This window comes from Metabacillus sp. KJ11-3 (genome assembly GCF_055808295.1).
The window spans coordinates 3,460,284-3,575,626 of the sequence record NZ_CM147865.1 but is presented as its reverse complement, the minus strand read 5'-3'; the positions used below and the strand labels follow the sequence as shown (position 1 = coordinate 3,575,626).

General features: G+C 36.1%; 98 protein-coding genes, 6 pseudogenes and 2 riboswitches. Of the genes and pseudogenes, 92 read left to right on the top strand and 12 right to left on the bottom strand.

The annotated features are described in order from the left end of the window. Positions 1–343 precede the first annotated feature (343 nt). The 24 genes and pseudogenes from spxA to AC0L8O_RS17630 all read left to right on the top strand — a co-directional run bounded on the left by spxA (position 344) and on the right by AC0L8O_RS17630 (position 24,059). Positions 344–739: a transcriptional regulator SpxA gene (spxA, locus tag AC0L8O_RS17745; RefSeq protein WP_473444209.1), complete on the top strand. Its 396-nt coding sequence runs from the start codon at positions 344–346 to the stop codon at positions 737–739. A 138-nt stretch (positions 740–877) separates the two neighbouring features. Further along, the gene (locus AC0L8O_RS17740) at positions 878–1,291 is read left to right on the top strand and encodes an RrF2 family transcriptional regulator (RefSeq protein ID WP_473444207.1); all 414 of its coding nucleotides are present in this window, start codon (positions 878–880) and stop codon (positions 1,289–1,291) included. Between the two features lie 142 nt (positions 1,292–1,433). Further along, a complete protein-coding gene (locus AC0L8O_RS17735) occupies positions 1,434–1,772 on the top strand; it encodes an IDEAL domain-containing protein (protein WP_473444205.1) in 339 nt (112 codons plus the stop codon). A gap of 361 nt (positions 1,773–2,133) precedes the next feature. Beyond that, entirely contained in the window at positions 2,134–3,684 is a 1,551-nt protein-coding gene (locus AC0L8O_RS17730; RefSeq protein ID WP_473444202.1) for a response regulator transcription factor, read from the top strand. Further along, positions 3,681–5,369 (top strand): cache domain-containing sensor histidine kinase, encoded by a 1,689-nt coding sequence (locus AC0L8O_RS17725; protein ID WP_473444200.1) that lies wholly within the window; start codon positions 3,681–3,683, stop codon positions 5,367–5,369. The genes AC0L8O_RS17730 and AC0L8O_RS17725 overlap by 4 nt, the downstream gene beginning before the upstream one ends. 20 nt (positions 5,370–5,389) lie before the next feature. After that, positions 5,390–6,100: an ABC transporter substrate-binding protein gene (locus AC0L8O_RS17720; RefSeq protein WP_473444198.1), complete on the top strand. Its 711-nt coding sequence runs from the start codon at positions 5,390–5,392 to the stop codon at positions 6,098–6,100. Continuing rightward, positions 6,085–6,774: an extracellular solute-binding protein gene (locus tag AC0L8O_RS17715; RefSeq protein WP_473444196.1), complete on the top strand. Its 690-nt coding sequence runs from the start codon at positions 6,085–6,087 to the stop codon at positions 6,772–6,774. The genes AC0L8O_RS17720 and AC0L8O_RS17715 overlap by 16 nt, the downstream gene beginning before the upstream one ends. 262 nt (positions 6,775–7,036) lie before the next feature. Continuing rightward, entirely contained in the window at positions 7,037–8,044 is a 1,008-nt protein-coding gene (locus AC0L8O_RS17710) for a LacI family DNA-binding transcriptional regulator (protein ID WP_473444195.1), read from the top strand. A 295-nt stretch (positions 8,045–8,339) separates the two neighbouring features. Further along, entirely contained in the window at positions 8,340–9,506 is a 1,167-nt protein-coding gene (locus tag AC0L8O_RS17705; protein WP_473444193.1) for a substrate-binding domain-containing protein, read from the top strand. Between the two features lie 55 nt (positions 9,507–9,561). Next, positions 9,562–11,061: a sugar ABC transporter ATP-binding protein gene (locus tag AC0L8O_RS17700; RefSeq protein WP_473444191.1), complete on the top strand. Its 1,500-nt coding sequence runs from the start codon at positions 9,562–9,564 to the stop codon at positions 11,059–11,061. Next, entirely contained in the window at positions 11,042–12,022 is a 981-nt protein-coding gene (locus tag AC0L8O_RS17695) for an ABC transporter permease (protein ID WP_100347344.1), read from the top strand. The genes AC0L8O_RS17700 and AC0L8O_RS17695 overlap by 20 nt, the downstream gene beginning before the upstream one ends. 50 nt (positions 12,023–12,072) lie before the next feature. Beyond that, positions 12,073–13,250: pseudogene (locus AC0L8O_RS17690) on the top strand (Gfo/Idh/MocA family protein). Beyond that, complete coding sequence (locus tag AC0L8O_RS17685) at positions 13,247–14,215, top strand: sugar phosphate isomerase/epimerase family protein (protein ID WP_473444189.1); 969 nt, start codon at positions 13,247–13,249, stop codon at positions 14,213–14,215. Before AC0L8O_RS17690 ends, AC0L8O_RS17685 begins: the two are co-directional and overlap by 4 nt. 37 nt (positions 14,216–14,252) lie before the next feature. After that, positions 14,253–15,281, top strand: a complete 1,029-nt coding sequence (locus AC0L8O_RS17680) for a zinc-dependent alcohol dehydrogenase family protein (RefSeq protein ID WP_473444187.1) — start codon at positions 14,253–14,255, stop codon at positions 15,279–15,281. 96 nt (positions 15,282–15,377) lie between these two features. Further along, a complete protein-coding gene (locus tag AC0L8O_RS17675) occupies positions 15,378–16,217 on the top strand; it encodes a sugar phosphate isomerase/epimerase family protein (protein ID WP_473444186.1) in 840 nt (279 codons plus the stop codon). 37 nt (positions 16,218–16,254) lie between these two features. Further along, the gene (locus tag AC0L8O_RS17670; RefSeq protein ID WP_473444184.1) at positions 16,255–17,481 is read left to right on the top strand and encodes a substrate-binding domain-containing protein; all 1,227 of its coding nucleotides are present in this window, start codon (positions 16,255–16,257) and stop codon (positions 17,479–17,481) included. Between the two features lie 101 nt (positions 17,482–17,582). Continuing rightward, a complete protein-coding gene (locus AC0L8O_RS17665; protein WP_473444182.1) occupies positions 17,583–18,407 on the top strand; it encodes a TIM barrel protein in 825 nt (274 codons plus the stop codon). Beyond that, positions 18,404–19,498 (top strand): zinc-dependent alcohol dehydrogenase, encoded by a 1,095-nt coding sequence (locus AC0L8O_RS17660; protein WP_473444179.1) that lies wholly within the window; start codon positions 18,404–18,406, stop codon positions 19,496–19,498. Before AC0L8O_RS17665 ends, AC0L8O_RS17660 begins: the two co-directional genes overlap by 4 nt. A gap of 142 nt (positions 19,499–19,640) precedes the next feature. After that, a complete protein-coding gene (locus tag AC0L8O_RS17655) occupies positions 19,641–20,405 on the top strand; it encodes a sugar phosphate isomerase/epimerase family protein (RefSeq protein WP_473444178.1) in 765 nt (254 codons plus the stop codon). A gap of 72 nt (positions 20,406–20,477) precedes the next feature. Continuing rightward, on the top strand, positions 20,478–20,768 hold the full coding sequence (locus AC0L8O_RS17650) for a putative quinol monooxygenase (RefSeq protein WP_473444176.1): 291 nt from the start codon (positions 20,478–20,480) through the stop codon (positions 20,766–20,768). Between the two features lie 46 nt (positions 20,769–20,814). Then, on the top strand, positions 20,815–21,399 hold the full coding sequence (locus tag AC0L8O_RS17645; protein ID WP_473444174.1) for a sugar phosphate isomerase/epimerase family protein: 585 nt from the start codon (positions 20,815–20,817) through the stop codon (positions 21,397–21,399). A gap of 2 nt (positions 21,400–21,401) precedes the next feature. Further along, on the top strand, positions 21,402–21,638 hold the full coding sequence (locus AC0L8O_RS17640; protein ID WP_473448996.1) for a sugar phosphate isomerase/epimerase family protein: 237 nt from the start codon (positions 21,402–21,404) through the stop codon (positions 21,636–21,638). 27 nt (positions 21,639–21,665) lie between these two features. After that, positions 21,666–22,844 carry a substrate-binding domain-containing protein gene (locus AC0L8O_RS17635; RefSeq protein WP_473444173.1) on the top strand — a complete coding sequence of 393 codons (1,179 nt, stop codon included), beginning with the start codon at positions 21,666–21,668 and terminating at the stop codon, positions 22,842–22,844. A gap of 30 nt (positions 22,845–22,874) precedes the next feature. Then, positions 22,875–24,059, top strand: coding sequence for a levoglucosan dehydrogenase (locus AC0L8O_RS17630; RefSeq protein ID WP_473444171.1), 1,185 nt, complete (start codon positions 22,875–22,877; stop codon positions 24,057–24,059). Between the two features lie 355 nt (positions 24,060–24,414). On the opposite strand, the gene AC0L8O_RS17625 is transcribed toward AC0L8O_RS17630, so the two are convergent. Continuing rightward, positions 24,415–25,068 (bottom strand): GntR family transcriptional regulator, encoded by a 654-nt coding sequence (locus tag AC0L8O_RS17625; RefSeq protein ID WP_473444169.1) that lies wholly within the window; start codon positions 25,066–25,068, stop codon positions 24,415–24,417. Between the two features lie 178 nt (positions 25,069–25,246). Here AC0L8O_RS17625 and AC0L8O_RS17620 point away from each other — a divergent pair. The 3 genes and pseudogenes from AC0L8O_RS17620 to AC0L8O_RS17610 all read left to right on the top strand — a co-directional run bounded on the left by AC0L8O_RS17620 (position 25,247) and on the right by AC0L8O_RS17610 (position 29,132). Next, a pseudogene (locus tag AC0L8O_RS17620) lies at positions 25,247–26,019 on the top strand (electron transfer flavoprotein subunit beta/FixA family protein). Positions 26,020–26,035: 16 nt separating this feature from the next. Then, positions 26,036–27,013, top strand: a complete 978-nt coding sequence (locus AC0L8O_RS17615) for an electron transfer flavoprotein subunit alpha/FixB family protein (RefSeq protein WP_473444167.1) — start codon at positions 26,036–26,038, stop codon at positions 27,011–27,013. 16 nt (positions 27,014–27,029) lie between these two features. After that, the gene (locus AC0L8O_RS17610; RefSeq protein WP_473444166.1) at positions 27,030–29,132 is read left to right on the top strand and encodes a (Fe-S)-binding protein; all 2,103 of its coding nucleotides are present in this window, start codon (positions 27,030–27,032) and stop codon (positions 29,130–29,132) included. A gap of 346 nt (positions 29,133–29,478) precedes the next feature. Here the strand turns inward: AC0L8O_RS17610 and AC0L8O_RS17605 are convergent, their stop codons facing one another. From AC0L8O_RS17605 to AC0L8O_RS17590, 4 genes are all read right to left on the bottom strand, one after another. Next, positions 29,479–29,763, bottom strand: a complete 285-nt coding sequence (locus AC0L8O_RS17605; protein ID WP_473448993.1) for a hypothetical protein — start codon at positions 29,761–29,763, stop codon at positions 29,479–29,481. 280 nt (positions 29,764–30,043) lie between these two features. Beyond that, entirely contained in the window at positions 30,044–30,715 is a 672-nt protein-coding gene (locus AC0L8O_RS17600; RefSeq protein WP_473448991.1) for a TRAP transporter large permease subunit, read from the bottom strand. Further along, positions 30,661–31,326 (bottom strand): TRAP transporter large permease subunit, encoded by a 666-nt coding sequence (locus AC0L8O_RS17595; RefSeq protein ID WP_473444164.1) that lies wholly within the window; start codon positions 31,324–31,326, stop codon positions 30,661–30,663. Before AC0L8O_RS17595 ends, AC0L8O_RS17600 begins: the two co-directional genes overlap by 55 nt. 13 nt (positions 31,327–31,339) lie before the next feature. Further along, a complete protein-coding gene (locus AC0L8O_RS17590) occupies positions 31,340–31,885 on the bottom strand; it encodes a TRAP transporter small permease (RefSeq protein WP_473444163.1) in 546 nt (181 codons plus the stop codon). Between the two features lie 283 nt (positions 31,886–32,168). Here AC0L8O_RS17590 and AC0L8O_RS17585 point away from each other — a divergent pair, with 283 nt between their 5' ends. From AC0L8O_RS17585 to AC0L8O_RS17495, 19 genes are all read left to right on the top strand, one after another. After that, the gene (locus AC0L8O_RS17585) at positions 32,169–33,200 is read left to right on the top strand and encodes a TRAP transporter substrate-binding protein (protein WP_394186147.1); all 1,032 of its coding nucleotides are present in this window, start codon (positions 32,169–32,171) and stop codon (positions 33,198–33,200) included. A gap of 106 nt (positions 33,201–33,306) precedes the next feature. Continuing rightward, the gene (locus AC0L8O_RS17580) at positions 33,307–34,476 is read left to right on the top strand and encodes an iron-containing alcohol dehydrogenase (RefSeq protein ID WP_394186149.1); all 1,170 of its coding nucleotides are present in this window, start codon (positions 33,307–33,309) and stop codon (positions 34,474–34,476) included. Between the two features lie 12 nt (positions 34,477–34,488). Continuing rightward, entirely contained in the window at positions 34,489–35,952 is a 1,464-nt protein-coding gene (locus AC0L8O_RS17575; RefSeq protein ID WP_473444160.1) for an aldehyde dehydrogenase family protein, read from the top strand. Between the two features lie 252 nt (positions 35,953–36,204). Beyond that, positions 36,205–37,188, top strand: a complete 984-nt coding sequence (locus tag AC0L8O_RS17570; protein WP_394186152.1) for a tripartite tricarboxylate transporter substrate binding protein — start codon at positions 36,205–36,207, stop codon at positions 37,186–37,188. Between the two features lie 90 nt (positions 37,189–37,278). Further along, positions 37,279–37,719, top strand: coding sequence for a tripartite tricarboxylate transporter TctB family protein (locus AC0L8O_RS17565; RefSeq protein ID WP_473444158.1), 441 nt, complete (start codon positions 37,279–37,281; stop codon positions 37,717–37,719). Positions 37,720–37,735: 16 nt separating this feature from the next. Continuing rightward, positions 37,736–38,506, top strand: a complete 771-nt coding sequence (locus AC0L8O_RS17560) for a tripartite tricarboxylate transporter permease (RefSeq protein ID WP_473444156.1) — start codon at positions 37,736–37,738, stop codon at positions 38,504–38,506. Continuing rightward, a complete protein-coding gene (locus AC0L8O_RS17555) occupies positions 38,503–39,276 on the top strand; it encodes a tripartite tricarboxylate transporter permease (protein WP_473444154.1) in 774 nt (257 codons plus the stop codon). The genes AC0L8O_RS17560 and AC0L8O_RS17555 overlap by 4 nt, the downstream gene beginning before the upstream one ends. Positions 39,277–39,311: 35 nt before the next feature. After that, a complete protein-coding gene (locus tag AC0L8O_RS17550; RefSeq protein ID WP_473444152.1) occupies positions 39,312–40,172 on the top strand; it encodes an NAD(P)-dependent oxidoreductase in 861 nt (286 codons plus the stop codon). A 39-nt stretch (positions 40,173–40,211) separates the two neighbouring features. Continuing rightward, the gene (locus tag AC0L8O_RS17545; protein WP_394186158.1) at positions 40,212–40,880 is read left to right on the top strand and encodes a GntR family transcriptional regulator; all 669 of its coding nucleotides are present in this window, start codon (positions 40,212–40,214) and stop codon (positions 40,878–40,880) included. 283 nt (positions 40,881–41,163) lie between these two features. Next, positions 41,164–42,303: an acyl-CoA dehydrogenase family protein gene (locus AC0L8O_RS17540; RefSeq protein ID WP_066323765.1), complete on the top strand. Its 1,140-nt coding sequence runs from the start codon at positions 41,164–41,166 to the stop codon at positions 42,301–42,303. Positions 42,304–42,381: 78 nt separating this feature from the next. Then, positions 42,382–43,977 carry an acyl CoA:acetate/3-ketoacid CoA transferase gene (locus AC0L8O_RS17535; RefSeq protein WP_473444149.1) on the top strand — a complete coding sequence of 532 codons (1,596 nt, stop codon included), beginning with the start codon at positions 42,382–42,384 and terminating at the stop codon, positions 43,975–43,977. 4 nt (positions 43,978–43,981) lie between these two features. Then, positions 43,982–45,733 (top strand): FAD-binding protein, encoded by a 1,752-nt coding sequence (locus AC0L8O_RS17530; RefSeq protein ID WP_473444147.1) that lies wholly within the window; start codon positions 43,982–43,984, stop codon positions 45,731–45,733. Continuing rightward, positions 45,730–46,494 (top strand): enoyl-CoA hydratase/isomerase family protein, encoded by a 765-nt coding sequence (locus AC0L8O_RS17525; protein WP_473444145.1) that lies wholly within the window; start codon positions 45,730–45,732, stop codon positions 46,492–46,494. The genes AC0L8O_RS17530 and AC0L8O_RS17525 overlap by 4 nt, the downstream gene beginning before the upstream one ends. Positions 46,495–46,572: 78 nt before the next feature. Further along, on the top strand, positions 46,573–47,286 hold the full coding sequence (locus tag AC0L8O_RS17520) for an RraA family protein (RefSeq protein WP_473444143.1): 714 nt from the start codon (positions 46,573–46,575) through the stop codon (positions 47,284–47,286). Beyond that, complete coding sequence (locus tag AC0L8O_RS17515) at positions 47,283–48,266, top strand: 2-hydroxyacid dehydrogenase (protein ID WP_473444141.1); 984 nt, start codon at positions 47,283–47,285, stop codon at positions 48,264–48,266. Before AC0L8O_RS17520 ends, AC0L8O_RS17515 begins: the two co-directional genes overlap by 4 nt. 136 nt (positions 48,267–48,402) lie before the next feature. Continuing rightward, on the top strand, positions 48,403–48,582 hold the full coding sequence (locus tag AC0L8O_RS17510) for a glycerate kinase (RefSeq protein WP_473444139.1): 180 nt from the start codon (positions 48,403–48,405) through the stop codon (positions 48,580–48,582). Positions 48,583–48,601: 19 nt separating this feature from the next. Beyond that, positions 48,602–49,546 (top strand): glycerate kinase family protein, encoded by a 945-nt coding sequence (locus tag AC0L8O_RS17505; protein WP_473444137.1) that lies wholly within the window; start codon positions 48,602–48,604, stop codon positions 49,544–49,546. 25 nt (positions 49,547–49,571) lie between these two features. Continuing rightward, positions 49,572–49,793: a hypothetical protein gene (locus tag AC0L8O_RS17500; protein WP_473444135.1), complete on the top strand. Its 222-nt coding sequence runs from the start codon at positions 49,572–49,574 to the stop codon at positions 49,791–49,793. 467 nt (positions 49,794–50,260) lie between these two features. Then, positions 50,261–50,653 (top strand): sugar diacid recognition domain-containing protein, encoded by a 393-nt coding sequence (locus tag AC0L8O_RS17495; RefSeq protein ID WP_473444134.1) that lies wholly within the window; start codon positions 50,261–50,263, stop codon positions 50,651–50,653. Here AC0L8O_RS17495 and AC0L8O_RS17490 read toward each other — a convergent pair. Further along, positions 50,609–51,040, bottom strand: a complete 432-nt coding sequence (locus AC0L8O_RS17490) for an Rrf2 family transcriptional regulator (protein ID WP_473444132.1) — start codon at positions 51,038–51,040, stop codon at positions 50,609–50,611. The two genes, AC0L8O_RS17495 and AC0L8O_RS17490, sit on opposite strands and share 45 nt — an antisense overlap. Before the next feature lie 195 nt (positions 51,041–51,235). On the opposite strand from AC0L8O_RS17490, the gene AC0L8O_RS17485 reads away from it, so the two are divergent. From AC0L8O_RS17485 to AC0L8O_RS17405, 17 genes and pseudogenes are all read left to right on the top strand, one after another. Further along, the gene (locus tag AC0L8O_RS17485; protein WP_473444130.1) at positions 51,236–52,108 is read left to right on the top strand and encodes an SDR family oxidoreductase; all 873 of its coding nucleotides are present in this window, start codon (positions 51,236–51,238) and stop codon (positions 52,106–52,108) included. A gap of 455 nt (positions 52,109–52,563) precedes the next feature. Continuing rightward, entirely contained in the window at positions 52,564–53,364 is an 801-nt protein-coding gene (locus AC0L8O_RS17480; RefSeq protein ID WP_473444128.1) for a peptidoglycan-binding protein, read from the top strand. 1,322 nt (positions 53,365–54,686) lie between these two features. Beyond that, the gene (locus AC0L8O_RS17475) at positions 54,687–55,997 is read left to right on the top strand and encodes a sugar ABC transporter substrate-binding protein (RefSeq protein ID WP_473444127.1); all 1,311 of its coding nucleotides are present in this window, start codon (positions 54,687–54,689) and stop codon (positions 55,995–55,997) included. A gap of 63 nt (positions 55,998–56,060) precedes the next feature. Then, a complete protein-coding gene (locus AC0L8O_RS17470; protein WP_473444125.1) occupies positions 56,061–57,467 on the top strand; it encodes a carbohydrate ABC transporter permease in 1,407 nt (468 codons plus the stop codon). Next, positions 57,464–58,303: a sugar ABC transporter permease gene (locus AC0L8O_RS17465; protein WP_473444123.1), complete on the top strand. Its 840-nt coding sequence runs from the start codon at positions 57,464–57,466 to the stop codon at positions 58,301–58,303. The genes AC0L8O_RS17470 and AC0L8O_RS17465 overlap by 4 nt, the downstream gene beginning before the upstream one ends. Before the next feature lie 53 nt (positions 58,304–58,356). Then, entirely contained in the window at positions 58,357–58,584 is a 228-nt protein-coding gene (locus AC0L8O_RS17460) for an alpha-glucosidase C-terminal domain-containing protein (protein ID WP_473444121.1), read from the top strand. 191 nt (positions 58,585–58,775) lie between these two features. Beyond that, positions 58,776–58,889 carry a LacI family DNA-binding transcriptional regulator gene (locus AC0L8O_RS17455; RefSeq protein WP_473444119.1) on the top strand — a complete coding sequence of 38 codons (114 nt, stop codon included), beginning with the start codon at positions 58,776–58,778 and terminating at the stop codon, positions 58,887–58,889. A 26-nt stretch (positions 58,890–58,915) separates the two neighbouring features. Then, positions 58,916–59,797 (top strand): LacI family DNA-binding transcriptional regulator, encoded by an 882-nt coding sequence (locus tag AC0L8O_RS17450; protein WP_473444117.1) that lies wholly within the window; start codon positions 58,916–58,918, stop codon positions 59,795–59,797. A 100-nt stretch (positions 59,798–59,897) separates the two neighbouring features. Beyond that, positions 59,898–61,655: a glycoside hydrolase family 13 protein gene (locus tag AC0L8O_RS17445; protein WP_473444115.1), complete on the top strand. Its 1,758-nt coding sequence runs from the start codon at positions 59,898–59,900 to the stop codon at positions 61,653–61,655. Positions 61,656–62,193: 538 nt separating this feature from the next. Next, positions 62,194–62,994 (top strand): SDR family oxidoreductase, encoded by an 801-nt coding sequence (locus AC0L8O_RS17440; RefSeq protein ID WP_473444113.1) that lies wholly within the window; start codon positions 62,194–62,196, stop codon positions 62,992–62,994. 129 nt (positions 62,995–63,123) lie between these two features. Beyond that, positions 63,124–65,043: a BglG family transcription antiterminator gene (locus AC0L8O_RS17435; protein ID WP_473444111.1), complete on the top strand. Its 1,920-nt coding sequence runs from the start codon at positions 63,124–63,126 to the stop codon at positions 65,041–65,043. A gap of 95 nt (positions 65,044–65,138) precedes the next feature. Next, positions 65,139–65,564: a transcriptional regulator GutM gene (locus tag AC0L8O_RS17430; protein ID WP_473444109.1), complete on the top strand. Its 426-nt coding sequence runs from the start codon at positions 65,139–65,141 to the stop codon at positions 65,562–65,564. Between the two features lie 15 nt (positions 65,565–65,579). Then, a complete protein-coding gene (gene srlA, locus AC0L8O_RS17425) occupies positions 65,580–66,125 on the top strand; it encodes a PTS glucitol/sorbitol transporter subunit IIC (protein WP_473448990.1) in 546 nt (181 codons plus the stop codon). A 13-nt stretch (positions 66,126–66,138) separates the two neighbouring features. Next, positions 66,139–67,149 carry a PTS glucitol/sorbitol transporter subunit IIB gene (srlE, locus tag AC0L8O_RS17420; RefSeq protein WP_473444107.1) on the top strand — a complete coding sequence of 337 codons (1,011 nt, stop codon included), beginning with the start codon at positions 66,139–66,141 and terminating at the stop codon, positions 67,147–67,149. 48 nt (positions 67,150–67,197) lie between these two features. Further along, positions 67,198–67,563, top strand: coding sequence for a PTS glucitol/sorbitol transporter subunit IIA (locus AC0L8O_RS17415; protein ID WP_473444105.1), 366 nt, complete (start codon positions 67,198–67,200; stop codon positions 67,561–67,563). Between the two features lie 93 nt (positions 67,564–67,656). After that, entirely contained in the window at positions 67,657–68,340 is a 684-nt protein-coding gene (locus tag AC0L8O_RS17410) for a fructose-6-phosphate aldolase (RefSeq protein WP_473444103.1), read from the top strand. Positions 68,341–68,354: 14 nt separating this feature from the next. Then, positions 68,355–68,717 (top strand): annotated as a pseudogene (locus AC0L8O_RS17405) (HAD family hydrolase); the annotation flags it as partial. Between the two features lie 339 nt (positions 68,718–69,056). Here the strand turns inward: AC0L8O_RS17405 and hxlB are convergent. Both hxlB and hxlA read right to left on the bottom strand, forming a co-directional pair. Next, a complete protein-coding gene (hxlB, locus tag AC0L8O_RS17400; protein ID WP_473444101.1) occupies positions 69,057–69,614 on the bottom strand; it encodes a 6-phospho-3-hexuloisomerase in 558 nt (185 codons plus the stop codon). A gap of 16 nt (positions 69,615–69,630) precedes the next feature. Then, entirely contained in the window at positions 69,631–70,272 is a 642-nt protein-coding gene (gene hxlA, locus AC0L8O_RS17395) for a 3-hexulose-6-phosphate synthase (protein WP_473444099.1), read from the bottom strand. Between the two features lie 149 nt (positions 70,273–70,421). On the opposite strand from hxlA, the gene AC0L8O_RS17390 reads away from it, so the two are divergent. The 6 genes from AC0L8O_RS17390 (at position 70,422) to AC0L8O_RS17365 (ending at position 78,797) form a co-directional block, all read left to right on the top strand. Then, positions 70,422–70,787 (top strand): winged helix-turn-helix transcriptional regulator, encoded by a 366-nt coding sequence (locus tag AC0L8O_RS17390; RefSeq protein ID WP_473444097.1) that lies wholly within the window; start codon positions 70,422–70,424, stop codon positions 70,785–70,787. A gap of 122 nt (positions 70,788–70,909) precedes the next feature. Then, on the top strand, positions 70,910–72,268 hold the full coding sequence (locus AC0L8O_RS17385; protein WP_473444094.1) for an IS1182 family transposase: 1,359 nt from the start codon (positions 70,910–70,912) through the stop codon (positions 72,266–72,268). Between the two features lie 479 nt (positions 72,269–72,747). Further along, on the top strand, positions 72,748–75,177 hold the full coding sequence (locus AC0L8O_RS17380; RefSeq protein WP_473444092.1) for a GcvT family protein: 2,430 nt from the start codon (positions 72,748–72,750) through the stop codon (positions 75,175–75,177). Positions 75,178–75,207: 30 nt separating this feature from the next. Then, positions 75,208–76,362, top strand: a complete 1,155-nt coding sequence (gene solA / locus AC0L8O_RS17375; RefSeq protein ID WP_473444090.1) for an N-methyl-L-tryptophan oxidase — start codon at positions 75,208–75,210, stop codon at positions 76,360–76,362. A 97-nt stretch (positions 76,363–76,459) separates the two neighbouring features. Further along, positions 76,460–77,620, top strand: coding sequence for an aromatic ring-hydroxylating oxygenase subunit alpha (locus AC0L8O_RS17370; RefSeq protein ID WP_473444088.1), 1,161 nt, complete (start codon positions 76,460–76,462; stop codon positions 77,618–77,620). 157 nt (positions 77,621–77,777) lie between these two features. Beyond that, complete coding sequence (locus AC0L8O_RS17365; RefSeq protein WP_473444086.1) at positions 77,778–78,797, top strand: NAD(P)/FAD-dependent oxidoreductase; 1,020 nt, start codon at positions 77,778–77,780, stop codon at positions 78,795–78,797. A 31-nt stretch (positions 78,798–78,828) separates the two neighbouring features. Beyond that, positions 78,829–78,933: riboswitch (glycine riboswitch) on the top strand. 850 nt (positions 78,934–79,783) lie between these two features. Here the strand turns inward: AC0L8O_RS17365 and AC0L8O_RS17360 are convergent. Beyond that, positions 79,784–81,274, bottom strand: a complete 1,491-nt coding sequence (locus AC0L8O_RS17360) for a BCCT family transporter (RefSeq protein WP_473444084.1) — start codon at positions 81,272–81,274, stop codon at positions 79,784–79,786. A gap of 499 nt (positions 81,275–81,773) precedes the next feature. On the opposite strand from AC0L8O_RS17360, the gene zwf reads away from it, so the two are divergent. The 11 genes and pseudogenes from zwf to AC0L8O_RS17305 all read left to right on the top strand — a co-directional run bounded on the left by zwf (position 81,774) and on the right by AC0L8O_RS17305 (position 93,415). Beyond that, positions 81,774–83,282, top strand: coding sequence for a glucose-6-phosphate dehydrogenase (zwf, locus tag AC0L8O_RS17355; RefSeq protein ID WP_473448989.1), 1,509 nt, complete (start codon positions 81,774–81,776; stop codon positions 83,280–83,282). A gap of 78 nt (positions 83,283–83,360) precedes the next feature. Next, entirely contained in the window at positions 83,361–84,266 is a 906-nt protein-coding gene (gene gnd / locus AC0L8O_RS17350; RefSeq protein WP_473444082.1) for a phosphogluconate dehydrogenase (NAD(+)-dependent, decarboxylating), read from the top strand. Between the two features lie 350 nt (positions 84,267–84,616). Next, positions 84,617–84,718: riboswitch (glycine riboswitch) on the top strand. A 240-nt stretch (positions 84,719–84,958) separates the two neighbouring features. Next, a pseudogene (gene glyA / locus AC0L8O_RS17345) lies at positions 84,959–86,208 on the top strand (serine hydroxymethyltransferase). A 15-nt stretch (positions 86,209–86,223) separates the two neighbouring features. Next, positions 86,224–86,736 carry a serine dehydratase beta chain gene (locus tag AC0L8O_RS17340; RefSeq protein ID WP_473444080.1) on the top strand — a complete coding sequence of 171 codons (513 nt, stop codon included), beginning with the start codon at positions 86,224–86,226 and terminating at the stop codon, positions 86,734–86,736. Beyond that, positions 86,736–87,617 (top strand): L-serine ammonia-lyase, iron-sulfur-dependent, subunit alpha, encoded by an 882-nt coding sequence (gene sdaAA, locus AC0L8O_RS17335; RefSeq protein ID WP_473448986.1) that lies wholly within the window; start codon positions 86,736–86,738, stop codon positions 87,615–87,617. The genes AC0L8O_RS17340 and sdaAA overlap by 1 nt, the downstream gene beginning before the upstream one ends. Before the next feature lie 14 nt (positions 87,618–87,631). Next, positions 87,632–88,747, top strand: coding sequence for a glycine cleavage system aminomethyltransferase GcvT (gene gcvT / locus AC0L8O_RS17330; RefSeq protein WP_473444078.1), 1,116 nt, complete (start codon positions 87,632–87,634; stop codon positions 88,745–88,747). A gap of 80 nt (positions 88,748–88,827) precedes the next feature. Further along, positions 88,828–89,223: a glycine cleavage system protein GcvH gene (gcvH, locus tag AC0L8O_RS17325; RefSeq protein ID WP_473444075.1), complete on the top strand. Its 396-nt coding sequence runs from the start codon at positions 88,828–88,830 to the stop codon at positions 89,221–89,223. A gap of 52 nt (positions 89,224–89,275) precedes the next feature. After that, positions 89,276–90,577, top strand: a complete 1,302-nt coding sequence (gene gcvPA, locus AC0L8O_RS17320) for an aminomethyl-transferring glycine dehydrogenase subunit GcvPA (RefSeq protein WP_473448985.1) — start codon at positions 89,276–89,278, stop codon at positions 90,575–90,577. After that, positions 90,570–92,060, top strand: a complete 1,491-nt coding sequence (gene gcvPB / locus AC0L8O_RS17315) for an aminomethyl-transferring glycine dehydrogenase subunit GcvPB (RefSeq protein ID WP_473444073.1) — start codon at positions 90,570–90,572, stop codon at positions 92,058–92,060. Before gcvPA ends, gcvPB begins: the two co-directional genes overlap by 8 nt. A gap of 143 nt (positions 92,061–92,203) precedes the next feature. After that, positions 92,204–93,081: pseudogene (gene lipA, locus AC0L8O_RS17310) on the top strand (lipoyl synthase). A 28-nt stretch (positions 93,082–93,109) separates the two neighbouring features. Continuing rightward, entirely contained in the window at positions 93,110–93,415 is a 306-nt protein-coding gene (locus AC0L8O_RS17305; protein WP_473444071.1) for an iron-sulfur cluster biosynthesis family protein, read from the top strand. A gap of 597 nt (positions 93,416–94,012) precedes the next feature. Here the strand turns inward: AC0L8O_RS17305 and AC0L8O_RS17300 are convergent. Then, on the bottom strand, positions 94,013–94,924 hold the full coding sequence (locus AC0L8O_RS17300) for a LysR family transcriptional regulator (RefSeq protein ID WP_473444069.1): 912 nt from the start codon (positions 94,922–94,924) through the stop codon (positions 94,013–94,015). Positions 94,925–95,507: 583 nt separating this feature from the next. Between AC0L8O_RS17300 and AC0L8O_RS17295 the strand changes: the two genes are divergently transcribed. The 11 genes and pseudogenes from AC0L8O_RS17295 (at position 95,508) to AC0L8O_RS17245 (ending at position 110,910) form a co-directional block, all read left to right on the top strand. Further along, positions 95,508–96,557, top strand: coding sequence for a PTS sugar transporter subunit IIC (locus AC0L8O_RS17295; RefSeq protein ID WP_473444067.1), 1,050 nt, complete (start codon positions 95,508–95,510; stop codon positions 96,555–96,557). A 257-nt stretch (positions 96,558–96,814) separates the two neighbouring features. Further along, a complete protein-coding gene (locus tag AC0L8O_RS17290; RefSeq protein WP_473444065.1) occupies positions 96,815–98,155 on the top strand; it encodes a 2-hydroxycarboxylate transporter family protein in 1,341 nt (446 codons plus the stop codon). A gap of 138 nt (positions 98,156–98,293) precedes the next feature. Then, the gene (locus AC0L8O_RS17285) at positions 98,294–99,499 is read left to right on the top strand and encodes an acetate kinase (RefSeq protein WP_473444063.1); all 1,206 of its coding nucleotides are present in this window, start codon (positions 98,294–98,296) and stop codon (positions 99,497–99,499) included. A gap of 172 nt (positions 99,500–99,671) precedes the next feature. Further along, complete coding sequence (locus tag AC0L8O_RS17280) at positions 99,672–100,700, top strand: glyceraldehyde-3-phosphate dehydrogenase (protein WP_473444061.1); 1,029 nt, start codon at positions 99,672–99,674, stop codon at positions 100,698–100,700. A 145-nt stretch (positions 100,701–100,845) separates the two neighbouring features. Further along, positions 100,846–102,432: a phosphoenolpyruvate carboxykinase (ATP) gene (pckA, locus tag AC0L8O_RS17275; RefSeq protein WP_473444059.1), complete on the top strand. Its 1,587-nt coding sequence runs from the start codon at positions 100,846–100,848 to the stop codon at positions 102,430–102,432. A 194-nt stretch (positions 102,433–102,626) separates the two neighbouring features. Beyond that, the gene (locus tag AC0L8O_RS17270) at positions 102,627–104,132 is read left to right on the top strand and encodes a malate:quinone oxidoreductase (protein ID WP_473444057.1); all 1,506 of its coding nucleotides are present in this window, start codon (positions 102,627–102,629) and stop codon (positions 104,130–104,132) included. A 322-nt stretch (positions 104,133–104,454) separates the two neighbouring features. Beyond that, positions 104,455–105,677: pseudogene (gene ystJ / locus AC0L8O_RS17265) on the top strand (NADP-dependent malic enzyme). Positions 105,678–106,136: 459 nt separating this feature from the next. Beyond that, on the top strand, positions 106,137–107,723 hold the full coding sequence (gene dcuS, locus AC0L8O_RS17260) for a DcuS/MalK family sensor histidine kinase (RefSeq protein WP_473444055.1): 1,587 nt from the start codon (positions 106,137–106,139) through the stop codon (positions 107,721–107,723). A 10-nt stretch (positions 107,724–107,733) separates the two neighbouring features. Then, positions 107,734–108,441 carry a response regulator gene (locus AC0L8O_RS17255; protein WP_473444053.1) on the top strand — a complete coding sequence of 236 codons (708 nt, stop codon included), beginning with the start codon at positions 107,734–107,736 and terminating at the stop codon, positions 108,439–108,441. Between the two features lie 576 nt (positions 108,442–109,017). Beyond that, a complete protein-coding gene (locus AC0L8O_RS17250) occupies positions 109,018–110,337 on the top strand; it encodes a 2-hydroxycarboxylate transporter family protein (RefSeq protein ID WP_473444052.1) in 1,320 nt (439 codons plus the stop codon). 417 nt (positions 110,338–110,754) lie between these two features. Continuing rightward, positions 110,755–110,910, top strand: a complete 156-nt coding sequence (locus tag AC0L8O_RS17245; protein WP_473444050.1) for a hypothetical protein — start codon at positions 110,755–110,757, stop codon at positions 110,908–110,910. 415 nt (positions 110,911–111,325) lie between these two features. Here the strand turns inward: AC0L8O_RS17245 and AC0L8O_RS17240 are convergent, their stop codons facing one another. After that, positions 111,326–112,120: an SDR family NAD(P)-dependent oxidoreductase gene (locus tag AC0L8O_RS17240; RefSeq protein ID WP_473448983.1), complete on the bottom strand. Its 795-nt coding sequence runs from the start codon at positions 112,118–112,120 to the stop codon at positions 111,326–111,328. Positions 112,121–112,215: 95 nt separating this feature from the next. Continuing rightward, the gene (locus AC0L8O_RS17235) at positions 112,216–113,238 is read right to left on the bottom strand and encodes a helix-turn-helix transcriptional regulator (RefSeq protein ID WP_473444048.1); all 1,023 of its coding nucleotides are present in this window, start codon (positions 113,236–113,238) and stop codon (positions 112,216–112,218) included. Between the two features lie 743 nt (positions 113,239–113,981). Between AC0L8O_RS17235 and AC0L8O_RS17230 the strand changes: the two genes are divergently transcribed. Then, on the top strand, positions 113,982–115,325 hold the full coding sequence (locus tag AC0L8O_RS17230; RefSeq protein WP_473444046.1) for a NosD domain-containing protein: 1,344 nt from the start codon (positions 113,982–113,984) through the stop codon (positions 115,323–115,325). Positions 115,326–115,343: the final 18 nt, after the last annotated feature.

Sequence of the window (115,343 nt, the reverse complement as noted above, 5' to 3'; positions counted from 1 at the left end):
AAATATCAATAGAACCTAGTGCTGATTTGGTATACTCAACCGCATGAGTTACGGCTTCCAGATCGGCTACATCTGCTGTTGTTACTGTTATTTTTAATCTACACCCATCTCATCTAGAATAAATAATGAATCATAAATTAAAATTTACGATTGACATCCTTAACTGTAATGATTAAAATTACAGTAAGGTATTAAAAAAAATTTACAAAGTGAAACTGTAAGTTAATCTGTTACACAAAATATTTTTGATTCCGAAATGTAATATTTTTAATTGCAGTTTAAAAGAACAATTATTTAAGAAAATACTCATTAATGATTAGTATTTTATAAGGAGTGTATAAGAATGGTAAATCTATTTACAACACCAAGCTGTACATCTTGCCGAAAAGCTAAAACTTGGCTTGAGGAACATCAAATAGACTATGTTGAAAGAAACATTATATCTCAGCCACTTACAATTGATGAGATTAAATCGATTCTTCGCTTGACTGAAGAAGGGACTACTGAGATTATTTCTACTAATTCAAAAACGTTTCAAGAATTAAATGTAGATATTGACTCTCTACCACTTTACGAATTTTATGCTTTAATTATGAAGCACCCACAAATGTTACGTCGTCCAATTATCCAGGACGAAAAAAGATTGCAAGTTGGATATAACGAAGAAGAGATTCGTCGCTTTCTTCCACGCAAGCTGCGAACATTTGTGAACATAAATACGCAAAGAGCTGCCAACTAATGAAATAGTTTGAAAATATTTATAGGCCTAAAATCAATTATTCTTGACAATCTAATCTGTAACATTTAGTATTACAGTGTGTTAATCATCATCTAAATTATGTAAAAAATACAAAGACTAGTCACAAGGAGGCAGGCCATGAATAGTGAATTTACTCTTGCCGTTCATAGTTTAACATATCTTGCTTTACAGCATGACCGAATGGCAACAAGTGATGCTATTTCTGAGAGTGCTGGTGTCCATCCGGTTCGTATTCGTAAAGTGCTAAGTTTGTTAAAAAAACATGGATTTATTAAATCAAAAGAAGGAACAGGTGGCGGATTTATTTTTGCACTAGATTTAAGTGAAGTGAGTCTTTGGGATATATATATGATTACTTCTGAAGGTGCCCTTCAGCCTAAATGTCCTGAATCAAATAAGCAATGTATTGTAGGCAAAAACATGCAGCATGTTCTTTTTACAATTTTTATAGGTGCAGAAGAACATCTTGGTACTTTTTTGAAGGATTATACGATAAAAGAGGTTGTAAACCTAATTAATCAAGAATCATAGGTGGCTGCAAAGGATTAATCTTCGCAGGCTGCTTTTTGATATAAATGTAATAAAAACAATTACAGTTCCATTCGATGTATCTATAAAAGAGAAGGATGTTCAAATTTTAATAATTTAAAATCATGTAAGAAGGTGAAAAAACATGTCAATGAATAATCAGGCCAATTTAAAAACAGGTGATTGGATAAAAGGAAAGTTACAGGATGGAGAAATAATCATTGGTTATATAGAATCACTGGATTTTCTCAAAGGTACAGTAAGAGTATCAGTCATTAAATGTGAAGCTGTTGAAACAATTGGTAAAAAAATATCCATTTCACTTAAACAGGTTAAGAAATTGCCGATTTCTAAAGTGGTAAACAAGGAACAAATTCTTTTTCTAATAGACTTAGCATTGTCAACTGGCGATGAGAACTGGTTTATCGAACTTTCTGCAAAGTTAAACTCAATGAAGCAGCTTGTTAATGAAGCTAAATATTAAATAGATTTTGTCATTAGAAGCAGGATATGGTTGGGGATTTGTATTTAAGGAAATGATTTTTACTTACCTTATATATATATTTAGACACTATATTCTTTTATTAATTTGATGTAAGTATTATACTTACATCTGTTCCTGATCATCTAGTATTCTGTAGGAAACCAAGGCTTTTTAAATAAGCCTTGGTTCTTCTCTAATAAGGCCTAACCCCCTGTGTTACTCTTATCTAAATCAATGAATTGTTTTATCCAAATTTCCCCATAAATTCATCAATTCTAGAACATATTATTATTTTAATTGACCACTAAAACTTGTTCTGGTTAATATAAATGTAATTTCCCACTGAATGGAGGGTAAAAGATTGAAGTTATTATTAATTGAAGACGAACCAGATTCCTTAATGGGAATGAAAAAGGCTATTGATTCTCTTTATAATGTCGAAGTAGAATTGCACACTTCAATTAATGCGGAAGATGCAAGAGGGGTCATTTATAAACACTATCCAGAATTAATTATTACCGATATTATGCTTCCTGGTATAACTGGTCTTGATTTAATTGAAGAAGTTGTAAATAAAGACTACCAACCAAAGGTCATCGTTGTAAGCGGTTTCGATAATTTTGAATATGCGAGAAGAAGTATACGCTTTGGTGCGGTAGATTATTTATTGAAACCATATAGTACAAAGGAGTTTACAGAAAAGGTAAACAGGACTCTTTTAAAGATAAAAGAGGAAAAAGAACAACTTCAGTATACTGAGCAGCAGAAGTCGTTTGCAGAGATTGGAACACGTTCGATGAGGGATAACGATTTAGTCGAATTTTGTTTAAAGAGAACACCTCTTGAGGAACATCTCTATCATAGACTATGTTTATGGAATATTGATTGGATAGCGAATAAATCCTTCTCACTTCTTATTTTTGATGTAAAGGGCTATCCTGACGGGAAACCTTTTACAGAAGAAAATCAATTAAAGACTTTTGTTATAGGAAATATTATGCAAGATGTGATCCAAGATCATATGCGCTCACTCCTTTTTAAAGACCCTAAAAATCGATGGGTATTATTAACAACTTTTGAAGATGCCGAGGAAATAGCTAGGTCCATTCATAAAAAGGTAAAGGAATATCAAAAAATTGAGTTAGCAATAGGCATCAGTACAAAAGTATCGTCATTTGAGGAGATGCATGAAGCTTACAGCTCTACACTAAAAGAATTTCAAATAAGCTCTCTAACCAATCGCGAGGATTATGTAAAAGCTAATCATTTGATGTCTACAGACCTTACAACCGCTAACCATTTAGCATCATTAGTTATAAATAAGGATGAAGAAAGCATTCGTCAGGTAGTTAAGGTTTTCTTTCAACAGGTCATATTACTCGAGGGACTTGAATCAAGAGACGATATCACGCGAAAAACATTAAACTATTTGTCACAAACCCTTGCAAATATAAGTGAACAAACCTCAAAGGAGCTTAAAGACATACCAATGAGTGTATGGGAGAAGGTGGATGAATGCAGCACATTAGAAGAATATGAAAAGGTCTTATCTGAGTATTTAACGAGTGTTGCTCATGAGGTTTCAACACATGCTACCAATTCAATCATTGAGAGAGCGATTCAAATGATTCATTCTAGTTACATGGAAGATTTGAGCTTACAAATGATCGCAGACGAGCTATCCTTACATCCAGTCTGGCTTAGTCAGTTGTTTAAAAAAGAAACGGGAAAAACATATATGGATTTTTTAACAGAGACGCGAATTAACAAAGCAAAAACACTTCTAAGAGAAACCAGCATGAAAGTATATGAGATAGCGGAATCTGTAGGCTATCAAAATCTACAGCATTTCGGTACTATTTTTAAAAAAAGAACAAGTCAAACACCCAAAGAGTATAGGTACGGAAAATGAAAATTAAAAAGGTAAGAATAAAAGATAATTTATTTAACAAAATGTTTGTCTTTATAGCCTTATCCATCATTATTCCATTAGCATTATTAGGTTATTTATCATATGATCGGTCTAAGTCTCAGTTAGAAACGGTTACATCTCAGCTTCTTCAAGACAATATAGAATTGAATAAAAAACAGGTTAATCGGTTATTAAAAGATGCAGAAATTGAATCAGAAAAAATGGTGACATCTATACACTTACAAAAGCTCTTGCAAACTAATCCACCAACATCTTTTGAAGAAGAAAAGGTTTTTATCAATCGGATCAGTCAACTTATTGCCCAGTTAAAAGGGACGTACGGAGTATATGTCTTTCCAAAACAAATGAAGTATTATCCTAATTATTTGGAGTTAATTAATGGAAATGATTTTAAGCCAAGCACTGAATTGATGTTAAAAGTCTTTGAATTGAAAGAAAAAGGGATATGGTACCATTATTGGGATGAATCTTCAAAGAAGCCAGTCTTTGCTTATATAAGAGCAGTTCGTTCATCCTATTATTACGAACCACTAGGTGTTATTGTTCTAAAGATTCCTGATTCACTTGTTCGAGAGGAATTATCCTTCCCCTCATCTTTTACAAATTACAATACGATGATTGTTGATCAAGATAATAACATTATTTCTGACGCAGACTCCTCTCTTTATCATGAAAAATTTGTACCAGAAGAGGATTGGAATATTGCTGAAACTCAATTAAATGAGCAGGGATGGAAATTAATTACTGCCCTGCCAAACAAAGAGGTTACGGGAAATATTGAACAAATAAAAAACTTTACTTTGTGGATTGTTGTGATCAGTATATTCATTGTTTCGATTTACCTTGTTTTTATTGTTAGTAATTTTACATTACCAATTAAAGCTCTCGTCTCACATATGGAAAAAGTTCGAAATGGAGTATTGAAACATTTCCGTATGGAAAGGTCTAGAAAAGATGAGATTGGTCAACTTGTTGGTGGGTTTAACCAAATGATTACTGGAATGTCTGAACTTATTGAGCAAACAAAAAAGATGGAATCTGACAAGCGGAATTTTGAGCTTCAGACGTTAAATCATCAAATTAATCCACATTTTTTCTATAATACATTAGATGCAATTAAGTGGAGAGCAGAAAAGGTAGATGAAATAAATATTGCACTAATGGTAACGAAATTAGCTAACTTACTTCGATTTAGTTTAAATAATAATAATGAGTGGACAACGATTGAAAGAGAACTTGAGCATGCTAAGAATTATTTAGACATAGAAAAGCTAAGAAGTAATCGTTTATTTAAAGTATTTGTTCAGGTAGATCCAACGATTCTAAAATTTAACGTTATCAAGCTGATCCTTCAACCAATTGTAGAAAATTGCATCAAGCATGGAATTAGTAACCTTCCAGAAGGGAAAGGGAAAATTCTTTTAACAGCTAAGCGCATTGAACAGGATATTATTTTTATTATTGAAGATAACGGGCCAGGACTGGCGAGTAACAAATTGGATAAAGAAAAAAACTCAAGTCATGTACATCATGGCATTGGTTTGAAAAATGTTCATAAACGACTACAGATTCATTTTGGAACTGAGTATGGAATAAAAGTCGATGAAGATCACCATCAAGGTTATAGAGTGATCATTCGTCATCCAGTACGTGAGAAACAATAGTTAATGAAAGGGGGAGATTATTGACTAAGTACTTTACTCTCTTGATGTTTATACTTGTGATCTCTTTTATTTTAATCTCTTGCAATCAACCATTAAGTAAACAAGAAGAGGCTATAGAAGACAATAAAGAGGTCGAAGTGAAAGAGCAGATATCCTTAAATGGTGTTTTTCTTCATACGACATGGGGAGAGGTAACCCAAAAGTTAGCGGAAGAATATGAAAAAGAAACAGGAGTATCTGTAAATATTGAGTTAGTTGGGCGTGACATGATTTTTCAAAAATTAGCCCTTTCGATTGCCGGTAATGCAAGTTATGATCTTTTTAACGTTGATTATAACTGGGTGCCTGAACTTGTCTCGACAAATAGTCTGCAACCGCTAAAAAAATATATAGAAAAAAACAAAGTGGATACGGAAGGTTTTTTGCCTAGAGCATTAGCCCTAACACAATGGAATGGAGTAAACGGTGCGTATGGAGATGGTGGTAATATATATGGATTGCCACAGACGATCCACCCTCATATCCTTTGGTATCGATCTGATTTATTTGAGGATGAAAAACTGAAATCTGAGTTTAAAGGGATTTATGGTTATGACTTATCACCACCCAAAACCATGCGACAATTTCGTGAGATGGCTGAATTTTTTAATGGGAAAATCGTAAATGGAAAAAAATATATGGCTGGGCTGGACAAGCTAGTGAAGGGTTCGGCAATGTGCATACATGGTTAACATTTGTCTATTCTAACGGCGGAGATGTTATTGATTGGAATAAGATGACATCATCATTATCAACTCCAGAAGTCATAGAGGCGACAAAAACCTGGATTGACCTACTGCAATTCTCTCCTCCAGGTATAAATGATTATACTCTTTCAGAAGTGTCAACAGATGCTGCAGAAGGAAACGTTGCAATGGCCATTCACTGGTCTTGGGCAGCTGATAAGTTAGATGATCATGCCTATTCTAATACTGTTGGTCAATGGGAATTTGCCCAAACGCCAGCAATGAAAGCATCTGTACCACATCTTGCTGGCTGGTCAATTGTTATTCCTAAAACGTCAAAGTATCCAGAAGAAGCGTTTAAATTTATGGTTTGGTTAGAAAGCAAACAAAATGATGTCAGACAAGCTCAGATGGGTGGGGGAGATCCAGTCCTACTCTCTTCCTATTTAGATCCAACTCTTAAGCAAGTGGAAGTTGCGAGAGCTAATGTTAAGAAATTTCGCCGATACGAAGCAGTAAATGAAGCAATGAAGACAGCAAAAGCTCGTCCATTTTTCCCACAGGAAGAACAATGGGAAAGTGTTGTAACGGGTTATTTACACGATGCCCAACTAGGGGAAATGTCAGTTGAAGAAGCATTAACGAAGGCTGATGAGGCTGTAAATAATTTGTTGAGATAATTAAAATTTTTCCTCGTCCCTCAGATTTCTGAGGTTTTTTTGCTGTTTAAACCAATAATTCCTAAACGAGAAAGCGTAAACACTAAATCTCTACATCTACACTAAAAATGCATGGTGAAAAATTAATTTAACCATGTTTTTTCAATTTTCAATAACCGGTAAGATGTAACTAAGAAATAAACAAGCAATCCACTTTATCTAAACGAGAATGATTGCGATTACAATATCCACATTAATAAGTTAATAGAAAAGAGAATCTTAAATGGTTAGAATCGTAGATGTTGCAAAGAAGGCAAATGTTTCTACTGCTACAGTCTCTAGAGTCATTAGTAAGCCTGATACTGTAAGAGAGGAAACGATCAACAAAGTATTAAGTGCCATTAAAGAATTAAACTATCATCCAAATGTTTTAGCTCGGCAGCTAAGGACGTCAGAAACTAAAACAGTGATTGTTGTGATTCCGGACATATCTAATCCTTTCTTTTCAAAGGTTCTACGAGGAATAGAAAATCTTGCATCAGCTAATGGGTATCAAGTTTTACTTGGTGATGCTGGGAATGATAGTGAACAGGAAAGTCGGTATTTAGATATGCTCCGTCAGAAAAAAGCAGACGGGATGATCTTATTAACAGCAAAAATGAAACCAGAGCTTGTTGAAGAAATGGCTAATCAATTTCCAGTAGTGCTTGCCTGTGAATATATTGAAGGCTCTTCTATTCCAACCATTTCAATCGACAATGTTAGCAGTGCTAGAAAGGCAACAGAATATTTAATTCAGTTAGGACACCGAAGGATAGGAACTATTTCTGGGCCACTTGATAGTGTATTAGGACAGGATCGATTAAAGGGTTTCTACCAGGCGATGGCAAGGTGTAGCATAGCAGTAGATCCAGTACTAGTACAAGAAGGTCATTTTAATTATGAAAGCGGATTTAATTTAATGAAGAAATTTTTAGCGCTCAATAAAATGCCAACCGGGGTATTTGCAGCGAATGATGAAATGGCTTTGGGTGCTATTAGAGCTATAAGAACAATGAACCTAAGAGTACCTGAAGACATCTCGGTTATTGGATTCGATGATATTCATTTTTCCTCTATTTTCGAGCCAGCTTTGACCACAATCTCACAACCAGCTTTTGAAATAGGGTCTAAAGCAATGGAACTATTAATTATGCTAATGGATAAAAAGAGAATTGAGAAAAATCAATATATTTTAGATGACAGTCTTGTCATAAGAGAATCGTGCTCAAAGATTAATAAATCATTATAAGTTCAATGTAATCGGTTACAAATGTCGGTTCACTCATAACTTTTATACCTAGTAAAAAGGGATGAAAGGTTTGATTTTAAAAAGAAAATGTAATGGATTACAAAAATTAAGAAAGAAATTAGATTTTATTTATTTTCTCTATAAGTTAAGAAGCGCTAATTTATAGCTTAAAATTGCGGTTGGTTTGTAAACGATTACAAATTTCTGCCAATGAACTTTAAAGGAGGTGGTTGTAAAAAACGTTAGTTGTACTTTGCGAAAGTTTAAACTAGATGAAAAATTTGGGGGTTATGGAATGAAAAAGAATATATTACTATCCGTGTTATTGCTACTAGTTTTTAGCGTAATAATCGGATGTGGAAATAAGGAAGAAGCACAGACAACAGAAGGAAGCACAGAAAAAAATGAAAATTACCTCTCTGATTCAGGGCCACTAACAATAAATCCTGAGATTCCAGATATAGAAGTTCTAGATAAAGGACCAAATGGTGAACAGGCAGTTTCTGCAAAGTCTTTACAGTTAACTGAGGAAGAGCTCCAAAAAATTAAGGACGGTAATTATAAAGCAGCAATTGTTATGCACTATTCAGGCACAGATTATATGAATGCAGCTGTTGGAGCAATGCAAGACACATTTGAAAAAATGGGAATTGAAGTCGTAGCTGTAACAGATGCACAATTTAAGGCTGAGAAGCAAGTAAACGATATTGAAACAGTATTAGCGAAAAATCCAGATATCATGATTTCGGTTCCTGTAGATGCAGTATCAACTGCACCAGCTTATAAAAAAGCGGTAGAACAAGGCGTTAAACTAGTATTCATGGATGGAGCGGCAGAAGGTCTTGAAGCAGGGAAGGATTACATCAGTATTGTTTCAGGCGACAACTATGGAAACGGTGCTCTAGCAGCAGACATTATGGCAGAAAAAATTGGTGGTAAAGGGAAAGTTGGTATCGTTTATCACGATGTTAACTTCTTTGTAACTAAAAACAGATCAGATGCATTTGAAGCAACAATTAAAGAGAAATACCCTGACATTGAAATCGTAGCACAAGGTGGAATAACGGACCCGAATAAAGGAGAAGAAGTTGCTTCAGCGATGCTGACAAGAAACCCCGACATCAATGGTATTTTCGCTCCTTGGGATGTACCGGCAGAGGGTGTTATGGCAGCAGCTCGTACAGCCGGTAGAGATGACTTAGTTGTGACAACAGTTGATTTAGGTACAAATGTAGCGATTTCTATCGCATCTGATGGAATCGTTCAGGGACTAGGTGCTCAATTACCTTATGACCAAGGTGTTGCACAGGGAATTCTTTCAGGATATGCCCTATTAGGTAAAGAAGCCCCTCCTTATGTTGCTTCTCCTGCTATCGAAGTAACAAAAGAAAATGTTCTAGATGCTTGGAAATTAATTTATGGAGTTGAAGCTCCTTCTACTGTGAAAGATGCATGGAAATAATTTAGAGGCTATCAGGCTCTTGTTGCCTCTATAACCAAAGGAAGGTGAATAAACAATGGATCAACCTATTCTTGAAATGAAGAATATAAATAAGGCGTTTAATGGTATTACGGTCCTAAACCAGGTCAACTTTTCAGTGAAAAAAGGAGAAGTACATGCCTTAATGGGTGGAAATGGTGCAGGAAAATCAACATTAATGAAAATCCTTACTGGTGTTTATACAGCAGATAGTGGAGATATCTTAATTGAAGGAAAACCTGTAAGTATTAAAAGCTTTGATGACGCAAAGGCAAATAAGATCTCAATGATCTTCCAAGAGTTTAGCTTAGTACCAACCCTTACAGTTGCCCAAAATATCTTTTTAACGAGAGAGGATAAGACATCACTTGGGCTTTTAAATGATAAGGAATGTGAAAAGAAAACGGAGGTACTATTAAAGGAACTTGGTGTTGATATCAGACCATCTGATGTTGTTCAAAATCTAGGAGTTGGCTATTGGCAAATGACTGAGATTGCAAAAGCTTTATCTCAGGAAGCGAAAATATTGATTATGGATGAGCCGACCTCTTCGTTAACTCAAACGGAAACGGAAGTATTATTCAAATTCATCAATCAATTAAAAGCAAAGGGTTATGCGATTATTTATATATCTCACAGAATGGATGAGATTTTTGAAATTTGTGATCGTATTACGATCTTGCGTGATGGTCAATATATTACAACCGAGGATTGTAGTGAAACTGATCTTGATACCGTTATTCAGCATATTGTAGGACAAGAGTTTGACCAAGCCTTTGAATATCAGGAGAGGGAATACTCGAAAGAAGCACCGCCGATTTTTGAGGTGAAAAATGTAAGCGCTGGAGAGAAGGTTCAAAATATTAATCTTAAAATACAACCTGGAGAAATAGTAGGAATTGCTGGATTGATGGGTAGTGGTCGAACGGAATTAGTTCGTTGTTTATTTGGAATTGACTCAATAGATAGTGGTGAAATTTACGTTGATGGCAAAAAACGTTCAATTAATTCGGCTAAGGATGCAATAGATGCAGGGATTGCATTAATTCCCGAGGATCGACGTGTGCAGGGGTTGGTTCTAGAACATAGTGTGAAAGACAATATGATTCTACCAATCTTATCTAAAGTGAACAAAGGATTGTTTATTGATAACAAAAAAGCAAATGAAATTAGTAATCAACTTGTCAAAAAGTTAAATGTTAAAACTGATGATATCTTTAAAAAATCAGGCTTATTGTCAGGTGGAAATCAGCAAAAAATTGTTCTTGCAAAATGGTTAGCAAATCACCCAACCGTTTTATTGCTTGATGAACCAACAATTGGTGTAGACATTGGAGCAAAAACAGAAATTATCGACATTATTAGAGAATTAGCTGTGAACGGCAAGGCCATACTTGTGATTTCATCAGAAATCCCTGAACTTCTTGCTATGAGTGATCGTGTTCTTGTGATGCATCAAGGCAAGATAAAAAAGGAACTACAACGAACTGAGATTAAATCAGAGGAGGATCTACAATATGCAATCCAAGGTTTCTAAAGTAGAAAAACCAGTATTACCTATGTTTAAGAAATTTGAATGGCGTAACTATATCGTCTATTTTGCCTTCATAGGAGTGTTAATCTACTTTTCTATCAATTTATATGATGAAGGGTTTTTATCTTCAAGCAATCTATTAAATATTGTGAGACAAACAGCAACCATTTCTTTAATGGCACTTGCCATGACATTTGTTATTAGTACAGGTGAAATTGATCTTTCCGTTGGATCAATTGCTGCTTTATCTTCATTAGTTGGGGCATTAGCGCTACAGGCAGGGTACGGTATCATTGGGGGATTAATCGGTGGTGTTGGTACAGGTATTGTAGTTGGCCTAATTAACGGTTTACTCGTTACAAAAGTAGCCATTCCATCCTTCCTAGTAACACTAGGGACAATGGGAGCGATAAAAGGTCTTGCGATGTGGGTAACAGATACAGCTCCAGTTCCAATTGTTAACTCGAATTTCAACTTTATCTTTGGTTCTGGTGATATTGGGCCAATTCCGGTTTTACTTTTATGGACTGTTGTCTTTACAATCATTGCTCATGTTTTACTACGTAAGACGTCTTTTGGAAGACAAGTATTAGCTACTGGTGGTAATGAAAGCGCTGCACGTTTCTCGGGTGTAAAAACAATGAAAATTAAGTTGCTCGTTTTCTTAGGAACAGGTGCAATGGCTGGTTTAGCGGGTTTACTCTATGCTGGCCGTATGAATGCAGGAAGATTTTCATTCGGTGAAGGAGATGAGCTTTCTGTTATTGCTGCTGTCATTTTAGGTGGAACAAGTCTTTTCGGTGGAGTCGGGACAATTATTGGAACACTTGTAGGATCCTTAATGATTGGGACAATTAATAATGGACTTATCATTATGGGGCTGGATGTTAGTCAGCAAATGATTATAAAAGGAATCATCATCATTTTAGCTGTAGCTTTCGGTAAAAAAGCAATTAAGAGATAAATAGAGAAAAGAGATCATCAAGAAGAAATGACAGAACAGGAGGATGAAACATGAAAAAAATTAAGGTCGGGATTATTGGTACAGGTTTTATTGGGCCAACTCATATCGAAGCAATTAGAAGACTTGGATTTGTAGAAGTAGTTGCTTTAGCAGAAACAAGCCAGGAGCAAGCGGAAACAAAAGCTGCTGAACTTGGTATTTCACTTGCTTATGGAGATTACCGCGAGATGCTTAAAAATGATGAGATCCAGGTTGTGCATAACTGTACGCCAAATCATGTTCACTTTGCGATAAATAAGAACATCATTTTAGCCGGTAAACATGTGATATCTGAAAAGCCGTTAGCAATGAACAGCGAAGAGTCAGCAGAATTGTTGACTCTAGCTAAAACAACAGATGTTGTTCATGGTGTGAATTTCAATTATAGACAGCATGCAAGTGTCCAAAATTTACATGCGATGATTTCAAGTGGAGATCTAGGAAAAGTCAACTTGGTGCATGGAAGCTATCTACAAGATTGGTTGTTATATGAAACGGATTTTAACTGGAGATTAGCCCCAGAGGTAGGGGGAAATCCCGTGCTATTGCAGATATCGGCTCACATTGGTGTGACACGGTTCAATATGTAACAGGGAAAAAAATCGTAGAAGTTTTTGCTGATCTTGCCACGGTTATCCCTGTAAGAAAGAAAGCAATATCTGGCAGTAATACGTTCAGCGCAGTCAATCATGAGGAGCAGGAGTATGAGGATGTTGCCATCAATACAGAGGATTATGCATCAGTACTGGTTCGTTTTGAGGATGGCTCAAGAGGTGTTTTCACCGTTTCACAAGTAAGTGCAGGAAGAAAAAATAGACTGAGTTTTGAAATAGATGCTAGTAAGAGTTCAGTATTTTGGAATCAAGAGGAACCGGAAAAATTGTGGATTGGCCACCGCGATAAACCTAACGAAATTCTATTAGCAGATCCGAGCTTATTCTCGGTAAAAGCAAAATCGGCCATTCATCATCCGGGTGGACATAATGAAGGCTGGCCAGATGCATTAAAAAATATGATGCTAAACTTCTATACGTTTGTTAGAGAAGAAAAAAGTCTTAAAATAGATAAGCCTAACTTTGCCACGTTTGAAGATGGTCACTTATCAATGTGTATTACTGATGCGATCTTAGACAGTCACCAACAGCAGAAATGGGTGAAGGTCAAGCAAGAAAAGGAGGTCTATTCATGAAACTAGGTGTTTTTACACCACTTTATCAAAACCTCCCGTTTGAAACGATGCTAGATCAAGTGAAGGAAATGGGATTAGAAACAGTTGAACTTGGAACAGGAAATTATCCTGGTAACCATCACTGTGATCCAGATGAATTACTTCAATCTCCTGAAAAAGCAAAGGCGTTTATGAGAGCAATTGAAAGCAGAGGATTATCTATTAGTGCACTTAGTTTCCATGGGAATCCTTTGCACCCTAATAAGAAGTTAGCCAAGGATTCTCATGAGGTGTGGAGAAAAACAGTTCTCCTAGCTGAAAAATTAGAAATACCAGTTGTAAATGGATTTTCCGGATGTCCTGGAGATCATAATGAAGCAAAAAATCCAAACTGGGTAACATGCTCTTGGCCGCCCGAATTTACAGAGGTTTTAAACTGGCAGTGGAATGAAGTGGTGATTCCTTACTGGAAGGAAGAAGCGAAGTTTGCCAGATCACGTGGTATTCAAGTTGCGTTTGAAATGCATCCTGGATTTGTCGTTTATAACCCTGAAACATTGCTAAAGTTACGAGAACATGCAGGGGATAACATCGGAGCAAATTTTGATCCAAGTCATTTAGTTTGGCAAGGAATCGATCCAGTTGCAGCGATTAAAAAGCTTGGACGTGAAAATGCGATCTTCCATTTCCATGCAAAGGACACCTATTTGGATAGAGAAAACATAAAAGTAAATGGTGTTTTAGATACGAAGCACTACAGTGAGATTTTAGATCGATCATGGACATTTCGATCAGTTGGATATGGACATGAAGAGAAATTATGGAAAGACATGATTAGTACATTGCGAGCAGTTGGTTATGATTATGTGATCTCAATTGAACATGAAGATATGCTGGCTTCGACTGATGAAGGACTAAAAAAAGCAATCTCTCTATTAAAAGGAGCCATGTTTAAAGAAGAGCTAACTGAAATGTGGTGGGCTTAATAAAAGCAAACAATTCAACAATGGAGGCGAAACAACAATGTCAATGAAGGCTGTTTTTTTCCCAGGAGATAAAAAAGTAGAAATTCGTGAGGTAGACATTCCAACTCCTGGTCAGGGAGAAGTGTTAATTCAGTTAAAAGCATCCGCTATATGCCGTAGTGATATGAGCTTATACCATGGTACCTCTGTATTTGAAGGAACAAAAACAGGTTGTACGGTTCCAGGTCACGAGCCGGCAGGTGTGATTACAGGTGTAGGTCCAGGAGTGACAAAATTCCAAGAAGGAGATCGAGTAGCTGTTTACTTAGCACTAGGTTGTGGTGAATGTGCACATTGTAAGAGTGGCTACAAAATGTTCTGTAAGGACTTTAAATGTATTGGCTTTGACTCTCATGGTGGTGACGCAGATTACATGGTTGTTCCGGCTGAAAATTGCATGAGATTACCTGATAGTATGAGCTTTGTTACAGCTGCTGTATCGACGGATGCAGTGGGGACTCTCTACCATGCTCAAAAAAGAATGAACATTTCTGGAAAAGATACGCTCGTTATTTTTGGAATGGGTCCTATGGGTGGGGCTGGCGTTATGATTGCAAAAGGCTTAGGCGCAACTGTTATTGCCGTTGATATGCTTGATGAACGTCTAGAATTAGCAAAAGATCTAGGTGCTGATTACACAATTAATGGAAAAGAATTTAATGTACAAGAAGAGATTAATCGCATTACAAATGGAGCAGGTGCTGATGCAGCAATCGATTGCTCTGGAAGTCCTTATGCTGAAAATGATGCGCTAGATAGTGTGAAAGCTCATGGAAGAGTTGCGTTCATTGGTGAAAGCAAAGAAACAACCATTAAACCAAGCCAACAATTAATCCGTAAACAAATTACTGTTATGGGCTCATGGTATTTCCCAATTCAAGAATTTGATGAAATTACAGAATTTATTGTGAGAAAAAATCTACCTGTTGAAAAACTAGTCACACATACGTTCAAGCTTGAAGAAGCAGCAGATGCATTCCATATGTTTGATGAAAGAAAGACAGAAAAAGCTGTGTTTGTTTGGTGAGAACAGAGATTTGTATTTTGCTACTCTTGATTCGGTAAAATTCCATTTTTATGGTACATGTATCGATTCAAAATCATTTTATAAACGGAGTTGTTCATGATGAAAATTTCATTTAATACCTGGGTTTACGGTTCATTTCCATCTTGGCTTCCAACGTATCCATTAGAAGAGGTCATTAGTCGTTTATCAGCTATGGGATATGACGGAATTGAAATTGGATGTGCAAGTCCTCATGCGTATCCAGATTACTTATCAACTGAAAGACGTAAAGAAATTCTAGCTCATCTAAAAAGAAACAATCTTAGTGTTGCAGCAATGCTACCCGCACCAGGTGGGGGACCAGGCTTAAATCCTTGCTCGCCATTAAGAGAAGAGCGAGAATTTACAATTAAACAATATAAAGATGTCATTCAACTCGCCCACGATTGGGAATGCCCTACTGTGATGTGGCTTGCGGGCTGGTTTGGCTTTGGAACCACTCAGAAGGATGCATGGAAATATAGTTTAGAAGGTTTACAAGATGTTGCAAAATACGCAAAAGATCTTGGAATTACAATAGTTGTTGAGCCTCAAGCAGCCGACAGCAATCTAATCGAATCTGCTGATGATGCTTTAATTCTTGCAGAAGAGGCGGGAGAATCCAACGTTAAAGTAATGTTTGACACCTTCCATGCCCTATATAGAAACGAGGTACCAAGTGATTATGTATATCGAATGAAGGATAAGCTGCATCACGTTCATATTTCAGATGATGATCGTTTGCCTCCTGGTCAAGGAAGTGTGAATTTTGATTCCCTACTAAAAGCGTTGAAAGAAATTGATTATCAGGGCTATCTATCAATGGAAGTTGGATTTCATACAAGAAAAGCAGATCCAGATTGGTATGCAAAAACTTCAATTGACTATTTGAAACAGAAACTAGCAGAAATTAAATAAATATATACCTTGAACATCTTTTTGGATTCTAGAAAAGATGTTCAAGTATAAGATTTTATTTCATAAAAAACAGGGGGATTTTCATGAAAAAAATTTTTTCAAAATGATGATGATTCTATTAATTAGTGGTCTAGCAATTGCTGGATGTAGTCAAAGTAGTTCTTCTCAATCTGGAAATGAAAGTGAAAAGAGCGATAAAAATGAGGTAAAACTTCCAGATTCAGGTCCACTTACGATTAACCCGGAAATTTCAAGTGAACAAGAAATATTAAGTAAAGGTCCCTATGGAGAAACAGCTATTTCAGCAAAGGATTTTCAACTAACAGAAGAAGAAATTGAAAAGATTAAAGAAGGTAAATACAAAGCTGCAATTGCCATGCATTATGCTGGTAATGATTATTCAACTGCACAAATTAACGGTTTAAAATCAGCATTTGAAAGAATGGGAATTGAAGTGGTTGCTGTTACAGATGGGCAATTTAAGTCTGAAAAACAAGTAGCTGATATCGAAACAATCATGGCAAAATCTCCAGATATTATCGTCAGTCTACCGGTTGATCCTGTTTCAACTGCTCCGGCTTTTAAAAAAGCTGCAGATGCTGGTATTAAACTGGTATTTATGGATAGCGTACCTGTGGGATTAGAACCAGGCAAGGATTATGTAAGCGTTGTCGCTTCTGATAACTATGGAAATGGTACAGCCGCAGGAGATATTTTAGGTGAACAGCTTGGTGGAAAAGGGAAAGTTGGTATCATTTACCACGATGTTGACTTCTTTGTAAATAACCAACGTCGAGAAGCAGTTGAAACGACACTTAAAGAAAAGTATCCAGAAATTGAAATTGTCACAAGCAGCGGAATAACAACACCGAACGATGCTGAAAAAGTAGCTTCAGCCATGTTAACGAGATACAACGATTTAGACGGTATTTTCGCCATTTGGGATGTACCTGCTGAAGGTGTTTTAGCAGCTGCACGAACGGCTGGAAAGGAAGATTTAATTATCACAACAGTAGATTTAGGTACAAACGTTGCCTTAGAGATTGCTTCTGGTGGAAATGTAAAAGGTCTTGGATCACAGCTGCCATTTGATCAGGGAGTTGCAGAGGCGATTTTAGCCGGGCATTCTTTACTTGGAAAAGAAGTTCCTCCATTTGTCGCTGTACCAGGTTTAGCTGTAACACAGGAAAATGTTTTAGAGGCATGGAAAATGGCATACCGTCAGGAAGCTCCGGAAGTAATTCAAAAGGCTGCAAAACAATAATTTAACAATTAAAATGTTTTATAACTTTTTAAAAAATGTAAGCGATTATAAAAAAGATGTTTACAAGTGTATATCCTAAATGGGCAAAAGGAGCGATGAGAATGATTAAATACGGTTATAACACACTTGTATATGCTGGTGAGGATATTGAAACTAGTATTGCGAGATTATCAAAATTCGGTTATGACGGTGTTGAATTTGTTGGGGAACCAGGACAAATGGATACTGGTTTAATTAAGGAACTGCTTAATAAATATAACATCTCTGCCTCTACAATATGTGCGATTTATAATGCTGAAAGAGACATCGTCTCCAGTGATAAGCAAACTAGAAGGAATGCGATTGAGTATATTAAAAGCTGCGTTGATTTTGCAAGTACTATTGGGGCACAAGGAATTTCATTAACTCCAACAGCCTGTATGAAAATTTATCAGGAGGATGATCGAGAAACTGAGCTTAATTGGGCTGTTGAAGGAATTAAAGAAGCAGGCTCATATGCTGGAGAACATGGAGTCAGATTAACTGTTGAACCATGGAATCGGTATGAGAATTATCTTATTAATCGAATGGAACAATCTCTTGAACTTGTCAATCGTGTTGATTTACCTAGTGTTGGGTGTATGGGTGATACATACCACATGAATATTGAAGAGGTAGACATTGCTGATGCTATTCGGCTGGCTGGGGATAAATTATATCATCTCCATATTGCTGACAGTAATCGTGCGGCACCTGGAAGAGGGCATATCGATTTTAAACCAATCGCGAAAGCATTAAATGATATAAACTACAGTGGTTATTTAACAATGGAATTATTACCTGCTTTTGCTGACCCATTTAATGGGACAAGATGTGAAGAATTCTATGATCAATACACAGAGGAGTCTATCGTTTTCCTGAAAAAATTATTTAAGGAGGAAGTATGATGACACAGAACACAAAGGCTGCTGTACTAAAAAAACCACAAGACAGTTTTGATAAAAAAGAAATGAAGGCTGCTGTTACATATGGAACTCAAGATTTAAAAATTGAGTCCGTACCTGTCCCGGAAATAAAGGATAATGAGGTTCTGATTAAAGTGAAAGCTTGCGGGATTTGCGGAACCGATCCACATATATACAACGGACATTTCCCAGCTCCTAAGCCTCTCATCCAAGGCCATGAATTTGCTGGTGAAATTGTAAAAATAGGATCATCAGTGACTAGTGTATCGGAAGGTGACCGTGTAACAGCAGATATCAATATTAGTTGTGGCAATTGCTATTATTGCCGGACAGGTCAGAAGCTCTTTTGCGAGAAGATCACACAGCTAGGTGTCCATATCAATGGTGCATTTGCAGAGTACGTAAAAGCGCCTGAAAATAATGTGTATAAATTACCCGAAGCTATGTCCTGGGAGGAAGGCGCATATATCGAACCACTGGCATGTGTTATCAGAGGCCAGGAGCGGGCAAATGTCGGAATGGGGGATACAGTAGCTATTATCGGTGCTGGACCGATGGGGCTGGCTCATGCAATTATGGCAAAATTAAATGGTGCAAGCAAGGTCATTCTATCTGAAATGAATAATACACGTCTTCAAAAGGCTAAGGAGCTGGGAGTAGATTTTGTTATTGACGCATCAGAAACAGATCCTGTCCAGGAAGTATTTAATTTTACTGAAGGAAGAGGCGCTGATGTTGTATTTGAAGTTGTTGGAGCGATCCCGACTTATCAGCAAGCTTTACAGATGGTTAGAAAGGGAGGAACGCTGGTTGCTTACGGAGCAGCACCTGCTGATAAAGTGATGGAAATTAAACCATTTGACATCTTTAGCAAGGAACTAACAATCGTAGGTTCTTATGCAGGTACTTACGGAACATGGACGAAAGCAATCCAACTTATTTCATCAAAAAGATTTAATCCTAAAGATATATTCAGTAAAACGATCACATTAGCTCAATTAGAAGAGGGAATCAAAGAGGCAGATCAAAACAAAGATACGATAAAAATTTTAGTGAACGTCAATCAGGACTAATTTTAAATGGATATATTTCCTTTAAATCTTATTCTAGCAGGTAAGGTGTAATAATCTTGGTTAGGAGTGATTTCTTCTGTATAAGTATAGTGCTACCCAGTGGATATATGGAAATGAAGACTTAGAAATCAGTTTGAAAAGATTGAAAAAATATGGTTACCAGGGAGTTGAATTAGCTGGTGAACCAGATTCAATTGATATCGGGCAAACAAAAAAACTTTTACATGAGTATAACTTGGAATGCAGTTCGATTTGTGGGATTTTTACTCCGGAAAGAGATCTATCCTCATCGAACGAAGCTATTCGGAAAAATGCTGTTGAATATGTAAAAAAATCGGTTGATTTAGCGCAAGCCTTAAATGCCCAAACATTGATTGTTGTCCCAACCTGTGTTGGTAAGCTTTCTCCAGAAACGACTCTTGAGGAAGAATGGAATAATGCTATTTTAAGTGTTAAAGAGGCAGGACAATATGCAGATGAACAAGGAATCACAATTGCTATTGAAGCATTAAATCGTTATGAAACATATTTAGTAAACAACCTTTCATTAGCTCTAAGATTTGTTGAGGAAGTTAATGTAGAATGTGTTGGAATCATGGCTGATTTGTTTCACATGAGCATAGAGGAACGCGACATGAAGGCATCTTTAACGAAAATTTCTGATTATCTAGCACATGTCCATATAGCCGATAACACACGTGAAGCTGCTGGTCTTGGGCAAACAGATTTTAAACCCGTTATTTCATTCCTGAAAGACAGAAATTATCAAGGATATATAACGATGGAATTTTTACCCGCTGTTTCAAATCCATACTTAGCATCTGAACTCACCGGAGAGAGCAATATTTTTGACGACTTTACTAGACAATCAATCCAGCACATGAAAAAGATTGTTGGAAATTTTTGAAAAATAAAACTTTTATTTTTCAAGTTAACAGTAAATTTAATTGATTTTAGTCTGACAAAGGGAGGTTTTCCAATGATAATTATTCATGCTTATTTTAAGGTTGATCCAGAACAACGTAATGAGTTCCTTGAAATAGCTGGACAAGTAACGAAACATTCTAAAGCTGAAGAAGGAAATATTACTTATCAGTACTATGAAAATCCAGAGCAGCCAAATATGTTTGTTTTTGTAGAGAAGTGGAAAGATCAAACTGCTATTCAGATACATGAAGAAACGTCCCATTTTAAAGGATTTGTAAGCAAGGTTGACAAGTTTTTATGTGAACCGTTGCAGGCAGAGTTGTTCGAGGCGTCGATTCTGTAGTAATTCAATGATGAATCAATAAAAATAATAAGAAAGTTGAGGGGAAATGATGAAATTAGGCTACCAAACGAATACTTGGGGAGGCGTTGTTGGTCACCCTGCTGGTGTTACTTCAGTAAAAGATTCATATTATCTTGCAAATGGTTCAACAGAAGAAGCATTAGAAGATATTAAAGCTGCTGGTTACGAAGGCTTTGAACTGTTTGATGGAAATCTAATGCAATATAAAGGAAAAGAAGAAGAGTTTAAAAGACTGATTGAAAGACATTCGCTAGACTTTATCGGAGTTTATACTGGCGGGAACTTTATCTTTCCGGACATTTTAGAAGATGAATTAGTGAAAATTGAAGAAGTTGCTGCTCTAGCATCTACTCTAGGAGCAGAGCACCTAGTTGTTGGTGGAGGAGCAATTCGAGCTAAAGGTATTTTAGAGAGCGATTACAGAGATTTAGGTGAAGCATTAAATAAGGTCAGTCATATTGCTGAAAAATATGGGCTTATTGCAAGCTACCATCCACACTTAGGTACTTGTGTGCAGTCACCGGAACAATTAGATAAATTAATGCCATTAACTGTCATTAACTTATGTCCTGACACTGCACACATTGAAGCAGGTGGGGGGATCCGGTAGACATCATTAAAAAATATATTGATCGTATTCAATATGTTCATTTTAAGGATTATCAAAATGGAGAGTTTTTACCATTAGGTGAAGGAAACCAAGAATTTGATGAAATGGTAAGAGTGTTAGAAGAAGCTCAATATGATGGGTGGATAACAGTTGAACTTGATAGCTACCAAGATCCAAAGGCTGGTGCAGAAATTAGCCGTAAATATCTTTCGAAATATGAATCTTTGACATCAATATAAAGATTGTCCAAAACAAGGGGGCTCATTATGAAAAAGTTACTTTCTATTTTATCTATGGTTTCGTTAGCAACAATGCTAGGTCTTGCAGGATGCAGCCAAGGAAGTTCTACTACCTCTGAAACAAGTGATCAAGATCAAGGATCAACAGAAGAAGTCACAACAGAAGCATCTGGTCCTATCGTCATTAACCAGGAAATTCCTGATCAAGAAATCTTAAGTAAAGGGCCTGATGGAGAGTCGGCTGTGTCGGCAAAAACACTAGAGCTAACAGAAGAGGAAGTTCAAAAGATTAAAGAAGGTAACTATAAGGCAGCCATTGTTATGCATTATGCTGGAAATGACTGGGCTACAGCACAAATTGAAGGGTTAAAAGCAACATTTGCCAGAATGGGAATTGAGGTAGTAGCAGTAACAGACGCACAATTCAAAGCAGAAAAACAAGTATCAGATATTGAAACAGTATTAGCTAAAGATCCAGATATCATCGTTGGGATCCCTGTTGACCCTGTGTCTACAGCATCAGCATTTAAGAAAGCGGCTGATGCGGGAGTAAAAATCGTATTTATGGATAATAAGCCAAATAATTTAGAAGCTGGTAAGGATTATGTAAGTGTTGTATCCGCTGATAACTATGGTAATGGGGTACAAGCAGCCGAAATAATGGCAGAAGAATTAGGTGGCAAGGGTAACATTGGGGTAATTTATCATGATGCAGATTACTTTGTAACAAAGCAACGAGTTGAAGCATTTGAGAAAACAATAACAGAAAAATATCCAGATATTAAAATTGTGGAACGTGGAGGAATTGTAGCACCAAACGACGGAGAAAAAGTGGCGTCAGGAATGCTCACAAAGAATCAAAATATAGATGGCATGTTTGTCGTTTGGGATGTTCCTGCTGAAGGGGCATTAGCTGCAGCACGTACAGCCGGAAAAAATGACCTAGTAATCACAACAATTGACTTAGGAACAACAGTTGCCATTGATATTGCATCAGATGGAATGATTAAAGGCTTAGGCGCACAACTTCCATATGATCAAGGAATCTCAGAAGCGATCTTAGCTGGATATGGTTTGCTTGGAAAAGAAGCACCTGCATATGTAGCAGTTCCCGCATTAAAAGTAACACCGGATAATGTATTAGATTCTTGGAAACTTGTTTATTCAAAAGAAGCTCCAGATACGATTCAAGAAGCTGCAAAATAATAGAAGACAAAATAATTGGAGGGAATTAATATGAAAAAGTTAAACGTAGGAATGATTGGCGGAGGATTTATGGGAAAGGCACATGCTCTTGCTTACGCGGGAATGCCAATGTTTTTTTGGCCGGCACCTGCTGTACCACATCGTCACACGCTTGTTGACGTAACAGATGAAATTGCAAAAGAAGCAGCAGCAAAATTAGGTTTTGATAACTACTCATCTAACTGGAGAGAGGTAGTGGAAAATCCAGAAATCGACATTATTGATATAGTGACTCCAAATAATTCACATGCTGAAATTGCCATTGCTGCAGCAAAAGCAGGTAAACATGTAATTTGTGAAAAACCTTTAGCTAGAGATGCTGCCGAAACAAAAACAATGTTAGATGCAGTAGAAGCAGCAGGTGTAAAGCATATGGTTGCTTTTAACTACAGAAGAACACCAGCTGTTGCACTTGCGAAAAAATATATTGAAGAAGGTAGAATCGGAAACATTTTAAACTTCCGTGGAACATATCTTCAAGATTGGTCTGCAGATCCTAACTCACCATTATCATGGCGCTTCCAAAAGGAAATTGCCGGATCAGGTGCACTGGGTGACATTGGTACACATGTTATTGATTTTGCCCGCTACTTAGTTGGGGAAATCACAGAGGTCAATGCCGTATCAAAAACGTGGATCCCAGAAAGACCAGTTCAATCAGGCGGCGCAGACAAATTAGGAACTGTAAAAAGTGCAGGAGATGTTCCTAAAGGTAAAGTAGACGTAGATGATGAAATCACAACATTAGTCAAATTTGAAAATGGTGCAGTTGGAAGCATTGAAGCAACTCGTAATGCATGGGGACGCAATAACTTCCTAACATTTGAAATCCACGGTGATAAGGGCTCTATCTATTTTAACTATGAGCGTCGTGATGAGCTTCAAGTATGCTTCTCAGACGACCCAGGAGATGCGAAAGGCTTTAGAACAGTTTATACTGGACCGGCTCACCCTTATGGTGAAAGCTTATGGCCGATACCTGCTTTAGGGATTGGGTACGGTGAAACAAAAATTATTGAAGCGTATGATTTTATTAAATCAATTGTTGAAGACACAGAGGTATCACCAAATTTCAAGGATGGATACAAAATTGCAGTAATTTCTGATGCGATACTTGAATCAGCTGAAAAGGGAAAATGGGTGAAGCTTGAAAAAGACGCTGTAAAAGTAAACTAGGAATCTTCTCAATTTCCAAGCCGATAGTTGTGGGCTAATGGGATTTCATCACGTTAATGTTGTTTAAAGTAGTTAATGAAAGGAAAAGAGCTGGGCTGCTAAGAAATAGCAGCCCAGCTCTTTAGATAAACGAGGGTTCAATAAGGAGTTCTCTTACCCCAATAAAAGAAGAGTTGTAGAGTTTTTGCTATTCCCTAGAAATGTTTTCTAAAATTCCCCAAAATTGACTGACCATTTTCTACCCATTTTCTTTTGTGTTTTTTGCATATCAAAATTAAAAAACTGGAAAATATAGTTTGAATTTGTTAATAAAAATTACAAAGGATTTCGATAGATTAGGGGTTGAAAATACAATTTATTCTGAGTGTTCTTCATTAAATTTTTCCCATGCATAATGCATGTGTGTTTTAAATGCATCAACACATTTTTCAACATCACGTTCATGTAATGCATCTAAAATAGGTTTATGCAGTTTTGCTACTTCATCTAATTTATCGAAATACAATTGGCTGGTTAGATGCCAAATTCGATTTGAAACAGCACTTAAATCTTCCCATACTTTATACATAAATTCATGATTTGCTAACTTATAAATGTAGTTATGAAAAGCACCATCGAATTCCCTTACTTGATCAAGGTCATTATTTAGACCTGCTTTGAGCATATTTTGATATAAATCATCAAGTTCTTTTAAATCCTCATCCTCTATTTTTTCTATAGCTCTAGCAATAGCTAGCGGTTCCATTACTTCGCGGAAGCTATAAATCTCTTCAATATTCTTATTAGAAAGGTTTGATACAAAGGAGCCTTTATGGCGATGATGGATGACAAATCCTTCTTTTCTTAAACGGGAAAGGGCCTCTCGAACCGGAGCTTGACTAACATTATATGTTTTTGCTACTTCCAATTCTAATATTCGATCTCCTGGTTTTAATTCCCCTTTTATAATTGATTCTTTTAATAGATCACATACTTGATCAGATAATGAATAATTCTTAACTTTCCCCATAGGAAAAACACCTCTTAGTTTAAATTTTATCGATAATCATTTTTTTGTTTAGTGTAGCTTAAAAAAAGTATTTAATCAATTTATAACAATAATAATTTTGACAATTCAAAATATTATTGTTACAATACTTATATATTATCGATAATCTATAATAAGGACTTAGACAAGGGGGAAAAGTATGAATATTTTTGTAGTAATGAAAAGAACATTTGATACTGAAGAGAAACTCACTATCCAAAAAGGTGTAATTGAAGAGGAAGGGGCAGAGTTTATCATTAATCCATATGATGAATATGCAATTGAAGAAGCAATTCAACTAAAGGATGCACATGGTGGTGAAGTATGTGTGATCACAGTCGGTGGTGAAGATGCTGAAAAGGAACTCCGTACAGCATTAGCAATGGGTGCTGACAAAGCAGTGTTAGTGAATATTGAAGATGATATTGACGATGGAGACGAATATACAACTGCAAAGGTTTTAGTACAATTTTTTAAAGAAAATGAATTTGACATTATTTTAGGCGGTAATGTAGCAATTGATGGAGGTTCTGGACAAGTAGGTCCACGTATTGCAGAATTGCTTGATATTCCATATGTAACAACAATTACGAAGTTAGAAATCAACGGTGAATCAGTATTAATTGAACGTGATGTTGAGGGTGACATTGAAATCATTGAAACATCGCTGCCAGTCTTAGTAACAGCACAACAAGGATTAAATGAACCTCGTTATCCTTCTTTGCCAGGTATTATGAAAGCGAAAAAAAGCCGCTAAATGAGTTAGAACTAGATGATTTAGAATTAGATGAGGATGAGGTTCAGGCAAAAACAAAAGTTGTAGATGTTTATTTGCCGCCAATTAAAGCTGCAGGTAAAGTTCTTGAAGGAGAAACGGATGAACAAGTAAAAGAATTAGTGAATTTGTTACAAAAAGAAGCGAAAGTAATATAAAAGGGGGAGATCATTGATGACACGAAAAGTATTAGTAGTAGGAGAAGTTCGTAATGGTGCACTACGTAATGTATCTTTTGAGGCAATTGCTGCCGGAAAAGCAATCGCTGAAGGAGGAGAGGTAGTCGGTGTTATTTGCGGAGGAGATGTAAGCGTTTTATCTAATGAAATGATTACATATGGTGTCGACCGTGTCATAACAGTGGAACATGAGTTGTTGATAAATTACACAAATGATGGGCTAACACAAGCATTAATGGCTGTTATTGAACAAGAAAATCCAGAAGGTATTATTATGGGGCATACTGCAATAGGGAAAGATCTATCTCCACGAATTGCCACGAAAATTAATTCCGGTCTTATTTCAGATGTTACAGATGTTGATGTTGAAGCTGGTCAGATCTTATTTACACGCCCTATTTATTCAGGAAAAGCATATGAAAAGAAAGTCATAAAAGAAGGTATTGTCTTTGCGACAATTCGTCCAAATAACATTCAGGCCCTGGAAAAAGATACTTCTCGTTCTGGTGTTGTTCAGTCTTTAGATGTAGAAATTAAGAACTTACGTACAATCATTAAGGAAATTGTTCGTAAAACCTCAGAAGGAATAGACCTCTCTGAAGCAAAAGTTGTTGTTGCAGGTGGACGCGGGGTGAAAAATTCTGAAGGATTTAAAATTCTTGAGGAGCTGGCTGAACTTCTTGGAGGTGCAGTTGGTGCATCTCGAGGTGCGTGTGACGCAGAATACTGTGACTATTCTCTTCAAATTGGTCAAACTGGTAAGGTAGTTACTCCTGACCTATATATCGCATGCGGAATATCTGGAGCTATCCAGCACTTGGCGGGTATGTCTAACTCAAAAGTAATTGTTGCAATTAACAAGGATCCGGAGGCATCTATTTTTAATATAGCAGACTATGGGATTGTCGGTGATCTGTTTGAAGTCATTCCAATATTAATAGAGGAATTAAAAAAAGAAGTCATTAATGTTTAGTTGAGGGGAATGAACATTGAATACCTTATTAACTATTAATCTTGTAGCATTTCTATTAGTTACAGCTTATGCGGTGTATTTATTTATTTACCTTGTAACAACACGATATGAATATATAAAATTAGGCCGAAAAGTAGAATTTGACTTGCAATTAAAAGAGCGAATAGACAAGGTGAAGGTAAACGTCTTTGGACAAAAGAAACTTTTAAAAGACAAAAAGAGCGGTTTCATTCACGTCCTCTTTTTCTACGGATTTATTCTTGTTCAATTTGGGGCAATAGATTTTATTATAAAAGGGCTTGTTCCAGGAGCTCATTTACCTTTTGGCAAACTTTACCCGGCGTTTACATTTTTCCAAGAAATTGTCACCCTTCTTATATTAGTTGCTGTAATTTGGGCATTTCATCGCCGCTATATTGAAAAACTTGTTCGTTTAAAACGGGGATTTAAATCAGGTCTTGTGCTACTGTTTATAGGCGGTCTAATGATTTCAGTTTTGTTTGGAAATGGAATGTCTATCATTTGGAATAACCATGGGCTAACTTCTGCAGAACCAATTGCATCAACATTTGCATTTCTTTTCAATGGATTAAATGAAAAAGCCGCTATTACTTTGTTTTATATAGCATGGTGGGTCCACTTACTATTTTTACTAACCTTCTTAGTATATGTACCACAGTCAAAGCATGCACATTTAATTGCAGGACCTGCAAATGTATTTTTTAATCGCCTATCAAAACCTGGAAAACTTGAAAAAATTGATTTTGAAGATGAAACACAGGAAACATTTGGGGTAGGCAATATCGAGGATTTCTCACAGCATCAGTTAATCGATCTATATGCTTGTGTTGAATGCGGTCGTTGCACCAATATGTGTCCAGCTACAAGTACAGGTAAGGTTTTGTCGCCAATGGATTTAATCTTGAAGCTTCGTGATCACTTGACAAATAAAGGAGCTGTCATTACTTCTAAATCACCTTGGGTCCCAGTACAACTTTTTAGTCATACAAAAGGGAACCAGTTAGCGATGATGGCAGCTGCAAGTGGTGCAACCGAGACAGCTGCAACTGTTGATTACAACCCTGCATTAATAGGGGACGTTATTACAGAGGAAGAAATATGGGCGTGCACAACTTGTCGAAACTGTGAAGATCAATGCCCAGTAATGAATGAGCATGTTGATAAAATCATTGATTTGCGACGCTATCTGGTTTTAACAGAAGGAAAAATGGATGGTGAAGCACAAAGGGCAATGACAAATATTGAACGTCAAGGTAATCCATGGGGATTAAATCGAAAAGAACGTGAAAATTGGCGGGAAAACCGAGACGATGTTATGATTTCGACTGTGAAAGAGCTTAAAAAAGAAGGAAAAGAGTTTGAATATCTATTATGGGTAGGTTCAATGGGATCATATGACAATCGAAGCCAAAAAATTGCCTTATCATTTGCAAAACTTTTAAATGAAGCGAATGTAGCATTTGCAATTTTAGGAAATAAGGAAAAAAATTCTGGTGATACACCGCGCCGTTTAGGAAATGAATTTTTATTTCAAGAACTTGCGACTAAAAATATCGAAGAGTTTGAGAAAAACGGTGTAACAAAAATTGTAACGATTGACCCTCACGCATATAATATTTTTAAAAATGAATATCCTGATTTTGGTTTAAATGCAGAAGTATACCACCATACCGAGCTTTTAGCAGATCTCATAAAGGATGGAAGGTTAAAACCAGTTTTTGAAGTTAATGAAACGATTACTTACCATGACTCATGCTATTTAGGCCGATATAATGAGGTTTATGAGCCTCCGCGACAAATTTTGCATTCAATACCAGGTATTAAGCTAGTTGAAATGGAGAGAAATCGTGAAACCGGCATGTGTTGCGGTGCAGGTGGCGGGTTAATGTGGATGGAGGAAACGACAGGTTCCCGCATTAATGTAACAAGAACTGAACAAGCGCTTAAGGTTAATCCAACAGTTATTAGTTCAGGATGCCCCTACTGTTTGACAATGCTAAGTGATGGAACAAAAGCAAAGCAGGTTGAAGAACAAATTAATACGTTTGATGTAGTTGAATTATTGGAAAGATCAATTGTTGGGAAACAGTTGGAATAGTAAAATATTAATAGATGTAATAATGGGAGTCACTTGTATGTAATGTGACTCCCATTTTATTGTTTACTAGGAAAATTATAAAATTCTTGAACTGTGGACGTAATTCGGTTTAAAAGAGATTAGGGACATACAAGGGTAAGATGGAGATTCTACAATAATTATCGTAGCAGTAAATATAGCAAGTGAAAACGGCTTAGTTAAGGTACTGAACCGTTTTAGTTCAAATAATTGCATCTTATTGAACTAAAGCACCCGTCTGTAAAATAACTTAAATATGATTTTTTTTAACTATCACGTTGTTTTATTTTAATAATTAACCATTTTTAAAAAATTCCAAGACAAATAACTATTGGAAAAGAATATATATTTTCCAATAGTTTAATTCATAAATTCCCAACCAAACACAAATGGGTTCAAAAACGAATGAGAAAATAAAAGCAGCTATGGTTATTGCAATATTAAACGATTTCCATTTAGGAAAATATTGATAAACTACCATATAACAAAGTGGTAAAGGGGCAATATCAATTGCTACAACTGGAGGGATTAAAGGAAATAACATATTTGGGTTTTTGCATAATATAAACGAAACTCCTATAACATTTAATAATATCACTATTATTGTTATCATAAATCCAAATAATAAAATTTCCACTATTTTTGATTTATCCATCAATTTGCAGCAGTACATAAATTCATGTACTCTTTCTAAAATGTGTGTGAATTACTTTGCTAAATACTGGGTTAAAACACTATAAACACAGATATACAAAAAAGGGGTACTAATCGACGTGCGATTAGTACCCCTAATTCGTATGCTATTTATTGTTTCTCCTCGATAACTGAACCCCGTTAGTAAGTTAGGTCCCCTCTTAATAATGTGCTAGTCCAAGGTGAAATACTTTTCAGTGTTATTGTTTTAGTAAGTATGGTAGAAACGTAGAAATTTGCGGAATCAAAATAATGACTATTAATGCTATGACCATTGCTAAGATGAATGGGATTATTGCTATAGATATTCGCTCAATAGAGAGCTTAGATATACCTGAAGCAACAAATAGATTTAAACCTACAGGTGGAGTTAATAAGCCAATCTCTGCTCCTATTACTAAAATGATACCAAAATGTATAGGGTCAATTCCCAATTGAGTAACGACTGGAAGAAAAAGTGGTGTGAAAATAATCAAAATAGAAAGTGTTTCCATAAAAGTCCCTGCAATTAGTACAATCAGACCTATTAAGAGAAGAATAATTAACGGGTTGCTTGATAAATTTATGACGAAATTTCCGATAATAGATGGTATATGATATATAGCAATTAATTTAGAAAAAGCAGCAGCTGTACTAAGAATAATTAAAATTGCTCCAGTCATAATTGACGAGGAAATGATAGACTTTTTAATTTGTTGTAAATTAAGCTCTTTATATACAAAGATACCAATTATAAAAGCATAAATCACAGCAATAACAGCAGATTCCGTTGGAGTGAAAATACCTCCGTAAACTCCTCCTAATATAATGAAGGGGGTTAAAAGAGCCCATTTTGCTTCCCAGAAAGTACTAAATACCTCTTTCCAGTCAATTTTTTCACCACTGCCTGTGTAACCTCTTTTTTAGATATGATTATGATAGCCCCAACTAAAAACAATACAGCAATGATACCAGGTCCGAATCCTGCTAAGAACATGTCACTAATCGAAACATTAGCAATTATTCCATAAATAATAAGAGGGATAGAAGGTGGAATTAAAATACCTAAACCGCCTCCAGAAGCAGAAACGGCCGCTGAAAACTCCGGGCTATAACCTTTTTTGACCATAGCAGGGAACATTATCGTTCCTATTGCAGCAACTGTAGCAGGAGATGAACCGGATAAGGCTGCAAAGAAAAGACAAGACATCATTGTAACAAGAGCTAAACCACCTGTAAACGTTTTCATTAGTGAGTTTGCAAATGCGATTATTCGTGAGGATAATCCACCTGTTTCCATGAGAGATCCTGCCAAAATAAAAAACGGAATAGCCATAAGGGGAAAAGAATCTAAGGCTGTAAAAGCACTTTGAGTAAGAAAAGCAGCGGGTATCCCGGAAATAATTAAAGAAATGACAACGGCAATTCCAATTGAAACAGCTATCGGTATACCGACAAAGAGACAGAGTATTAATACTGATCCTAAAGCAACACTAGCAGTCATATGAATCTCCTCCTTATATTATATGTTGATTATTGTTTTTATCGTTAGTTGTTGAATGATCTTGGGGGTTTAATTGAATAGTAGAATTAGTATCAAGCCTTCTTAACCACATATTTTGTATAATTCTAATTGACATTATTGTAAAACCAATCGGAATGATTAAATAAACATACCCCATATTAATTCGGGTTACAGCAGATACCTGAATAGAACCCATTAATTCTTGAACCATTTTTGAACCATAAAAAATCATATAAATGTTAAAAGCAAGCCAACAAATATCTGAAACGTAATAAATCTTATTGCCAATTATTTTTGAAAGAAGTTTTTCCCCGACCTCCATTTTAAGATGAGCGTTATGCTTTGCGGCTAACGAGATCGCGATATAGACCAACCATATAAATATAAATCTAGCTAACTCTTCAGACCAATCCAAAGGAAAATTAAATATAAATCGTGATAGAACTTGAGCACCAACTAAAATAGTCATTGAAGAAAATAAGATAATACATATATATTCTTCAAAATGGGCATTGATTGCTTTGGCAATATTCTTCATTCGTTTTATCCTCTCCTTTTAGAAAATTTATGTAATAGTAAACTTATACCCTATTATATTTTATCGATAATCTAAAAGTAAAGCTTTGTTTAGGAAAAATTTTAATTTTAAAATTATTTTGACAATACAAAACAAACTTGGTATTGTAGTTTTATAGATTATCGATAATGCATATCTCGTAATCTAAAAGGGGGAATAAATCTAGAGTATCTTTAATTTTGCTAATAGTAGTTGGGTTACTAATACTTTTTAAGGGGGAATACTTATTAAAACGAAAACTAGTTTGATTGCATTGGTATTTGTTCTTTTATTAGGCATTCTTGCAGGTTGTTCTGAGGGTGACACAACTAGTTCCACTACTCCTAAAAATGAAGAAAGTTCAACAACCGCAGCTGTTATCAAAATTGGTTCAGTAAATTCGGATAAACATACGCTTTATAAGGGGTATGAAAAATTCCAAGAAATTGTCCAAGAAAAAACAGATGGAAGAATTAAGGTAGAAATTTATCCTAATGGTCAATTAGGTGACGACCGTACAATGATAGAAGGATTACAGTTTGGAACTTTAGAGGCTGTTGGTGTTTCAACATCTATGTTAGCAAACTGGGCACCACCAATGCTAGCTTTCGATTTACCCTTTGCTTTCCCTGATCAAAACACAGCTTACCAAGTCTTAGATGGTTCATATGGGAAGAAAGCGGGTGAGATGCTAGAAAAAGAGGGCCTTGTTCTTCTAGCTTATATGGAAAATGGGTATAGACATTTAACAAATAATAAAAAAGAAGTAAAAACTGTTGAAGATGTAGCCGGTTTGAAGATTCGTACGATGCAAACCCCTTTACACCTTGCCACATGGGAAGCTCTTGAAGCTAAACCAACACCAATGGCTTATACAGAGCTATTTACAGCAATGCAACAAGGAGTAATTGATGGCCAAGAAAATCCTTACGGAAACATGGCGTTAGATAAGTTTTATGAAGTTCAAAAATATATGACTGTTACAAATCATGTATATAATCCTATGGGTCTTGTGATTTCAAAAAAATTCTTAGATGGACTTAGCCCGGATGATAAACAGATCATAAAAGAAGCCGCTGTTACTGCTGGAAATTTCCAACGTGAATTAAACCAAAAGGAAAATGAAAAATTTAAACAAATCCTTGTTGACAATGGAATGAAGATAACTGAACTAACACCTGAAGCATATGAAGGCTTTAAAGATAAGGTTCAAAGTGTATATGAAGATTTCAGCAATGAAATTGGAAAAGAGCACATGGATGAATTTTTAGCAGAAGTTGAAAAACACAGTAAATAGTAATTAATTTTGTAAGCGATTACGTTTGGGCGTTTTTTACTCTTTTACAACTAACAGTGAAGTGTAAAACACTTTCCTTATAAATTTATTTTCTAGGAGGAACACTATGAATTTATTAAAAGGCACGTTCGAATTTGGTTTACATACCCAAATTTACTTCGGTATTGGTCGTCTCCGAGAATTACCTAGCATTATTCAAAAATATAAATATAACAATATACTTATTTGTACAGATCCAGGGATTGCAAATTCGGGTGCTTTAGACCGTTTGGAGACAATACTTAAAAGTGGAAATATTAATTATGAAGTTTTTACTGAGGTAGAGCCAGATCCTACCATTAGAGTCGTTAATAAAGTCAAGCAAATATATCAAGAGAAAAACTGTGATGCACTGATTGGATTAGGCGGCGGAAGTTCAATTGATACGGCAAAAGGTGTATCTATTGCTGTTGCTAACCAAGGTGATTTAACACAATTTGAAGGGAAGAATCAAATTCCAAATCGCGGTCCAGATATTATTGCCATTCCCACTACGGCTGGAACGGGGTCAGAGGTTACTCATGCAACTGTATTAAAAGATGAAGAGAGAAAATATAAAATGGGTATTCTTAGCGAACATTTGCATCCAAAAGCAGCCATTTTGGATCCGGAATTGCTTACTACTTTACCAAGAGGTCTTGCTGCTATTACAGGAATGGATGCACTAAGTCATGCAATTGAATCTTATACATCCAATCAAGCACAGCCAATTACGGAAGCATTAGGTAAGCATGCAATTGAACTTATTGGAAAATGGTTAAGACCTTTTGTTGCTGACCGTACAAATTTAGAAGCTGCATCTAACATGATGCTAGCAAGTACCATTGCTGGCTCAGCATTTATTTGGGGAAGAGTGGCAGCAGTCCATGCTTTATCACATCCTCTTGGCGGGAGATATAATATTGCTCATGGCTTAGCCAACTCATTGTTATTACCGGTAGTAATGGAATATAACTTAAGCTCTAACTTTCAAAAATTCAAAAATATTGCGGCCTTACTTGGAGAAAATGTCCAGGATTTAAATGATCGAACTGCAGCAGGAAGATCTGTAAAAGCTGTAAATGAACTAATAACAGATTTAGAGATTCCAAAGAGTTTGAAGGAAATTAATATTGAATTACCTGAAGAAGAAATTCAAGTTGTTGCCCAGGAGGCATTTGATAGCGGTATTGCAAATGCAAATCCAAAGAATGTTTCTGTTAAGGATTTAATTTCTATTATTAACACCATTAAATAAGGAGTTGTAAAAATGGAAGCGATTAAAAATTCATCTATTTTAGTTAATAATTATATCGGTGGCAAATGGGTTCCATCTTCAAATAACGAAACAATAAACAGGGAAAATCCGGCAAATATCGATGAAATCGTATCTATATCCCCAAACTCGACTGAAGAAGATGCTAACAATGCAGTAGAAGCTGCTCATGAAGCTTTTAAGTCATGGTCTAAAATCTCTCCGATCAATCGAGCGAAATATCTATATCGCTTTGCAGAGATTTTGGAAGCTCAAAAAGATGAAGTTGCAGAGTTATTAACAAAAGAACAAGGTAAGCCACTTAATGAATCTTTAGGGGAAATTAACAAAACGATAAATGAGGTTCGTTATACAGCTGGAGAAGGTTCAAGATTAACAGGAGAAACCTTGCCAAGTGAGAGGGACAATGTAAACATTCGTACGATTAGAATTCCAAAAGGTGTTATTGCAGCTATTTCACCCTGGAACTTTCCATTAGTTACACCACTAAGAAAAATTGCCCCTGCATTAGTTGCAGGTAATACAGTCGTTTTTAAACCGGCAAGCTTAACAGTGGCAATGGGTGCTAAAATCGTAGAACTTTTTGAACAGGCAGGACTTCCAGCTGGTGTATTAAACTTAATAATTGGATCTGGCAGCCAGGTTGGAAACCAAATTGTTAACCATACTAAGGTAAAGGGAATTACCTTTACTGGTTCAACAGGTGTCGGATCAAATATTTATGAACAAGCGTCGAAACGGTTGGTTCAGGTTCAACTTGAAATGGGTGGTAAAAATGCTGCAATCATTTATGATTATGATGATATTGAAGGAGCTATCGATCAGATCGTGCCAGCAGCATTTGCGGCAGCTGGACAGAGATGTACATCAATTAGCCGAATAATTGTCAAAGAGAAAGATATTGATCAAGTTGTATCAGCTCTAAAGAAAAAGACGGAATCTTATGTAATTGGAGATGGATTAGAAAAAGAGACAACTTTCGGACCATTGGTTTCTAAGGACCAGTTAGAAACGACTCAAAAATATGTTCAAATCGGTCAAGAAGAAGGGGCTACATTAATAGCTGGCGGGAATGTTTCTTATCAAAAAACCAAAGGATATTTTTTTGAACCAACTATTTTTACTAATGTAAAACCTACTACAAGAATTGCTAGAGAAGAAATTTTCGGACCAGTTCTTGTCGTCATGACAGCAACTAGTTTTAACGAAGCTCTAGATATTTGTAATGACACTGAGTATGGACTTGCAGCTTCTTGTTTTACTCAAAATAAATCCTACCAAGATTTATTTGTCAGTCAAGTAAATTCCGGAATGATTCATATAAATAATGGAACAATTAGTGAATCACATGTTCCGTTTGGGGGACTGAAGCATTCAGCTATTGGATCTTATTCAATTGGCAGTACTGCAAAGGATTTCTTTACAGATTTAAAAGTAGTCTATGATGCGACACCCTAATATATTTGTTAAATAAATCTATAATTTTAATAGAAATGATATTCATCTTAGAAAATGGATCTGATACTTTGCTTTATAATCAGATCCATTTTTTTAATAAATTACGGATTATGATGAAATTCACATCTTGTTGTATAGATATGTTCCCAAAATTAACATACCTTCAATCTCATATTATCGATAATCTATAATATGAGATAATAATATGTTGGTGGGCTAAAAGGTATTTACCAAAAAAATGGGGGTATTCATGTGAAAAAGCTAGTTTTCATATTTGCAAGCATTTTACTTGTTTTTTCCTTTGTATTAGTCGGGTGTAGTGGAGGAGGCTCGACAAGTGGAGAAGAACAAAAGGGTGAGTCTTCTTTATTACAAGAAGATGTAACATTTATTATCCCAAACGCACCGGGTGGCTCTAACGATTTATCAGTTCGTGGGATCATACCTGGAATGAAGCAAGAATTAGGAGTAGAAGTCATTCCTAAAAACCAACCTGCCTCAAAAGGTATAGTAGCTGCTGTTGAACTTACGCAGTCAGAAAATAATGGTCAGACCCTATATTTTAACTCTCAATCACTCATATTATTGGCACTGCAGGAAGATAATTTAGATTTATCTAAAATACAGCCTTTAGCACAAGTAGTTGAAGATACTTCTGCCATTACAGTTGCAGTTGATTCTCCTTATAATTCTTTACAAGATCTAGTAGATGCTGCTAAAGAAAACCCCGGGAAAATTAAAATTGCTACAAATGGGGTAGGAGCCTTATGGGATTTCTCAGCAAAAACTTTTGCAAATACTGCAAATATTGATCTTCAATATATTCCCTATGCTTCAGGCGGTAATGAAATGTCAACGGCAGTTGCTTCAGGAGAGGTAGATGTATCTGCTAACAGTCCAAGTGAAGTAAAACCCCTTGTGGATGCAGGTAAACTGAAGGTTCTAGCAGTTCAAAGTAATGAAAGACATGGTCTTTTCCCAAATGTTCCTACAGCAAAAGAACAAGGATTTGATTCAGAATTTCCAGTTTGGCGAGGTGTGTTTACCGTAAAAGGGACTGATGAGGCAATTTTACAACAATTAGAAGATAGTATTAGAAAATCATATGAGAGTGAAGACTTTAAAGGTTTTCTTGAAAACAATGGTATGCCTGGGAAATTTAGAGGACATAAAGAGTTTACTGAATTTTTTGAGGAACAGGTAGAAATGTATGAGGAAATAGTGAAAAATCAATAGCATTTAAAAACGTTCATGGGATGAAATAATTTTTATATAAACGTCCCATGAATGATTTTTATTTTCAAATCTCCGGAAAGGGGCTTTAATTTGAAAGATATAATTTCATCTATCTTTATAATCATTTTAAGTATTACCGTTTTCTGCGTTGCAACACCTTTAGGGGAGGGAAGTAGCAATCTTTCTAGTAACGCAGGCTTATTTCCGCAAATTATCAGTTTATTTTTAGGACTACTTGGGGTTTCATTACTTATTCAAGCTATGATAAAAACTGAGAAAAAGAAAATTTTATTTAATAAGAGGGTTTTTATAAAAGTTATTACATTAATTTGTATTCTAGTCGTATATGTACCTGCATTACAAATTCTCGGGTATTTACTGGCAACTATTGTTTTTCTATTTGTCGTTATGGTCTTTCTCGGACAATCTATCAAAAAAACGAGTATCCATACAGTTATTATATCTGGCTCATTATATGTGATTTTCGCACTTCTTTTCAAAGTACCCTTGCCAACGGGAATTTTGTGGTAGATGAGGAGGGATTTACTTGGACATAAGTTTGTATACTGCTGGAATAGAACAAGTGCTAAGGTTTGACGTCTTGGCTTTAATTTTCATAGGAGTGTTATTAGGGATCGTGACAGGTTCACTTCCAGGACTTTCAGCAATGATGGGAGTATCAATATTAATACCAATTAGTTATGGTTTATCACCAGCTGCAGGAATACTGATGTTAATAGGGGTTTATCTTGGAGCCGTTTATGGAGGTTCGATTTCAGCAACCTTAGTAAATATTCCGGGGACACCTTCAGCAGTTATGACAACTCTTGATGCGTATCCATTAGCGAAAAAGGGGCAGGCTGGTCGTGCACTAGGAATTTCAACGATATCATCAGCTTGTGGTGGTCTTTTAAGTGTTTTCACCCTTGTTTTAATTGCACCCGTCGTAGCGAATTTAGCCCTTGAGTTTACTTCCTTTGAGATGTTTGCTATTGCACTATTTGGTTTAAGCATCATGTCACTTATTTCACCTGGATCATTAACAACAGGGTTAGTTTCAGGATGTCTAGGTTTATTAATAGCAATGATTGGAGCAGATCCTATGACTGCTCAGTCTCGATTTACATTTGGAAGTATGCATTTATTTTCAGGCGTTCAATTTATAGCTGCAATGGTGGGACTTTATGGGGTGACAGAAGTAATCTTAAATATTGAAGAACGATTTAAAAAATCAAAGAAAAATGTAGATATAGCAAATATTAAGTTTGATAAAAAAATACCAAGTGTCTGGTTAGATATAAAAAAGCTATGGGGGTGATTACTCGTTCAAGTATTATCGGTGTAATTATTGGAGCTATTCCTGGGGCTGGCGGTACGATAGCATCTATCGTTTCATATGGTCAGCAAAAGAAAATTTCAAAAAAACCAGAAGAAATGGGGAAAGGATCAGTCGAAGGAATAGCTGCCGCTGAATCCTCGAACAATGCATGCACTGGGGGTGCAATGACAACATTACTTTCCTTAGGTATTCCAGGGGATGCGGTAACTGCGATCCTTATTGGTGCTTTTATGATCCACGGAATCCAACCTGGACCGGCGATGTTTCAGGAAAATATCGATTTAGTATCAGCGATATTTATAGGGATGTTCATTGCAAACATTTTTATTCTAGTCATTGGTCTTGGTGGGGCGAAATATTTTGCAAAACTGTTAACGATTCCCGAGTCAATTTTAAATAGTACTATTTTAGCTTTTTGCTTTATTGGGAGTTTTGCTGTACAAAATAGCTTCTTTGATGTCCAAACAATGCTTGTTTTTGCAATATTAGGTTACTTAATGGTTAAAGTTAATATACCACGGGCACCTCTTGTCTTGGCACTTATATTGGGACCATTAATGGAGATGAATTTACGCCGTTCCTTATCAATTGTACAGGATGATTTGGGTGCATTTGCATTTGCTTTTGTTGAAAGACCAATTGCTGGAGTTATTCTATTGCTAACGTTTATTACATTAATAATGCCAATATTTAAAAAGATTAAGGGATTAGGACAACAGAATGAAAATTCACAACCGAAAGAATTATAGATTAATAATTAAAAAATAACAAGTAGGAGGTAAAAATGGAAAATAGAGTAAAAATTGGTTTTATAGGGTTAGGCTCAATGGGATTTCCGATGGCAATACGGTTATGTGAGGCTGGATACAAATTACTTATTGCTGTTCATAAAAATCATGAAAAAGTTGAAAAGTTAAAAGAGAAAGGAGCCATTATAAAAGAAAGCTTTAAGGAGGTAATTCTTAACAGTGATATTATCCTAACCATACTTCCGGCAGACGAACAAGTGAAGAAAGTTTTGCTACAAGAGGAAGTAGTAGATAATTTAAAGGAAAATCAAGTATTAATTGAAATGACAAGTTGTTCACCTAAAACGATGAAAAAGATTTTCGATGTTTATGAAAGTAAGGGAGTAAAAGTTTTAGATGCACCTGTTAGCGGTGGCACAGGAGGGGCAGAAAATGGAACATTAACATTAATGATCGGAGGTGACGCTAACTTAGTAGTTGATGTTTCGCCAATTCTAGATAAGATCTCTATAAAAAAAGTAGTAGTTGGAGAAGCAGGGGCAGGTAAGACAGTTAAAATGATAAATCAGATGCTGGCTTCTATCCATATGTTGGCAGCATCAGAGGCCTTTGCATTAGCTAAGCAATCAAATGTTGACTTACAGACGTTAAAGGATGTTATAGAGACCAGTTCAGGAAATTCATGGATATTTCAGAACAAATATGCAAATCTAATGTCTGAAAATTTTGCTCTAGGATTTCGCCTTCGCTTAATGTTAAAAGATATTAATATAGCTTTAGAAGAAGGGGGAATTCTAGAATTACCGCTAACCAATTTGACTTCCAATGTTTATAAAATGGCTTTACAAGATTATGGTGAGATGGATATTTCGGCTGTTAGTAAAAAAGTTTTTTAGTGAAGGTAAAGGCTTATTAAAAATTGAAGGTGATATTAAATGATTGGTCGTTTGAATAATAGCTCCTTGGTTGAGCAAGTTTATGATATGTTAAAAAACCTAATAATTAAAGGGGAACTATTTCCAGGTGAACGTATTATTGAAGTTGATATAGCAAAACGGTTTGGAATTAGCCAGGGACCGGTTCGCGAAGCTCTATCTCAATTACAAAATGAGGGGCTTGTAATCAGGCATCGTCATAAAGGTACGTTTGTTTCTGATCTTTCAAAGAAAGATACACTAGAAATTTATGAATTGAGAGAAATAATTGAAGAATTTGCATTAAAAAAAGCAATGACAAAGTTTACCGAAGCAGACTTGCAAAGGTTAGAACATATAATTGAAGAAATGAAAAACGCAGGAAAAGAGAACGATATTGAAAGAATAAGTAATGAGGATAAAAAATTTCACGATATGATTTTTCTTCGAGCAGATAATAATCTTTTAATGGAACTCTGGGAAGATTTAAGTATGAAATATGATCGAATCTGGTATTTAACAAAACAAGTTTATTTTACAGATCTAATTGATGTTGCAGAAATGCACATTCCAATTGTAGAAGCTATTAGAATAAGAGATACAGATCGTGCTATAAAAGCATTTCTTGATCACCTAAGCGTCGGAAAACATGAAATGATCAGTAAGTTCTTTGATGGTTTAAAAAAGTAAACAATATTTGGATGCAAACTTATGATAGATTCTCACAGGTGAATAACGGTTAAACAATTTTTTTATTGTTCCTCACAAGGAGATCTTCCTTTAATGAATTTCATAAACCATTTTACACATCAAAAATATTTTAATTGTTTTGACAATTATTAAATCACCTGATAACATATTATTTATAGATTATCGATAATCTATAAAAGATAATCAAAGAAAATAAAGGATTTTCAGATCTCACTATATTGACAGCGTTTAATTAAATTAAAGGTAAAGGAAGTGGATCAGATTGCAACTTACTGAACAACAACAAAATTGGAGAGATGTGGCAAGAGATTTTGCTAAACGAAAATTAGAACCAGCTACAGAATGGTTAGAAGGCGATTACTTTTGGAATAATGCAAAGAAACTGGCGGACCATGGATTTTTAGGTTTAACTCTTCCAGAGGAGTATGGAGGCATGAACTTAAGCATTTTTGATGCATGCCTTATCATCGAGGAACTATGTCGTGTATGCCCAACTAGTGGACGTCATGCTTATCATGCAAGTATGGGTATTGCTTCATTTATTAATCAACTAGGTAATGAAGAACAAAAGAAGCAATACTTGCCAATGATTACATCAGGTAAGCTTTTCGTTGGTTTGGGAATGAGTGAACCGGAAGCAGGCAGCGCAGCAACTGATATATCGACAACAGCTGTTGAAGAAGGAGACTTTTATCGGTTAAATGGTTCAAAGGTGTTTATCAGTGAAGCGCATCTGGCTGATTTATTTGTTGTCTATGCACGTTTCGGCAATACAGGTCGTACTTCAGATATAGGGGCAATTTTAGTAGAACGAGGAACGCCAGGTTTTACTGTTGGACCAAATGAAGAAAACATGAGTGGAGAGGTACAATGTGCATTATATTTTGAAGATGCTATGGTACCGAAAGAAAATGTTCTTGCAACTAATAACGCTTTCAAAAAATTAATGGGTGTATATAATGGGGTGCGTTTAGGATTCTTATCACAAACCATGGGTATTACGCAAGCGGCTTTTGATCGTACGATGGAGCATGTGAAACAGCGTAAACAGTTTGGTAAGGAGATTTGCGAGTTTCAGGGATTACAATGGATGATATCTGATATGTATGTACAGCTTGAAGCTGCTCGTACGATACTTTACAGGGCAGCGGAAGCCGCATCGGATAATAAACCGGATAAAAATGCAGTTAGTGTTGCGAAAATATTCGTAGCGGAGGCTGCCCAAAAAATCACAGATACTTGTATTCAGCTTCATGGTGGTTATGGATATTCAAAACAATACCCGCTTGAATGGTATTACCGTTGTGTTCGCGCAGCATCTATTGCAGGTGGTACCCTGCAGGTTCATAAAACAATGCTGGCATCAAGTGTACTTGAAAGGAAGTTTGATCAACGAAAATGATAGCTTTGTATAAAACGATAGTTTAAGTTTTATAGCCTTCAAGTATAAATAATGAAGAAAACGATGGAGGTAATTGGATTGGGTACAACATCACATAAGCAAAAAAGTAATTCTAAAGTAGTTTCTGCTGAAGAAGCTGTTAAAAAAATACCAAATGATGCAACAATTACTATTGGCGGCCTTATCTCTATTCTATGTCCTGAAAAAGTTTTGGCTTCACTTGAAGAGCGTTTCTTAACGACTGGGGAACCAAGAAACCTATCAGTTCTGACTCCTGTAAGGGTGGGGTGGGATCAAAATAAAAGCACTGGATTAGAACACGTTTCCCACAAAGGGATGTTAAAGCGATTAATAAGCGGTAGCTTTAATGTAAAAGAAAGTCCAAAATTAACTGATATGATAAGAAACAATGAAATAGAAGCTTATAACTTTTCAATGGGTACTTTATTTCAGTTAATAAGATCAATTGCTGGAGGACATCCTGGCCTTGTAACAACAGCAGGATTACATACCTATGTGGATCCAAGGTATGACGGTGGTAGATTAAATGAAGCTACAAAAGAAGATATTGTAAAAATACTAGAAATAGATAAAAAGGAACACTTATTCTATCCGTCTTTTCCGATAGACGTAGCGATCATAAGAGGAACAACTGCTGATGAAAATGGAAATATAACGCTTGAAGAGGAACCTGCTACATTAAGTGGACTTGAAATGGCAATGGCAGCAAAGGCTAATGGAGGTTATGTAATCGCTCAGGTCAAGCGTGTAACTGAAAATAAGACCCTTCACCCTCGTTCTGTAGAAATTCCCGGAATTTTAGTTGATGCGGTAGTAATAGATGAGGATCAGAAGCAAAGTTTACTTAAAGATTATCATCCGAGCTGGACAGGAGAAATTAAGCAACCAATTAATCAACTCAAGAAGACATTACAATTAGATGCGAAAAAAGTAATTTTACGTAGAGCCTTAAAAGAAATTGATGCTGGTTCAATTGTTAATCTTGGCGTAGGAATTCCCGTAGATCTGCCTCAGCTTGCGTTAGAGGAAGACTTCTTTAATGAAATTACATTTTCTTTAGAGCATGGTGCAATTGGCGGTGTTCCAATGGGGGTTGAGGTATTTGGGGCTCATATAAACCCAGAGGCATTTGTTACTTCCCCGCAAATATTTGATTTTTATCAAGCTGGGGGTTTATCTGCAACTTTACTTGGATTTGCACAAATTGATGGAACAGGGAATGTAAATGTTAGTAAATTTAACGGTATATACAGAGGTTCCGGCGGTTTTGTTGATATTACTCATAAGACGCCAAAAATCATTTTCTGTGGCACGCTGACAAGTGGTGGCTTAAAGGTATCTGTTGAAAATGAAAAAATAAAAATAGTAAATGAAGGACGACATAAAAAATTCATCCAAACGATTGAACATTTAACGTTCAATGCTAGTCAAGCATTGAAAAAAGGGCAAGAAGTTCTTTATATTACTGAACGCTGTGTTTTCCGATTAGAAGAAGGTGGCTTAGTTTTAATTGAGCACGCGCCAGGGGTTGATGTGAAAAAAGATATTCTCTCGAATGTTGAGTGCGAAGTTAAAATTTCTGCAGATTTAAAACTAATGGATCCAGAGATTTTTACACAATCATCAAATGAAATGTTAATGGAAAGGGTGTAAAAGAGTGTCTTACTTTAAAATAGATCGCATAATTGAAACAGAGGTATTAGTTGTTGGAGGAGGTGGGGCTGCAGCGAGAGCTGCCCTGTCTGCTGCTCAAGCCGGGGCAGATGTTCGGATGGCAATAAAAGCAAAATGGCTAGGAAGCGGTTCCACCGCAACAGCATTTTCAGAATTATTAGCGATAGCTGCAGCCATCGGCCATGCTGATGAACGAGACCATCCTGAAATTCACTATGAAGACACGTTAGATGCTGGAAGAGGATTTATTGATCCAGAGCTTGTTTGGACACTTGCATCAGAGGTACCAGATCGAATACAGGATCTTATCGACATAGGGTTAAATTTTGATAAGGTCGAAGACGGAAAATTAGTACAGGGCATGAGTGATTTTGCTACATATCCACGAACTTGTCGAGTGAATGGTGTAACCGCACGTCATATTCTAGTAGCTTTATCCAAACAAATTAAAAATCATAATGTCCCTATTGATGAAAATACAGCAGTGTTTAAGTTAATAACAGATAAAAGCAATAAGATTTCAGGTGCATTAGCAATAAATAAAGATACAGAAGAAATGATTCTTTATAAAACACCGTCTGTTATCCTTGCTTGTGGTGGTGCTCATCATATTTATAAATATGCAGTTGGTACCTCAGACATGGTTGGAAATGGCTATGCAATGGCAAACGAATTGGGTGTTCCTCTTATTAATATGGAATTTATTCAAATTGGACCTGGGGCAATTCAGCCATCTATTACTTTACTATCAGGTCCGGTATGGAAACCAAAGCCAATTTTAACAAACAATAAAGGAAAAGACATTCTCGAAAAACATGTTCCTCAACATGTAGATATTGATGATGTTTACAATCATAAAGTGTTTCCTTTTACCATTTCAACTGCTGCTTACTATTTGGATACTTCCATTCAAAAAGAGCTAGAATCAAATCCAACTCCTAATGGAGGAGTGTGGTGTACGATGCGTCCTGGTTCTGAAAGCATTGTTGATCAAAAAATGCCAAAAACCAAAGGGGTATTAAAGTCGAAGGGCATTGATGTATTTAAAGATAAATTTGAAGTAGCACTTGTCGCGCAATGTATGAACGGGGGTGCTTTAATTGAAAGTCCGGATGGGACTACAAACGTTTCAGGTTTATTTATCGCTGGAGAAACAGCGGGAGGAGTTCGCGGTCCAGACCGTCCTGGTGGCAATTCATTAGCTGAAGGTCAAGTTTTTGGTCACCGAACAGGGAGTGCAGCTGCTGCATATTCTCAGAAAACAACAAGTAATGACAGTCTTGAACAAGAAACACTTGCGGCATTAAATAATCTTAATAGCTGGATTGAAAATAGTAAAGGTGAAAAAGACCTTGTTGAAGCCGTTGAATCTGTCAAAGAAACGATGTATAAAAATTGCTTAGTTATTCGAAATGAAGAGCGCTTAGATACAGCTCTAAAACATGTGAATGAACTTGAAAGATCATTAGAAGCTGGAGAATATCAGATTAATATGCAGAATATATCAACAGCAATTGATTTAAAACATATGCTTGTCACTTCCAAAGCAATTATCCTGTCTGCTAAAACTCGTACAGAAAGCAGAAGTTGTCATTATCGTGAAGATTATCCAAATAAAGATGATGCAAACTGGATTAAAAGTATTTATGTCACACAGAAAGATGGTGAAATGCAAGTAAATACAAGACAATGGCCAAGTAAACGGGTGAGTGAACGAAGTGAAGCAAAACTATGAAGCTTGAAGTCTTAATTAAGAGTGGGATTGCACATGTTGAATTAAATAATCCACCTTTCAATCTATTAACAAATACAGTGAAACATAAAGTGAAGGAAGCTTTTCATGTTCTTTCAGCTAATCGAAACGTGAGAGTCATCTTGTTTACAGCTGCGGGTGAACATTTCTGCTGTGGTGCTGACTTAAAAGAATTCTCTGCTAGAATCAACAACAATAAGGCAAAGGAAGCGTGGATTGAAGGACATGAAATGCTTCAGGCTATAATGGATGCTCCTCAACCAACGATTGTTTGCGTAAAAGGAAATACACTTGGTGGAGGAGCCGAGTTAGCTACTGCTTTTGATATAAGGATATTTGCTGAAGATGTTGCATTTGGTTATCCAGAAGTTTCACGAACTGTTTTTCCTGGAAACGGAGGATTTGAACGATTTCTACAGCTTTCAGGCGAAGCGAATGCGGCTTATTTATTTTTAACAGGAGAAAAAATACCAGCTGCAGATGCTTTAAGAATCGGGATTGCTAATAAGATAGTAGAGAAAAATCAGCTTGAAATAGAAGGAAAGAAAATGGCTGACCTAGTTGCTTCATACTCAAACAAAACGATTCGGACAATTAAAAAAATAATTAAAGGATGCCGCCAAAAAGACCTGTTTTTTAAAGAGGGAATGAATCACTTTGATGCTCTTCACCAAACGGAAGATATCGTTGAATCTATTAATGCATTTTTTGAAAAAAGAGATCCCCGTTACCAACATAAATAACATCAAAAGTCTTCAGGCATCAGATGTAAATCGAGCTAAACTTACTTTAAACATGATTACGATTTGGAGGTTAGGAAAATGAACATAGGCTTTCGAATATTTTCAGTTGATAAGCGCGTTGATCAATTGATCGTTGACCAGTTTAGAACAGTTGTTACACCACATATTAGTGATAATATGAGCAGGTTGCAAGGGGCCGGAGCAAAATTAAGGCCATACCATAATGGGATGAAGCTTGTAGGTACGGCATTTACTGTGAAAACAAGACCTGGAGATAACTTAATGGTTCACAAAGCGATCGATTTAGCACAACCAGGTGACGTTATTGTTGTTGATGCAGGAGGCGATCAAACAAATGCCATTGTTGGAGAAATTATGCAAAGAATAGCGAAAAAAAATAGAATTGCGGGATTTGTCATTAATGGTGCTATTCGTGATACAGTAGCTTTTAAAAATGATTCATTCCCAGTTTATGCAAAAGGAGTGACTCATCGAGGACCATATAAAGATGGCCCAGGAGAAATAAACGTTCCTGTTTCATTTGATGGTATGATTATTCATCCAGGTGATTTAATAGTAGGAGATGAAGATGGTCTTGTAGTAGTCCCGTTAGAGGAGGCAGAAGAAATCCTGAAAAAAGCACAAAAAATGGCTCGAAAAGAGGTAGAAATATTTCAATCTATTGAACAAGGAACAATAGATAGAAACTGGATTGATACCACTTTAAAAGAAAAAGGCTGTGAAAGCTATGATTCTTATAAATCGTTCATTAGCAGTGGTAGTTATAAATGAAGCCAAAAGTTTATATTACAAGGAAAATTCCTGAACAGATTCTAGAGAAAATTAGTATGGTTTGTGATGTGCGAATGTGGGATAAAGAAGATATCCCAGTCCCGTATGAAGTATTGGAAAAGGAAATTGTTGATATTGATGGACTATTTTGTTTATTAACAGAAACAATCGATCATTCATTAATAAGCAAAGCCACAAACCTTAAAATCGTTGCTAATATGGCAGTCGGATATAATAATATCGATATTACAAGTGCAACAAAGCATGGAATAATGGTCACGAATACACCAGGTGTTTTAACAGAGACGACTGCAGATCTAACCTTTGGGCTTTTAATGGCAACAGCCCGCCGTCTAGTAGAGGCATCAGACTATTTAAAAAATGGAGATTGGAAAACGTGGTCTCCAATGAAACTAACTGGTCAAGATGTACACGGAGCAACTTTAGGGATCATCGGTTTAGGTCGGATAGGAGAGGCGTTGGCACGAAGAGCAAAAGGTTTTAACATGGAGATTCTTTACTATAATCGAAGCCGAAAATACGAACAAGAAAAAGAGCTTGGTATAACATACACTTCATTTGAAAACCTTCTAAAAGTATCGGATTTTATCTGTATAATGACTCCTTACACCCCAGAAACGAAACATTTAATAGATACAGAACAACTTTCATTGATGAAAAAGAATGCAATACTAATTAATACTGCAAGAGGAGGTATTGTGAATGAAGCTGCCTTATATAATACCTTAAAAAACAAAGGTATTTGGGGGGCTGGTTTAGATGTATTTGAAGAAGAGCCTGTATCTTTAGATCACCCACTTTTAACTTTACCTAATGTTGTGACCCTGCCGCATATAGGTAGTGCGAGCAAAGCAACTAGAATAAAAATGGCTGACCTTGCAGCAAATAATTTAATTTTAGGTTTAAAAGGTAAAAGACCACAAAATTTAATAAATGATGTTTGTTTCAATTACCAATAAGCATTGGGTCATAACAAATAATTAAACTCACTAATTATTTGTTATGGAAAACAATGGAGTTTTAAATTCTTTGTTATCCAGACCGTTATATATCTTTTTTACTTTTTTTATAATCAATATAGATGGAGGCGGTGCGATGATGAAAGTTTTAATTGCCATTGATTCATTTAAGGGAAGTATTTCTTCATTAAAAGGTAGTGAAGCTATATCTTTAGGTATACAAGATATATATCCTGACGCTAATATTTTGCCACTTCCTTTAGCAGACGGTGGAGAAGGTACAGTTGAAACATTAGTTCAGTGCTACAGGCGGTAATTTAGTCAATAAAGAAGTCATGGGGCCTTTAAAAGAAAAAGTAGATGCGATCTATGGAATCTTAGGTGATGGGAAAACAGCTGTAATAGAAGTAGCTGCTGCGTGTGGTTTACCACTTGTCCCCAACAATGAACGCAATCCATTAATTACGACTACTTATGGTGTTGGAGAACTAATAAGCGATGCCATCGAAAAAGGTTGCCGTGAGTTTGTTATTGGGCTTGGTGGTAGCGCTACCAACGATGCGGGAATTGGTATGCTTCAAGCATTAGGTTTTCGCTTTTTAAATGAAGAAAAAGAAGAAGTTGGATTAGATGCACGTTCATTGCGGGACATTTGGTCCATTGATTTGAGTCAGATACACTCAAAGTTGAAGGAATGTACGTTCAGAGTCGCATGTGATGTAAATAACCCACTATATGGGCCTGATGGTGCTTCACATGTGTTTGGACCACAAAAAGGTGCAACGCCAGAAATGATTAAACAACTTGATGAAGGTATGAGGCATTTTGCTGAAATTGTTAATTACGATCTAGATAAAGACATTCATAATATTTCTGGTGCAGGTGCCGCTGGTGGATTAGGAGCCGCATTTGCGGGATTTTTAAATGCACAGCTACAATCCGGAATTGAGCTTGTATTGGATATTATTGAGATGGATAAGAAGATGCAAGATGTTGATTTTGTTATTACAGGCGAAGGAAAGTTGGACGGACAAACATCGATGGGTAAGGCTCCATTAGGTGTTGCCCAATTGGCACGAAAGCACTCTATTCCAACAATTGCCCTGGCCGGTGGTGTTTCTAAAGAGACAGCTACCCTAAATGAAATGGGTATCACCTCTTATTTTTCGATTGTGAATGCACCTATGTCACTAGATGAAGCAATGGATCCGCAAATTACTTTTGATAATTTGCGTTTAAGGACCAATCAGTTATTTAGACTAATTCACGCTGTTCGTTGAAATGTGAATTAAATAGGTGATTTTTTTGAAGAATCTCAACTTGATTGAGTTTTTAAAGGATGAAAGAAGAATAGGGTGTATAAGTCAGCTGTTAATAGATGGACTTTCCATAATGGCAGTTGAGAATCAAATTAAAATACTAGCTTGGTATGATAACGAATGGGCCTATGCTTCTAGAGTAGTAGAGTTGGCACAACTAGTAGACGAAAGGATGAGAACAGCATGGAAGTCTTCGTTGACACTGTAGCATTGGGTTCAGTCGTATGTAAATGTTGTGGGGAAATTATAGACACTATACAAGCGGAAAAAGTCATGATTTATTACTCTCATTGCAATCAAGAATCATGTGTTGATCAAGTGGAGTTGGAAAAATAGAAACATTAATGGAATTAAAATATATACTTATAAACTTTTATAAGTGCTCACGATAGAAAATCCTTAGATAAATAGAATCTAAGGATTTTTTTAGCGCTGAGACCAAAGAGTGAATTTTTGTGAAAAAATGATAAGAGATGGAGGCGGAGATATCATTGGCCTTTAAGGATATAGAATAATATATGTAAAATTAGAATAGTTAATCAAAATTTAAAGCAAAGATAAATGGTGAGAAACTATAGAAAAGTGATATTGATTTTCCATTCGATGATTTATGAAAAATGATTGTGCTTTTACATAAATCTATCTAATTTATTTAAACAAGAGGGGATAGTCATTATGAAAGGAAATCTCCGTATAAGTTCATCATTAGCTCAAATGATTGTAGATGCAGCGAAGGAAGTCATAGGTAAAGATATTCATTTTATTCAACTTGATGGAAAAGTTATAGCTAGTACAAATCTTGAAAGAATTGGATCTTATCATGCAGCTGCCCATCGTGTTAAAGAAACAAAAGATGTTATAGAGGTAACAGAAGAAATGAATTTAAAGGAGAAAAAAGGGGATAAATTATCCGGTTACGATGATACCAGGCTAGGTGATGCAGGAATATTTCATGTATTCTTGCTCAAATCTAGGTCAAACTATCGGCTAAAAAAGGCATTCCATTTTTGGAATGCCTTTTTATTAGTTTTTCTTATTCGTAGCAATATCCTTCACAACATCCTCTAGTGTTACGCTCCTCAACACCTTCTCCATAGCTAACTGAGCTGATGTGAACAATGGTTCGATTGTATTCTGGATGTTCCTACCTACAGGACATTTTGGATTTGGATTATCATGTACGCTAAATAACGCTTTTTCCTGTACAACATTCACTGCCTTATAAACATCAAACAGTGAAATATCAGATAATTCTTTTGCGAGTTTAGCTCCTGCAATACCTGGTTTTACCTCTATTAAACCGGCTTTTTTTAACATTCCCATAAGTTTTCTGATCACTGCTGAGTTTGTGTTTACACTTGATGCTAAAAATTCAGAAGATGTTGTCCCTTCTTTATTTAATTCAATTAAAGCTAATATATGAATGCCGACAGCGAATCGGCTGCTGATGGACATGTTCTGTCACCACCTTTGTGAACAAATCTGTTTACTAATTTATAAGTGTAATTAATTTGATTACAAGTTTATTATACCAAATTTCGAAGGAAATTATATATGAAATCTCACCTGTTGACAAAACGACTACATGTAACTAAAATAAATACATGTAATCTAGTCTGTTACAAGAAAAACCAAACTGGAGGAATATAAATGAAAATATTAGTTACAGGAGCAACTGGAAAATTAGGATCTAAGGTTGTGGAGTCATTATTAACATCCATACCTGCGAGTGAGCTGGCGGTGAGTGTTCGAAATCCTGAGAAAGCAGAAGGACTTCGAGCTCGTGGAGTAGAGATTCGTAAAGGTGATTTTGACCATCCAGAAACATTAGATGATGCTTTTAAAGGGATTGATCGTTTATTGATTATTTCTGCAGATGGTGATAATGATACAAGAATTCGTCAACATACAAATGCAGTGGAAGCAGCTGAACGTGTAGGGATAAAATTTATTGCATACACGAGTATCGCAAATGCAACAGAAAGCAAAAATTTAATGGCTCCTCCTCATGTTGCGACAGAAGCAGCCATCATGAAGACGGGTATTCCGTATTCTTTCTTGCGTAATAATTGGTATTTGGAAAACGAAATTGGTAGCATTCAAGGTGCTATGGCAGGAGCTCCATGGGTAACTTCTGCTGGAGCTGGTAAAGTTGGCTGGGCACTACAACAAGATTATGCAGATGCAGCGGCAGCAGTTCTTTTAGGTGAAGGAAACGAAAATACAGTTTATGAACTTTCTGGCCCTCTTTTAACTCAAGAAGAATTAGTGACGGCTATTGGTGCTGTATTAGGCAAAGAAATACCTGTGCAACAAGTTGGGGACGAAGAATATGCCGAAATAATGAAAGGCTTAGGTTTACCTGAATTTGTCATTCCGATTGTAGTAGGAATTCAAGAAAGCATTCGAAATGGTTCGCTTGAAATTGAAAGCAATGACTTTGAAAAAGTTCTTGGTCGCCCAGTTACGCCAATCAAAGAGGCACTTACCCACATTGTAAATACAAACGCTCAATCAAAATAAAATAGATAATTCCCAAAATTAATCATATAGATAAACCGACCTTCGTACGAGAAAAGTTCGGCTTTTTAATATTATTAATTCCCCACCTAATTTTGACACGGTAGGGGTCGGGGGTTCGAATCCCTCTCGGATCATCAGAGTGAGAAGCTTCAATTCTTTGGTAGATAAGGATTGAAGCTTTTTTTATTTTTGCTTGTTAATGGCAACAACCGTAAATAGTTCACGTAGAGCATAACTATGGCATTCCTTTAGTATATCAGGGAAAATTCTATAAATACTGAATTTAGAGTTAGGTTGTGTGATATAGCTATCATTTTCATCTATCCCTTTTAGGATGAAAAATTTCAAAATAATGGATTATTAAGGGCCTAATGATGTGAATCCGATTTTTATATACGAATAATGTCAAATCCTCTCGAATTCTTTAATGGAAAAAGAAAGGGAGAGGATTTTTTATGACAAAAAAATTTAGAAATATGTTCATAGTTTTTCTAGTTGGAGTACTAATCATTGTAGGTCCTTCGTTTACAGAAGCGGCACTGGGGGATCGGACGCTAACGAACAAATCTTCAGGCACGGATGTTGCAGAATTACAGGATTACTTGATGACAAAAGGGCTATTCCCGTACCATACATCGACAGGATACTATGGGGATATCAGTGTAGAAGCCGTCAAGGATTTTCAGCGTAAACGCAACCTTAAGGTCGATGGAATTGCTGGGCCGCAAACGAATCATGCCTTAAAAGTCCTGCGATATGGAAACATAGGGAAGCAAGTCATACATATTCAATATCAGTTGCAGAAAACAGGTCATTATCATTCAAGTTTAGATGGTATTTATGGAAACGGCACTGTGAGTGCGGTCAAGAGTTTTCAAAAGCAACAAGGTTTAGTGGCCGACGGAATTGCAGGGCCGAACACTAGATCAACGTTAGATAGAAAGGCTAAACGTGGTTCAGCCGCGGGTAAAACCTTGACTGTGGAAAGTACGGCATATACGGCAGATTGTGAAGGCTGTTCAGGTGTAACTAGAATGGGTCTTGATTTAAAAAAATACCCTGATGCGAAAGTGATAGCGGTGGACCCTAATGTCATACCACTTGGATCCATCGTAAAGGTAGAAGGTGTTGGAGTTGCGATAGCAGCGGACACAGGTGGTGGAGTGAACGGGAATTCAATCGATGTGTTCATTCCTAACCGGGACGATGCCTTACAATGGGGACGTAAAAAAGTACGTGTTGAAATAACCGAATAGTTTATATGAGCTGTACCTGTACTTTTTTACTGTTGCGGGTCAGCTTTTTTATTATATGTATGGCAAACCTTTGTCATTACATTCCACTAATTGTGTCTCTCTTACATTCTCATTATATATTTTTCTACTCTATCGATAAGTGTTATTAACACCCTTTGAACGGATACATCCTATCTTTTAGTTTAAGGAAAGTAGGAGCCTGAGTCTTAATTCTAAAAATGACATAAAAAAAGCCTCCTTTTTGTTAGTTTGTGTAAAGATGTATTGAAGTATTAAAAGACCATTAAAGGAAAATGAATCCATCATACCGATATTTAAGTAAAGGTCTGATACAAAGTGTTAGTAACATTATACACCCTATGGTGATCCCGTTACTGCTTTAAACCCTAAAGCACATAGTTTAAGAAAAGCTGAATTTTTCGCATGGATTCAATTAGTAAAAGAAAAGTATAGTCAATACTAGCATGTATCATTATTTTTTACTTACCTTATAGAAAAACATGAAACAATCATTATAGTGGGAAAACAATCGCCACAAACTAACTATGTATCTAGTAGTGTGGGAACTTAAATATGAAAAAGGAATGGATTAGTTCTACAACAGGGTAATATTGCTTTCCTGGCATTCTTTTATAATTTGATCATTCCAAACAGAAGCTTGGACAATGGGGTTACAGAGTTGTTTACAAAATAGGAGAAGAGACGATTTAAGATTCCCAAAAAAGAAAGCGTTTTAAAACATTGACAATCTATATCTTTAAATCTTATAATACATTTAATGAAACCGCTTAACTAAGTTTGGTTATAAGTAATAGGGAAGTTAATAGTAAGAGAAGAATTTTTGAAATGATATATTAATTGAATACTTCGGTAAAAACCCCATTATAAGTATTTGTAAAGTGATTAAACGTTATATCTAAAAGTGATTGAATTACCTTGGTGTTTTGGTTTTTACAAAGTGATTAAACGTTATATCAAAAAGCACTCAATAAAATTTAGATTCCAATGGTGTTAGCAGATTATGATAAAAATCTTCAGTTTATTTTGGGATATATATGATTTTTTCACAAAGTGATTAAACGTTATATCAAATTATCAAGTTCTTTGAATGTAAACTTAATATAACCTATCATGAAAAATAGCATCTTAAAATTCTAACTTTTGATTAAACGTTATACCACTACAATATGTTTATGGAAATCCTCAATATAATGTGTGATAAAACGTTATATCATTTTGTTATTTAAATGCCTATTTGGTGAAATCTATCCAAACGGCGTTGAAATAAATTAAATAATAATATTAAAAGGGTGGGATTATTAATGAAAAAGGTTTTGAATTTATTTTTTGTTACACTTTTTATTGTTGTACTAGCAGCATGCAGTAAACCGGGTGGTTCAGAACAGGAAGAGTCTAAAGATACGACGGAAAAAACACCTACTGATGCAACTGTACTTGAACCAGAAGAAGGAGCAGAGCTTGTATTATGGGGTAACGGAGATCAAGAAGCTGAATGGGCAGAATATGTTGCAGGACAATTTACAGATAAATATGGAATTCCGGTAACATTTGAAGAAGTGAGTCATACTGATGCAGCTGGTAAGCTTGAAACAGATGGACCTGCCGGCTTAGGCGGTGACGTATTTACAGGAGCACATGACCATGTTGGGAATATGGAAGCAGCTGGATTAATCTATGATAATTATTTTTCGGATGAATACAAAGAGCGTTTCATGGAAGGAGCAGTAACAGCGGTCTCTGCAAATTCAGATGGAGAGTATAAAATGTTTGGGTATCCTTTAGCAATCGAAACAGTTGGCCTTTTCTATAACCAAGATTTACTTGATCAAATGGGCTTTGAACCAGCTGAAACGATGGAAGAGCTGATGCAACAATCAAAGGAATTTATGGAAAAAAATCCAGGATCTTATGGATTTATGGTTGAGCCCGGTAATTTTTACCTAATCCATGGATTCTTTGGAGGATATGGCGGTTATATATTTGGTGATAATAACACAAATCCAGATGATATTGGACTAAACAATGAAGGTGGAATTAAAGCTGCAGAATTAATGAAAAAGATTCATGATGAAATCCTACCACTTAAAAAAGAAGACATAACTGGAGATGTCATTAGTTCACAATTTAATGAGGGGAAACTTTTATATTATATAACTGGTCCATGGGCAGTAAAAGGTCATCAAGAAGCAGGTGTGAATTTTGGAGTGAAAACAATGCCTAAACTAGACAATGGAGAAGTTCCTACAACTTTATCAAGTGTTAAATCTTTATTTGTAAACGCTTATAGTGATTATCCTAAGGCAGCGACATTATTGGCTCAATTTGCTACATCGGATGAAATGCTACTAAAACGCTATGAAATGACAGGACAATTACCGCCTTCTAATGCTCTACTTGAAGATGAAACAATTAAATCAGATAAGTTGAATCTTGCTTTCCTAGAACAGTCGCAATATTCTATTTCAATGCCTAATATTCCTGCAATGCAACATGTCTGGTCAGGAATGGAAGTAGCATTTACGGCACTTTGGAACGGGGAATCTGAACCAAAAGCTGCACTAGATAAAGGGGTTCAACAAATTAGAGAAGCAATTGATTCACAAACAAAATAAAGTAGTAATGGTGAACTAGTACCTATATGTATTAGTTCACCATTTAAAAAAGGAGGTAAAATCGTGGGTGAAAAAGCTCGTATTAATTCAGATGATGTAAAAAAGAATGGACCAAAAAAAGTATTAAAAACTCCTAGAAATCCGACATCTTCTACCAAACCATTCTTCACAAAACCTAAAATCGCTGCACTGTTGTCCTTATTATTTATGGGTCTTGGTCAAATATACAATAAACAAATTTTAAAAGGTTTGTCTTTTCTTGCTTTAGAATTGTATCTTCTTATTTTTTGGACTGTACCTTTTCAATGGGCATTGTGGGGACTAACAACTCTTGGTGAATCGGCACAAACGCGAAAAGGGTTTGAAATTGTGCAAGGAGACCATTCTATCTTTTTAATGATTGAAGGAATTTTATTCTTAATTTCATTTCTTCTATTCTTATGGTTTTATTATTTAAATATCCGTGATGCATATAAAGTCGCAACTAAAAGTGAAAAAGGAATAAAACCCAATAATGCAAAAGCAATGTTTAAAAATATTTGGGAAAATGGGTTCCCTTACCTTTTATTAACACCGTCTGTCCTATTTACATCTTTCTTAACGATTCTACCATTGTTATTTGGGATTTTAATTGCCTTTACAAACTACTCAGCTCCTAATCACATACCACCAAAGTCTTTAGTGGATTGGGTCGGTTTTGATACATTTATTCAGTTATTCCAAATGAAAACATGGAGTTCGACTTTTTATGGAGTATTTACTTGGACTGTGGTATGGGCTGTGCTTTCAACGCTTACAACATTCTTTTTAGGTCTAATTTTTGCCGTTCTAATTAATCAAAAAGGGGTTAAATTAAAGAAGTTTTGGAGAAGTATCTTTATATTACCGTGGGCAATTCCGCAGTTTGTATCCATTTTAATTTTTAGAAATATATTTAATGGACAGTTTGGACCAATTAATAAATATTTAATGGATTTAGGTATTATTGAATCAGCTATACCTTGGTTAGCAGACCCATTGTTGGCCAAGATTACACTTGTAGTTGTAAATATGTGGTTTGGTTTCCCATTTTGGATGGTATTGATGAGTGGTGTCATGACAAGTATTGATAAGGAAGTATATGAAGCAGCAGAAGTAGACGGAGCTTCTCCAATGCAAAGATTTTGGAAAATTACAATGCCATTGATTATGTTCGCTACTGCACCACTTGCCATCATGTCATTTGCAGGGAATTTCAATAACTTTAATATTATTTACTTAATGACTCAAGGTGGACCAGTAAATACGGATTACTCATATGCTGGGTCAACAGATATTTTAATAAGCTGGATCTATAAATTAACGCTCGATAATAGCCAATTTGCTGTCGCTTCTGTTGTATCTATTTTAATATTCGCAGTCATTGCAACCTTCTCCATTTATAACTTTAGAAAAACAAGAGCCTTTAAAGAGGAGGATATGATGTCATGATCGGTTTATCTTTGAAAAATAAAATAAGTACCGTAGTAATTTATACGATTTTAATTATTACAACCATCTTTGTACTTTATCCAGTAGTATGGGTTATTACTGGTTCCTTGAACCCTGGGGATTCCTTGTTTTCAACTAGTTTAATTCCAGAGTCATTATCATTGCGACATTACACCTATTTATTCCAAGAAACTGATTATCTTCTTTGGTATAAAAACACGTTGAAAATTGCGTTTTGGAACATGATTTTATCTACTTTCTTAGTTGTTACAGCAGCGTATGCTTTTTCAAGATTCCGTTTTCCTGGAAGAAAACAGGGACTGATGGCAATGCTTGTTTTACAAATGTTCCCTGGTTTTATGGGAATGATTGCAATCTATATTCTATTATTGCAAATGAATTTGCTAGATAACCATTGGGGTTTAATTCTAGTATATGCGGGTGGTTCGATTCCATTTGGTGCTTGGTTAGTTAAGGGATACTTTGATGGTCTTCCAAGAAGCTTAGAAGAAGCAGCAAAAATAGATGGTGCAAGCCATGTCACAATCTTCTATAAAATTATGATGCCACTCTCAAAACCTATTTTAGTATTTATTGGGGTAACGAACTTTATAGGACCGTGGATGGACTTTATTTTTGCAAGACTAGTTCTCCGCTCAAGTGATAAGAAGACATTAGCAATTGGTTTATTTGAAATGGTAACCGGAAGGGGAAATAGCGAATTTACTACATTTGCAGCAGGGGCAGTATTAGTGGCTGTACCGATTACGATTTTATTTTTCATCTTCCAGGATCAACTTGTAGATGGTCTAAAAGCTGGAGCTAATAAAGGGTAACTCCACTAGAGGAAATAGAGATTGAAAAATTTATTACATTAATTGAAGGAGAATTGAAGTCAACTTCGTATAGAGAACAGGGAATAGTATCGTTTAAGCGACAAACAGATGATGATGAGGTACTTGTGTTTCATAACGTATCAAAAGATCCTGTTGTCTTGAAGTTAGATGATGAGGATAAGGAGTTTAAGAAAGTCTACTATTCTAATTTTGAAAAACCAAAATTAAAGGAAAAGATAGATTTACCGCCTTATTCTACTCTAATTTTAATAAGAAATTGAATGATTTAATAATTGGTACAATGTGTCTATATCTTATTAATTCGTGATAAAATAATATATGAGAACTTATATCGTGTGGTAAACAGATAAATGTTTAATCACTATTATTTAGATGAAGAATTAAAAGAAAACGGGTTATAAAGAATAAAGTTTGACATTATTTTATGTTTTTAGTGAGAGGGATAGGATACATGGATAGACCAACGATTAAGGATATAGCTAGGATGGCCAATGTGTCAATCGGGACCGTATCAAATGTTATTAATGGCAAAGGACGTTATTCCGAAGAGACAAGAAAAAAATAGAAAGAATTATTAAGCAGTCTAACTATATGCCAAATGTAGCTGCACGAAGTTTAAGGGATAAGTTGAATCCATTGATTGCATTGGTCGTACCATTCGCACCAAGAGGAGAAATTATTATGAATCCCTTTTTCTCCCAACTTATTGCTGGAATTGAAAATGGTGCAAGAGATAGAAAATTTCACGTTATTGTGACAGGTTTAAAAGAAGAGCCAGATCTATCTTTTTTATTAGAAAAACATATTAATGGTTTAATTGTGTTTGGTGCAAATGAAAACCCTGAACTTTTAGATGATATTCAACACTTAAAATTACCTAGTGTTTATATAGATAGTTATCTGTCAGACTCAGATCTTTACCAAGTTGGATTAAATGATGAAATGGGTGGATATCTAGGGACTAAACATTTACTGAATTTGGGTCATAGATCTATTTTTGTCATATCAGGTAAGGTTAGTGAGGTTAATTCTATAGGTCATTATCGTTTATTAGGTTACCAAAAGGCATTGGAAGAAGCTGGGGTTGAATTTAATCATGAATTAATTATTCAAAATGATATTTCAGTAGAGGGAGGATATCACTCAGTCCAGCAAATATTGCAACACAAAGATCGAGCAACTGCTATTTTCGCCTTTTCTGACATGGCAGCTATGGGAGTTTTGAAAGCTTGTTATGATTTGAATATTTCTGTTCCTGAGGAGTTCTCAGTGATGGGATTTGATGACCTCTACTTCTCGGAATATTTAACCCCAGGCTTAACTACTATAAGGCAGGATATTTATGGAAGAGGGCAATCAGCAGTAAAATTATTAATAGATCAAATTGAAAATAAAAATCCTCAGGATCGAAATGTTATAAGCCCAGTTAGTTTAAAAGTACGACAAAGTACGGCACCAATAAGAAAACAATAAAAAGGAGTATCTAATAGCCTCGTGGCTATTTCACTCCTAAAATTATCTGTATTGATGAAACGTTTAACCAACTTTTTCTAAACTGAAGGGAGTTAGTAATATGTTAAAAGAAGCTATTTATCATAGACCGAAAAATAATTTTGCGTATGCATATGCATATGACAAGGAAACACTTCATATTCGTCTTCGCGCTAAAAAAGGTGATTTAACGAAAGTGTATTTAATTTTCGGCGATCCTTATCAGTGGACGAAAGAAGGGTGGACTAATTCAACGAAACCAATGTCTTTAGAAGGATCAGATGAATTATTTGATTATTGGTTTGTTGAGGTGAAGCCTGATTTCCGCCGTCTACGTTACGGATTTGAATTGCATGCTGAGAATGAAGCTATTGTCTATGGAGAAAGAGGGTTTAAAGATCGTGATCCGAAAGATCCAGGGTTTTATTTCTGCTTCCCATTCTTAAATCAAGTGGATGTATTTCAAGCACCAGAATGGGTGAAAGATACTGTATGGTACCAAATTTTTCCGGAGAGATTTGCAAATGGTAACCCACTTTTAGACCCTGATGGCGTACGACCATGGGGAAGTGAGGATCCAAAGCCTACTAGCTTCTTCGGTGGTGATTTTGAAGGAATTATTCAAAATATTGATCATTTAGTTGAGTTAGGTATTACCGGAATTTACTTTACACCAATCTTTAAGGCTCCATCCAATCATAAATATGACACAATCAATTACTTAGAAATTGATCCTCAGTTTGGGGACAAAAAGACATTTAAGAAATTAGTTAAAATCTGTCATGAAAATGGTATCCGTGTCATGCTAGATGCTGTATTCAATCATAGTGGTTTTTATTTTGATGCATTCCAGGATATCTTAGAAAATCAGGAAAAGTCCAAGTACATAGATTGGTTCCATTTAAGTGAGTTTCCAGTAAAACCTCTACCTGAACCTAATTATGATACATTTGCATTTACACATATGATGCCAAAATTGAATACTGAAAACCCAGAGGTGAAGGAATATTTACTGAATGTTGGTCGTTATTGGATTGAGGAATTCGATATTGATGGCTGGCGTTTGGATGTTGCGAATGAAGTTGACCACCAATTTTGGAGAGAATTTAGAACCGCAGTTAAGTCTGTGAAACCGGACCTGTACATTCTAGGGGAAATATGGCATGATTCAATGCCTTGGTTACAAGGGGATCAATTCGATGCTGTAATGAATTATCCTTTTACAGAGGCATCGTTAGATTTTATTGCAAAAGATAAAATACAGGCCGAAGAATTTGCACACCAGTTAACAAAAGTACTTACTTTATATCCGAAAAATGTCAATGAAGCAGCATTTAATTTACTAGGAAGCCACGATACTCCAAGAATTTTAACGATTTGCAATGATCGTAAGGAGAAACTAAGACTATTATTCCTATTCCAGTTATCCTTTTTGGGGACACCTTGCATTTATTATGGGGATGAAATCGGTTTAACAGGTGAAAATGATCCTGGCTGCCGAAAATGTATGGTTTGGGATGAAGAAGAACAAGATCTTGAATTGTTTAGTTTTGTTAAAAAGCTAATTTCTTTACGAAAAAAGTATAAGGCATTGGGGAGTCAGGGTGAATTTAAGATTTTAGAAACAAACAATAAGACAAACCATATTATCTATTCAAAGAAATCAAATGATGAAATGATTATTATTGCAATAAATAATTCAAATGAAAAAGTAGAAGTGAATATCCCATATGACTTTACTGGTAAAATTCCATTTGATATTTGGAACGATGAACTGGTAAAAGAAAGCTCGAAGATTGAATTGGCCCCATATTGTTTCTCTATCATTCAAGTAAAATAAAAAGAAGCTAGGTCAAAGCATTATATCTGGAAGAGCTTGCACTCCTGAAAAGGTATAAAAAGTTCAATTTAGTTTGGAGCTTTTTTAAGGGTGTGGAGTTCTATTGATTTCACTAAATCAATAAGTTACTTATCTCAGTTTTATTAAATTAAACCCTATTTTTTCCTAATACATATTAACACAACTGAAAGTGAGTAGTTAAAACGTCTTAATCCTTGATAGTACTGGAATAAGGCGTCTTTTTTATTATATCAGGAACGAACGATAAGTGTTATAAAACGTCTTGAGAGATGAATACGCAGATTCTCTTGCTCATCCACGGGGCAAGACTCCCGAAAACGTTTCGATGCTCCATTGATAACTCCAAAATAATCATCAAACAATGTGTTACAAACCTAATTGTTCACACTCTTTCATAATCATTCACCCCTTTTCATTTTTTTGTGAAAAAGTATGTATTAATCTTATTGTCTATCATTCTTATAATAACAACATAGCTGAAAATGCTTTCACGATAAATGAACAGGAGGAAAAAGACATGAGTAATTCTTGGCTTGGTTTAGAAGGAAAAGTGGCAATTGTTACTGGTGGTGCTTCTGGCATCGGTTTAAATATTTGCAATGAACTAAAAAGTAATGGGGTAAAAGTTGTTATTGCTGACTTAAATGGTGAGGAAGGACAACAAGCAGACGGTTCTTATTTCGTAAAATGTGATGTAACCAATAAAGAGAGTGTAGATCGCGCAGTAGCACAAACAGTAGAATTATTTGGTACTATTGATATCTTAGTCAACAATGCTGGTGTAAACTTACCAAGATTGTTGGTTGATGACCGAGGAGAAAGACCAGAATATGAATTAAGTGAGAAAGATTTTGACTTTATGGTAGCTGTAAACCAAAAGGGGCCTTACCTTTTTGCTCAAGCATCTGCTAAAGAAATGATAAAGCAAAACAAAGGGGTTATAATAAATGTTTCGTCTGAAGCAGGACAAGAGGGATCTGCTGGACAAAGCTGCTACTCGGCTACTAAAGGAGCTGTAATTGCCTTTACTCGTGCTTGGGCAAAAGAACTGGGTAAATTTAATATTCGAGTTGCTGCAATTGCACCTGGAATCATTGAAACAACTGGTCTTAGAACAAATGCTTATAATGAAGCATTAGCTTATACTCGTGGAGTAACAGTAGACGGTCTTTCAACAGACTATAGTAAATCGATCCCACTTGGCCGAGAAGGGAAACTTACTGAAATTGGCGATCTTGTTTCTTACCTTGCTTCCGATCGTGCTAGTTATATAACTGGAACAACGTTAAATATTTCTGGTGGGAAGTCTCGAGGATAAAGGTACACGTATAGGAGACAGATCATGCCTTATGAATGTCGAAGAAACAGGGAACTCTGTTAAGTAAACATTCGCTTCTCTGTTCGCTTCATTATTAAAGACATTCTTTTTGGATAAAGAGGTGATGACATGTCTGATCTAATAATGGATGAAAAGCTTTTTGAAATCATTAAGATTGCTCGAAAGCAGCCGTACTGCTCCCTTGATTATCTAGCAGAATCACTGGGAGTTAGTACAAGGTCCATTCGTAATTATATAAAACAGATAAATAGTGATTTAAATGATATTGCATCTTTAGTGAAGGAAAAAGGTAAAGGCTACAAACTTGAAATTGTAAATGAACATTCGTTTCAACTTTTTCTTGAAAAAAATCGATCTGATATTGAGTTACTTGATACGCCAAAACGTAGAATCTCATTTATTATAGATCGATTAATAAACAGTGAGGAAGCTTACACATTAGATGACTTGGCGTTTGAGATGAATATTGGGAGAACAACACTAGTAAATGAGTTGAAAAAAGCGTCAGTTTCCTTGGAAACGTATAACCTGAAAATTCACGGAAAACAAAATATTGGAATGACCCTCAGTGGAAAAGAGTTAGATTTAAGGTTGTTTATTTTAGATAACATTTATGATGTATTATACCAGTCATATCCTCTTGATGAAGATATTTCAGAGAAACTGTTGAAAATATTTCATACCCATGATTTAGAATCAACAACACAGACGAAATTAATGGAATTTATCATTATTATGTTGGATCGTCTTTTGAAAGGTCATCAAATTGAAGAGACACAAAAAAAGCATAAGCAATTATTAAATACACAAGATTATCAAATTGCTAAAGCAATTGTTAGAGCTTTAGAAAGTCAGTTGCCAGTTGAAATTCCTGAAAAAGAGCTATTATTTATTACGATTCCAATCGCAGGTCGACGTACACCTACAAATAATCGAACGATGGCAGAAATCACGATTACAGATGATGTCAAAAAGCTACTAGAACAAATTGTTGAGCAATTAGGTTTTAATAAAGAAATCATTAACGATAATGAGCAACTTTTTGTTGATTTACAATATCATCTAACATTTATGCTTAACCGTTTACTTTTTGGGTTGCGATTAAAAAATCCATTATTAGTCGATGTGAAAAGAAAGTATCCTGTTGCATATAAAATGGCTGAAATCGCAGGTCAGGTTATTGAAAATAATTTAGATATTAAGGTGAGTGAGGATGAATTAGGGTATTTAGCCTTTTATTTTGGAGTCTTCATTACCCAGAGCGATGATAAAGTAAAGCGATTCCAAAAAGTTGCTGTAGTGTGTGGCACAGGAAGAGGTACAGCAAGACTTATTTCTATACAACTGGAACGCATTCTTCAGCAAGAGACGAAGATTGATTTATATTCCGATATAGACGTGTCAGAAGAAGTTTTAAATCACTATGACCTTATTTTTTCAACTGTAAAACTAACTTATGAAATAGCTAATCCAGTCATCATGATTAATGAAATATTTGATGAAAATACTGTGAAAAAGGAAATCGAGAAAACACTATATATGCAGAAAAGTAAAGTGAAGCGTGACAATGTTTATTTTTCTGTCATAGCAGAACTTCTCACTGAGGAAAAATTCTTTATCTTAGATAATGAAAAAAACTATCACGATAATGTAAATAGTATGGTTCATTCTTTAATACAAAGTGGACATCTGGATAATGGTTTTACAGAAAGGTTAAGGGAGAGAGAAACAAAGGGATCAATGGTGTTTGATAATTATGTAGCATTACCACATACATTTAATCAATTATCAAATCAAATTGAACTTGCCCTTGGCATCTTTCCAGAAACAGTCATAGCAGATGGTAAGGAACTGAAAATAGTATTCCTTTTGGGATTACCGGAACATCAAACAGATAACAATGAATATTTAATTGTGAAAATCTATGATGAAATTATTCGTATTGCGAATGATAAGGAGTTAATTGAAAAAATCTCTACATCAGAGAATTATAGTGATATCGTTCAACTTCTTGAAAGCGGATTTTAAATTGTAGAGGAAATCATGCTGATCTATTAAAGTCCATCAGCTCGGAGTCATAGATTTTTCCACTCATTACTACAACACAGAAAAGGGATGAAGAGATGATTTGGTACTTGATTGTATTAATAGGTGCAGCATGGCTGGTTCAAAGTATACTCGGCTTTTTGCAAATAAGGCATTTCAATAGAAAATATGCAGAGATGAGATCTTTAGGAAGAGTAGCGATTGGTAAAAAGACAGGGAAGTTTCGTGCAGGTACAGTTGTGATGTTGTGTATTGATAAGCGTAATAAAATTATTAAGGCAGCAAAGATGCAAGGAGTTACAGTATTCTCTCGTGTGAAAGAAATGAAAGGCTTTGAAGGGAAGTATTTGTTAAAAATCTCTGATGAAGACTTTAAAAGTGTAGATAAATTAACAAGATTAGCAATTGCTGACGCCTTAAGAAGCTTTGATATTATTTCAAAAGGTGGAGAGCTTAAAGTGAAAAAAGGTTGGATTGATTATTTGATTCCTAGTAAGAAATAAGAAAAGGGTGAAATGATGGATATCGTTATTAAAGGTGCAGAAAAGTTTATGGATTTGTTCCGTCATGGTGGAGATGTATTTATAGATCTTGTGACAGATATAGTTCCATTATTAATCATGTTATTAGTTGCCATGAATGCAATTATTCGTCTAGTTGGTGAGGAAAGAGTAGAAAGAATTGCAAAAAAATCAGGGAAAAATCCTTTCACGAGATATTTCGTATTACCTGTAGTTGGTACATTTGTTTTTGCAAATCCAATGACACTATCGCTTGGTAGATTTTTACCTGAAAAATACAAACCAAGCTATTATGCAGCAGCATCATACTCATGTCATACACATAATGGATTGTTTCCACACGTAAACCCAGGTGAATTATTTGTATTCCTTGGAATTGCAGCAGGTATTACAACATTAGGTCATGATACAACAGAATTAGCCCTTCGCTATTTTCTTGTTGGTATTTTTACAAACTTTTTAAGAGGTTGGGTGACAGATTTAACAACAGCATATGTTGCTAAACAACAAAAAGTAAAATTAAAAGATACAGTTCAATTATAGGTGGTGGGAATTTATGACTTCATTTAAATCAATAAAAGTTTCAAAAGGATCTGGTGGTTTTGGTGGTCCATTAGCAATAACACCAACGGCAGAGAAGAATAAAGTAGTTTATATTACAGGTGGACAAAGACCTGACATTGCAGACAAAATTGCTGAGTTAACTGGTTGTGAACTAGTAGATGGTTTTAAGACGTCTGTTCCAGAAAATGAAATGGCATGTGTGATCATTGACTGTGGTGGGACATTGCGTTGTGGTTTATATCCGCAAAAAAGAATCCCTACTATTAATATTATGCCTACAGGACAAAGTGGTCCATTAGCAAAACATATTACAGAAGATATTTATGTTTCAGGTGTTAAGGTTGAGAACATTCAGTTAAGCGATGCAGTAGCTTCAACAGAAACAATTACTGCTGAAACGATTGTTAAGGAAGATGAAAAACAAGAAGGTAAGTATAGTACGAAAAAGAAAATCAGTGAACAAACAGCACCAAAAGGATTGTTAGCTAGAGTTGGTATGGCTTTAGGATCTGTTACAAGCATATTCTACCAAGCAGGCCGAGAAGCAATTGATACTGTTATTAAAACAATCCTTCCATTTATGGCGTTTGTTGCCCTGTTAATCGGTGTCATTCTTGAATCTGGCATTGGTGATCTTTTCGCAAAGATCTTATCACCATTTGCAGGAAATGTTTGGGGATTAATGGTCATCGCATTAGTATGTTCATTCCCACTACTTTCACCATTCTTAGGACCTGGAGCTGTTATTGCACAGGTAGTTGGAACATTAATTGGTGTTGAAATTGGAAAAGGAAATATCCCAGCTCATTTAGCTTTACCTGCGCTATTTGCAATAAATGCTCAAGCATCAGCAGACTTTGTCCCAGTAGGATTAGGACTTGCAGAAGCTGAGGTTGAAACAGTAGAGGTAGGAGTTCCATCTGTTCTTTACTCAAGGTTCTTGACCGGAGCTCCCACGGTCTTTATTGCGTGGCTAGCAAGCTTTGGTATGTATGATAGTTAATTTTAATAGAATCATTATTAATAATGTAAGAAAAAGGAGATTTTCGTGATGCAAACAAAATACAAAACACAAATTAATAAAATTGGTCCTTCAGTAGAAGATTTTCTTGGAGAAAAAATGTTGATTTTATTTGGGGAGAATGCACCTGCTGAATTGGCAGAGTATTGCTTGTTAATTGATGTAAATAATGTAGAAAGTGAAATTGTTCCAGGTGATACCCTTCAACTTGGTGAAACTCAATATAAAGTGACGGCTGTAGGGGATGCGGTAAAGAAAAATTTATCTTCTCTTGGACATATCACATTAAAATTTGATGGCTCTACAGCTCCAGAGTTACCTGGAACATTATATCTTGAAGAGAGCGAGATTGTTTTACCGAAATCTGGGGACTTTATTCAACTAGCAACTAATTAACGAACAAACGATTCGCTTAACTTTTACCTTATGTATGTAAGGGATAGAAAGAGGTTAAGCAATCGTTTTTTCTTTTAGAAGGAGTGGGAATATATGAAATTAGTGATTGATTCTGCGAATGTAGAAGCCATTAGGAATTCACATGAGTTTTTACCTGTTGATGGAGTTACGACAAATCCTAGTATCATCGTTAAAGAAAACAAGGAGTTTTTTCCACTTTTAAGGGACATTCGAAATGTAATCGGCGATGAAAAAGAGTTATTTGTTCAAACGATTTCTGAAAAAGCTGAAGAAATCGTAAAAGAAGCTAATTATATTTGTAATAATCTAACAGGCAGCATTTTAGTAAAGGTTCCGGTTACATTTGAGGGAATAAAGGCGATAAAAATGTTGAAAGAAGATGGGATACGAACGTTGGCAACCACTGTTTATACTCCAATGAGTGCGTTAATTGCTGCAAAAGCAGGTGCTGAATATGTTGCTCCATATGTTAATCGAATTGATAATTTAACTGGCAATGGAGTAAAGGTTGTCTCTGACATTATACAGATTTTCTCAGCCCATAACCTTTCTTGCAAAGTATTGGCTGCAAGCTTTAAAAATGTCCAACAACTACAAAGTGTATTTTTATCTGGTACACATGGAATTACAGCTTCACCAGAGTTGATGAAGGAAGTGTTTAATCATCCATCAGTCGAGAAAGATGTCAAAAGCTTTAGAGAAGAATGGTTGAGTCAATATGGAAAAGAAAGCAATAGCGTGATTTTAACAAAATAAAGAAGGTGTAATAAATGATAAAGGCAGTTGTTTTTGATTTTGACGGATTAATTATAGATACAGAGTTTGCACTTTATGAAGCATTTCGGAAGATGTTACAACTAGATGCAAACCAATTTCCTATAGCTGATTATGCTTCCTATATTGGAACTGATTCTAAAGCTCTTTACGACTTTATTTTGGAAAAAACAAATGGAAAAATGACTCTGGAAGAAGTTATTGAAAAATCGTCGTTCCTACATAAAGAAAACCTCAAAAGTCCTGTTACACGGGATGGCGTTGAAGATTACTTGAAAGAGGCAAAAAATGTAGGGTTGAAAATTGGATTAGCATCTAGTTCTGATAGGAAATGGGTTACTTTTTTCTTGGAAAATGTGTTATTGTACCAAATAAAATTACAGAGAACCTTCCCTGCAATACCATTGATTTATATATAACCCCTGACAAGATGAACAACTCCTTTATATTTTTAGATTAATAGTAAGAGAAATACGACATAAGTTTATCTAGTATTAGTATGGAAGATCACCTTTCAAACTTATTATAGTATTGACGTGGAACTTAGTATTAGAAACATTCTGTAAGTGGAATTGAAAAAAGAGAAGTTTGGGGCACTTGAAAAGATTAAACAAAGTTATAGAAGAGAAACATGGATATTACAAGAAAAATTCATAAGCAGAAAGGTATTGAATAATACCTTTCTGCAATTCATACAATTATTCCAAGTTAGCATGTCTACTAAACATAGAATTAGTGTTTAACCCTTCCAATTCCATATATCTTAAGATTAAAGAATCAAAAAACAGTAACAACGTTTGTTCAAAAAGTGATGCCATTGGTTGAATGGTTTGGTACTTACTGGTTTCCTGATCTTTAGGAGAACCGGGCATTTTTACCACAATATCAGCTAGTTTTCCAATTGTCGACTCAGGATTAATTGTGACAACAGCCACTTTTGCCCCATAACCCTTTGCTTTCTCAGCCATCGAAACTAAGCCTTTTGTTTCTCCTGATCCAGAAGAAATAATAAGTAAATCATTTTCAGTGATATTAGCAGTAACTGTTTCACCGACAACATATGAATCGATCCCCATATGCATCATTCTCATGGCAAATGATTTCCCCATAAAACCTGAACGTCCTGCGCCCGCAACAAATACTTTTTTCGAAGATCTAATTGTTTCGACAAGACTCTCAGCATCAGCATCAGTTATATACTGAACTGAGTGGTTTAATTCTTCCAGTACTTGAGATAGATAATAAGATGTTTCCATATACAAGCCCCTTTTTTTATACTAAAGCAGCTTCTTTTACTAATTTTTGCATTTCAGCTGCGACAGCTTTCTTATCATTTTTACTTGTGATTCCGCCGCCAACAATCACTAAATCAGGTTGAGCGGCAATAACTTCAGGTAGTGTTTCTAATATAATTCCGCCAGCTACAGCAGTTTTTGCGTTTGTAACAACACGTTTAATTGTGCGTAATTGTTCAAATGAATTTTCTCCGGCCGCTTGAAGGTCATAACCTGTATGTACACAAATATAGTCAACTCCAAGAGCATCGATTTCTTTGGCGCGTTGTTCAAAATCTTTTACATTGATCATATCAACTAAGATTTTTGTTCCATGTTTTTTTGCTTCTTCAACAGCCCCTTTAATTGTTGCATCATCTGTTGCACCAAGAATGGTTACAATTCCAGCACCTGCTTCAGAGGCCTTCATAACTTCATAGCCACCAGCATCCATTACTTTTAAATCTGCTAAAACAGTAAGAGCAGGGAAAGCTTCTTTTACTTCTTTTACAGCTCTTAGTCCTTCGTTAATGACTACTGGAGTACCAATTTCGACGATATCAATATAGTCCTGAACTTCACCTACTACTTGTTTTGCCTCTTCAATATTAACTAAATCTAATGCTAGTTGTAATTCCATTAGTATTCCTCCTTCGATATTTTGTTGTTTGAATTTTCTTACAGTTTTGATTATATTTGAATTATCAAAAAAAAAGTACGCACTTTTAAATCATATAGTGTCTAAAAATATACTTATTGATAAAGTGTGTATGAAGAGGAGGGTCCAAAATGAGCCGGTTTGACGAGAAGGTATTCAATTGCGAAAAAGAATTAACGTTAAATGTGATCGGTGGTAAATGGAAGATGTTAATTATGTGGCATTTGGGAAAACAGGGAACTCTTCGATTTAATAAACTAAGGTCCTTAATTCCGGATATAACACAAAGAATGCTCGTGAACCAGTTACGAGAATTAGAGGAGGATCTAATTGTCCATCGTGAAGTGTATCCAGTTGTACCCCCAAAGGTGGAATACTCACTTACTGAACAAGGTTACACATTAATGCCGATATTAGAATCGATGTATGAATGGGGAAAAGGCTATCGAGAAAAATATTTACAGCATACAAAGTTTCTAGAAGATAATATGCAATAGCAAGAAAGAGAGTACAGACTTCGTACTCTCTTTTCAGACTGTAGACAAACTCATTAAAATTGAGTTTTCCTACAGTCTTTTTTGATTTAAACTTGTATTAAGAAAATCTTGAGGTGATAAATATGCTTTCGAAACATAATTCCATTCAACGAGATCAAATTGAAATGATCGCTTTAGATCAACTTGTACCAGCGGACCATTTGGTTCGCAAAATTGAGGCTGCGATTGATTTCTCTTTTATTTATGAATTAGTGGAAGATATGTATTCGGCAGTAGGCCGCCCGAGTATTGATCCAGTTATTCTGATTAAACTAACCTTCATTCAATATACCTTCGGTATTCGCTCGATGCGAAAGACAATTGATGAGGTTCACACAAACATGGCCTATCGTTGGTTCTTAGGCTATGGTTTCCATGATAAAGTACCACACTTCTCTACCTTCGGGAAAAATTACGAACGTAGATTTAAAGATACAGACCTTTTTGAACAAATATTCTATCGTATATTGAAGATTGCTGCCGAGAAAAACCTTATTAGTGCAGAACACATATTCATTGATTCTACTCATGTAAAAGCTAGTGCTAATAAGCATAAATTTCAAAAGAAGGTCGTACGGAAAGAAACTAAAGCTTACCAAGAACTTCTTCAAGAAGAGATTAATCAAGATCGTGAAGATCATGGGAAAAAGCCTTTTCCACCTGATAAGTTGAACAATGAAGAAGCAAAAGAAATCAAAGAAAGTACAACTGATCCAGAAAGTGGTTACTATGTTAAAGACGAACGTACAAAACAGTTTGCCTATTCGTTTCATGCAGCCGCAGAACGTAAGGGATTTGTATTAGGTGTTGAGGTTACACCAGGAAACATTCATGACAGTCAAATGTTAAATCCATTAGTTGAAGATGTGGTAGAAATAGTAGGGAAACCAAAAGCTGTTGCTGCAGATGCTGCTTATAAAACTCCGGCAATTACAAAGTACTTAATAGAAAACGGTATTATACCAGCAGTACCTTACACAAGACCGCGTACAAAAAATGGGTTCTTCCGAAAACATGAATATGTTTACGATGATCATTTCGATTGTTATTTATGTCCGGCGGGTGAAATCTTGAAATACTCTACAACGACTAAAGAAGGATATAGAGAGTACAAATCTCCGAAGCATATTTGCGCAACTTGCCCATTTCTAGCTAAATGTACAGAAAGTAAAAATCATCAAAAAGTGGTTACGCGACATATTTGGCAAGAGTATGTAGAAGAAGCAGAGCATCTTCGTCATCATAAAGATGTAAAGCCGATTTATGCAAAGCGTAAAGAAACAATTGAACGTGTATTTGCAGATGCTAAAGAAAAGCATGGCATGCGTTGGACAACTTTGAGGGGACTCAAAAAATTGACAATGCAGGCGATGCTTACTTTTGCTGCCATGAATTTAAAGAAGATGGCCACCTGGACTTGGAAAGGTCCAGTGACTTTATAATAAAGAGGCTCGAAGAGGCCGCTTATTGTAAAATTTAAAAGAATTTGATCAAAAAACCCAAAAGGGGTTCGGAATGTATAACATTCCGAACCCCTTTTGTCGACAGTCTGGAAAGAGAGTACAGACTTCGTACTCTCTTTTTTATTGCTTGTTTTTGGTTGTCACATAGTAAATCAACTTTATTAAGAGTTGATTGAGGCTTTATTTCGTTTAGTAGGAAGAAAAGAGTCATAAAAAAATTTCTTTAAAAAAGAATGTTACATATTCTTACAATTGGATTGTGTAAGTTATGAACATTGGAGTAAAAATAGATCAACAGAAACACAAAAATGGAAGGTAGGAGGTTGTGAAGTATTTTGAGAATTTTTCATACAACCATTTAGTAATTTATTAATTGTGGATAGTAGATTTAGAAAGGTGGTTTCGAAGATTAGGGACTAATCTTAACTTACTAGAAAGGAAGAGAGGGATAAAGTAATATGGATCAAAAAAGGATTGTCATTATTGGAGCTGGAGTGGTTGGCTGTAGCACTGCCTATTATTTAAGCAAACTGGGTCAAAGAAATATTACAGTTATTGAACAAGGTCCTTTATTTGAAACTGGTGGATCAACATCACATGCTCCAGGGCTTGTATTTCAGCTTAATTCATCAAAGGTGCTTACAACATTAGCTTCACAAACAGTAGAGGCCTTTAAGGAACTAAGTAATGATGAAGCTTCATCATTCTACTCGGTAGGAAGCATTGAGGTTGCACAAACACCTGAACGATTTGAAGACTTAAAGAGAAAAGCAGGGATAGCAAAATCTTGGGGAATAGAAGCATTTATCCTATCTCCTGAAGAATGTGTGGAGAAATGTAGTTTAATAAACGGAGCTATTATTTACGGTGGCCTTTATGTTCCATCAGATGGGATTGCTAAACCACTTCGAGCTGTTGATAAAATGGCTAGCTTTGCTAAATCTTGCGGAGCACAGTTTTTTGGTCATACAGAAGTTACTGGTATTCAAGTTGTAAATGATGAAGTGAAAACAGTGGAAACAAGTATTGGTAGCTTTGAGGCGGATCTTGTTATATGCTGTGCAGGATTTTGGGGACCTCGAATAGGAGAAATGGTCGGAGTGACCATACCGCTTCAGCCAATCGCTCATCAGTATGTATTCTCAAATAATTTAGTAGAACTAGCAAATGAAGTAGAAGAGGTTACAGCACCACTCATTAGGGATCAAGATAAGTCTATGTATTTTCGTCAGGTTTTTAATGGTATTGGTATTGGCTCATATCAGCATCGGCCATTACCAGTTGAGGTTAGTGAAATATCAAAATATGGTGAGACGAAAGAAATGCCGTCGGTTAAACCATTTACTTCCGAGGACTTTGAGAAACCGTGGCAAGATGCAGTTGAGCTCATCCCTGGCTTAGAGAAATCAGGATGGAAAAAAGGGATCAATGGGATCTTTTCTTTTACTCCTGATGGAATGCCACTATTAGGAGAATCCAAAAAGATTCGAGGATTTTGGGTCGCAGAAGCTATATGGGTAACCCATTCAGCAGGAGTGGGGAAACAGATGGCTGAATGGATTGTGAACGGTACACCAACACTTGATTTGGAGCTGTGTGACATTAATCGCTTTGACACATACGCTCAAAGCCCAGCATTCTATAAGCAACGTTCTGTAGAGAATTACGAAAAAGTATATGATATTCATCACCCTTATGAGCCTGTTGACACTTCGCGTAATATGCGCTTTAGCCCTTATTTTGAACGACAACAAACTCTCGGTGCCTATTTTAGCGAAACATCGGGGTGGGAACAGCCTCAGTGGTATGAAGGAAATGCTCCGCTCGTTACTAATTATGAGGATACAATGTTAATGAGAAAAGGATGGGAAGCTAGGTACTGGTCGCCGATTATCGAAGCAGAACAACTTCATGTAAGCCAATACGCTGGTCTATTTGATGTCACTGCAACAAAAAAACGGATAGAAATTAGTGGTGCCGGTACACTTGACTTCCTTCAGGACTTAACAACAAGTGATGTTGATATCCCTATTGGGGAAACAACAAACACGTTTATGTTAAACGAAATAGCGGGGATAAAGGATGAAATAAAGATTATCCGTTTAAAAGAAAACAAGTTTTTTATTCTTTGTTCAGGTCCAGTTGAAGCTAGTTGGATAGAAAAGCACATTCCATTTTCTAGCTCAATTAGTATAAATGACCATACAGCAAGTATATGTGGTCTTCGTTTGATAGGTCCAAAAGCAAATGAAATTATGAACTCTCTTGATCAAATGTACTTTAGTCTAACAAACTGGCAATTGAAAAATGTTAAAGAATTATATGTTGGTAATGTCCAAGTTACAGTTGTTTACGATACTTACGATGGCATAGAAGGATGGGAGTTATTCACAACCTTTGATCAAGGTATACAATTATGGGATTTATTAATGGAAGCAGGAAACCCATATCATCTTATTGCTGGGGGGGCTCGTGCACTTGAGAGCATGCGAATTAGTTCACTTTCAGTTAGAAGTGGTAAAGACTTCTGGAGTGAGCATGATCCTATTGAAGTTGGCTCAGAACATATGATTGATCTGTCAAAACCATCCTTTATTGGGAAAGAGGCATTAGTGAATCGAATGGAACAGGGTCCAAAAGTTTCATTAGTAAAGTTAATGATGAAAGATCCTTCTGTAGTTTTGATGGGGTATGAACCTATTTTAAGTGGTGATAAGGTAGTTGGATTTATTACAAGTGCTGGCTATAGTTACAGCTCAGGATGTGGAATCGTCTATGCATTAGTAAAACCCGAAGCTTTACATCAAAATAGTGAATTCAGTATAGAGTATTTCAATAAACGATTCGAAGCCACAGTAGTAAACAAATCACTTGTTAGTTCTAAATAAGTAAGTATGAAAAAAACAGGGGGATTGAATATGTCAAAACATTATGATGTTATCGTTATTGGATTAGGTGCTATGGGGAGTACGACTGCCTATCAATTAGCAAAGAGAGGGCAGAAAGTTCTTGGTCTTGAACAATTTGGTCCGGCACATGACCTAGGTTCTAGCCATGGTGGTTCAAGAATTATTAGACAATCCTATTTTGAGGATCCTGCTTATGTTCCCTTATTATTAAGAGCATATGAACTGTGGGATGAGATCGAAAGAGAAAGTGGAGAAGAAATTTTAACGATAACGGGCGGTCTCATGTTTGGATCTCCAAATAGTTTAACAGTGTCAGGTAGTATTAAGAGTTCTATTGAGTGGAATTTGGCCTATGAGATTCTTGATGCAGATAGCATAAGAAGACGTTTTCCAGTTTTTAATCCTACGGCTAATACAGTTGGTTTGTATGAAGAAATGGCTGGATTTGTTAGACCAGAAAAAAGTGTATATACCCATTTATTACAAGCGGAAAAATACGGTGCTGATCTTAAGTTTTTTGAATCTGTTCAGTCTTGGGAACCGAATCCCTCTGGTGAAGGCGTTCGTGTTGTAACAAGTAGTGGAACATATGAAGCTGGCAAAATCGTTATTTCAGCAGGAGCTTGGGCACCAAAGCTATTAAAAGATTTGGGAATTTCCTTACAAGTAGAGCGTCATATTCAAATGTTTTTTGAGCCGAAAAATGGAATTGAACCATTCAAGGTAGGAAAACACCCTATTTATATATGGGAAGCTGATGATGGTGTGCAATTATATGGTTTTCCTTCTACTGGAATTGGGGCGGAAGGAGCAAAAATTGCGTTTTTCCGCAAAGGGAAGCAATGTTTGCCAGAAACAATTGATCGCAACGTATACGACGAGGAAGTGGAAATGATGAGAGAATATATAGCACAAGGCCTTCCGCAGTTAAACGGTCGATTTTTACAAGGTAAAACATGCATGTATACAAACACACCAGATGAACATTTTGTTATATCTGAGCATCCAGAACATCCACAAGTGGCTATTGCTGCAGGTTTTTCCGGGCATGGATTTAAGTTTGCTAGTGTCGTAGGGGAAATTTTAGCTGACTTAGTGATTGATGGGAAAACAAATCATCCAATTGATTTATTCAGCCCAAAACGGTTTGCCCTACAACAATAATCATTTAAAGGTTAGCCATTAAAGTCAGTAGTCATTTAATTGCATTGTTTATTTATTCATTTATGATATTTAAGATGTTTGAAGGGAGAAAGGAAAAATGATAATCGAAGAAAATGTTGTAAATGGCAGTGGAAAAATTAAATCTACATTAAGAGGCGAATTGTATACATCTCCTGTGATTTTTGAATTAGAAAGAAAACATATCTTTGCAAAACACTGGCTTTTTGTTGGCTATGAATATGACGTAACTGAACCTGGTCAATATATCACACTAAAGGTTGAAGGTGAAAATATATTAATTGTTAGAGGAAAAGATCATGTGCTTCGTGGCTTCTTGAATGTATGTCGTCATCGTGGTGCTACACTTTGTAGTGATTCTTCAGGGAAAACTGGAATTATTCGTTGCCCTTACCATTCATGGAGCTATGGACTTGATGGTAGATTAGCGGGGGTTCCAAAATCAAGTGAATGCCGTGAAGAGTTAGTTAATAATGAAAGCTATGGTTTAGAGAAAGTGAATGTCCAAACATGGCATGGACTGATTTGGTTAAATTTATCAGAAGATCCACTACCTCTTGAACAACAATTAGATCCACAAATTATTGAGCGTTTTGGTGAGGTTGACACATTAGCTAGATACCAAATTCAGAACTTAAGAGTTGCCCATCGTAAAGAGTATGACGTGAGAGCTAATTGGAAAATAATAGTAGAAAACTTTCAAGAATGCTATCATTGCTCAGCTATTCATCCAGAACTAACGTCATCATTTCCTCAATTCCGTAGTGGAGTTGGTACACAGAATGAAACCGGATCAGGAGCAAGTTTTAGTGAAAATATTGAAGCATTCTCGATTAGTGGAAAAGGCAATCGTCCAATGTTAAAAGGGTTATTACCTGAGGATGATCGTTTATACTACGGAATGACAATAAATCCACATGTATTTATTAATTTAACACCAGATCATGTCATCATTCATCGCATTATTCCGATCAATGCTGAAAGATCAATTGTTATTTGTGATTGGTTATTTGATCCAGAAGAAATGGCTAAAGCAGATTTTGATTCTGCAGATGCTGTTGAATTATTTCATCGAGTAAATGAACAAGACTTCGAAGCGTGTCAATGGTGTCAAGAAAATATGGGGTCAAGAGCCTACCAAAATGGAGGAATTTTGGTACCGATTGAGCATCATGTTTCTCGCTTTTATGATTATGTTTTAGAATCAATTGGATTATCAACTAGTCAAATTGCAAATTAAATAATATAGCTTTCAAGCAATTATACTTCATGGAAAAATCTGAATTTTCCAAATGATAGGGCGTTGACATGGTGGTAACGTCCTTCCCTTTTATAAAAATTGTAGTGTCTAATTTCTTCTATTATATAAGATTTAAAGTTCAAAAGGAGAGAATGATATGTCTCAAAATAGAGAGGTATTTGATATCACGATCATTGGAGGCGGTCCAATCGGTTTATTTACTGCCTTTTATGGGGGAATGCGCCAATGTAGTGTGAAAATAATAGAGAGTCTACCACAATTGGGAGGTCAGCTAGCTGCTTTATATCCCGATAAATATATATATGATGTAGCAGGATTTCCTAAAATTCTTGCACAGGATTTGGTCAATAATTTAAAGGATCAAATGGCAAAATTCGAACCAACGATTGCTCTTGAACAGAAAGTAGAATCTGTTGAAAAGGATATGGACGGTTCGTTTAAAATTACGACAAACCAAGATATCCATTATACGAAGGCAATCATCATTACAGCAGGAAATGGAGCTTTTCAACCGCGTAAACTTGAACTTGAAGAAGCTGAAAAATATGAGACCACGAACTTACATTATTTTGTAGGGGATATCAATAAGTTTGCGGGGAAACGTGTTATGGTTGCTGGTGGCGGAGATTCAGCAGTTGACTGGGCGCTCATGCTAGAACCAATTGCTGAGAAAGTATTTCTGACTCACAGACGTGATAAATTTCGTGCACATGAACATAGTGTTGAATTGCTAAAGAAGTCAAACGTTGAAGTGTTAACTCCATATGTTCCAACTCAGTTAATTGGTGAAGAGAGAATTAATGAAGTGGTCCTAGAAGCAGTAAAGGGAGCAGGGACAGAAACTATTTCGATTGATGAGCTAATTGTCAACTTTGGTTTTGTATCTTCTCTTGGACCAATTAAAGAGTGGGGTCTTGAAATTGAAAAAAACTCAATCGTTGTTAATTCTAGAATGGAAACAAATATTGAAGGAATCTATGCTGCCGGTGATATTTGTACCTATGATGGTAAGGTGAAGCTCATTGCCAGTGGCTTTGGGGAAGCACCTACTGCAGTAAATAATGCTAAAGCATATATTGACCCAAAAGCAAAAGTTCAACCAGGACATAGTTCTTCAATGAATTTTGAAAAAAAGAGTGTTGCCGTTACGAATTAGTTAAAATGGAAGTCTTTACCTTCTTGGTCAGTTATATTTTATAGGAGAGTGTTGTAGATTTATACATTGCCACTGAATGAGTAAGTTTCAATATATTTGAAACAAATCTCTCAGGTAAAAGGACAGAGAAGGGATCACATAGCACCCCTCTCTGTTCTTTTTCTATATTATTAGTAGTGTCTCAGGCAGCCTATACTATGTGTTCAATGTTGAGATGGATAAGAAAAAAATGAGACTGTTTCAATATAAAAGAATTGGGTACAGTTTGAAAAATATCAATATTAATCTCAACTAATTTCCTAAAATAAAGCAAACATTTAGGTGGTGGATTAAATATTTATCGAAATGGCCTTACAAATATGCTTAAGTATTCTGTGGATTTTTCTTTTTATCCAAGGGCTACGCCAAGGAACTTTGCAATTTACACACCTATTGTTACTTGTTATTGCATTAGGACTATTACCACTAACTTTATATAAGATAGTGAAACTTGTATTTTAAAAAATAGAGATTAGACCAATGTTACCAACAAGGAGTAGTGCAACACTTATTCCTTGTTGGTTTTTTGTTAAGTCTCAAAGTAAAGGGAAAAGTGAGCAACCTTGAGACAATGATTAGCTAACCAGAACATTATGAGGAGGAATGGTATTGACTTCCTGAGGAGAAAAGAAAAATAATTCTTCTAGACAAGGATAAATTGGTAAGGTGAAAGCAATAACATTAAAAAATAGGAATTCAAAAAAACTTGGAAACGTCTTGACGAGTCCAAGGGAAGAGTTTTATTAATATAGTTATTAAAAGATTCTTCGTGTTTAGAAAGGGGTATTCATATTGTGAGAGTATAAAATGATTCAATTCCACTTACATATAGGGATTTAATAAACATAATGGCTACTAAGAATTAGTTCCTGTTTTAGTTTCTGAATTCGACATGGGCCTAACATGTTCCTCTGTTTGATCTTTTAACAAGGAATACTTATTTATAGTCATATTAACTTCTTTTTTAATTCTATTAGCAAGGACCAACACATTAGAAACATGATAATTGCGAATGGGAATGCTACTACAATAGAAAAACGTTGTAGTACCTCTAATCCCCCTGCTATTAGTAATACTGTAGCAACCAGAGCTTGTATAACCCCCCATGTTACCTTAACGCTATTAGATGGTGTTAATCTCCCTCTTTCTGAGAGCATCCCCAGAACATAGGTAGCTGTATCAGCTACTGTAATATAATACACGGCTATAACGGAAAAACCTAAAACACTTAAAAGTAAAGGAAATGGTAAATACTCAAAGAAGTTAAAAATAGATAATGAAAGATTAGAAGTGACAGCTGTGGCTAGCTCTGTGTTTCCTAAGTTGTGAATAATATGTAATGCTGATCCTCCGAAAACAGAAAACCATAAAAATGTTCCGAGAGTTGGGACAATTAATACTCCAAAGATAAATTCACTAATCGTTCTCCCCTTAGAGATTCTAGCAATAAATAAGCCGACAAAAGGTGCCCAAGCAATCCACCATGCCCAGTAAAAGAGCGTCCAACCATGTAACCACGAAGCGTCTCCGAATGGCTCTAATCCTAAACTCATATTAAGCCAATTGCTAATATAACCGCCTGTTGAATCTATCAAAACATTAAATATAGAGGTGGTGGGTCCTACAACGATAATAATCCCCATAATTGCTATAGATAATAGTAGCGCAGTATTCGATAGGATTTTAATCCCACGGCCTATTCCGGTACTTATTGATATCATATAAAGCATAGTGGCCACACCAATAACAGTTAGCTGAACGGTTAGCGTATCCGGTATATTGAATAAATGGTTTAGACCAGCGGTGATTTGCATAGTTCCTAGACCTAAGGATGTTGCAACACCAAATACAGTTGCAATAATAGCGAGAATATCAACTATCTTTCCTATTGGTCCGTAAATTTTTTCTTTTAAGATGGGATAAAAGGCAGAACTAACGGAAGCAGGTAGCCCTCTTTTAAATTGAAAGAACGCAAAGGCCAACCCTATTACAGCATATATTCCCCAAGGATGTAACCCCCAATGAAAAAATGAATATTCCATAGCTGTTTCAGCTGCAGCTGCGCTATATCCTTCTCCATTAGGTGGGGAGGTGTAATGTTGCACTGGTTCGGCAACACCATAATAAATAATTCCTATTCCTGTACCTGCGCCAAATAACATCGCTAGCCAAGAGCTTGTTGAAAATTCAGGTCTATCAGTTTCCTTACCGAGTCGGATTTTACCATACTTTGAGAACATTAGATAAAAGGAAAATATGACAAAGAAAAATGCTCCAGCAACATAAATCCATCCCAAGTTTGAAACAGTAGCTTCAAATAATACTGACGTAATGTTGTTCATATTTTCAGTGAAAAAAATTCCCCAAATAATAAATATGCAAGTTAGTAAGATCGAAATAAAAAATAAGCTGTTTAAATATAAATGCTTGGTTTTCATCCATATCTCTCCTTTTCGTTTAGATTCTATCGCCAATTTCATTTTTTGTTGTGGAAAATAAATATATTACATTCGATGACAAGCATCATTGAGGTGAATAGGTGCTAGTACTCCTGGTCAAGACTTTATGTGCATATTCTTTGAGGTAACCTAATAACTAAAAATCAATTAAATAGTTGGAAAGCATAACGTCAACTCCTTGTATATTTATATGAAATAGTTAAGTACATTTTTATATTAGATTAGAGGTTTTACACAATAGATTTGGTAGGAAATGTAACGGAATATTTTAGCGGGAAAAGTTTCTTCTTACTAAATATCAAATTGAAAGAAGTATGAAGTGATGTCATGAATGATAAATAATCCTTCAAGTATACTTTTCAATACTAGATGATAATAAAGTGCGTACTTATATTTTATATTTGCAGATTTTATACTTTATTTATCGAACGATTGAGTTAATGTTTACCAAAGAGGAGGAGAAAAAATGAATGAGGTAATGATCTCACAGGTTTTTAACACTAAAGGGTATAACTCTAATACAAAATTAAGGTTAGAGCCTGTAAGCTTTATATTGTTTGGAGCAACAGGGGATTTAGCCAAAAGGAAGATATTTCCGGCATTATATCAACTTTATCTAGTTAATCGTTTACCTCATTGTATTTCTGTTATTGGTGTAGGGAAAAAGAAACTATCTGATTATTCATTCCAAATGCATGTAAAAAATTCAATTTATGAGTATTCTAGAGTATCAAATATCGATGGTGAAAAATTATCTGAATTTCTTAGCTACTTCTCATATCAAAGTCTTGATGTAACTGAATGTGAGGGATATACCAAATTGTTTGAAACTGTAAAAACTCAAGAGGAGCAGTTTGGTATTCCTGAGAATCGATTGTTTTACTTGTCTGTTTCACCTGAATATTTTGAAGACATTGCAAGAAACCTAAATAAGACTGGATTTGGTTCTACTAAGGGCTGGAGAAGACTTATTATTGAAAAACCTTTTGGACATGATCTAAAAACAGCGCAAGAGCTAAATAATAAATTAGTTCATGAGTTTAACGAAGAAGAGATTTATCGTATTGATCATTATCTTGGTAAGCCGATGGTTCAAAACTTGGAATCTTATGACTTTAAAGATTCTTTATTCCGAGAACTTTGGAATAGTAACTATGTTGCAAATGTTCAAATTACTGCTAGTGAAACAGTTGGAGTGGAGGAACGTGCAGGGTACTATGATCAAGCGGGAGCAATACGTGATATGGTTCAAAATCATCTAATGCAACTTTTAATGATGACATCTATGAATATCCCAAATAATGTAGATGCCGATGTAATCGTAAATGAAAAAAGAAAAATTATTGAATCACTAAGACCTCTACAAAAACTCGAAGTCGAAAACAATATTATTCGTGCACAATATGGTCCAGGAGAAATTCATAATCGTAAGGTTGTTGGTTACAGGGAAGAGTTAGGAGTTAGCCGTACTTCAGACAATGATACTTTTGTTGCAGCCCGTATGTGGATTGATAATTGTACCTGGACTGGAGTACCTTTTTATATTCGAACTGGTAAAAGAATGAAAGAAAAATCAACGAGAATTGTGATTAAGTTCAAAGAAGAATTAAAGAGTTTAGAAGTATTTAAAGAGAAAATGATCGTTCCTATACAGGTAGTAATTACAGTGAATCCTGAGGAAAAGGTTAGTTTAAAAATAAATATGAAAAACCCATTAACAAATTCAACGGAACCAATCCATATTGATTTTTCTTCTAAAGTAGCTAATGGACCTGAAGCATATGAGCTTTTGTTATTTGATGCCTTAAGAGGTGAATCGAAATTTTTTGTTCATTGGGATGAAGTAGAATTAACATGGAGATGGGTACAGCCAGTATTGGAGGCATTTAAAGAGAACCTTGTTCCACTTCATCATTATGACTCAGGTTCAATGGGACCAGATGCCGCAGATTCTTTATTAGAGGCAGATGGGTTTGAATGGATTTAATAGTTTCATAAGGTTAAAACACCATATTGCATGGAAATGAATGATGAATGAGTACGAAGTATAGAGAGGAGCATCTGGATGGAGATTGGCTTAATTGGATTAGGTAAAATGGGAATAAACTTATCAAAAAACTTAATCGATCATCATTATAAAGTTAAAGCCTTTGATTTAGATCAACAGGTTGTTGAAGAAATGGGGAAATATGGAGTTAGAGGTGCATCGAATTTAACTGAATTAGTGAATTTATTACCACAGCCAAGGGTTCTATGGTTAATGGTCCCTCATTCAGTTGTTGATTCGATCATAAATGAACTTATCCCATTACTGGATAATGGTGATATTGTGATTGATGCAGGAAATTCCCATTATAAAAAAACAATTCTACGATATAACCAACTAAGAGAATACGGAATTAGCTACATGGACGTTGGGACTTCCGGAGGAATGGAAGGAGCACGAAATGGAGCTTGTTATATGGTTGGTGGTGATAAGGATACTTGGGAATATGTTAAAGCTATCTTCCGAGATACAGCAGTAAGAGATGGTTATTTGTATGCCGGGGAAGCTGGTAGTGGACACTTTTTAAAAATGGTTCATAACGGGATTGAATATGGAATGATGGCAGCCATTGGAGAAGGATTTGAAGTCTTAGAAAAAAGTGAATTCAATTATGATTATGAGAATGTAGCAAAAGTGTGGAATCATGGTTCAGTTATTCGTTCATGGCTTATGGAGTTAATGGAACGTGCTTTTTCAAAAGATTCCAAATTAGAAGATATTAAAGGTATTATGAACTCTTCAGGAGAAGGGAAATGGACAGTTGAAACGGCTCTCGATCTCCAAACGGCGACACCTATCATCGCATTATCTTTACTAATGCGCTATCGTTCACTTGAAGAAGACACCTTTACTGGAAAAGTCGTAGCTGCTCTCCGTTCGGAATTTGGTGGGCATGCTGTAGAAAATAGTAGAGAGAATCAATGAGTTGAAGAGGTAATTAGCTGGATAGGAATTGAGTGAAACTTTATATTTTAAATAATGATAGCTAGTATCATTTTTAACCGTTATACATGATTGAAAAGAAACAGTATTATACTATTAAGCCATTAAATTATTATTTAATTATTCTATTATGATTAAGGGGAAGGTAAGCCAAGAAAACATTCAAATGCTTTCCATAAAAAGTGGAGCCGTCTGTATGTAAATACCAAATGAGCATTTCGTTATCGATCTACATCCTGAGTTCTCAAATGTAGCGGTTGCTAAGGTTTTTCTAGCACTGGTTTAAATTTCCAAATGGAGATTACAATATATTAGTAAGTGAATAAGAGCGGATGACAGTTGTGGGAGAGTGCAAGAAACACGCCACCGAAGGAGCAAGTTCCAAAAATACCCTTGGAATAAATCTCTCAGGTAGATGGAACTACAACTGGACGCAACTCTGGAGAGCGCGTATATGGTTATGACGCCACCAAAGGGGAAGACTCTAAGAATGATAGAGTTTAAACTCTCAGGTAAAAGGACAGAGAAGGGGAGCTGACGCTACACTACCCCTTTCTGTCCTTTTTGTGTACAAAAAGGTAGTGAAGCATCCTATGTTAAACAGTTTTTTTAGAAAAGAAGACTAGTAGCTGACTTTTAAAGAAAACTGATCTGTCTTCAAGGAGGAAAAAAATATGGGTTTGCAAAAAAAAGATTCTATCATTTTTGAAGTGATTGAGCAGGAGAAGAGCCGCCAGCATCAAACGCTAGAGTTAATTGCATCAGAAAACTTTGTTAGCGAAGATGTCTTAGAAGCAATGGGAAGCATCATGACAAATAAGTATGCAGAAGGTTATCCAGAAAAGCGCTATTATGGCGGGTGCGAGTTTGTTGACGTAGCCGAGCAAGTAGCGATTCAGCGTCTAACGAAATTATTTGGGGCTAAATATGCGAATGTTCAGCGCACTCGGGTGCACAAGCTAATTTAGCTGTTTTTTACGCATTGCTAACGCCAGGAGATAAAGTGATGGGAATGGATCTTTCCCATGGTGGTCACTTAACACATGGAAGTCCTGTCAGCATATCGGGTAAATGGTTTGACATTGTGTCCTACGGTGTAAGAGAAGATACTCACTTGATTGATTATGATGAAGTAGAAAACATTGCGAAAAAAGAGAAACCAAAGTTAATTATTGCAGGGGCAAGTGCTTATCCAAGAACGATTGACTTTAAACGCTTTAAAAACATTGCTGATCAAGTTGGGGCGAAATTTATGGTCGACATGGCGCATATTGCAGGACTTGTTGCTGCGGGTCTTCATCCATCACCAATTCCATATGCAGATGTCGTAACAAGCACGACACACAAAACCTTGAGAGGACCGCGCGGTGGGATTATTTTAACAAATGATGAAGAAATCATAAGAGCTGTGAATAAGGCTGTTTTCCCAGGTATTCAGGGTGGACCACTGATGCACATCATTGCAGCTAAAGCAGTTGCCTTTAATGAAGCGCTTCAGCCCAGCTTTAACACTTATGCCAAGCAAGTAATTATTAATGCAAAAATTCTAAGTGAAACATTAAAAAATGAAGGAGCAACACTTGTTTCTGAAGGTACAGATAACCATATTGTCCTATTAGATGTTCGCCCATGGGGCTTAACCGGTAAAGAAGCTGAAAAATTATTGGAAGAAGCAGGTATTACAGCTAATAAAAACACGATTCCATACGATCCAGAGAGCCCGTTTGTGACTAGCGGCATTCGTATGGGGACTGCTGCACTAACAACTCGTGGAATGCAATGGGAAGAGATGGTGAAAATTGGTGAAATAATCGCTGAAGTTTTAAAGAGTAAAGGGGAAATAGCTGTCCTAGAAAAAGCAAGAGAAACAACGAAAGTTATTTGCGGGACGTATCCTTTGTTTCAACAACCAATTCATGTTTAGAGGAGTGTGAACATCATGGAATTTCAGAGTTGTTTTGACATTATTGGTCCAATCATGGTAGGCCCCTCAAGCTCTCATACAGCAGGAGTGGTATCAATAGGGAAATTTATTCATGAGTTGGTAGGTGGATGTCCAGAAGAGGCTAAGATTATTTTTTACGATTCCTTTGCTGAAACCTATCAAGGTCATGGAACTGATAAAGCATTGATTGGTGGCTTGATTGGGCTAAGAACAGATGATTTGCGTATTAAACAATCATTAGAATTAGCAGAAAAGAATGGGGTAAAGTACGAGTTGGAATTTGAAGTTCACTGCGACTATTTTCCCCATCCAAATACAACGGTTGTAATAGCGAAGCGTGATCATTGCGTTGTAAAGGTTGGTGGTGTATCACTTGGGGGCGGTATATCAAAAATCTTTATGATCAACGAAGAGATGGTTGATATTCGACTAAGCACAGATGATGACCACGCAGCCCTTATCAAAGAGTTTCAACAATGCAGGAAAGTGTACCCGGGGTTACTTTAATGAACATTCAGTCCATGAAAGAGTTGATTGTTACTTGTCAGAGTGAACAAAAAACCATAGGTGAAATGATGTTGATGTTGGAGATGGAAAAGTCCGGAAAAGAGAAAGAAACCATTTTCCGAATGATGGAAGAGCGTTTAATAAAAATGAAGGAAGCCGTTGACAACGGTGTAAAAGATCGCTCAGCTGCACCAAGTGGTATTTCTGGCGGTGATGCTGTGAAAATGTATGAGTATTCGACACAAGGTAAATCACTTTCGGGAAACTATATTAGCGATGCAATGACTTATTCATTAGCAACATCTGAAAGCAATGCGCGAATGGGAGTAATTGTTGCGACTCCGACTGCGGGAGCAGCTGGAATCTTACCTGGTGTATTGTTTTCACTGAAGAAAAATGATCACTATTCTAATAAAGAGCTAGTTACGGGTTTGTTTACGGCAAGCATGCTAGGTTACGTCATTGCAAATCGCTCCTTTATTTCAGGAGCAGCAGGAGGCTGTCAAGCAGAAGTAGGATCTGCAACAGCTATGGCTGCTGGAACAATCGTCGAGATGAAAGGAGGCACTCCGGAACAAGCCGTAAACGCGACTGCTATTGCCTTGAAATCACTACTAGGCTTAGTATGTGATCCTGTTGCAGGACTTGTTGAAGTACCTTGTATTAAACGAAATGTCATTGGAACATCAATCGCCTTTTCAGCGGCAGATTTATCTCTTGCTGGTGTCGAAAGCCGGATCCCCTGCGATGAGGTCATTGAGGCCATGTATAATATTGGAAAAGAAATGCCACGAACCTTAAGGGAAACCGCACTTGGTGGGCTAGCAACAACAGAAACAGGTACTCAAGTAAAAGATAGATTATTTTGTAAAAAAACGTAAGTGGAGGTGTAAGAATGGAAACAACATTATTAAAAAGAACACTGCTATTTGACATATATAAAAATTATGGTGCAAAGGTGATTAATTTTGGAGGATGGGCATTACCAGTCCAATATTCAAGTATTTTGGAAGAGCATCAGGTTGTTCGAACAAAAGCAGGGCTTTTTGATGTTTCTCACATGGGAGAGGTGTTAATTGAAGGGAAGGATGCAGAAAGTTTTATAAACACTCTAGTCACAAATGATATGACAAAGCTTCACACCAATCAGGCGCAATATACTGCGATGTGTTATCCAGACGGTGGGACCGTCGATGACTTAATTGTTTATAAGTTGAAAAATGAAAAGTTTCTCCTTGTTATTAACGCATCAAACATTGAGAGAGATGTAAATTGGATGGAACAGCATGCTACAGGAGAGGTAAATATTACAAATATTTCAGGTGATGTAGCTCAGCTTGCCATTCAAGGTCCAAAGTCAGAAAGCATTTTGCAAAAGTTAACGGATATAGATTTATCAACCATTGGTTTCTTCCGATTTGAACAGGGCGTTAATCTAGATGGTATAACAGAAGTTCTCGTATCCCGTACAGGGTACACAGGAGAAGATGGCTTTGAACTTTATTTAGCATCGGACAAAGCAAAAGATCTGTGGGAGAAATTGTTGAAAATAGGAGAAGAAGATGGATTACTAAAGCCATGTGGACTTGGTGCACGTGACACGCTACGCTTTGAAGCATGTCTTGCTCTATATGGACAAGAGCTTACAAAAGACATCAATCCACTTGAAGCAGGAATTGGTTTTGCCGTCAAAACAAACAAGGAAAGTGATTTTATCGGTAAATCAGCACTTACCAAAGAAAAAGCAATCGGGCTCAATCGTAAAATTGTCGGAATTGAAATAACAGGGAAAGGAATCCCTAGGCATGGTTACAAAGTATCTACACCATGGGAAGAGAATGTTGGGTTTATTACGTCAGGAACCTACTCACCAACATTAAAGAAAAGTTTAGGTTTAGCATTAGTATCTACGAAATGCGCCGAAGTAGGAACAAAACTTAAAGTTCAAATCCGTAATAATGCAGTCGATGCTGTAGTTGTCTCAACACCCTTCTATAAAAAGGAAATGTAATTTCAAAGATGGGATGGAGGAAAGACTTCTCCCTTCCCTTCTATCAAGAGAAAAATAGTAAAGGAGAAAGAGGGATAAATATGACAAATAAACTAGCAAACTTACTATATAGCAAAGAACATGAATGGGTAGTAGATTTAGGTGAAAACCGTGTCCGAATTGGCATTTCTGATTATGCACAAAAACAGCTTGGAGATATTGTATTTATTGAAGGTCCACAACTTGGTGATGAAGTAACAGTTGAAGAAACAATGGGAACGATCGAGTCGGTAAAAGCAGTTTCTGAATTATTTGCCCCAGTATCTGGGAAGGTTGTTCGGGTGAACGAAGAGCTTGAGGATGAACCTGAAACAATAAATAATGATCCTTATGAAGCAGGATGGTTAGTGGAAGTAGAATTATCAAATACAGAAGAACTAAAAGCCCTTCTAAACGAAGAAGAGTACCAATCATTTATTAATGAAGGAGAGGAATAAAGTGACGGCTACTTATCGATATCTTCCAGATACGAAACAAGATCAAGAGGAAATGCTATCATTTTTAAACGTCAATTCTATCGATGAATTGTTTCAAGACATTCCAGCTAACATTCAGCTAGAGGCAGACTTGAATATTCCAGAGGCAGATCCAGAACCTCTTCTGATAAAAAAAATGCATCAACTCGCCTCAAAGAATAAACATGCAAATGCTTATTCTACATTTTTAGGTGCTGGTACATATGATCATTATATTCCGAGTGTTGTTAATCATATGATTTCACGTTCAGAATTTTATACCGCTTATACACCTTATCAGCCAGAAATTAGTCAGGGTGAATTACAGGCTATTTTTGAATTCCAAACAATGGTTTGTGAATTAACAGGCATGGATGTAGCAAATTCATCTATGTATGACGGGTTCACCTCTCTTGCAGAAGCAGCATCACTTGCTGTTTCTTCTACAAAGCGGTCAAAAGTGCTTATATCTAAATCAGTCCATCCAGAGTCAAGAGCGATTTTAAGAACTGTAGCAGCTGGTCCAGAATTCACTTTTCAAGAAGTGAATCTAAGCAATGAAACTACAGATTTACAAGATTTAAAAGCACAAATAGATAAGGATACAGCAGCTGTGATTGTTCAATATCCCAACTTTTTTGGATCAATTGAAGATCTAGCAATAATAAAGGATATTGCTAAATCAAATGGGGCACTTTTTATCGTTAGTGCTAATCCGCTTGCACTAGCTCTTTTACAAGCCCCTGGAAAGCTTGGAGCAGACATCGTCATCGGTGACATGCAGCCATTAGGTATTCCTATGTCATTTGGAGGGCCGCACTGTGGTTATTTTGCCGTCAATAAAAAATTAATGCGGAAAATCCCAGGACGGATTGTAGGACAAACAACAGATGAGCAAGGTAAGCGTGGGTTTGTGTTAACACTTCAGGCACGTGAGCAACATATTCGTCGGGATAAAGCATCATCAAATATTTGTTCGAATCAAGCGTTAAACGCCCTAGCATCTTCCATCTGTATGACTGCACTCGGGAAACAAGGAATTCGACAAATGGCGCAGCTAAATTTTGAAAAGGCCGATTATATGGCAAAATCCTTACAGGAAAAAGGCTTTGTGATTAAAAATCAGTCACCATTTTTTAATGAATTTATTGTTGAACTTCCGTGTTCAATAAAAGAATTGAATCAAAAGCTACTAAAGCAGGGGATTATTGGTGGATTTAATTTAGAAAATGATTATGGCTTTAAAAACCAGATGCTCATAGCAGTTACAGAGCAGCGAACAAAAGAAGAGATTGATCAATTTGTAAAGGTTTTGGAGGCGGTTATTTATGGTTGAATATAATGAAATGATTTTTGAAATCAGTCGACCTGGTCGTGTTGGTGCAAGCCTTCCAGAAAGTGATGTTGCTCGAATTAATTTAGAAGATAGACTACCAAAGCATCTAATCCGTGATACACCAGCCGAACTCCCAGAGGTATCAGAGCTTCAACTTGTCCGTCATTATACAGCACTATCAAATAAAAACCATGGGATTGATAATGGGTTTTACCCACTTGGTTCTTGTACGATGAAATATAATCCGAAAATAAACGAAGATGTTGCAAGGTTAGAAGGGTTCAGTCGAATTCATCCTTATCAGCCTGTTGAAACAGTACAAGGTGCGTTACAGTTGCTTTACAATTTACAAGAAGAATTAGCTGTGATCACAGGAATGGATGCTGTAACATTACAGCCTTCTGCAGGTGCTCAAGGAGAATGGACCGGATTAATGATGGTGAAAGCCTATCTGGAAAATAAAGGGGAAAAGAGAACAAAGGTGCTCGTCCCTGATTCAGCACATGGTACGAACCCTGCTAGTGCTAACGTTGCTGGTTTTAAGACAGTTACAATTCCCTCAAATAAAGATGGTTTAGTTGATTTAGATGAATTAAAGAAACATGTTGACAATGATACAGCTGCATTGATGTTAACAAATCCAAATACACTTGGGTTATTCGAAAAAGAGATTGTTGAAATTGCTAAAGTTGTTCATGAAGCAGGGGGATTACTTTACTATGATGGTGCAAATGCCAATGCGATCTTAGGTAAAACAACACCAGGTATAATGGGCTTTGATATCGTTCATTTAAATCTTCATAAGACATTTACTACCCCTCATGGTGGTGGAGGTCCTGGTGCTGGTCCTGTTGGTGTTAAAAAGAAACTCATTCCTTACTTACCATTACCGCGTATTGAAAGAGACGGTGATCAGTATATTTTTAACTCCAATCAACCACTATCAATTGGACGTGTAAAAGGTTACTATGGAAATTTTGGCATTTTGGTACGTGCCTTCACGTATATTCGTACGATGGGTCCTGAAGGGCTGCGTCAAGTATCTGAAGGAGCTGTACTCCATGCGAATTACCTTCGTAAAAAGCTAGAGCCATATTTTGAGGCACCGTACTTACAAGTGTGTAAACATGAATTTGTCCTTTCTGGCTCAAGACAGAAAAAACTTGGCGTGAGAACGTTAGACATTGCTAAACGTCTCCTTGATTTTGGTTACCACCCGCCAACCATTTATTTCCCACTTAATGTGGAAGAGTGTTTAATGATTGAACCGACAGAAACGGAGTCAAAAGAAACAATGGATGCTTTTGCAGATGTGATGATTCAAATTGCAAAAGAAGTGGAAGAAAACCCTAATATTGTTCTAGAAGCACCACATACAACGGTTATAGGTCGATTGGATGAAGTTCAAGCAGCAAGACAACCAATTTTACGTTATACAAAAGAAGAAGTAGCTGAACGTGAAAAAGAATTTGTCAATGTATAAATAAGATCATTTTTTCGTGGGTTAAATCCCTTTGAAATACTGAATAGAAATAGTGGATATTTAATGTAATGCTGCTATTGAAACAACACGATTTTATCGTTCAAATGTTAGCATGGCTGGTAGTTATTATAGGAGTGTAAAATATGACTGTGAATCATATACGGAAGCCGGATTGGCTAAAAATCAAATTAAATACGAATGAACAATACACTGGCTTAAAAAAATGATGCGGGAAAAAAATCTTCATACGGTCTGTGAAGAAGCGAAGTGCCCCAACATTCATGAATGTTGGGCTATACGCAAAACAGCTACGTTTATGATTTTAGGAAGCATCTGTACTAGGGCTTGCCGTTTTTGTGCCGTACAAACAGGATTACCAACAGAGCTGGACTTGAAAGAGCCAGAACGTGTGGCTGAATCGGTGGAGCAAATGGGTTTAAAGCATGTTGTTATTACCGCTGTAGCGCGTGATGATTTAAAGGACGGGGGAGCTAGTGTTTTTGCAGAAACAGTCCGTGCTGTGAGAAGGTGCAATCCGTTTTGCAGCATTGAAGTCCTTCCATCCGATATGAATGGAGAATATAACAACTTGAAAATATTAATGAATGCAAAGCCGGATATTTTAAACCACAATATTGAAACGGTAAGGCATTTAACACCGAGAGTTCGGGCACGTGCTACCTATGAACGTTCTCTTGAATTTTTAAAGCGTGCAAAACAAATCAATTCAACTATTCCAACGAAATCAAGCATTATGCTGGGGCTGGGAGAGACAAAAGCAGACATTATTGAAACGATGAATGATCTTCGTACGAACGATGTTGATATTATGACGATTGGCCAATATTTACAGCCAACGAAACACCATTTAAAGGTACAAAAATATTGGAGTCCACAGGAGTTCAAGGAGCTAAAAGAGATTGCGCTATCTAAAGGCTTTAGTCATTGTGAAGCAGGACCACTTGTTCGCTCCTCCTATCATGCAGATGAACAGGTAAAAGCAGCGAGAGCAAATGGATAACGATGAATAATGAAAAGGAGAGGGTTTGATGGTTATTAACATAACAGAAGCTGCATTAGAAAAGCTGCAAAAAATGGAATGGAAGAAAGAACACGCACCTAGAATTGACGCCGATGTAGCTGGTGGATGTGGGTTATCTGTCAAATTCTCACTAATTTTTGATGAGCCACGACGAAACGATATTGTCGTTGAATATGGAGAAATTACCATTCAAATAGACCAATTTACCAAGCGTTATTTAGATAATGAAACTCAGATTAGTTATTCCGAAGAGCACCATTTTTCTGTTGGAGATAGTTTTGCTTCAAGTGCATGTGCCATTGAATTTGAGTAGCAAGAGACTTATACTGGGAACACAAAATTTTAATATAAAGGATATGCTATTAATTCCAATAGAATATCAAATATAAAAATGTGTCTATAAACATTTAGCGTCATATACGGGACGCAATAATTTTCCGTAAGTGGATAGAAGTAATAAAAACTACTTTTTACCTCAAGGACTGCCTTAAGGAGTTGCTGAATTTTCAGCACTCTTTTTTTTATACAAGTCGAAGTCCAAAAAGATGGCGTAACTTTTAGAACAGATTTAAAGTAATCAAAATGTGAACGAAGCCTACTCTGAGATCTCAAAGGAAAATGGAAAGATGTGCAAATTGGGAATACCAACAGTAGTGGATAGAGTAGTTCAACAAGCCATTCGTCAAGTACTACTCAGTCCGATATTTAAAGAACGGTTCAGTAAATTCAGATTGGTGTATGCATAATATTCACCCCAGAATATTATGCAGTTTAGTTTCCAAAATGTGCATACTTAAACGATCACTTTTGTACATTTTTAATTTAGCAATTATAGAGTATGTTAATTCTAGGAACCTAATTTTTAAAAGGTACTATTTCGGAATAGTACAAATAAGTTTAATTGTCTTCTTTAAATAGAATGAGAAGATACAAGTTTAAAGAGTACCGATTTGGAAACTGAATCTTCTCTTTGGTTGTTAAAACTTGTAATTGTTTCAATGAATTTTTCTATTGATTTTGTCAAATAGACATCTGCCCGATGGATAAAAACTGTATTGATTTTACTATATTTTTCAGGGATGGAATTACATTGTATTAGCCCATCGGCTTCCAAATGGCTGACAGACGATTTTGGAACAAGACTGACACCTAGTCCGGATATAACTCCGCCTAAAATGGTTTCTAAAGTGCCAAATTCCATAATTTTTGGAGAGGTGAATCCCTGATCTGTTAACCAGTCCATAAGCTTTTCTCGATAACTACAACCCGAATTAAATACTAACAGGGGTTCACGGTCAAAGCTATCGAAATTAATTTTTTTATTAGATATAAGTACTAAATCTTCTTGGAAAACCTCATATTGCATCACGTTGGGAAGAGGAGTAAATCCTGTTACAAAAGCACCGTCTAATCTGTAGTTGAGAATATCATTTACAAGCTGAGTCGTTACACCCGTTACAAGAGATAAATCAACATTCGGGTATTTGTTAAGAAAGACCGATAATACATTAGGAAGCTTAATGACGGTTTCGACTGTACCGATTTCAAGTGAACCGGAAGGATTATTGGAATCTTGAACAACCTTTATCATTTCATCTATCGATGAAATGATTTTTTTTGTGTAGCTTAATAATTTCTTGCCTTCAGAATTTAAAATCATGCCGCGGCTATAACGATGAAATAAGCATGTTTGAAGTGATGTTTCAAGATAATTAATTCTTGCTGAAACATGCGATTGAACATAGTTCAATTCTTTTGCGGCTTTACTAACACTCCCATGAGCAGCTACTGCTTCAAAAATTCGCATATCTTTTATTTCCATATTGAACAGCTCCAATCATTTTTGAATTATTCAGATAAATAATTTTGAAAGAAAAAACTAGTTATAGCTGGTAAATATTCTAATTAGAAGAAATGAACTGATCAATTGTGCATCTTGTTTATATAAACCTATCACTTAATGTGATTATATCTATCATTTTAAGTCGCTTTACAGAGGGGGTTTACGGGGTTAGTATAGTGATAACAATAATATATCAGATTTTTTAATAATGGATTCGTAAATATGTAAGGTAATGTAACGAACAATGTAAAGTTAAGGGTGGGTGAAGTGAAAATCATTTGAATTATAGCTAAAGGAGGGAATGAAGTATGCTTGTTCATAAGTTTAATAATGTATTTTTGCAGGTTTATGCTCCACGAAATTGGTCATTATCTATTATTTAAATAAGAAGGATTTAGAACCTTAATTGTAGACACATTTTATCCGTTGTAAAACGGCATCCTTTAATGTTGGTACTAACTAATTAATCTGGTATTCAGTTATTGTATTTTTGAAATAATTTCTAGAATAAAAGATTTTTTAAGGTCTATGAACTACAAGATAATGTATGGGAGGGGTTTGTATGGACGTTCTACAAGGTGTTGGCCTTTTATTAATTTGCTTAACTATCTTCACAATATTTAGTTTAAAAGCTCCAATGGGTATGCAGGCTATGAGCGGGATGGCAGCAGCTGCTATTGCAAGTTTTTTGGTTGAGGCAATACAACTGTATATAGGCGGAGAAATTCTAGGTATTAAATTTTTAGGAGACCTTGGTACAATTGCGGGGACAATGAGTGGAGTGGCTGCTGCATCACTGGTGGCACTAAAAATGGGTGTGAATCCAGTATATGCTGTTTTAGTTGGACTTGCGTGCGGGGGGTACGGTATACTTCCGGGATTTATAGCAGGATATGTTGTTGGTCTTACACTGCCTTATATCGAAAAAAGGGTAACACCTGGGTTAGATCTTTTAATTGTTATCATATTTATTGCACCGGCGGTTAGATTGGTTGCGAGTGGTATAGATCCTTTAGTAAATAGTACACTCGGACAGATAGGAGAAATTTTAACGGTTGCAGCAAACCAGTCACCTATTATTATGGGTGTTATACTTGGAGGGATTGCTGCAGTAATTGGAACATCACCATTAAGTTCAATGGCGCTTACGGCTATGCTTGGCTTAACTGGACTTCCGATGGCCATAGCAGGTCTTGGAATACTTGCTGTATCATTTACAAATGGTTGGTTATTTCACAAGCTGGGATTTGGCGACAAGGGAAGTATTGTATCAGTAATGATTGAACCACTTACTCAAGCAGACATCATTTCGTCAAAACCTATTCCAATTTATACTACAAATTTCATAGGGGGAGGGCTCGCAGGAATTGTAGTAGCTTTGTCTGGACTGTTAAATAATGCACCAGGAACAGCATCACCAATTCCAGCTGTAATTGTGCTCTTTGGGTGGAATGATCCGGTAAAAGTTGTGATAATAACTCTTACTTGTGCACTTTGTGGCTTTATTATAGGTATTATAGGTGCAAGAGTGTTCTCTTACTATAAAAAAAGTCATATAGAAACTCTCAAAGAGAGTGAGAATGTGGCACAGGTACAGAATTCTATAGGATAACATACAAAGGGCTCTTCTGTTTATGAGCCGCTGATCTTGTTCCTCTATCTTGTATAGATATTACAATTGTCTTATTTAGAATCACAATCAAATTTATCCTAGAAACTGGATAAGTGAACAATACTTTTGTAAGCAACTTTTTGTTGCTTACTTTTTTTATTGTCAAAACACTATTATAAATTTCATAAACTTCTTTTTGGGAAGAGGTGCAACTATTCTGTAGTTACATACAGAAACAATAAAGGAGGATTAACTTCATGGAAACAGCAAGAAAATTGGAAACGCTTCAACATGAAGATGAAAAAAAGGGATTTCTAACAAAGTTTAAACAAATAAAGGTAGGGGTTATCCCGTTACCACTTTATTTAGTATTAGCAGCAATTGTTTATGGTGCATCTGTTTATAATCAACTACCTCCAGATATGATCGGTGGATTTGCGGTTATTATGGTGCTTGGGATTTTACTAGGGGACTTGGGGATGAAGATTCCTATTTTAAAAGATATTGGTGGTCCTGCTATATTAGCTCTACTAGTCCCATCTATTCTTGTATTTTTTAACCTCTTTAATCCGGCTTCGATGGAAGCGGTGACAACATTAATGAAAACGTCGAACTTTCTTTATTTGTATATTTCCGTTTTAGTAGCTGGAAGTATCCTGGGAATGAATCGTAGAGTGTTGATTCAAGGTTTTTCAAAGATGTTTATACCGCTTGTTCTCGGAACTATAACATCTATTGTTGTTGGTATATCGGTTGGAGCACTATTTGGTTATGAGATGAAGCATACCTTTTTCTATATCATTGTCCCAATTATTGGAGGAGGAGTTGGTGAAGGAATTCTTCCATTATCACTAGCATACTCGCAAATTTTAGGTGGTTCAGCCGAAACCTATGTATCTCAAATGATTCCTGCAGCAGTTATCGGAAATATCGTCGCAGTTATATGTGCGGGATTAATGAAAAATTTAGGTGAAAGAAAGCCGGAGCTTACCGGAAATGGCATATTAGTCAAATCAAAAGATGGCGTTAAAGAGATGAACAACGAGAAAACAAATATCAATGCTCCTGTTGATTTTTCGTTAATGGGTGCAGGTTTACTTCTTGCCTGTGGCTTTTTCATCTTCGGTCAATTTGCCCATATGTTTTTAGGTATTCCTGGTCCAGTTTTAATGATTGTGGCTGCTACATTGGTTAAGTGTCTTCAGCTCATGCCGGCAAAAATGGAACAGGGTGCATTTCATCTTTATAAATTTGTTTCTACCGGTTTAACTTGGCCACTTATGGTTGGCTTGGGAATGCTGTTTATTCCATTGGAGGAAGTTGTGAAAATAGTAACTCCTGCATATGTGGCCGTTTGTCTGTCTGTTGTCATTGCAATGGTTGGGACAGGTTATTTTGTTGGTAAGTTCTTAAACATGCATCCGGTTGAATCAGCGATTGTAACGGGGTGTCATAGCGGATTAGGAGGAACAGGAGACGTAGCCATTTTGTCTGCATCCAACAGAATGTCATTAATGCCGTTTGCACAAGTAGCAACAAGACTTGGTGGTGCTGCTACAGTAATCATGGCAACAATCTTAATGAAGTTGTTTAGTTAAAAGGAAGGGAGAGCAAGTCCAGGTTTTTGACAGTAATCAAGGGATTAAAGCCTGGTCTAATCTCTAGATATAGCTGAACCATGTTAATGAAGGTGGGAATTTTAAAAATGGTTTAGATGAAAAGGAGCAGTAAATATCATGTCAAAAATAATAGCAATTAATGCAGGGAGCTCTTCTCTAAAGTTTCAATTATTTGAAATGCCTAGTGAAGAAGTACTTACGGCGGGGTTAGTAGAACGTATTGGCTTAGAAAAGGGAATATTCACTATTTTAGTGAACGGAGAAAAGGTAAAAGAAGTAGTAGACATTCCAGACCATGCGGCCGCTGTTAAGATGCTCCTTAGCAAACTAACAGATTTTAGAATCCTCAAGTCTTTAGATGAAATTGAAGGAATCGGTCATCGTATAGTACACGGAGGTGAGCGATTTCACCACTCTGTTTTAATTACAGATGAAACACTTCAGAAAATTGAGGAGCTTTCAGATTTAGCGCCACTTCATAATCCGGCGAATATTGTTGGAATTAAAGCATTCAAAGAAGTATTACCAAAGGTAGATACAGTAGCAGTTTTTGATACGGCCTTCCATCAAACAATGCCTGAACGATCATTTTTATATAGTTTACCTTATGAATATTATGAAAAATATGGAATTCGTAAATATGGATTTCATGGTACTTCACATAAGTATGTATCTGAAAGAGCAGCAGAATTATTAGGACGTCCGATTGAACAATTGCGATTGATTTCTTGTCACTTAGGAAATGGGGCGAGTATAGCTGCAATTGAAGGTGGTAGATCTATTGATACTTCAATGGGCTTTACTCCACTTGCAGGTGTTGCAATGGGAACTCGTTCAGGAAACATTGATCCGGCATTAATTCCATTCATTATGGAAAAAACAGGTCAATCAGAACTGGAAGTATTAGATATATTAAATAAAAAGAGTGGTGTTTTAGGAATTTCAGGATTATCAAGCGATCTTCGTGACATTGAACAAGCCGCTAAAGAGGGAAATGTCCGTGCAGAAACGGCTCTTGAAGTATTCGCTAGTAGAATTCATAAATATATTGGTTCATATGCAGCACAAATGTCTGGAGTAGATGCTATTATCTTTACTGCTGGAATTGGAGAAAACAGTGACATTATCCGTTCTCGTGTGTTACGTGGATTAGAATTTATGGGTGTTTATTGGGATCCTGCACTGAATCAAGTCCGTGGTGAAGAAAGGTTTATTAGCTATCCATATTCTCCAGTAAAGGTAATCATTATTCCTACAAATGAAGAAGTGATGATTGCTCGTGATGTCGTTCAATTGATAAAAAGCTATGAATTAGTCATATAAGGACCTAGATTACTTGTTTTCTACTGAAAACGTTCTTTAGAAGTAAGGTGTTTTAAGAAAATGCAATTAAAAAAAGTAAAAAAACATAACAGATCACCCTTAAATGTGTTATATTATATACAGATTAATACTTTAATAGTATAACATAATTGACTGAGGAGGACTTATTAGTATGATTAATGTTGCGATTAACGGGTTTGGACGCATTGGAAGAATGGTGTTTCGTCAAGCGATTAAAGAAAGCGCATTCCATATTGTTGCCATAAATGCAAGCTACCCTGCCGAAACATTGGCACACCTTATTAAGTATGACACAGTACATGGGAAGTTTGACGGTACGATAGAGGTAATACAAAATCAATTAATGGTGAATGGTAAGCTGGTTCAGCTTCTTAATCATCGTAACCCTCAAGAGCTTCCTTGGAAGGAGCTGGGCGTTGATGTCGTGATTGAAGCAACGGGTAAATTTAACGTTAAAGAACAAGCGAATCTTCACCTGAAAGCAGGAGCGAAAAAAGTCATTTTAACAGCTCCAGGTAAAAATGAAGATGTGACGATTGTAGTTGGTGTAAACGATGAACAATTGGATATGACAAAACACGATGTGATCTCAAATGCCTCTTGTACAACTAATTGTCTCGCTCCAGTCGTCAAGGTGTTAGATGAACAATTTGGCATTGAGAATGGATTAATGACAACTGTACACGCATATACAAATGATCAAAATAATATAGACAATCCACATAAGGATCTACGTAGAGCTCGTGCTTGTGCACAATCCATTATTCCAACTACAACAGGTGCTGCTAAAGCATTAGCCAAGGTTCTACCACATTTATCCGGTAAATTACATGGTATGGCACTACGTGTTCCGACTCCAAATGTATCGCTTGTAGACCTTGTTATTGACGTAAAGTGTGATGTGACAGTGGAACAAATTAATAAAGCTTTCCAAATTGCATCTCAAGGATCAATGAAGGGAATTATAGAATTTTGTGATACACCGCTTGTGTCTGTAGATTTCAATACAAATCCAAGTTCGTCTATTATTGATGGTTTATCTACAATTGTTATGGGAACCCGAAAGGTAAAGGTTCTTGCTTGGTATGATAATGAGTGGGGATATTCCAGTCGCGTAGTAGACCTCGTAAAGCTAGTAGCAGACCGGTTTACTAGAAATAAAGAGATGCATTTTATTTAAGTGAATCACTTCATTATTGGAACAAATTTCAAAAATAATTCACTAACAAACCCAATAAATAGTATGAAGCATTTATGTTAATGTATGTACTATTTAAATAGATTACGAGAAATATTCATTAAAAAGATAAAAGGATGATATAGATATGAGTATTGTCAATGTTCAAATTGATTTACATGAGTTAGTAAATGGCAGTAATACACAAGTACAATTAAGTGTTTCACAGTTAGTGGAAAAAGTATTAAAGAGAGGGGAAGGTAAACTTTCGTCAACCGGTGCTGTTTCTGTTTCAACAGGTAAATATACAGGCCGTTCTCCTAAAGATAAATACATTGTTAAGGAAGCATCTACTGCAGATAAAATTGATTGGGGTCCTGTTAATCAACCAATCTCTAAGGGGCATTTTGATAATCTGTACACAAAGGTATTAGAGTATTTGAAAAATAAAGAAGAAATCTTCGTATTTAAAGGCTTTGCTGGAGCGGATCACAGCACTCGTCTTCCAATTCAAGTAATAAATGAATTTGCTTGGCATAATTTATTTGCACAGCAATTGTTTATTCGTCCGACAGAGATTGATTCCTCAGATCAAGATGAACCATTTACAATCGTATCCGCCCCAACATTCAAAGCTAATCCGGATATTGACGGGACAAATTCAGAAGCGTTCATCATTGTTTCTTTTGAAAAGCGTGTCATTCTGATCGGTGGTACTGAGTATGCAGGTGAAATGAAGAAGTCCATTTTCTCTATCATGAACTATTTGTTGCCGGAACAAGATATTTTACCTATGCACTGCTCTGCAAACGTATCTGAAGAAGGTGAAGTAGCTTTGTTCTTCGGCTTATCCGGAACAGGAAAGACAACGCTTTCTGCAGATCCCAACCGTAAGTTAATTGGAGATGACGAGCATGGATGGTCTGATCATGGTGTATTTAATATTGAAGGAGGTTGCTACGCAAAATGCGTAAACCTTTCTAGGGAGAAGGAACCTCAGATTTTTGATGCTATTACATTCGGAGCTGTATTAGAAAATGTAGTCATTAATGAGAATACTGGTCTCGTAGATTACAATGATGTATCCCTAACGGAAAATACACGTGCAGCATATCCAATTGACGCAATCGATAATATCATGCTTCCAAGTGTGGCCGGACACCCGGATACAATTGTGTTCTTAACGGCTGATGCATTCGGCGTGCTGCCTCCAATCAGCAAACTATCTAAAGAACAAGCCATGTATCATTTCTTAAGCGGTTATACGAGTAAGCTAGCAGGAACAGAGCGAGGGATTACATCTCCACAAGTAACGTTTTCTACTTGCTTCGGTTCACCGTTCTTACCGCTTGACGCATCTCGTTATGCAGAAATGCTTGGCCAAAAAATTGAAAAGCACAATGCGAACGTATTCTTAGTGAACACTGGTTGGACTGGCGGAGAATATGGCACAGGTCAACGTATGAATCTTTCCTACACTCGTGTAATGGTGAAAGCAGCACTTAACGGAGAATTAGAAAATGTGGAAACAGCAAAGGACGACATCTTCGGCCTGGAAATACCTCTTCAAGTTCCAGGTGTACCTAATGAAGTATTAATTCCAGAAAAAACCTGGACTGACAAGGAAGCTTATCATGCAAAAGCGTTAGATCTTGCCAGTAAGTTCAATGAAAACTTTAAAAAGTTCACAAATGTATCTGAAGAGATTGTTAAGCTAGGCGGACCTCTTGTATAAGAAAGAGCGGAACCGACTGTTTTAGTTTTTACAGAAATTTGTTGAGACATAAAACGAATGAGTATTTGTTCAATGAAAACGGATGATGAAATTCCGAACAATTTATAACAATTTGGACAGACTTCACCATATGGTGGAGTTGTCTTTTTTTCACGCGCAGAAAGTATGAATCAACAGAGAAAGGAGCGGTAAAAATGAGCAACAGAAAAACGAAAACAGACGTTATTTTAATTGGTGCTGGAATGATGAGTGCAACTTTGGGAACACTTTTGCAGGAATTGGTACCGGATTGGGAAATTAAGGTGTTTGAAAAGCTTCCAAACGCAGGTGAGGAAAGCTCCAATGAATGGAATAACGCGGGCACGGGACATGCGGGACTGTGTGAGCTTAATTATACAGTCGAAAAACCGGATGGATCAATCGATATGAGCAAAGCGATTAATATTAATGAACAATTCCAGGTTTCTATGCAGTTTTGGTCATATCTTGTAAACAACAAGATGATCCAAAATCCACAAGATTTTATCATGCCATTACCTCATATGAGTTTAGTTCATGAAGAACAAAATGTGTCGTTTTTAAAGAAACGATTTGAAGCGCTATCAAAAAATCCGTTATTTCAAGGAATGAAATTTTCCGATGATCCTGAAAAACTAATGGAATGGATTCCGCTTATAATGCAAGAACGAACAACGAATGAACCTATAGCTGCAACTAAAATCGACTCAGGCACTGATATCAACTTTGGTGCTTTAACGCGCATGTTATTTGACCACTTAGAGAGTAAAAATGTCGAAGTAAACTATAAACATAGTGTTCATGACATAAAACGTACCAGCGAAGGATTGTGGGAATTACAAGTGCGGAACTTGATTAGCGGTACTGTCGAACGTCATTCTGCAAGATTCGTCTTTATCGGAGGGGGTGGAGGAAGTCTCCATTTACTTCAGAAAACTGGTATTCCAGAAGGAAAACATATTGGAGGATTCCCTGTAAGCGGATTATTTATGGTGTGTAATAATCCAAATGTCATAGCACAGCATCATGCAAAAGTTTATGGAAAGGCTAAGGTTGGTGCACCTCCAATGTCTGTTCCACATCTTGACACAAGATTTATTGGGGATAAAAAATCATTGTTATTTGGACCATTTGCTGGGTTCACACCGAAGTTCTTGAAAAATGGTTCAATGTTTGATTTGGTCACATCAGTTAAACCGGATAATCTATTAACGATGTTGGCTGCAGGTGCAAAAAACATATCATTGACAAAATACCTGATCCACCAAGTTATGTTATCAAAAGAACAGCGCATTGAAGAATTACGTGAGTTTATCCCGAGCGCAAAAAGTGAGGATTGGGATTTGGTTGTAGCAGGCCAGCGTGTGCAAGTGATTAAAGATACTGAAGCTGGTATCGGAACACTACAATTCGGTACGGAAGTTGTTAATGCCGCTGATGGTTCGATTGCAGCATTGCTCGGCGCTTCTCCTGGTGCTTCTACCGCCGTGCATGTCATGCTTAAAGTTCTAGAAAAATGCTTCCCTGAGCATATAGATAAGTGGGAACCTAAAATTAAAGAAATGATTCCTTCATATGGCTTATCACTAAATGCAAATCCAGATCTTCTGAACGAAATTCTTCATTCAACAGCTCAAACACTTGGTTTAAGCGGGAAAAAGCCTGAACTGGTCATGAGTTAATTCTTTAATCTAATCTAAAACTAGAGTAGACAGTAAAAAGTCAAATAAAGTGTGCTTTTTTGAGCAAAACTTATTTAAATTAAAAAATAGTTTAAAAAGTTACAAAAACTATGAAGTTTTCTAAAAAATACTATAATTTTTGTTAAAGAAGGAGAGCCAATAATCTCGCAGTAAATAGAAAGCGCTTTTTTCTCCTGATTTGTATATTTAACAAGTATATTTATTACCTTCTAATATGATCAGTGATTTATATAGAAACTAATATGCTAATCGATCATTTTCAATTAGTGGTAAAATTCAACAAAGGCAGGGAGATTCAGTTATGTCAACATTACGCGAAGAAGCATTGAAGATGCATAAAGAAAATCAAGGAAAACTTAGTGTATACTCTAAAGTCAAAGTACGGGATGCAAAAGATTTAAGTCTTGCTTATTCACCTGGTGTAGCTGAGCCTTGCTTGGAAATTCATGAGATGGAAAGCAGAGTATATGATTACACAATGAAGGGAAATCTTGTTGCCGTTGTTTCAAATGGAACTGCTGTCCTTGGGCTTGGAGATATCGGACCGAAAGCAGCTATGCCAGTTATGGAAGGAAAGGCATTGTTATTTAAAGAATTTGCAAATGTCGATGCCTTTCCTCTATGTATAAATTCGACTGATACGGATAAAATTGTTGAGCACGTCAAAATGTTAGAACCTACTTTTGGCGGAGTAAACTTAGAAGATATTGCTGCACCGCAATGCTTTGAAATTGAAGATCGTTTACGCAAAGAGTGCGATATCCCTATTTTTCATGATGATCAACATGGAACAGCTATTGTGACAGCAGCAGGACTTATTAATGCTCTTATACTCGCAAACAAAAAAATTGGGGATATTCGTGTTGTAGCAAATGGGGCTGGAGCTGCAGGCGTAGCGATTGTTAAGTTGTTGCTAAATATGGGTGTAAAAGATGTCATTTTATGTGATACAAAAGGAATTATTTATAAAGATCGTCCAGTTGGTATGAATAAATTCAAAGAAGAAATGGCAGATCTTACAAATAAAGAGCAAAAACAAGGCTCATTAGCAGATGCATTGGAAGGTGCTGATGTGTTTGTTGGGGTTTCTGCGGCAGGAGCAGTTACAAAAGAGATGGTTCGTTCGATGAATAAGAATCCAATTATTTTTGCTATGGCTAACCCGGTACCAGAAATTATGCCTGAAGAGGCAAAAGAAGCGGGAGCACTTGTTGTTGGAACTGGACGCTCTGATTTCCCAAATCAGGTGAATAATGTCCTTGCATTCCCTGGCATTTTCCGGGGGCTTTAGATGTTCGTGCGAAGGAAATTAACGAAGAAATGAAAGTTGCTGCAGTTTATGCAATTTCTGGACTAATTAACAGTGAAGAACTTCACGCTGATTATGTTATTCCGGATCCATTTGATTCAAGAGTAGCAAAACATGTTGCAGAAGCTGTTGCAGATGCAGCCATAAATTCAGGAGTTGCGAGAAAAGAATTGAATTCAAAAGAACCTAATGGGGATCTACTAGGAGTAAAATAAGTTTATGATTTATCAATAAAGCTATAAGCTTTTAAAGCCTTGAACATACTTTGATTCTATAGGGTGAGAAAAGGTGTTCAAGGCGATAAAAACATTAGTAATGTAAACGTTAACTAGAGCCTTTTAATAGATCGCTAGCAAAAGAGGAACCAAAGAGATGTTCTTAAAAGAATTAACAAATAATCGTTTGCAAACAATTACTCATTATCAAAATGAATCTTTGCAAATTTGTAAAGGTCATATTTTTAATCTTGATTTAAATAAATAAGCACTCGTTTTAAAAGATATACATGAAAAGGTGAATTCGATTCGTATTTCGGGTATTAAGGAAATTGCTTCAACATGAATCCTGGATTATGTATTATTAAGAGAGATATTTTGCTTTTTTAGCCTTCCTAATAATCTGTTTAGGTAAGGTTTTTTATATTAAATCCAGGAATTTTTTTAGGAGTGGATTCATTGTCAAAACAAAAATACAAGCTAAGTACTATCATTATTTTCTTTGTATGCTTAGTTGTTCTTATATCATTGCTCCTAACTGATTTATTAATTAGTCATACAGTTAGTGAATCTATTCGTAACAACCAGGAAGAAAAAGCAAAGATTGTATCAAGAACAGTTGCCAAATCTGAAATCGTTATAAGTGGGCTCGAGAAAGAAGATGGTGATGGTGCAATCCAAGAGTATACAGTTGATATTCAACAAGCAGCTGATGTTCTTTTTGTTGTGGTGATGGATATGAATGGAATTAGAAAATCTCATCCTCATCCAGGGGAAATTGGGAAACATTTTGTCGGTGGGGATGAAAAAACGGTATTAAATGGAAAAGAACATATCTCAATATCGAAAGGAACACTAGAGCAGTCATTACGTGCATTTACTCCTATCTATAATGATGAAAATAAACAGATAGGAGCGGTTGTAGTTGGGATATCTCTTAATAATGTTCAACAAGCACTTGAAAAAGGTCATAAAAATATCTTAATAGGATCTATTGTAGGTATTTTAGTAGGTATTGTCGGCGCAGTTTTCCTAGCAAGATATATAAAAAAGATTTTATTTGGCTTAGAACCGTTTGCCATTGCAAAAATTCATGAAGAACGAAATACGATGCTTTATTCTGTACATGAAGGGATTATTGCAGTTGACAAAAATTTAACAATAACACTAGTCAATAAATCAGCTTTACGAATATTTACGAATATCGGTTTATCGGATAATCCTGTAGGCATGAAACTAACCGACTATCTACCATTTTCAAAGCTAGACCGGGTGTTAAAAACGGGAAAGTCTGAAAAAGATGAAGAGATAGCGGTCAATGGTGTGACACTTTTAACTAATCGAGCTCCATTGATTGTCAACAAAGAAATTGTCGGAGCTATCTCAACTTTTAGGGATAAAACGGAAGTTCATCAATTGGCAGAACAATTAACAGGTGTTCGGATATATGCTGAAGCACTGCGTGCTCAGTCACATGAGTTTATGAATCGGCTCCATGTTATTCTTGGAATGGTTAGAATGGAATTTTATGATGAGTTAATGGATTTTATAAATGAAATTGTTGATCATCGTGTAAACGAAGTTAGTTATGTGACTAAAAATATTAAAGATCCTGTCCTCGCTGGATTTATTATGGGCAAGCTTAGTACTGCAAGGGAAAATAAGGTAGAGATGAAAATAGATAATGAGACAATTATACCAAAACCTAGCGAGGATCATGTGACTCATGAATTAATTACCATTATCGGAAATGTCATAGATAATGCGATAGAAGCAATGAGTGAAATGAAGGAAAAGAAGCTGCAGGTAAAGTTAAACTATAATAAAAATCAACTATTAATTAAAGTCAGAGATTCAGGTCCGGGGATCAAAGAAGAACAGTTTACTCACATATTTAATAAAGGGTATTCGACAAAGGGACAAAATCGCGGCTACGGTTTATATTTAGTGAGCAAAAGTGTCGAAACATTAGGAGGATCCATTCAACTAAATTTAAGTGTTGAAAAAGGCACAGAGTTTATCATTCAAATTCCTTACAACCGATAGGAGGAGACAAATGATTAATGTTCTAATTGTAGATGATGACCCAATGGTAGCAGAGTTTAATAAGCGATACTTAAAAGAAATTAATGGGTTCTTTTTAGTTGGTGTGGCACATTCGGTAAATGAAGCGACAAAAATCATTAACAATCAAAAAGTTGATCTAGTCCTTTTAGATATCTACATGCCTGGCGAAAATGGGCTAACTTTATTAAGTAAAATTAGAAAAGAAAAAATAGAATTAGATGTCATTTTAATTACTGCTGCATCTGACGTAGATAAAATTCAAACAGCTTTAAGATATGGAGCTGTAGATTATTTAATTAAACCATTTGAATTTGAGAGGTTCCATCAAGCACTTATCTCTTATAAAGAAAAGTTCTTCATACTAAGTCAACAAAGTAAGATGAAGCAAAAGGACTTAGACGAGCTCTTCCTAGTAAAACAGGATGAATTAACTGTGACTGAACCATTGAAGCCTCTGCCGAAAGGATTATCTAAAAAGACTTTAACTATCGTTTTTAATGCTATTAAAGGACAAGGGAATCATCCGTTTACGACAGATGAAATTGCAGAAATCACTGATATTTCTAGAGTTTCAATCCGAAAGTATTTAAAATTCTTAAATGAGATTCATGTTATTGATGAAACATTAACCTATGGTATAGGTAGACCTCTTTATTCTTATATGTTTAATGAAGAATACGAATCGATTCTTGTGTAATATGAGTAATTAAAAAGAGCAGCGAGGGCTGCTTTTTTTAATTACAAAAGACTTCAATAATTACAAAAGGTATAAATTGATTGAATTTTTAAGTAATATTGGTTCATAAAATGTAAGCGATTACTATAAATGAGTCAATGACAAGCCATTGTTTCAGACGGAACAACATCCTGGGGACTTAGTTTGGAAGAGAAGCAATTTTATTATTAATGAAGGCTGTTTTTGTACTTTGTTGCTTTTAAATTATATTTACTCTTAAAACCTGGATTGATTTCCGTTGCAGGTACTCGCTTTCCGCGGGTGGTCTCAGGAGCCTCCTCAGTGCTTTGCACTTGTGCGGGGTCTCCCTTAACACGCTTCTCCCGCAGGAGTCTCGTACCTTCCCGCTCCAATCAACAGCTGTTCAAATTTGTTACTTGTAAAAACAACAATCTTTACGAAAAGAGCCTTAATGAAAAATTAAATCTTGAAATCATGACTTGAAGAAGCAATAAGAATTCAGTCGCAAGCTTCAGTATGAACCAGTGCTTTCATACTGAGCGGAGAATTAAATCTATGGAAGTGAGGGGTTTATTAATGGAACAAACAGCAAAAAAAATCTCCTTTGAAACAGACACAAAGGTAAATCAGTTAGATCCAAAATCAAAAATAACAGTATTTAATACACCAGTTTTATGGTTTGGACTATTTGCAGCGATCACATTAGTTAGTATGTATACTGGTAACTTACCAGGGGGAATGATTGGTAGTTTACTAGTGATGATTGTATTAGGTGAAGTATTTGGCTGGATTGGCGATCGCACACCAATTATGAAAACGTTTTTAGGTGGGGGGGCCATCTTAGCGATCTTTGGGTCTGCTTACATGGTATACAGCGGGTTGCTTCCAGAATCAATCACAACATCTGTTACAGATTTCATGCAAACAGGCGGCTTTCTAGATTTTTATATTGCGGCGTTAATTACAGGGAGTATTTTGGGAATGAATTCAAAAATCTTAGTAAAAGTAGGTTTACGTTATTTCCTTCCCATCTTTGGTGCTGTGATTGGTGCCATGATACTAGCAGGTATTATCGGTTCCTTAGTAGGTTTTACACTTCAGGACGCGATATTAGTTATTACACTGCCGATTATGGGCGGCGGAATGGGTGCTGGTGCTGTGCCGATGAGTCAAATCTATTCTGAAATGTTAGGAAATGAACCAAGCTATTATATTTCAATGCTCGTACCGGCACTAGCTCTAGGAAATGTATTCGCGATTGTTCTTGCAAGTGTGTTAGATATGGTAGGCAAAAAATTCCCATCACTATCAGGTGATGGACAATTGGTTAAAGGATTTAAGTATGAGAAACCTCAACAAAAATATGACATTAAAAAAATGGGTGTAGGGTTATTGGCTGCATTAGCTTTCTTTACACTTGGAAATCTTTTAGGAGCGTTTATACCATTACATCCATATGCAATTATGATTATTTTAATTGCGCTTATGAAGGTTGCAAATATAATCCCACCAATTGTACTTGATGGTGCTAGTCAGTGGTATCAGTTTGTAGCAAGTAACTGGACATTTGCACTATTATTTGGAATCGGTGTTGCATACACAGATTTAAATACTGTAATTGAAGCACTCACACTTCAATATATTCTAACAGTATTTGGTGTCGTATTAGGAGCAATTATTGGAGCGGGTCTTTTAGGGAAATTAGTAGGTTTCTATCCAATTGAAGCAGCGATTACAGCAGGTTTATGTATGGCTAACATGGGTGGAACCGGTGATGTTGCGGTGTTATCTGCAGCAAAAAGAATGGAATTAATGCCATTTGCGCAAATTTCATCGAGATTAGGAGGAGCGTTGATTTTACTACTTTCCGGCCTGATCATACCACTGCTCGTTTAATAAATACAAGAAAAGCATTGGGGGATATCCTCAATGCTTCTTTTATGTGCCAGACATGTTAAAGTACTTCATGTATCCAAAGTAGGCCATACCAAATTCAATCAAAAATGAAATGACCGAGAAAAGGATAGATAACTTCCACTTGTTCCCTTTTATATAGTGATTTAAAAACAATATAGCAGCAAGAGAAGTTGGTATAAATGTATACGAGAGTATATCTCCAATTCTACCTTTATTAGGATCAAGAATATGAAAAAAATTTGAAATCATTAAACCGAAAATTATATAGTTTTGAACTTGAAGGTGAAATTGTTGGATGGGTAGGTATTGAAATTAGTAGTTTAATTGAGTGTGAAATAAAACATTAAACATATTGCAGTATCTTCAGTTCAAAGAGGAAAGGGTATTGGTAGTAAAATGATTAATTATATTACTGAGCAATATCCATTAATTTCTGCTGAGACGGATAATGATGCAGTGGATTTCTATCGGTATTTTGATTTCGAGATAACAAGTCTAGGTGAAAAATATCCAGGTGTAGAACGATTTCTATGTGAATATAAAAAGCAATGATCTTTTTGAATTAATGGGAAGCGTTAGTTTTACAAAATAATGGTTTTCAGGAACCGGAGCGCAATTGCTAAAAATCTAATTTCACTTTTTATCTAATTAAACTAAGTTAAATGCTTTTTCAGTGGGCTATATTAATGAACAGTTTTAAAGAGAGGGAGAAAACTCCCTATTAGTCTTTAAGTCTTAACTTCATGTAAAATATCTAATAACACAACAAATTAGAGTAGTTAAAACGTCTCTTGGCTTGGTGAATTTCACAATAATTAATAGTGTGCAGTTCCCTTAAATAGCAAAAGAGTGACCTTCAGCAAACAGAGCGTAGCAGAAAAAGAAACGCACGCTCTTCAATTTTGACGAAGATTTGTTTCTTGAAAGAATTCTTACTCACCTTGAGAGATGAGTAAGAGAAAAAGTGCTAGAAAATAGTCGGCACCATGCCTCCATCCATACGGATCGGAGAACCTTTAAAAGCGGAAGCATAAGGGCTACATATAAAGGCAGTTAATCTACCTATCTCAGTTGGCCTGATAAATCGTTGGATTTCAGACTGAGGTAGATTTGTAGTCATAAATTCTTTCTCTTTTTCTGAAAATGTCATATCTTCATTAGGGTACAACCCCTCAATTATTTGATGCACATTTTCGGAGAGTGATGGTCCCGGCAAGATCGTATTGACAGTAACTTCTTTTCCTATTGTTAATTTAGATAGGCTTTTTGACAATGATAATAGCATTGATTTTGTCATACAATATTGAGGCATTTGTCCCGAAGGCATAACGGCTTCTTCACTCGCAATAAAGATAATTCGACCAAAATTATTTTTGATCATTTTAGGTAAGTAAAACTTAGATAATCCATTTGCGGCAAGAACATTCGTATGAATATACTTTTCCCATACTTCGTCGTCGACGTCCTCATATTTCATCATTTCATAAATCCCCATATTGTTAACTAAGATATCGATTTGGGGATGTTCTTTAAATAATGCTTCCCTTTGTTGAATATCTACAATATCGGCAGTAGCATTTTGCGGGAAGGTATCTGGGAACCCAAACTTAATTTCTTTTACGGTTCGTTCTACCTCTTCGTCATTTCGTCCATTAATTAGTACATTAACACCTTCTTTTGCAAGTTCAATGGCAATTGCTTTACCGATCCCTCTTGTTGATCCAGTGACTAAAGCTGTTTTATTTTTTAATTCCATATCCATCATACTTGCTCCTTTTAGCTTTGAAAAATAATCCTTTTATTTTGTAGTTATTATTTAGTTATCCGGCTGTTCATCAGTGTTTATAAGTAAACTAGTCAATTAATCAAGTTTGCACCGAGATGTTCTGTACGCCATTTTAAAGGGGTAGCACCTTCCCAAAGATGAAAGGCGCGGTAGAATGAGTTTTGGTCTTCATATCCAATCAAAAAGGCGACCTCTTTAATATCAAGTGACGGGTCTGCCAGGTACTCTCTTGCCTGCTCATGTCGAACTTTTGTTAACAAATCGTTGAAGCCCGTGCCTTCTTCAGTAAGCCGCCGCTGCAAGGTACGATCACTTATCCCTAACTCGCTCGCAATAGTCTGAATGTCAGGGCGACCTCCTGTTAGGCTGCGTTTCATGATCCACTTAACCGTCTCTGTAATTGAGGGGCTGCGTGGCTGCTTATTCAACGATTGTTCGAGTACCGGAGTCAGTATCTCCAGCAATTCGGCATTGTACGAGACAAAGGGGCGATCTAGATCTGCTCGATGTAAAGTCAACCGATTACAATTTGTACCGATCTGAATTTGGCAGCCAAAGTAATCTTCAATTATCTGTAAGTCGCCAATTGAATGGGAAGAAAATTCGACGAACTTTGCTGTCAAAGGTTGGCCTGTGCCTCGGCGTCCCAGCTCGAGTAAAAATGCCAACGTAATACCAATAAGAATGGGTAGACCGGGTTGTTCACTATGCGATGATTCTATTTCAATTGTACAGTGTTCACCTTCCTCGGTGATATGTATGCTTTCAGGAGGGCACAGTTGTTTATACCTGGCCATTCGCTTTAAAGCATCACGGTAGTCACGAGCATGGTAAGTTGCTAAGACAGTCGGGGGAAAATGATCTGTTTCAAAGGATGTCGCAAGCTTGATGATTCCTTTGGCAGTATCATCAATGAGATCGGAATAAGCCTGCCAGATCGCAAAATATTGAGCTGTGGTGACAACAGGATCAGAAATAATAGTGATTGGCAATTGTGCTTTTCGAACCACGTCATGGGCGACTATGCCCAATTGATGTAATCCTGCCCAAAATCCTGCCGGAATTTTAATACGATCAGAGGTATTCAACGTCATATATATGAGCCTCCTTTATCTATTTACATAAGTATTTTTAAGCGTAATTTGTCTCCTTCTTTGCTAACGTTACAGTTTAATAGTACCTCTTAAGCGATGCCTTGTAACTAGCAAATGGCGACAAAACACTTGCTAACTACGCCATATTTTAAGGAAAACGCCAGACATACATAAGGGTTTTTATTCTAAATTTTTGGTCAGTTTGTTGCAGCTCTATCTTATTTTCACTATTCAGCGAACGAGAGCTATTCTTGAGTAAAGATATGCGCTTTTTAACATGATAAAGGCTGGTAATGAAGCATTAAATATGCACAGAAGAAAATTGTGAGTAATTCATAATTTTTGGAAAACAACACCTTACAAAAATGCTTACATTGAAAATATATAAAAAATCAAAAATTGTCATTCCGATGAAGCTAATCCACTAAATGTCTTGTCATGTTTATTCCAGGGAATTGAATGGACCAGTTTTATTAAATGTTAAGATGGATTCTCTAAATATTTGTGTCAAGCGGTTGACCTACAAAAAAGGATGACATATAATTTCCTTGTAAGGGTTTTCTAAAGTGATTTATTACGTATAGATAGTGGAAATTAAAAGATTCATAACTTTGACTTCTGAAGTATTCAAATTTTTTTAATGATATGTCATCCGGTTAACATGTCTGAGGTTTTTCTTCCAGCTATATCAAGGAAAAGGTATTTTATGAACAAACATACTAAATTGATAGGAGAATCTACTTATGGCTAGTAAAAATTATTACGACGTAACAGAGTGGCCTGTCGGTAATCCGTATGAGGATATTGGTGAGGTAATCAATAGCATTATAGCAGATATTAAAAGTAGGCAAACGGACACTGATTTGAATAAAGGCGGAAAGCCGGGGGCGGTTATCTATATTCCACCGGGAGATTATCATCTTGGCAGCCAAGTAGTTATAGACATCAGCTATCTTAAAATCATGGGTTCTGGACACGGGTTTACATCTTCGAGTATTCGTTTTAACACTTCTGAGAATGAATGGTCTGATTTGCATGAATTGTGGCCGGGAGGAAGTCGTATACTCGTAGATATTCCCCTAGGAGTAAATGACGAGGATTATAAAGGAGCTGCATTTTATGTTGAACGAAGTGGAAATCCCCGAATAAGTTCGGTAGAGTTTTCTAACTTTTGTATTGATGGTTTGCATTTTATTGAAGATGGCTCAGGAGAAACAAATCCGGAAAACACATACACTAACGGGAAAACGGGTATTTATGTTGCAAGTGCTTGTGACTCTTTTAGGATTACAGGCATGGGGTTTGTGTATTTAGAGCATGGAATTACTATTTATCATGCAGATGCACTGACTATACATGATAATTTCATAGCTGAATGTGGGAACTGTATAGAACTACGAGGATGGGGACAGGCTTCAAAAATAACCGATAATTTAATAGGGGCCGGTTTTAAAGGATATTCTATTTATGCGCAAAATTTTGGTGGACTTTTGATTACAGCGAATAATGTTTTTCCACGAGGTGCGAGCAGTATCTATTTTGATGGCGTGACACGTTCCAGTATCACAAATAATAGACTTCATTCTTTTTATCCAGGTATGGTGGTATTCAGGGAAAATTGTTCGGAAAATTTGGTTTCTTCAAATCACTTTTTACGTGACCATGAACCTTGGACTCCTTTTCAGGGAATAGACAATGGTTTAGATGATTTATATGGTCTTCTCTATATTAGTGGCAATAATAATTCTGTAATTGGTAATCACTTTTCTGAAGTAATGAATACTCAGAACATCAAGCCAGTAGGCGCAACACCTGTAATCATACGTATTGTTTCTGGGAAAGGAAATTATATATCTACTAATCATGTTGTTGCCACAGAGGTTCATGCCAAGATTAGTGATTCTTGTTTCTCTGCGCAAGTAGACGCTTTGTTGACTACCGAAGCATCAGAGCCGCTTACCGTAACCACAGTTTTGGTAGAAAAAGAATCGATACAAAATACGATTCTTGATTCGGGCAGTGATGCACAGGTTGTTATGGAAAAGACTGAAAATGCATTCAGAGCCACTCCAACGTCAGGAGCATAATAATATATTAACTATGTT

Bases quoted from the DNA above. Each gene is read 5' to 3' on its own strand.
- AC0L8O_RS17445 (WP_473444115.1), top strand. From the start codon at position 59,898: ATGTTAAAAGAAGCTATTTATCATAGACCGAAAAATAATTTTGCGTAT.
- AC0L8O_RS17245 (WP_473444050.1), top strand. From the start codon at position 110,755: ATGATTAATTATATTACTGAGCAATATCCATTAATTTCTGCTGAGACG.
- spxA (WP_473444209.1), top strand. From the start codon at position 344: ATGGTAAATCTATTTACAACACCAAGCTGTACATCTTGCCGAAAAGCT.
- AC0L8O_RS17740 (WP_473444207.1), top strand. From the start codon at position 878: ATGAATAGTGAATTTACTCTTGCCGTTCATAGTTTAACATATCTTGCT.
- hxlB (WP_473444101.1), bottom strand. From the start codon at position 69,614: ATGGAAACATCTTATTATCTATCTCAAGTACTGGAAGAATTAAACCAC.
- AC0L8O_RS17290 (WP_473444065.1), top strand. From the start codon at position 96,815: ATGGAAACAGCAAGAAAATTGGAAACGCTTCAACATGAAGATGAAAAA.
- AC0L8O_RS17525 (WP_473444145.1), top strand. From the start codon at position 45,730: ATGAAGCTTGAAGTCTTAATTAAGAGTGGGATTGCACATGTTGAATTA.
- AC0L8O_RS17270 (WP_473444057.1), top strand. From the start codon at position 102,627: ATGAGCAACAGAAAAACGAAAACAGACGTTATTTTAATTGGTGCTGGA.
- srlA (WP_473448990.1), top strand. From the start codon at position 65,580: ATGGATATCGTTATTAAAGGTGCAGAAAAGTTTATGGATTTGTTCCGT.
- AC0L8O_RS17340 (WP_473444080.1), top strand. From the start codon at position 86,224: ATGGAATTTCAGAGTTGTTTTGACATTATTGGTCCAATCATGGTAGGC.
- AC0L8O_RS17670 (WP_473444184.1), top strand. From the start codon at position 16,255: ATGTTCAAGTATAAGATTTTATTTCATAAAAAACAGGGGGATTTTCAT.
- AC0L8O_RS17680 (WP_473444187.1), top strand. From the start codon at position 14,253: ATGTCAATGAAGGCTGTTTTTTTCCCAGGAGATAAAAAAGTAGAAATT.
- srlE (WP_473444107.1), top strand. From the start codon at position 66,139: ATGACTTCATTTAAATCAATAAAAGTTTCAAAAGGATCTGGTGGTTTT.
- AC0L8O_RS17390 (WP_473444097.1), top strand. From the start codon at position 70,422: ATGAGCCGGTTTGACGAGAAGGTATTCAATTGCGAAAAAGAATTAACG.
- AC0L8O_RS17305 (WP_473444071.1), top strand. From the start codon at position 93,110: ATGGTTATTAACATAACAGAAGCTGCATTAGAAAAGCTGCAAAAAATG.
- AC0L8O_RS17510 (WP_473444139.1), top strand. From the start codon at position 48,403: ATGATGAAAGTTTTAATTGCCATTGATTCATTTAAGGGAAGTATTTCT.
- AC0L8O_RS17515 (WP_473444141.1), top strand. From the start codon at position 47,283: ATGAAGCCAAAAGTTTATATTACAAGGAAAATTCCTGAACAGATTCTA.
- AC0L8O_RS17650 (WP_473444176.1), top strand. From the start codon at position 20,478: ATGATAATTATTCATGCTTATTTTAAGGTTGATCCAGAACAACGTAAT.
- AC0L8O_RS17630 (WP_473444171.1), top strand. From the start codon at position 22,875: ATGAAAAAGTTAAACGTAGGAATGATTGGCGGAGGATTTATGGGAAAG.
- AC0L8O_RS17480 (WP_473444128.1), top strand. From the start codon at position 52,564: ATGACAAAAAAATTTAGAAATATGTTCATAGTTTTTCTAGTTGGAGTA.
- AC0L8O_RS17675 (WP_473444186.1), top strand. From the start codon at position 15,378: ATGATGAAAATTTCATTTAATACCTGGGTTTACGGTTCATTTCCATCT.
- AC0L8O_RS17615 (WP_473444167.1), top strand. From the start codon at position 26,036: ATGACACGAAAAGTATTAGTAGTAGGAGAAGTTCGTAATGGTGCACTA.
- AC0L8O_RS17280 (WP_473444061.1), top strand. From the start codon at position 99,672: ATGATTAATGTTGCGATTAACGGGTTTGGACGCATTGGAAGAATGGTG.
- gnd (WP_473444082.1), top strand. From the start codon at position 83,361: ATGGAGATTGGCTTAATTGGATTAGGTAAAATGGGAATAAACTTATCA.
- AC0L8O_RS17430 (WP_473444109.1), top strand. From the start codon at position 65,139: ATGATTTGGTACTTGATTGTATTAATAGGTGCAGCATGGCTGGTTCAA.
- AC0L8O_RS17735 (WP_473444205.1), top strand. From the start codon at position 1,434: ATGTCAATGAATAATCAGGCCAATTTAAAAACAGGTGATTGGATAAAA.
- gcvH (WP_473444075.1), top strand. From the start codon at position 88,828: ATGACAAATAAACTAGCAAACTTACTATATAGCAAAGAACATGAATGG.
- AC0L8O_RS17475 (WP_473444127.1), top strand. From the start codon at position 54,687: ATGAAAAAGGTTTTGAATTTATTTTTTGTTACACTTTTTATTGTTGTA.
- AC0L8O_RS17410 (WP_473444103.1), top strand. From the start codon at position 67,657: ATGAAATTAGTGATTGATTCTGCGAATGTAGAAGCCATTAGGAATTCA.
- AC0L8O_RS17455 (WP_473444119.1), top strand. From the start codon at position 58,776: ATGGATAGACCAACGATTAAGGATATAGCTAGGATGGCCAATGTGTCA.
- AC0L8O_RS17575 (WP_473444160.1), top strand. From the start codon at position 34,489: ATGGAAGCGATTAAAAATTCATCTATTTTAGTTAATAATTATATCGGT.
- solA (WP_473444090.1), top strand. From the start codon at position 75,208: ATGTCAAAACATTATGATGTTATCGTTATTGGATTAGGTGCTATGGGG.
- AC0L8O_RS17505 (WP_473444137.1), top strand. From the start codon at position 48,602: ATGGGGCCTTTAAAAGAAAAAGTAGATGCGATCTATGGAATCTTAGGT.
- AC0L8O_RS17580 (WP_394186149.1), top strand. From the start codon at position 33,307: ATGAATTTATTAAAAGGCACGTTCGAATTTGGTTTACATACCCAAATT.
- AC0L8O_RS17365 (WP_473444086.1), top strand. From the start codon at position 77,778: ATGTCTCAAAATAGAGAGGTATTTGATATCACGATCATTGGAGGCGGT.
- AC0L8O_RS17235 (WP_473444048.1), bottom strand. From the start codon at position 113,238: ATGACGTTGAATACCTCTGATCGTATTAAAATTCCGGCAGGATTTTGG.
- AC0L8O_RS17240 (WP_473448983.1), bottom strand. From the start codon at position 112,120: ATGGATATGGAATTAAAAAATAAAACAGCTTTAGTCACTGGATCAACA.
- AC0L8O_RS17285 (WP_473444063.1), top strand. From the start codon at position 98,294: ATGTCAAAAATAATAGCAATTAATGCAGGGAGCTCTTCTCTAAAGTTT.
- AC0L8O_RS17300 (WP_473444069.1), bottom strand. From the start codon at position 94,924: ATGGAAATAAAAGATATGCGAATTTTTGAAGCAGTAGCTGCTCATGGG.
- AC0L8O_RS17545 (WP_394186158.1), top strand. From the start codon at position 40,212: ATGATTGGTCGTTTGAATAATAGCTCCTTGGTTGAGCAAGTTTATGAT.
- AC0L8O_RS17385 (WP_473444094.1), top strand. From the start codon at position 70,910: ATGCTTTCGAAACATAATTCCATTCAACGAGATCAAATTGAAATGATC.
- AC0L8O_RS17665 (WP_473444182.1), top strand. From the start codon at position 17,583: ATGATTAAATACGGTTATAACACACTTGTATATGCTGGTGAGGATATT.
- AC0L8O_RS17250 (WP_473444052.1), top strand. From the start codon at position 109,018: ATGGAACAAACAGCAAAAAAAATCTCCTTTGAAACAGACACAAAGGTA.
- AC0L8O_RS17450 (WP_473444117.1), top strand. From the start codon at position 58,916: ATGCCAAATGTAGCTGCACGAAGTTTAAGGGATAAGTTGAATCCATTG.
- AC0L8O_RS17490 (WP_473444132.1), bottom strand. From the start codon at position 51,040: ATGTCCATCAGCAGCCGATTCGCTGTCGGCATTCATATATTAGCTTTA.
- AC0L8O_RS17705 (WP_473444193.1), top strand. From the start codon at position 8,340: ATGAAAAAGAATATATTACTATCCGTGTTATTGCTACTAGTTTTTAGC.
- AC0L8O_RS17360 (WP_473444084.1), bottom strand. From the start codon at position 81,274: ATGAAAACCAAGCATTTATATTTAAACAGCTTATTTTTTATTTCGATC.
- AC0L8O_RS17370 (WP_473444088.1), top strand. From the start codon at position 76,460: ATGATAATCGAAGAAAATGTTGTAAATGGCAGTGGAAAAATTAAATCT.
- AC0L8O_RS17255 (WP_473444053.1), top strand. From the start codon at position 107,734: ATGATTAATGTTCTAATTGTAGATGATGACCCAATGGTAGCAGAGTTT.
- AC0L8O_RS17380 (WP_473444092.1), top strand. From the start codon at position 72,748: ATGGATCAAAAAAGGATTGTCATTATTGGAGCTGGAGTGGTTGGCTGT.
- sdaAA (WP_473448986.1), top strand. From the start codon at position 86,736: ATGAACATTCAGTCCATGAAAGAGTTGATTGTTACTTGTCAGAGTGAA.
- AC0L8O_RS17590 (WP_473444163.1), bottom strand. From the start codon at position 31,885: ATGAAGAATATTGCCAAAGCAATCAATGCCCATTTTGAAGAATATATA.
- AC0L8O_RS17725 (WP_473444200.1), top strand. From the start codon at position 3,681: ATGAAAATTAAAAAGGTAAGAATAAAAGATAATTTATTTAACAAAATG.
- AC0L8O_RS17695 (WP_100347344.1), top strand. From the start codon at position 11,042: ATGCAATCCAAGGTTTCTAAAGTAGAAAAACCAGTATTACCTATGTTT.
- AC0L8O_RS17295 (WP_473444067.1), top strand. From the start codon at position 95,508: ATGGACGTTCTACAAGGTGTTGGCCTTTTATTAATTTGCTTAACTATC.
- AC0L8O_RS17435 (WP_473444111.1), top strand. From the start codon at position 63,124: ATGTCTGATCTAATAATGGATGAAAAGCTTTTTGAAATCATTAAGATT.
- AC0L8O_RS17700 (WP_473444191.1), top strand. From the start codon at position 9,562: ATGGATCAACCTATTCTTGAAATGAAGAATATAAATAAGGCGTTTAAT.
- AC0L8O_RS17645 (WP_473444174.1), top strand. From the start codon at position 20,815: ATGATGAAATTAGGCTACCAAACGAATACTTGGGGAGGCGTTGTTGGT.
- AC0L8O_RS17595 (WP_473444164.1), bottom strand. From the start codon at position 31,326: ATGACTGCTAGTGTTGCTTTAGGATCAGTATTAATACTCTGTCTCTTT.
- gcvPB (WP_473444073.1), top strand. From the start codon at position 90,570: ATGGTTGAATATAATGAAATGATTTTTGAAATCAGTCGACCTGGTCGT.
- AC0L8O_RS17230 (WP_473444046.1), top strand. From the start codon at position 113,982: ATGGCTAGTAAAAATTATTACGACGTAACAGAGTGGCCTGTCGGTAAT.
- AC0L8O_RS17520 (WP_473444143.1), top strand. From the start codon at position 46,573: ATGAACATAGGCTTTCGAATATTTTCAGTTGATAAGCGCGTTGATCAA.
- AC0L8O_RS17660 (WP_473444179.1), top strand. From the start codon at position 18,404: ATGATGACACAGAACACAAAGGCTGCTGTACTAAAAAAACCACAAGAC.
- AC0L8O_RS17485 (WP_473444130.1), top strand. From the start codon at position 51,236: ATGAAAATATTAGTTACAGGAGCAACTGGAAAATTAGGATCTAAGGTT.
- AC0L8O_RS17550 (WP_473444152.1), top strand. From the start codon at position 39,312: ATGGAAAATAGAGTAAAAATTGGTTTTATAGGGTTAGGCTCAATGGGA.
- AC0L8O_RS17495 (WP_473444134.1), top strand. From the start codon at position 50,261: ATGAAAGGAAATCTCCGTATAAGTTCATCATTAGCTCAAATGATTGTA.
- AC0L8O_RS17710 (WP_473444195.1), top strand. From the start codon at position 7,037: ATGGTTAGAATCGTAGATGTTGCAAAGAAGGCAAATGTTTCTACTGCT.
- AC0L8O_RS17625 (WP_473444169.1), bottom strand. From the start codon at position 25,068: ATGGGGAAAGTTAAGAATTATTCATTATCTGATCAAGTATGTGATCTA.
- pckA (WP_473444059.1), top strand. From the start codon at position 100,846: ATGAGTATTGTCAATGTTCAAATTGATTTACATGAGTTAGTAAATGGC.
- AC0L8O_RS17415 (WP_473444105.1), top strand. From the start codon at position 67,198: ATGCAAACAAAATACAAAACACAAATTAATAAAATTGGTCCTTCAGTA.
- hxlA (WP_473444099.1), bottom strand. From the start codon at position 70,272: ATGGAATTACAACTAGCATTAGATTTAGTTAATATTGAAGAGGCAAAA.
- AC0L8O_RS17605 (WP_473448993.1), bottom strand. From the start codon at position 29,763: ATGATAACAATAATAGTGATATTATTAAATGTTATAGGAGTTTCGTTT.
- AC0L8O_RS17465 (WP_473444123.1), top strand. From the start codon at position 57,464: ATGATCGGTTTATCTTTGAAAAATAAAATAAGTACCGTAGTAATTTAT.
- gcvT (WP_473444078.1), top strand. From the start codon at position 87,632: ATGGAAACAACATTATTAAAAAGAACACTGCTATTTGACATATATAAA.
- AC0L8O_RS17635 (WP_473444173.1), top strand. From the start codon at position 21,666: ATGAAAAAGTTACTTTCTATTTTATCTATGGTTTCGTTAGCAACAATG.
- gcvPA (WP_473448985.1), top strand. From the start codon at position 89,276: ATGCTATCATTTTTAAACGTCAATTCTATCGATGAATTGTTTCAAGAC.
- AC0L8O_RS17685 (WP_473444189.1), top strand. From the start codon at position 13,247: ATGAAACTAGGTGTTTTTACACCACTTTATCAAAACCTCCCGTTTGAA.
- zwf (WP_473448989.1), top strand. From the start codon at position 81,774: ATGATCTCACAGGTTTTTAACACTAAAGGGTATAACTCTAATACAAAA.
- AC0L8O_RS17440 (WP_473444113.1), top strand. From the start codon at position 62,194: ATGAGTAATTCTTGGCTTGGTTTAGAAGGAAAAGTGGCAATTGTTACT.